We start from the raw sequence: 111,152 nt of genomic DNA, 5'->3' as shown, positions 1-111,152 counted from the left end.
CCGCGCCTGCTCGGACACGTCGGCCAGCTGGTTGAGGATCGGTCCCAGCGAGGCTGCATAGCGCTGCCCGGCGCTGGTGAGCACTACGCCGCGCGGCAGGCGCTGGAACAGCACGATGCCCAGCCACGCTTCCAGCTGTTTCACGTGGTGGCCGATGGCGCCGGCCGACACGTGCAATTCTTCGCCCGCGCGCTGGAAGCCTTCATGGCGGGCGGCCGCTTCGAAGGCGTGCAGGGCGGCAAGTGGGGGCAAGGGACGTGACATGGCACTCTTAAGAGAATTGAGCCTCAGTAATATTTGGCCTATCCGTGAAGAATATTGGTTTGTTTCATTTTGCGCAAGCGAATATGATGCCGTCACTGCGTGAAGTGACCCGCAATAGGATTCACGCATGAATCATCTCCCGGCCTTGCTGGGCATTTATATTTACAACGTTACAACGCCTGGGAAAACCGTCGCGATACGCAGCAGGTTTGCCCAGGTGTACTCAAAGAGGTTAGTCATGTCTGATCGCCGCGCTGTTGCGCTGGTGTTGCTGTCGGCCGCCGGTTTCGGCAGTTCCGCAGTGTTTGCCAAGGCGGCATATGCGTCCGGGGTCAACCCGTCGACCATGCTGGCCTTGCGTTTCGTTATCGCCGCCATGCTGTTGCTGCCGCTCGTGTGGCTCGGCGGCTGGCGCTTGCCGCGTGGCCGCCTGCTGGCCGGCTACATGCTGATGGGCCTGATGTACACGGCCCAGTCGCAAGGCTATTTCAACGCCCTCATGTATGCCAGCAGCGGCCTGTGCGGCATGTTGCTGTACGTGTATCCCGTGCTGGTCACCATTCTGGCGCTGGCACTGGGCTGGGAAAAGCTGGACCGCCGCATGCTGGTGCTGATGGCGCTGGCCATTGCCGGCATGGCCATCACCCTGGGCGGCAAGCTGCAGGGCCAGCCCATCGGCATCGCCCTGGCATTGATGGCGGCCGGCGTGTACGCCGTGTACATCCTGTTTGGCAACAGCCTGTCGAAAAGCCGCGAGAATATTCACCCATTGGCCGCTTGCGTCGTGATTTTGGGCACGGCCGGCCTGTCGAACAGCGCGATCGCCCTGTGGCAGGGCGTGTCCTTGCCGGGCACGGCGACGGGCTGGCTGGCCGTCAGCGCCATCGCCCTGTTTTCCACGGCCATCGCCATTGCCGCCTTCTTTGCCGGCGTGGCGCAGATCGGCGCGGCCAAGGCATCCATCATTTCCACGTTCGAGCCCGTGATCACGATGGCCTTCGGCGTGACCTTGCTGAAGGAGTCCGTCAGCGGCACGCAATTGCTGGGCGGCGCCATGGTGCTGGCCGCCGTGGTCTTGCTGGCGCAGCGGCCCACTGCCAAGCCGGTCTCCATGCCGGCCGTGCAAGCGAGCGCCTGACCTTTTTTCCCGAACTGATCGGTTGTATCGATCGGTCTCCTTTGCGCCGCGACGGGTTTCCTGTCGCGGCGCTTTTTTTTGCGCGTATTTTCTTCACATAAATAACACTTGATTGCGAATGATTCTCATTTATAATTGACTTCAAGATTCCCCCACCACCAGCCAGCCCATGCCAGCCAGTGTTCGCCTTGAAAGGAGACACCGTGTCGAGCATGCCCCCTATTTGCAATACCGAGCTGGTCACCAGCGAATTTACCCGCCTGCGCCGCGAGAAAAAAGCCCGCCACCGCGACATCGCCGAGGAACTGGGCATTTCCGAAGGCGAACTGATCGCCGCGCATGCCGGCCTGTCGCTGGCCAATGGCGCCTTGCTGGGCGCCGAGCGCCTGCGGGCCGACTGGCCCGCCATCATCGCCGCGCTGGAACCGCTGGGCGAAGTCATGGCACTGACGCGCAACGCTTCGTGCGTGCATGAAAAGACGGGCGTCTATCGAAAAGCCAGCCACAACAATCACGTGGGCCTGGTGCTCGGTGGCGACATCGACCTGCGTGTGTTCTACCGCCAGTGGGCGCACGGCTTTGCCGTACGCGAGATGGGCGAAAAGGAAGTGCAGCGCAGCCTGCAGTTTTTCGATGCGGCCGGCCAGGCCGTGCACAAGATTTTCCTGAAACCGCAAAGCGATATTGCCGCCTACGACGCGCTGGTGGCGTACTTCGCCGCCGCGCACCAGGAGGCCGGCATTGCCGTGAAGGCGCCGGCGCCGCCACCGGTCGAATTGCCCGACGCGCAGATCGACGTGGCCGGCTTTCGCGCCGCCTGGGCCGACTTGCGCGATACGCATGAATTTTTCATCATGCTGAAAAAATACTCGGTCTCGCGCCTGCAGGGCTTGCGTCTGGCCGAGCCGCGCTTCGTGCAGCAGCTCGACAAATCCTGCGTGCTCGACCTGCTCAAGGACGCCGCGCTTGAAAAAGTATCGATCATGGCTTTCGTCGGCAATGCCGGCATGATCCAGATCCATTCGGGCCCCGTGCACAAGATCGCCGTGATGGGGCCCTGGATCAACGTCCTCGATGCGCGCTTCAACCTGCATTTGCGCGAAGACCATATCGCCAGCGCCTGGGTGGTGAAAAAGCCCACGGTCGATGGCCTGGTGACGTCGGTGGAACTGTTCGACGCCAAAGGCGACACCATCGTCATGTTCTTCGGCGAACGCAAGCCGGGCGTGCATGAGCTGTGCGAATGGCGCCATATCGTCGACCGGGTGGCGCAGGAGGGCGAACTATGCGCCGCATGATCGCCGCCAGCGTGGCGCGCCGCATCGCGCTGAAAAAGATGGGGGCGGGCGCGCTGGCCCTGGCCGCGCCGATGCAGGTGCTGGCCGCGGTGTCCGACGCGGCCAAGCCTGTGGCGAAAGCGCGGCGCATCGTCAGCGTGGGCGGCGCCCTGACGGAAATCGTCTATGCGCTCGAGGCGCAGGGCGAACTGGTGGGCGTCGATACGACGTCGCTGTATCCGGCTGTGGCGCAACAGCTGCCGCAGGTCGGTTATGCGCGCACCTTGTCGGCCGAGGGCGTGCTGTCGCTGGCGCCCACGCAGCTGATCGCCACCGAGGAAGCGGGGCCGCAAGCCGTGCTGCGCCAGGTGCGCGACGCGGGCGTGCCGGTGGCGGTGCTGAACGCGAATAACAAATTCGAAGGCTTGCTCGAACGGGTGAAACAGGTGGGGCAGATCACGGGCCGTGCCGACCCCGCTGCGCGCCTGGCGCAAGCCTTGCAGCAGCAGTGGGACGGCGCCCTGGGCAAGGTGCGCCAGCGCGGCCACTCACCGGTACAATCAGCCGTGCGCGTGCTGTTCATCCTCGCGCATGCACCGAACCAGGTGATGGTGGGCGGGCGCGAGACGGGCGCCGACGCCATGCTCGCGTATGCGGGCGCCGTCAACGTGATGGGCGGCCAGGGTGGATTCGCCGGCTACAAACCGCTGACGCCGGAAGCCGTGATCGCCGCGCGGCCCGACATCGTGCTCGTCACGGACCAGGGCTTGAAAGCGTCGGGCGGCGTGGACGGCATCTTGAAACTGCCAGGCCTGGCGCAGACGCCGGCCGGGCGCAAGCACCGCATCGTGTCGCTGGAAGCCATGCTGCTGCTGGGCTTTGGCCCGCGCATGCCGCAGGCGCTGGCCGAACTCGACGCCGCATTTGTCAAAGCCATGGCCGCATGAACGTGCGCGCGATGACGCCGGCATTGTCCTGGCCACGCTGGGGTGCTGGCAGCATGCTGGCTGTGGCGTTGTTTGCCGGTCTGCTCATCGCCGTGCAGGCGGGCGCCGTGCCCGTGACGCTGGCCGACTGGCTGGCGCCATTTCAAGCGGCCGGCGAGGCGCTGTCCGGCGGCGCGTATGTGCTGTGGCATATCCGTTTGCCGCGCGCCCTGTTCGCCGCCCTGATCGGTGCCGCGCTGGCGCTGGCCGGCGGCTTGACGCAGGGGCTGTTCCGCAATCCGCTGGCCGACCCGGGGCTGCTGGGCGTGAGCAGCGGCGCCGCCTGCGCGGGCGCGGCCACCATCGTTTTCGCGGCCAGCCTGCACGTGGCGCCCGAGCTGCGCGTGTGGCTGCTGCCGGGTGCCGCGTTTGCCGGTGCCATGCTGATTTGCGTGCTGCTCGACAGGGTCGCCCGCTGGGCCACGCCAGGCTCCATCGTCGGCCTGCTGCTGACGGGCGTGGCGCTGAACGCCATCACGGTGGCCGTCATGGGCCTGTGCATCTACCTGGCCAGCGATGACCAGTTGCGCACCCTGACTTTCTGGACATTGGGTTCGCTGTCGGCCGGCAGCTGGCGCCAGGTGGCGGCCTTGCTGATTGTGCTGGCGGGCGCGCTGTGGGTCACGCGCTTCCTGATGCGCTCATTGAACGCGCTGGCGCTGGGCGAGGCGCAGGCGCTGCATGTGGGCGTCGACGTGGGCCGGCTGCGCACGCAGGTGATCGTGCTGGTGGCCGTGCTGACGGGGTTTGCCGTCGCCTGGTGCGGCGGCATCGGTTTTATCGGCCTGATCGCGCCGCACCTGGTGCGCACCTGGCTGGGCGCCGACCAGCGCCGCGTGCTGCCGCTGTCCATGCTGGCCGGCGGCTTGCTGCTGCTATTGGCCGACACCCTCGCGCGCACGGTCGCCATTCCCGCGGAAGTCCCCGTCGGCATTTTCACGGCCTTGCTGGGCGGGCCATTTTTCCTGATGCTGTTGCGGCGCTTCCGCCACGGCACCGCCTAGAGGTGAACATGACGCCACTGCTGGAACTCTCCTTCGCCACAACACAACTGGGCCAGCAGTATTTCGGCCCCTTCACTGTGCGGGTGGCGCCCGGCGAGCGCATCGCCATCCTTGGCCCCAGCGGCGCGGGCAAGTCGACGCTGTTGAAACTGATGGCGTGCGAACTGCAGCCGCAGGCGGGCCAGGTGGTGCTTGCCGGCCGTCCCCTGGCGCAGTGGCCGCTGGCCGACCTGGCGCGCTGCCGCGCCGTGCTGCCGCAAGGCTCGAACGTGGCCTTCGGCTTGCAGTGCGAACTGGTGATCGGCCTGGGACGGGTGGCGCGCCTGGTCGATCCGCAGCTGGAGCGCATCGTGCAGGACGCGGCCGCCCTGGCGCACGCCGGGCATCTGCTGGGCCGCCGCCTTGATATCCTGTCCGGCGGCGAGCAGGCCAGGGTGCAGCTGGCGCGCATCTTCGCGCAGATGTGGGACGTACGCGATGGCTTGATACTGGTCGATGAACCGCTGGCGGCGCTCGATCCCGGCCTGCAGTTTGATCTGCTCGACAGCTTGCAGCAGTTCTGCGCTGCGCGCGGCCACGCCGTCATCGCCATCCTGCACGACATCAACCACGCCTTGCTGGGCTTCGAGCGGCTGCTGCTCGTGCGTTCTGGCCAGCTGGTCGCCGACATCGCCAGCGATGCCGGCGCCGTACCCGCCCTGGCCGCACTGTACGGCATCGCCCTGACGACGGCGACCAGCAGCGACGGCCACGTGTGCGTCATTCCTGCCAGGAGCGCGGTGCGCAGGGCGGCCTGACCGACTCACTCACCACACGTCCGCCGCGCGCGGCCGCGCCATCTGGCCGCTGCCCAGCAGCCACACCATCAGGGCGTCGGCCTGTTCGCGTGTGGCCGCCACTTCCTGCACGATGCCGAACGTTTTCATGGCGCCAGCGGCCATCGCTTGCAGGCGCGCGCGCTGTTCCGCGTCCGCTTCGATGGACACCAGGCCCCGGCAAATGGCGGCCAGCGCCACCTTGTTATGTTTGAGCCACAGGCCGCGCCGCTTGCGGTCCACGTGCGCTTCATCGCTGCGCTCCTCTTCGAACAGCATGACGAACGGTTCGCCATGGCGCAGCAGCGCATCCATGTCGTTTTCCCACAGCGGGGCATAGCCGGTGACGGCCGTTTCAGGGCGAAAGCGCACGATGGGAAAGTCGCTGACGTCGTGGATGGAAAAATGTGCGGGATTCGGTTTCATTGGGTACTTTCTTGCGAGGTGCTTGAAAAGGCTTGCCAGCCGCCGCCCAGCGCCTTGTAGACCTGGACCAGCGACAGCGACGCGGTGGCGCGGCTGTCGACCAGCGCCGCTTCGTTGTTCAATAGGGTGTTTTGCACGTGCAGCACGTTGATCAGGTCCGTGCCGCCCTGGCGGTACTGCAGTTCCGCGCTGTCCAGCGCGCGCCGTCCCTGTTTGACGGCTTCATCGAGGCTGGCCTGGCGGCGGGCGTTGGCCTGGTAGCCGGACAAGGCGTCTTCCACCTCGTGCCAGGCGGCCAGTACCGTCTGCCGGTAGGCGATGGCCGCTTCCTGCTGCTGCGCTTCGCGCAATTGCAGCTTGCCGCGCAGGCGGCCGCCATCGAACAGGGGCACGCTGAAGCCGGGACCGAAGGCAAAGCGCTTGGCATCCCAGCCGATATCGGACAGCTGCATCGCTTGCAGGCCGACGCTGCCCGAGAGCGTGATGCGCGGATAAAAATCGCCTTGCGCCACGCCGATGGCGGCCGTGGCCGCGTGCAGCTGCGCTTCGGCGCGGCGGATGTCGGGACGCCGTTCGGCCAGGCTGCTGGGCAAGCCCAGCTGCACTTGCATGGCCACGGCGGGAATGTCCTTGACCGCCGCCAGCTCCGCCTGCAAGGCTTGCGGTGGCAACGCCAGCAAGAGGGCGAGGGCGTTGCCCAGGCGCGCTTCGCGCTGCTGCAGCGGCGGCAAACGCGCTTCGATGGTGGCCACGTGGGCCGCCGCCTCGGCCTCGTCGAGCTGCGTCGCCACGCCTTCGCGCAGGCGGATGCGGGTCAGCTCCAGGGTATGGCGGGCGATGTCGAGCAGCTGCTGCGTGATGGCCAGGGTTTGCTGCGCGCCGCGCAGCTCGATGTAGTCGCGCGCCGTCTCGGCCAGCACGGCCAGCAGCACGCCGCGCTGCGTTTCCATCGCCACGTCGACCCGCGCGTCAGCCGCTTCCACTTCGCGCCGCACGCGGCCCCACAGGTCCAGCTCCCAGGCCGCGTCAAGATTGCCTTGCCACAGGCTGTAGGCGGATTGGCCGTTGTTGCGCGACGGGTCGCTCAAGCCTTGTTCGCTGTTGCGCGCGCGGCTGTAGCCGCCATTCGCGCCCAGCGACGGGCCTTGCGCGGCACCGATGACGCCACGCGCGGCGCGGCTTTGCTCGAGCCGGCTGGCAGCCGCCAGCACGTCGAGGTTGGTGCCGGCGGCGCGCCGCAGCAGGGACGACAGGGGCGCGTCGCCAAAGCTGTCCCACCAGTGCTGCTCGATGGCGCCATCCTGTGCCGCCGCGAAGCGGGCATCTTCCGCCTGGCGCCATTGCTGTCCCAGGTCATGGGGCGGGCGCTGGAAGTCGGTGCCGACGCTGCCGCAGCCGGCCAGGCCCAGGGCCGTGATCAAGATCAGTGCTTTCATCGCGCGCTCACCTGTGTCAATGCTTGACGGCGCATGGCCGTATCGATGCGCACTTCGGCCGACATGCCCACGCGCAGGCGGGTGCCCCGGTCCCGGTCGCCGTCCTGCTCCGGGTCGAGCGCGATCCGCACGGGGATGCGCTGCACCACCTTGGTGAAGTTGCCGGTGGCGTTTTCCGGCGCGATGGCGGCAAACGTCACGCCCGTGGCCGGCGCGATGCTGTGCACGGTGCCGTGCAGGAGCACGCCCGGATAGGCGTCGACAGCGATGCTGGCGCGCTGGCCCTGGCGCACGTGCGTGAGCTGGGTTTCCTGCAGGTTGGCGACGATGAAGCTGCGGTTCAGTGGGACCACGGCCATCAGGCTGGCGCCGGGCGCCACAAGGGCGCCGACGCGCACGGCGCGGCGTCCGATGATGCCGTCGATGGGCGCACGCAGCTGCGTATGCGACAGATCGAGTTCGGCCCGTTGCAGGCTGGCGCGGGCGCGCAGCAGGGCCGCTTCGGCCGCGCCTTGCTGCGCTTGCAAAATGTCCGTCTGCTTGCGGGTGGCAACGAGGGCGGCGCGGTTTTGCGCCAGGCGCGCGCGGCTCACGTCGTAGCGCGATTGCGCCTGCTGGGCGTTTTGCACGCTGCCCGCGCCCTGGCCGGCCAGGTGCGTTGAACGGGCCAGTTCCTGCTGCGCCAGTTTGTCTTCCGCCTGGTTGGCCTCGACCAGGGTGCTGGCTTGTTCGATCACAGATTGCTGGCGCTGCAAGGTGGCGCGGGCATAGTCCAGCTGCGCCTCGGCGCCCGCTACTTCGGCGCGTGCCGAGGCGGCGGCGGCCTGGTAATCGCGGTCGTCGATGCGGGCCAGCAGCTGACCCGCCTTGACAGTCTGGTTGTCTTCCACCAGCACTTCCCGCACGATGCCGCCCACCTTGGGAGAAAGCACGGTGTAGTCGGCGCTGACGAAGGCGTCGTCGGTGCCTTGTTCTTCGCTGCGGGAAAACAGCAGTTGCCAGGCGCAAAAGGCGAGGGCGCAGGCCAGCAGGGCCAGGCCGAGGAGGAAAGCGCGCGAGCGCAGGATGGGGACATTCATGGTGAGGCTCTTTCGTAAAATGAAAATCAGGCGGCGCGCGGCGGATAGACGCGCGTCGGCAGGATGGGGATGATCACAATCATGGCCAGCGCGATGGCGGCCACGCAGAGGTACAGGTCGGACGAGGTCAGGGTGACGACTTGCGCATGCATGCGCTGTGCCAGCCCTGGCACATCGACGGCGCCCGGCAGGTTGCCCAGACGTTCGCTGAGCACCGTCGAATGGAAATGGTTGCGGCGTGTGATCAGCGCATCGAGCACGCCGGTGGCGACGACGGCCGACATGCCCTTGATGGTGTTGAACCAGGCCGAGGCAAATGGGCCATCCTGCGGCGCCAGGCCCGTGGTGGCCAGTAGCAGCAAGGGAATCACGGCCATCGGTTGCGCAAAGATCTGCACCGCTTGCAGCAGGTAGAAATGCGTGCGTATCCAGTCGGGAGACATGCGCGCGCCCAGCACGCAGGACAGGGCCAGCAGGGCCAGGCCGATGGCCAGCACCCAGCGGCAGTCGACGGCGCGCAAATTGCACAGGGCGGCCACCAGCGGCAGGGCGATCAGCTGCGGCAGCGCCACCATCAGCATCACGGGCGCTGTTTGCAGCGGGCGGTAGGCGTGCACCTGCGCCAGGTAGGATGAGGGGATCAGGATCACGGCCAGCAGCACGAACAGCACGCCTCCCAGGGTCAGCAGGGCGTGGCTGAGGTTGCGCCGCGACAGCAGCTGCAGCTTGAAGAAGGGCAGCGGATGCGACCACTCGTTGATGAAGAACAGCACCAGCAGCAACAGACCGCCGCCCAGCAGCACGCAGATCAGCGGCGAGGCGAACCACGCCAGGCGTTCGCCCTGCAGCATGCCCACCACCAGCATGCTGATGGCGGGCAGGCCAAGCAGCAGGCCGCGCCAGTCGAACTGGCGGAAACGTTCGAGGCGCAGCGGGTCTTGCGGCAAGCCCCAGGACACCATCAGCAGGGCGACGATGCTGCCCGGGACGACTTGCCAGAACGCCCATTGCCAGCCCAGGTACTCGGTCCAGAAGGCGGCCAGCGGCGTGCCCAGGCTGGGGCCGAAGGTGGCGCTCAGCGCATAGCCGCCCAGGCCATACAGCTTGATGTTCGGCGGCAGGAAGCGCAGCGCCACCGTCATCAGCATGGGCGGCAGGGCGCCGCCGGCCGCGCCCTGCACCACGCGCAGGAACATCAGCACGGACAGGTTCGGCGCAAACGGGCATAGCAGGCCCGCGGCCATGCAGACGATGATGGCGGCGGCCGTCAGGCGGCGCAGCGAGAACGTGACGGAACACCACGGCGCGAACGCCATGGCCGACACCGAGGCGGCCGCATACAGGGCCACGAGCCAGCTGGCGTCGTCGCGCGCGATGCCCATGGCGCCGCGGATGTCGGCCAGCGCGACCTTGGTGATGTTTTCATTCAGGCCGGCCACCAGCACGGCCAGCAGCACGCCGGTCAGGCCCGTGGCCAGGCGCAGGCCGAAGGCGGGAGGTGCGGGAGGAGCAGGCGGCGCGGCCGCGGGGACGGCGCCGGGAAGCGGTACAGCGGACACAGGGAACTCCGTGGATGAGGATCAGTCCACGCAGTATAGGTAGCCGTTAATCTTGTGAAAATTGATAATTAAGGAAGTGTGAATTGCGTCTGGCGCAATGATGGGTGGGGTCGGACCCTGTGGGTCTGACCCCGTGTCTTTGTCGTTGGGTTTGGCGTCTGGCGTGTGAGTTCAGATCAGCCCCAATCAAATGCTGGGGTCAGACCCGCAAGGGTCTGACCCCGTGCACAGCTCCTTGATCATCCGGCGCAGCCAGCGGTGCGCGTGGTCGTGGTCGAGGCGCGGGTGCCAAGCCTGGAAGACTTCCACGCTGTCGACGGGGATGGGCAGTTCGAACGTGCGCAGCTTCAGGCCCAGGCGCTCGACGATGGCCAGCAGCGGTGTGGGCATCAAGGGCAGCAGCAGGCGCGAATCGGCCACGGCGAAGATGGCGGACTGGAAGTTGGGGCTGATCAGCGAAACCCGGCGCGTGTAGCCCCGCTCGGCCAGTGCCGTGTCGAACGGGCCGCGCGCCAGGCCGCGCCGCGAGACGCTGATATGTTCGTATTCGGTAAAACTGTCGAGGTTGATGGGGCCGTCGAAGATCGGGTGGTCGCTGCGGGCGATACCGACAAAGCCGCTGCTAAACAGCTGCTGCAGCTTGATGTCGGGCGCAAAGGCGCGCCGCGCGCTGATGTACAGGTCGATGCGGCCCGCGTGCAGGGCGTCGTTTTCCGTGGCCCCGTCGCCCTCGGGCACGAAGCGCAGCACCGTGTGCGGCGCGTGCACTGCCAGCAGGTCGCGCAGCTTGCCGCCATACGCACCGACAAACACGTCGTTGGCGCACAAGCTGAAGGTGCGTTCCAGGGTGCGCAAGTCGACTTCGCGGCCCGACGTGAAGATGGCGTGCGCCTGCTCCACCACGCCGCGCACCTGCTCGCGCAATTCCAGCGCGCGCGGGGTGGGTGCCAGGCCGCGCCCGGAGCGCACGAAGACGGGGTCGCCGATGGCGTCGCGGATGCGCGCCAGGGTGCGGCTCATGGCCGGCGCACTCAGGTTCATGCGCCGCGCGGCGGCCACGGCGCTGCCTTCCTCGAGCAGGATGTCGAGGGCGACGAGCAGGTTCAGGTCGGGGAGTTTCATGCGGCAATTATAGCGCTGGGCAAGGAGCTTCCTGCGGTGGCAATTCCTGTATTAATTAAGGCTGGACCGAAGTCTGGCAAATTATTCTTTTGCCTGTCTATCCATGCATGCCGGTGTCGGTGCCAGCTCCGCCTTGGCGCATTGCAGGGCGATGCAATGGCTTTTGGTCTCGTCATCCGTACTGTCGCTGCAGGCCTGCAATGCCAGCAAACTTTCGGCTAATACTTTTCTGGATAGCTTAAGCTCATCCTCGGTGACAACGCGTTCATTTTCTGCCATGGGGAGTGGTTGAGCCGAGACCTGATTTTCTGAGCTGAATGGCTCATTGGGTACGATTACTCTCTGTATTGACGGCGTTGACGAGTGTGTGGCTGGTATTTCTGTAGGTATGACTGCACTCTCCGTGACGCTACCACTCGGAGGAGTAGTAGTTTCTTTCTTATAGGTGCTGATGGCGATAAATCCTAGAAAAACCACGAAAATTAAAAATATCCAATTGCCTGAAAAACCTGTGTTGCGACTGCCGCAGTTTGGGCATTTCATTGACAGGTCTTTACCTCTGGGATACCAAGTGTACTTGCAGTCTTTGCACTTGTTTTGCATTCTCTTGGTTTTGCTCATATCTGTACCGAATCTCCCATAGTAATCGTGATGTAATCTGGATCGCTCACTGGAGTTTATTCTAAGGCGGTTTTACTCATTTGGTCGAGTTAACTTCAGTCGTGTGGCTTTTTAATGGGTAGTGCTATTGTTTATTTTTGCTGATAACTGCATGCTAATTTTTTTGGTTATCAAGGAAAAATTCAAATTGAACGGCTGAATAATGGTGGTTTAATATTTGATGCTGTCTTGCCTGCAGACGCGGCATTAGCTATGCATTAGTTTTCTTGTGTTGCACGGTATTGCATTGAAATCTCTTGATACTTACTTGACTTTACATATTCATGTTTTAAGTAGTCGACGAAATTTATTGTGCATGCAGTGCCCCTATGAAAAGAAAATGGCAGAATGTGAACCTGTGGTTGTGCCCGAAATTACTTGAGCATTACCATCGAAGATGGTCCAGACTTGTTTTCTGAATGCTTGCCTGTGGCGGCAGAGAGGGGAGGGAGATTGCGCCGGAATCTTCCCGGCGCAGGGTAACGCGATGGTGTTACTCGGCTGCCGGCTCGGCGCCGCAGCATTTCTTGAACTTCTTGCCGCTGCCGCAAGGGCAGTCGTCGTTGCGGCCCACTTTCGGCTCTTCGCGTTTCATGGTTTGCACCGGTGCCTTGCGGCGCGGGACCCAGAAACGGTGGATGGCCGGCAGGTTCGCCTCCAGTTCCTGCGCCAGCTTGTGCGCTTTGACCGGGTCTTCCACCAGTTTCAGCTCTTCTTCCTTGATTTCGTCGGCGCCCAGCAGGTAGATCGGCTGCATCAGTTCAGCCACTTCGGAATCCCAGATTTCATTCCACGAGCCCGGACGCAGTTCCATGCCGTCCCAGAAGCCCCAGCACCAGGCTTCGGCGTCGATCAGGGTCTGGCCTTCGTAGTCGTGTTCGACGAACAGGGCTTCGAATTCTTTCGGCGCCACTTCGAACGTCACCAGCACTTCGTTCATGAAGCGCATGATCAGGTTGACGATGCGTTCTTCTTCCTTGCTGTTCTTGAATTTCGGCGCGTCGTTGACATCTTCGCCCCACACGCGCGGCAACCACTCGGCCGGCATGATCGGTTCCGGACCGATGGCCACGGCCGTCAGATAGCCGTGCAGCATATCCATGGTCATCGCGTCTTCGGAGCACCGGTCCGACAACAGGAATTGGTCTAATTCGTCAAATTCTTTTTCTGATAATGGCTGTTCGAGTTGCATGGCTTGCTCTTTGATTGAATGTAAGGCGCCAGTATACGCCTTGCTGCGGCTTGCCGCCGAAGTGTTTGCACCTGCGGCCCGCGCGCGCCTTACAATGTCGCTTATGCACAATGAAAACCAGCCGCACGAGGACGACCGGCCCGTCCATCCCTTTTCCGCCCTGAGCCCCGATTGCGTGCTCGATGCCCTCGACAGCGTGGGACTGCGCGGCGATGGCCGTCTGCTGGCCTTGAACAGCTATGAAAACCGCGTCTACCAGGTGGGCATCGAAGACAGCGCGCCGCTGGTGGCCAAGTTTTACCGTCCCGCGCGCTGGAGCGATACGGCCATCCTGGAAGAACACGCGTTCGTGTCCGAACTGGTCGAGCGCGAAATCCAGGTGGTGCCGGCGCTGGACATCAATGGCAGCACCCTGCACCAGTACCAGGGCTTCCGTTTTGCCGTCTTCCCCCGCCACGGCGGCCGCGCGCCCGAGCTGGACGACCCGGCCACTCTGGAATGGATAGGGCGCTTCATCGGCCGCATCCACGCCGTCGGCGCGTTGTCGACCTACAAGGAACGGCCGGCGCTCGACCACCAGACGTTTGGCGTTGAACCGCGCGAGTTTCTATTGGAAGGTAATTTCCTGCCGCCCGAACTGCTGGCCGCCTATTCCAGCGTGGCGCAGCAGGCGCTCGACGGCGTCAAGCGCTGCTATGACCGCGCGGGCGACGTGGCCATGCTGCGCACGCATGGCGATTGCCATGGCGGCAACGTGCTGTGGACGGACGCCGGCCCCCATTTCGTCGATTTCGACGATAGCCGCATGGGACCGGCCATCCAGGACCTGTGGATGATGCTGTCGGGCGAGCGCAGCGACCAGGTGCGCCAGATGAGCGACATCCTGGCCGGCTACGAAGACTTTTGCGATTTCGACCCGCGCCAGCTGTACCTGGTCGAAGCGTTGCGCACCCTGCGCCTGATCCATTATTCGGCCTGGCTGGCGCGCCGCTGGGACGACCCCGCCTTCCCCGTCGCCTTCCCGTGGTTTAACACGCAGCGGTATTGGCAGGACCGGATATTGGAACTCAGGGAGCAGGTGGCGTTGATGGACGAAGCGCCATTGTGGCCTGTTTGACCTAAACGCCCGAAAAGGGCGGTAAACGCCCCTCTTCTTGCCGCGCTGATTTGCGCATGCCTGTTCGATAATGGTGCTAATAAATTCCTGGAAGCAACGGAATTCACCCGAACAAGCGAGAAATCATGCAAGCACAGCAAAATCAGCGCCAGGCCGCCTCCCTCACCGTTGCGTATTCCGCCGACGACGAGTTCGACCAGGACAGCATCGTCTCGCTGCATGATTTCAAGGACCTGGAGCGCAAGGCGGAAGTGCCGGCTGCCGCCATCGCGTCCGAACCGCAAGCTGAACCGGCAGCCGAAGCCGATACCAAGGCGCCCGCCGTCGAACGCCAGAAAATGGAATTGAAAGCCATCCACGAGGCGATTGCCCGCGTGGAAGCGGAAGCGAAGGCCACGTGCGCCGCCGAAAGCCGGGCCTTGGCCGAGGCGCGCGTGCGCTCGCTGGCCGAGGACCGCGCCGCCATCGACGCGGCCGCCGCCGCCGCCGCTCAGCAAAATGCGCAGGCCGCCGAGGAAGCGATTGCCGCCAACCGCGAACGTCTCGATACCATGCGCGCCGCCGCGCAAGCGAGCGTGGCCCGTCTGGAAGCCGTCAAGCAGGAGACGGCCGAACTGCGCGCCCGCGTGGAGTCCGACAATGAAATCCGCCTGGCCGCCGAACAGCGTGCGCGCGCTGAACAGGAAAGCCGCTTGCGCGCCAGCGAGCAGGTGGCCGTGCAGTCGGAACTGGCCGAGCAGGCCGCCCGCGCCGCCGAAGAATTGCAAGTGCAGACGGAGCAGGCGCGCCTGCAGGCCGTCGAGCGCGTCGCCGCCGTGCAGGCGGCCAAGGAAGAAATGGTGGGCATCGCCTCGGCCGATGCACGAGTTGCCGTGCTGGCGCGCGAACGCGAGCGCCATGCGCACGGCGCGCGCCAGACGGCGCAGATGCTGGCCGAAGCGGAAAGCGAAGCGCTGGACTTGACGGTGCAGCGCGAGCGCGCCGACCAGATCGCGCTGGAATCGGCCTTCAACCGCGCCGCCGCCGAAGTGCGCGCCCTGGAAGAAGCGCGCGCGTTGGCGCACCTGGAACAGGAGCGCGAAGCCATCGCCTTGGCGCAGGCGGAATCGGAACGTCATGCGGCGCAGTCGCTGCGTTTGCGCCTGCAGACGGAAAAGGAATTGCGCGACGCGGCCATCCACCGCGAGCGCCTGGAAATGGTCGCCGTGGCCAGCGCGCAGGCGCGCCGCGATGCCGACGTGCGCATCCTTGCCGCCACCGAGGCGCGCATCGAGGTGGACCGCCAGCTGCGCGCCGTGGCGCTGGCCCGCGTGACGGCCGAACAGGATGCGGAAATCGCCGGCCACGCCAAGCTGGAAGCGGAAACGGCGGCCCTCGAAGAAACCAAGGCACGCGAAGCGGCCGAGCAGGCGGCCGCCGTGGCAGCCGAGCGCGAACTGGAAGAGCAGCAGCGCGCCGCCAGCCTGGCGCAGGAACGCGCCGAACTGGCGCGCCAGGCATCGGAACTGGCCGCCAGCCAGAATGAAGCCGAGCAGGCCGAAGTCGATGCCGGCAAGGCGACATTGGCCGCGCAGGAACAAGCGTCGCAACTGGCGCAGGAAAAAGCCCGTCAGGCAGAGCAGCTGCTGCAGGCGGAGCAGGAGCGCCTGGCCGCCGAACAAGCCGCCATCGCCGCCCTGAAAGAAAAACTGGAGGCCGAAGCGCTGGCGTTCAACGCGGCGCAGGAACGCATCGCCGCAGAAGGCGCGCAAGCGGAGCTGCTGCGCGGCCAGCACGCGGCCGAACAGGCTTTGCGGGAAGCGGCGCAAAAGGAAGCGGACGCCATCCGCATCCTGATGGACCAGGCCCTGGTCGAGGGTGAAAAAAAGGCCGCCGCAGCGCTAGCCGTGCAGGCGCAGGCGCGCCTGGCCGTGGAACTGGGACAGGTGCATAGCGAGCGCGCCCGCGTGGAAGAAGACAAGGCGCAAGCAGCCGATGCGCTGCTGGCGTCCGAGCGCGATTTCGTCGCGGCCGAACGCGAGTCGCTGGCCCTGATCGCGCAAAAACTGATGCAGCAGCGCCAGACCAGCAGCGCAGAAGAGCGCGCCTCGCAAGCCATCGCCGGCCGCCTGGAAGCGGAAAAGCAGGCCACGGCAGCCGCCGAAACGCGCGCTGCGATGGAACAGCAGGCGCTCGACGCCATGCGCCAGCGCGAGCAGCTGGAATTGGCGGCACAGCAGGCCGCCAGCGAGAAACTCGACGCGCAGCAAGCCTTGCTGGCCAGCGCCCAGGCCCATGCGGCCCTGCAGCGCAAGGCGGCCGAGACGACGCGCGCGATGGCGGCCGCCAAGCAGCAATTGCTGGAACGGGAAATGGAGCGCGCGCAGCAGCAAGAGCGCGAACTGGCCGCCCTGCGCGCCAGCCTGGAGCAGCCGCAAAGCGCGTTTTCCAGCTCATTGACCGCCGCCCGCGCGAAAGCCGAACAGGTGAGCTCGGCCAGTTTGACGCGTGAAGTGATCGAGAGATTGACGCAGCCGAACGAGTCAGCCGGCGCCGTGTGGCGTTCGCGCTAGAACGTTTAAAACTTCCTGCCCACGCCCACCAGCAGCACATCGGCATCGCGGTGGTAATCGGTTACCACCCGGTTCCACGCCACTTGCGCCAGCCAGTGGCGGTTGACATGGTAGCGGGCCACGGCTGACAGCAAGCCTGTCAGGCGCGTATCGTGGCCCTGGGTGTCGCGGCCGTCCCAGGCCACGTAGGGCCCCGCGCCCATGCCGAATTCCACCTTTTCATTGAGCGAGCGGATCAGCCACAGCTGGGCGGCCGCGCCGCGCCGGTGCGCCAGCACCGTGCTGCCTTCGTCGATGAGAGTGGCGCTCCAGTCCACGTATTTTCCCGCCGCGCGCCGGTATTCCAGGGTGAACGGGCGCGAGGATTCGGAGCGGAAGCTGTTGACGATGGTGTGGCCTGTCGATAGGGTCAAGGTATCGTCGTACGCCCAGTTCTGCAGGTGCAGCTTGGCGCCCGGTACGCCGTCATAGCGGTAGCCGGCGCCGATCAGCAGGTGCGTGGTGGTGTCCTTGCCGCTGGGGCGGATGCGGTTGACCTGGGCCAAGGCATACCAGCGGTTGTCGAATTGCCAGCGCGCCTGGAGGCTGGCGATGGAACCCCAGCCGTGGTCATTGTCGAAATTGTGCGGCGCTTCGTCCGTCTTGGCCGTGTCGAAGAAAAAATAGCGGCCGATGCCGGCGCCCAGCATCAGTCCCTGGTCCACGTTTTTCGTGCGCAGCCAGACCTGGCCCGCCATGCCGTCGCGGTGATGGTTTTCCGGATGCCCTTCGTTGATATACGACAGGCTGACCGCATTGTAATTGCCCACCGGCTGCGTGTAGCTGATGGCGCCGACAAAGGTGCGTTCATTGGTCGAGTTGACTTTCAGGGAACCTGCCATGCCGGAGATATCCTGTGCCTGGGTGGACAGGGGGAGGGCGGCGGCCAGCAGGGCCAGGACGGTGTATGGTAGGCGCATGACGTTTCCAGTGACAGAGGGGAATACACGCTAACGGTCGTCTGGCGGCGCATCATGCGATTGCGCAAGCATCTTGCACATTGACTACATTTGTAAACTGTTTCAGCCAGAACTCATCACAAGTGTATAAGAAAGTGAGAATGCGTGAGGCGCGCCATGCATCGATGGCGGGAAGAGGGACGGTAGCTGGAGGAAGGAATGGCGCCGGCGCGAGAAAGGCTGGCCGGCGCGATGCTGCGAAATTGCGGTGTTACTGGCTCAATACGACTTTATCGGCAAAATATTCCGTCTCGCCGAAGCATTGCGTGGGCACGCCCTTGTGCTGGCTGTAGGTGACGAGGATGCGCTTGCCGGCGGCGGCCGTCAATTGCTTCGCCACGTCCTCATCGCGCACGCTGAACTGGAATTTTTCCGGAATGGTGCCCGGCAGCGCCGTCAGCAGCAACTCGCCCTCCCATGTCTTGCAGATCCAGCCCCGCTTGGAGAACTTTTGCAGGTAGCCCGCCCGTTCGCCTTCCGAGTACGAGAAGCTGAGGGCCATCCACGTGTAGGCTGCCAGCAGCAGGAAGCCGGCCACGAGGAAGATGGCAAAGGCGAAGGTGACTTTTTTGGTCGTAGGGGTCATGTTGACTTTTATCGTTAAATTGAAGAAAACCCGGGGTCAGACCCGGCGGGTCTGACCCCAGCCTTCCGCTAGTGGTGTACGTACACTCAGTCTTTCCGTCCGGCTTTCCAGTTCAAGCCAAAGTTATATCTTTCGTCCATGGCCTGGTGCGCCGTGATTTTACCTTGGCCGCCGAAGTATTCCACCAATTTTGTCACCTGCAGGTTGCCGCCGTGGTTTTCCAGCATGGCGATGGCGCACATGGCGTGCTGGCTGTCGCTGTCGAGGCGCACTTCCACCGTGGGCTGGCCGGGAATCTCGATCGTCACGACGCCATCGGTGGCGGCCCAGTTCGGCACGCCTTCATAGATGAAGGCGTAGACGAGCACGCGCTTGATCTGGTCGAAATGGGTGCCGTTGATGAAGATGTTTTCGCCGCTGCTGATGCTGCCCGTGCGGTCGTCGCCTTCCAGGTGAATGTACGGCGGACGGTCGTAGGCGCCCCAGCTGTTGCCCAGCGCCTGCACGGCGCTTTTGCTGCCGTTGCTCATTTCAAACAGGCAGCCGATATCGAGGTCGATGCCGCCCGAGCGGCCGGCCGGCTTGTTGAACAGCTTGCCGAGGAAGCCCGTGTCCAGTTTCGATGCGGGCGCCTGGCCTTGCGACGCGTTCTGGTTCCAGTTCAGGTTCACCTTGATGCGGCCATAGCCGCCGCTGTCGCGCTTGTCGAGCGAGATCTTGTCGCCGCGCTTTTCCAGGCGGATTTTCGACAGCGAGATTTTATTCGCCGCAGGCGGAGCTGCTGGCGCAGGCACGGAAGCCGGTGCTGGCGCCGGGGAGGACGCCCCCGATTCGCTGCCGCCGAAGTGCTTCAGCAGCGCCGCCAGGCCGCCCGCGAAACCTTGGCCCACGGCGCCGAAGCGCCAGCTGCCGTCGCGGCGATACAGTTCGCCGATGATGACGGCTTTCTCGTCCTGGAAGTCATTGCCCGTGAAGGCAAACGTGGCCGCCTGGCCCAGCGCCATGCTGGAGTTGCCCAGCGCGCGCATGCTGCCCTGTTCCGTCGCCGCAGTAAAAACCAGCTTGTCGATCGAGGCGGGCAGGCGGGCAAGGTCGACCTGGAAGGTGGAGCGGGGACCATTCAGCTCCACCGTGACGGCATTGTCCGGCGCGCTTTTCTGGTTGTAGAACACCATGTAGCGGTCGTCCGACAGCTTGCCGGCCGCATCGACGCCGAAGCAGCTGACGTCCACTTCCATCGAACCCGAAACGATATCGAGCGTGACGGCAAACGGGCCGTTCAAGCCCAGGTCAGCCAGTTTGCCTTTTTGTCCGCGTGTGAAATTGGTCATGGTCGTGCAATCCCTTCGTCGCTTGAGAGTTGAGTCAATGAGGTAGTCGGATGGTGCGCGGCGGCGCCATCGGCCGCATGGCGGATGCCGAACAGGCGCGCCTGCTCGATGATGCGCAGCGCCCAGCTGGAATGGGTCGCCACTTCGCACATCGATTCCTGCATGCGGAACACGGCAGGGCTGTCCGGGTCGATGATGCGCAGCGCCAGTTCGATGTCCGACTGCGCCACCTGGTAGTGGCGTTCGATCTGCGGCACCTGGTCCGGATGGATGGCCGTCTTGGCGATCATGCCGTGCGCCATGTCCTGCGCCACTTCCGCGTCGAGCCAGCTGCCCTGCGACAGGTGCTCGAAGACGGGTGCCGTCAGCTGGAAGCCGTGCGGCTTGAAGATGGTGACCAGGCGGCCGATGACCTGGCCCAGCGGGGTCTGGTAGATGGTGCCGCTGGTGGGGCGGCGCAGTCCCAGCAGGGCCAGCAGATCGTTGCCGCCGATGCGCAGGGCCAAGATGCGGCGCCGCACTTCCGGCGCAGACAGGATGATGCGGAACTGCTTCATTTCCTCGTCGTCGAATACTTCCGCCGTTTCCAGGGTCGGCATCAGCAGATGGTGCGTGTGGCGCACCAGCTCGAAATACGCGTTGAAATTGCTGCGCGTGGATTTCGGCAGCACGAAGCCGCTCAATTTGTCGGCGCCCGGCATGGCCAGCACGCGCGCCAGCACGTCGAGATTGCGCACGCGCACGAAGCGCAAGGTGTCCGAGTCGTCGCACATGTTTTGCAGCGCCAGCGACAGGTTGAACAGCGCGTAACTGAGGTCGCGTTCCGCAATGGCGTCTTCGGTGCAAAGGATCACCGAGCGCAAATGGCTGAATTTGTCGCCATTGGCGATCGCCAGCAAATCCTTGTGCGTGGTCGGCACATACATGGAGGCGCCGAGCGCCGCCTTATGCTCGCTTTGTGGGTGTAGGGAGTTGTTATCCATCGACTGCGCTCCTGATAAGGGCGACCGCCTGGTAAGGCAGCGCCGGTTCTACTGTGACGGGTATGGCTTTTTCCTGCGCCAGAAGCAGCAAATGTGCCACGTCCGGCGCATTCGTGTCGCGCACGATCAGGCGCTCGGGCACGCGGCGCAGCAGCACGCGCGTCGCTTCGCCGATGCCCGGCTTGATCAGGTTGATGTCGCTGATGCCGTATTCCTGCTGCGTGGCAGCCATGTAGGCTTGCGAGCGGGCCGCCATGGCTGGCGCATCGCTCGCTTCGGCCAGCGGCACGCCGCTGCTGGCGGCAATGGCCACGGCGTCGGCCACCAGGCCGTCGGCGAAAGCGCGCGACTGGTCGTGCTGCTCGAACTGCGCGTAGTACACGCAGCCGTGGAAGTCGTCCGGGCCGATGGCTTCGTTGAGCACGGAGCGGCTCACCAGCCCCGAGACGGTGGCATTCAGAATGCTCGACGGGATCAGGTAGTCGCTGGCCGAGGCGGCGCAGGCGGCCGTGCCGGCCAGGTCGGACAGCACGAACAGGCCGCCGTCGATCGCCGTGCCATGCACGGCATTGAAGTCGTTGACCGTTTGGCGCAGTTCGCGCGAAATCACGCCCTTGCCCGTCCAGCCGTCGACGAAGACGAGGGAGTCGGCCGCATGGCCCTGTGCCAGGATGTGCTGCAGGGCGTTCGCGTCGATGCCGCGGTCGCGGATGATGGAGACGGAATAATGGCTGCATTCGCGCTGGAACACTTGGCGCAGCAAGTGCCCGAGGATGACGCCCACGGGCGTGCCGGCGCGCGCCAGCGACACCAGGGTGATGGAACCCGTGCGGCGCGCCGCGATCAGCGCGGCCAGGCGCAGGCAGTCGCGCGCCATCTGCAGGCGGTTGGCGGCAAACGCGCTCTGGAACAGGGCCAGGTAGGCGGGCGAAGGCAAGGACTCTGGCGACAGCATTTCGCTGTAGTGGCGCTGGCCCGACTGGATCAAACGCTCTTTTTCGGCCAGGTCGCGTATCGGTTCGAGCGCCATCGGCGTGAGCAGAAACTCCACGTCTTCCTGGCGGTAGCTGCCGCTGAAATGCTGCGTGCCGCCGGTCATAGCGCCGCCACCGTGAGTGCCGCCAGCTGGGTGCCGTTGGGGATGATGGCGTAGTCGCAGGCCGCCATGAAGCGGGCGTCCGAACGGCTGTCGCCCATGCCGAAGCTGACGATGGGGCCATGTTCGGCTTCCAGTTCCGCGCGCAGGTAGGCGACGGCGCGCGCCTTGTTCAAAGTCTTCGGCAGCACGGCCAGGTTGTTGCCGTTGCGGTGGATGAAGTAGTCGGAACCTTCGGTGGCGATCCACTGCTGCAGCACCTGCTCTTCGATGTCGGCCAGGCGTTCGCCGCGCGCTTCATGGTCCTTGACGACGATGTAGAACGGCGTGTTGTAGTCTTCGATCAGGCGCGCGCGCGAAGGCATGCCCGTCTTGACCTGGAAATCGTCGATGATGCGCATGGCGTCGCGCAGGCCGGGCAGGGCCGTCTGCATGTCGTCCTGCATCAGGGCCAGCCAGCCAGAGTCGAGCGCGCCGCCAGGCTGCAGCACGATGCCGCCGTAATCGAGCACGCTGTAGCTGGTAAACGGCAGGTCGACCCGGCGGAAGGCGTCGCCATTTCTGGCAGTGGCGGGAATCAGGGTCATGCCGCTTTGCGCGAATTCAAAGAAGGCGCGCTGGCGCGCCGTCGTAAACGAGCAGGCGTCGCCATTTTTCAAATAGGCGGCCGCTTGCAGGTCGGTCTCGCCAGGGCATTTTTTCGGGGTCTGGAACAGTGTGTCGTCCAGATCAACAAACAGGAATTTCTTCAATTTTGGTCTCTGACTGAAAGTGGAACAGGCGGCCGTTCAACTGGCCGGCGAGTTGCATGAGGGCCGGGCTGGCCGGGGTTTCATGGCAGATGAAAACGTGCTGGTACTGGCCAGGCGCCACGTTGTACAGGTAGTTGGCGATGCCTTCGCCGTAATTGTCGTCGCAGTTGACGATGTGGCCGACGGAGCCCCACGACAGGATCGGCGAGCGCGTGGTCGACTGCACCACGACGTTCTTGCCCAGCGCTTCGAGTTCGCGCGCCAGCAAAAACGACGGGTGCATGAATTCGCCCGTACCCAGTACGAGCACGGAATCGCCGGCGCCGATTTCCTGCGCCAGCTGCACGGCCAGGCCTTGCGGCGGCGCCAGGGCGCGGCCCACGCCGATGCGGCCGAACGCGGGGCTCGCGCCCCGTTCCGCATTCGCCTCGAAGCGCTGCGCGCTGGCCGCCACGGGAGCCGGCGCGTCGCCGGCCTGGAATGCATACTGGCCGGAGAGCGCGGCGCCGATGCTGGTGGGCAGGCCGAAACGCTCGCTCAAGCCCGTGTTGGCGGCCTGGCCCATGAAATTGGTGATCACGCCCAGGTGCAGTTTTTCCAGCTGCGTATAACGCGCGCGGCACACTTGCACCAGGTTGGCGAAGGTGTTGCCGGTCGACGCTTCATCATCGATCAGCACCAGGCTGCGCGCCGTGGAAAACAGGGCGCTGGCCGCGTCCGATAAATGCAAAAACTGGCGCGGCGCGTGGCTGTGCGATTCCTCGAATTCGAAGAAGGGCACCGTGCCCACGCGGTAGCGCGAGCTGTGCAAAAACAGGGCCTTGCCATTCGGGTTGGCGCGCAGCCACGCCTCGAACACGCCCTGGCCCAGGCCGACGGCCGTTTCCGCCATGGCGATGAAGACGACGGGACCGGGCAGGCTGGGGGGAATCTGCGCGGCCAGGTCGTCGTGGATGGTTTGCATGGCGCGCGGCGTGACGGGCCAGTGCTTGCCCAGCACTTTGGACAGGAACAGGAAGCCGCGCTTGGCGTTGGCGCGCGCGGCAAAGCCGATCAGCCAGTCCAGCGGAAAGCGCGCCTCGTCCACTGTCAAGGTCAGCTCGCCCGTGGGCATCTGCTGCTTGACGATGTTCATGGCAGCTCCACGGCGTAGGCGGCTTCGCCCACGCGCATGCCTTCCTGGACGGCGGGCACGGTGAGCTTGTCAAAGCCCTGGTCGAAACCGGCCAGCGCGAGGTAGGGCAGGTTGGGGCCGGCCGCGCAAGCCATGCCGATGCCGCCCGACATGCGCGGGTTGATCTCCAGCAGCGCCAGGCCATTCGCGCCTTCGCGGAACTGGATGTTGAAGACGCCATTCAGGCGGTAGTCGCGCGCCAGTTTTTCACAGGCCGCCAGCAGGTCGTCGCGCAGTTCGATCAGCTGGCCGCTGCCGCCACCATGCAGCTTCTTGCGCGGCACGGCGCAAATGAGCTTGCCCTGGTCGGCCACGCAGTCGGCGCTGTATTCGTGGCCATCGAGGTATTCCATCAGCAGCAGGGTCTTGAACGATGCCATCTGCGCCAGGCCGTTGCGCAGCTCCTGTGCATTGATCTGGTAGGCGGCGCCGGCCAGCAGCAGCTGGGCGCTGGTGCGCTCCTCATCGAGAATGGCAAAGCCCAGGGCATACACGGATTCGGACGGCTTGATGCACAGTTTGCGATGCAGCGGCCGCAGCTCGGCGTAGGCGGCGTCGTATTCGGCGATGGTGGTCACGGCGCGATAGTCGGCCGGGCGCGCCATCGGCAGATCGAGGCCGTCGCAGAAGCGCGCCTTGTCGTGCATCAGGGTCAGCGTCTCTTCGCTGGCCACGCTGAGTACCCGCGTGCCGATGGCGGCGAAGCGCGCGCTGGCGCTGCCGATCAGGCCCGCTTCCTTGCCGGGCCAGAAAATCGTGATGCCCCGCTCGCGGCAAAATTCCAGACACCACTCGACATAATTGAGGCCTGTGAGGCCCGATGGTTCGACCGCGTATTCGTGGGCGGATAGAAAGGCGGCAGCGTGCGCGTTCGTATTGCTGCACACGATGTGATAGCGGGGCGCGCCGTTTGTCGCGGCCATGTCGGCCTCGCGGATCAGACGCATGGCCGTGCCGACCGAGGAAAATGTTTTGTTGAACCAGACTCTTTGCATGTACGGGGACCGGGTGGAAATAGGGGAAGCCGCGCGCAGGTGCGCGCGCGGGGATTCTAAACGACCAGACTTAACCTGGCCTTAGAAGGAGGAAATCAGCCGGCTTTGCCCGACGCCGTCCACTTCAGGAACGCATCGCGGTTGCGCGAGCAGATGAACACCTTGCCCGAGCCGGAAAAGCGCAGCACGATGCCTTCGCCGCTGGTCACGCTGTTGACGATATTGCCGAGGAAGCCGCCGATGCCGCCGCCGCTCGCGCCGCCGCCCGTGGTCACGGAAATCTCGTATTTCAGGCTGCTGTCCCAGCAGACGACGTGGGAATTGTCGATCACGACATCCTTGCCCGGCTCGACGTCGAGCTGGAACATGGAGCCGAAGCCCGACACCACCACTTGTCCCGTGCCGGCCGTCTCCATGACGAAGAAGCCGCCCGACTGGGCGAACAAGGCGTTGCCGATGCTTTGCGTGCGCACCTTCATTTCCGTGCCCGAAGTGGCGGCGACAAAGGCGCCGTCGTTGAGCAGGTACTGGCGCGCGCCCACGTCGACCACTTCGATGGCGCCCGGCAGGGTGGGCGAGAGCAGGCAGTCGCCGCTGCCGCGCACCGCTTCGATATGCTGCTGGAAGAACGATTCGCCATTCGCGAAGCGGCGCATGATGGCGCTGCCCAAGCCGCCCGTCATCTTGCCTTTCAAGTCCAGCGCCGTCTCCATCATCACCATCGCATCGGATTCGCAATAGATGGTTTCGCCCTGCTTCATGCTGACGTGCAGGAATGGATCGACGTCGCCCGTGACACTAAATACTGGCATGATAAATCTCCAAAAAAAAGCCGCCTGAACTGTGCAGGCGGCAGCAATGATATGACATTAAGATAATTCACCTCGGAAAACCGTAGCGAGCAAGCTCGATTTCGGGTTAAGTCGCGCAGCTGTACGGAGGTACAGCGAGCAACGCAGGCCCGAAAGTGAGCGGCGCAGTAGGTTTAACGAGCGTGAATTAGGCGTTGACGCCGAACGAACGGGCGAGGGGGCCCAGGCCGCCGTTGAAGCCCTGGCCGATGGCCTTGAACTTCCATTCGCCGTTGTAGCGGTAGATTTCGCCAAAGATCATCGCCGTTTCCGTCGAGCTGTCTTCGGACAGATCGTAGCGGGCGATTTCTTTTTCGCCTTCCGCGTTCAGGCAGCGGATGAAGGCTTTCGAGACCATGCCGAAGTTCTGGCGGCGCGCGTCGGCGTCGTGAATGGTGACGGTGACGCTGATGCGGTCGATGTCGGCCGGCACGCGCGACAGGTCGATTTCGATGCGCTCATCGTCGCCGTCGCCTTCGCCCGTGGTGTTGTCGCCCGTGTGGACGACGGAACCGTCGGTCGACTTCAGGTTGTTGTAGAAGATGAAGTCAGAGTCGCCACGGACTTTGCCGTCGCTTTTCAGGAGGAACGCGCTACCGTCAAGGTCGAAGGTGGCGCCGTCCGTCGAACGAGGATCCCAGCCGAGGCCGACGATGATCTTCTTCAGGTTCGGTGCTTCCTTGCTCAGGTTGACGTTGCCGCCTTTTTGCAAACTGATTGCCATGTGGTGCTCCTTTTTAATAAATAACTCAAACAGACCTGCATGGGATGAGCGCCATGGCGCTCGTGCCATTACTCTTTCAACTGGGGGCGGAACCCCCGATTTCAAGCTTCTGCCGCGTGCCGTTTGCGATAACGCAGCGATGACCACAGCGAGACCAGGATGAAGGCCACGCCCGACAGGCCGGTGAACCACTCCGGAATATGGTACTTGACGGACGCCAGCATGATCAAGGCGAGAATCCCGATCGCATAATGGGCGCCGTGCTCGAGGTAGACGAATTCGTCCAGGGTGCCCTTGTGCACGAGGAAGACCGTCATCGAGCGCACGAACATGGCGCCGATGGCCAGGCCCAGCATGATGATGACGACGTCGTTGGTGATGGCAAACGCGCCGATCACGCCGTCAAAGCTGAACGAGGCGTCCAGCACTTCCAGGTACAGGAAGCCGCCGATACTGCCGCGCGCCACCGTTTTTACCAGTTCGCCATTGCCGTTTTTGGCCGGCGCTGCGCCTTCTTCTTCGTCATCCTGCAAGTCCGGTTCGCCTTCTTCCAGCAAGCCGCTGATCCAGTTCACGCCGATGTAGACGGCGATGCCGACGATGCCGGAAGCGAGCACGCTGTATTTTTCGTCCACGGGACCCATCGCCACGCAGGCCGCCACGGCGCCCATGGTGATCAGCACGGCCAGGCTTTCGGTGCCCAGTGCGTTGACTTTTTCCTCGGCCCAGCCCAGCCAGTGCAATTCTTTCTCGTCGTCAAACAGGAAGTTCAGGAAGACCAGCAGCAGGAAAGCGCCGCCGAAGGCCGCCACTTGCGCATGGTTGTCCGTCAGGTGCTTGGCGTATACGTCCGGCGTCGTGGTGGCCATGGTCCATACGTCGACCAGGCCCAGGCCCGTGGCCACCGATACGATGACGAGCGGGAACAGCAGCCGCATGCCGAAGACGGCCACGAGGATACCGACCGTCAAAAACAGTTTTTGCCAGAACTCATTCCAGTGGCGCAAGACCGAGGCGTTGACCACGGCATTGTCGAACGACAGCGACACTTCCATGATGCCCAGCACGCCCGTGATCCACAGTGCCTGGATCATGCCGGCCATGCCGCCATGGCTGTAGCCCCACCAGCCCGACACCGCCATCAGGATAAAAGTGACTAAAAAGGAAATTCTGAAATGCCGCATGAGGACCCCGTTGCAAGTATGAAGACGTTTGATTATCCGCGCCGCTGTGCGCGCCGCACTCAGTGTTGATATACGTCAATTGTTGTATATGCCATGATTTTATATGATCGCCGCCGCCGGCGGCGTTTTTATGGCCCGACGAAGGACAGTTCTGCTGGCGCGGATGATCTGCGATAATTGCGGCGCGCCTGTCTGGCTGCCGCAGCCCCAGACACACACTCTACATCTATATAAGAAGGAATACCCCGTGGATATCGCTTACCTCGTCACGCCCCTGATCACCTGGATCCTGGTCGGACCGATCAAATTCCTGATCAACAGTGTCCGCACGCGGCAATGGGCGTTCGGCCTGGTCGGCAATGGCGGCTTTCCCAGCAACCATAGCGCCGTCGTCTCCAGCATGGCGACCCTGATCGCCTTGCGCGAAGGCATCGGCCATCCTGCCTTCGGCGTGGCCGTGACCTTGGCCTTCATCGTCATCATCGACGCCAACAGCCTGCGCCAGCACGTGGGCAAGCAGGCGGCCGCCATCAACCGCCTGGCCGGCGAAGCTGCCAGTCCTGCGCACAAGACCTTGCGCGAGCGCATGGGCCATACCCTGGTGGAAATCGCCGGCGGCCTGTGCACGGGCGTGGCCATCGGTTTTCTGATCAACACCGTGTTTGCCCGCTAAGTTCGCTTCTCCTGAAACGCAAAACCCCGCTTCAAGGCGGGGTTTTGCGTTTCAGGGCGTAAAAACTACGTTTCATCCATTGAATAAAGCATTACAGGAAACCGCCGATTGACATGCCCGGATGCGCTCATGGATACTTTGGCGCTTGTGGTTTTAATAAAAATAAATGCCTTGCTATCGCCTGCAGCCCTATCCGGGCCGCCGGGACGGTCGTGGCGCTATCTATCCGGAGAAATACCCATGTTGCGCAAAACCCTGTTTGTTCTGGCAATCGCTTCTGCCCTGGCCGCCTGCGGCAAAGAGTCCAAAGATCCCGGCAAGGGCGGCAAGGATGGCAAGGAACAGGCGGGCGCCGCCGTCAATCTGCTGGTCTCCCCGGAAGACATGCTGACCATCCAGAGCAATGCGCTGGCGTCGGGTCCTGTCATCACCGGTTCCGTGCAGCCCGAGCGCAACGCGGACTTGCGCGCCGAAGTGTCGGCCGTGGTGATCCAGGTGCTGAAGGAAAATGGCGAAGCCGTGAAACGGGGCGACGTGCTCGTGCGCCTGGACGAAACGGCCATCCGTGACAGCCTCAATTCGGCCGAAGAAGCGAGCCGCGCCTCGAGCCAGGTGCTGGAACAGTCCGAACGCATGTTCCAGCGCATGAAAACCTTGCGCGCCTCGGGCATGACGTCGACGCAGGCGCTGGAAGACGCGGAAATCCGCCGCAACAATGCGCAAAGCGATCTGTCCGCCGCGAAAAGCCGCGCCGCCCAGGCCCGCCAGCAGTTGCAGCGCACCCTCGTGCGTGCGCCGTTTGACGGCATCGTGAGCGAGCGCAAGGTATCGAATGGCGATACGGCGCAAATCGGCAAGGAATTGATCCGGGTCATCGATCCGACCAGCATGCGCCTCGAAGGCTTGGTGTCGGCCGACAAGATCGGCGTCGTCAAGGTGGGCCAGCCCGTGCTGTTCCGCATCAATGGTTATCCGGGCCAGGATTTCGCGGGCAAGGTGCGCAGAGTCGATCCTGCCGCCAACGCCGTCACGCGCCAGGTGGCCGTGCTGGTCGATTTCAACGACAAGGAACAGCCGCGTGTGGCGGGCCTGTATGCGGAAGGGCGCATCGAGACGGAAACCGTCAGCGCGCTGATGATCCCCGATTCGGCCCTGGTGAAGGCGGGCGACGTCACGTACACGTGGAAAGTCAAGGACAAGGCCTTGCATAAGGTCAACTTGCGCATCGGCGCGCGCGACGTGCGCACGGGCCAGTGGGAAGTGCAAAGCGGCCTGGCCAGCGGCGACACCGTGCTGCGCACGCCCGGTTCCACCTTCAAGGATGGGCAGAAAGTGGAATTGACGGCAGCCAAGGCCGTGCCCGCCGCCGCCGTGGCCAGCAGCAGCGCCGCCGTTGCCGGTAAAGGAAACTAAGCCATGTTCCTTTCCGATTTCAGTATCAAGCGGCCCACGGCCACCATCGTGCTGATCCTGGCGATGATGTGCGTCGGCTTGCTGGCGCTCAAGAAACTGCGCGTCAACCAGAACCCGGACGTCGAAGTGCCCTTCATCGTCGTCAGCATTCCTTACCCTGGCGCCTCGCCCGACACGGTCGAGCGCGAAGTGGTGAACCGCCTGGAAAAGTCGCTGCAAAGCATTTCCGGCGTGACCGAAGTCAACAGCGATTCGAATGAAGGTTCGGCCAGCATCTTCCTGAAGTTTTCCTTCAACACCAACCTGATCGAAGCGTCCGACAATATCCGCAATGCGATTGCCGCCGTGCGCTACAAGTTGCCGACGGAAATGCGCGAGCCTATCTTGCAGCGCATTGACCCGGCCGCCGAACCGATCATGCAACTGGCGCTGTCGTCGAATTCGCAAAGCCACGCGGAAATTTCGCGCCTGGCCGAGGACGTGCTGTCGGATCGCTTCCGCACCGTCGATGGCGTGGCGCTGGTCAACGTGGGCGGTTCGCTCAAGCGCGAACTGTCCGTGCTGCTGCGCGCGGAAAAATTGCGTGAATACAATGTGTCCGTCAGCGACGTCGTGACCGCTTTGCGCAATCAGAACACGAATGCCCCCGTGGGCAAGGTGCGCGGTATTCTGGACGAGAAAAGCATCCGCCTCGTGGGCCGCATCGAGTCGCCAAGCGACTTCGAGAAAGTCGTGATCAAGCGCCGTGGCGAGGAAATCGTGCGCCTGGCACAAGTGGCCACCATCGAAGACGGCTTTGCCGAAGTCAACAGCCTGAGCATGCGCAGCGGCAAGCCCAACGTGGGCATTTCGATTACCCGCGTGCGCGACGCGTCCACCGTCAGCGTGGCCAACAAGATCCGCGACATGGTGGCGGAAATCAACAAGACCTTGCCGAAGGGCACCTTGCTGCAAGTGACGCGCGACGGCGGTGAAAACGCCCAGCATAGCTTGAACAATGTGATCGAATCGCTGGTGCTGGGCGCCGTGCTGACGATTTTCGTCGTCTACGCCTTTTTGAACTCCTGGCGTTCGACCCTGATCACGGCGCTGAGCTTGCCCACGTCCGTGATTGCCGCCTTCATTGCCGTGTGGCTGTGCGGCTTTACCCTGAACTTCATGACCCTGCTGGGCCTGTCGCTGGCCATCGGCGTGCTGATCGATGACGCCATCGTCGTGCGCGAAAACATCGTGCGCCACATGCAGATGGGCAAGGACCGCCGCACGGCCGCGCTGGAAGGCACGGCCGAGATCGGCATGGCCGTGGCCGCCACGACCTTCTCCATCATCGCCGTTTTCATTCCCGTGGCCTTCATGCCCGGCATCTCCGGCGAATGGTTCCGTCCGTTTGCCTTGACGGTGACGTGCTCGGTGCTCGTCAGCCTGGGCATCTCGTTTACGCTCGACCCGATGCTGTCGGCCTACTGGGGCGACCCGGTCGAGGAACACTCGGCGCCGAAAAAAGGCATTGGCCGCGTGCTCGATAAATTCAACCACTGGTTCGACCATCAGGCCGACCGCTACGGCCGCGTGATCGCCTGGGCTCTGCATCACCGCCGCTGGATGGCCGTCATCGCCTTCGGCAGCCTGGTGGGCGCCATTGTCCTGCACGCTACGCATGGCGGCACGAGTTTCCTGCCGGCATCCGATTCGGGCAACCTGATGATCAATGTGCGCACGCCATCGTCGAGCAGCATCGAGTATTCGCGTCTGAAACTGGAAGCGGCGGCCGTATTGGCGCGCACCTTGCCTGAAACCAAGGATACCAACAGCTCCATCAATGCGGGCGGAGGACGAGTCTATGTCGACATCGGCAAGCGCAACACCCGCAAGCGTTCGGCCAAGGAAATCGCGGTCGAGCTGCGCGAGAAGATGTCGCGTCTTGTGGGCGCCGAATACGTGGTCCAGGACGACTTGAGCAACGGTTCGCAAAAACCGATCCAGGTGGAATTCACGGGCCCGGATTCGCGCAAACTGATGGAAATTACGAATGCCTACATGGACAAGCTGCGCGCGATTCCTGGCGCCGTCGACGTGGGCCTGTCCGAGCAGGATCCGAAGAACGAGCTGCAGATCGAGCTCAACCGTGGCCTGGCCAACTCGATGGGTATCTCCGTCAACGACGCGGCGCAATCGTTGCGCGTGGCGTTTGCCGGTGTGGAAGTGGGCGACTGGGTCGATCCGACGGGCGAAACGCGCGATGTGGCCGTGCGCCTGCATCCCGACGACCGCGTGGCATCGGAAAATATCGAGCGCCTGCCGATCAGCGTGACGGGTACGTCGCAAATGGTGCCGCTCGACCAGATCGCGACCATTACCATGGGCAAGGGCCCGTCCGGCATCGAGCACAAGAATGGCAAGCGCACGATCACCGTGTCGGCCAATGCGCAGGGCCGCTCGAACGGCGAAGTGACGAGCGACGCCATGAAGCTGGCCAACTCCATCGACTTCCCGCCCGGCTACGGCCTGGCGCTCGGTGGCGCGGGGCAGGACCAGCAAGAGCTGTTCACGGAAATGCTGATCGCGCTGGTGATGGGTATCGGCCTGATGTATTTGATCCTGGTGATGCAGTTCGGTTCCTTCACGGCGCCGGTGGCCGTGATGATGTCCTTGCCGCTCAGTTTGATCGGCGTGGTGGTGGCGCTGGTGATCACGAACAACACCCTCAATCTGATGAGCTTTATCGGCATCATCATGCTGATGGGCCTGGTCGCCAAGAACGCCATCCTGCTGCTCGACGCGGCGCGCAAGCGCGAGGAAGAGGGCCATGGCCGCGAAGAGGCGCTGATGTATGCAGGCCGCATGCGCCTGCGCCCCATCCTGATGACGACGTTTGCGCTGATCGCCGGCATGTTCCCCGTGGCGCTGGGCCTGGGCGAGGGCGGCGAGTTCTACCGTCCATTGGCGATCGCCATCATCGGCGGCACCATCACCTCGACGATTCTGACCCTGCTGGTTGTGCCGACCTTCTATGACAGCATCGAGATCGCCCGCGATGGTGCCGTGGCCAAGTTCCACCGCCGCGCCGCGCGCATGCCCGTGGCCGTGGCCATGATCTTGACCCTGATCGAGTGCGTGCTGACCCTGCTGCTGGTGCGTTTCGTCTACCGCATGCTGAAGAAGGCCATGCTGTTCCTGATGGGACGCCGCACGCCGAAAGCGACATCGGTCAGCCTGCAAAAGTAATACCGGGCCAAGGCGCAGCTTTCGCTACGCCGTGGTATTGCAAGAGCCTTCCCCGGAAGGCTCTTTTTTTGTCTGCGCTTAACTGCTGCGCGGCGGCGTGGTCGTACCTGTGCCCGTACCTGTGCCCGTACCAGTGCCTGTACCCGTGCCTGTGCCCGTACCTCCGGTGCCGGTTCCTGTGCCCGGCGTAGTGCCGTTGGGTTGCGTGGTTGGCGGCGTGGTCGTGCCATCGGGGTTGGTCGTGCCTGGTGTCGTCCCCGGCGTTGTGCCGGGTGTCGTGGTATCCGGCGTGGTGGTGCCCGATGTGCCGCTGGTCCCGCTGGTGCCGGGTGCGGTTGCCGGGTTCGTCGTGTTCGGCGAGGTGGTGGCACCGGTGCCAGTGTCGGTGTCGTTACGTTTGTTGCATCCGCCCAGCAGCGCACAGACGATGGCGCTACCGAGAACGAGCTTGCTGGTGGTCAGGAGTGGAGCCGTCATGATTGTTCCTTTTCAGTGGAATGCTGTCGTGGAAAAGCATGCCTTGCCAGATCGCGCATCTGGAACAAGGCTGGCATCGTTTGCAAAATTTAGAGTAGGCAGGTGGGCGCAGGTTCACCACAATTACAAATGAGCGGCGTTGTGGAGGCGGGGAAAGCGTTTGGTTTGACGTAGCGCAAACCTGCAGTAGAAAAATTTGAAACGGCCAGGACTGTGTGTCCTGGCTGCGGACCATGCTTATTTCGACGAAGAAACTTTGCTCACTTCCACTTCCCAATCCACGCCCGACTCGACGTGATGTTTGGCGGCAAAGTCACCCTGGCTGATGGCGACGGCCACGTCGAGCAGGCTGTTCAGGTAGACCAGGGGCTTGCCCTTGGCCACGCCGCCAAACGTGTGCTCGAACGGCGCCGTGACCTCGGCCACTTGCTTGCCCTTGTGCAGGATGCGCACTTGCAGCGGATCGTGCGGTTTGACCTGCAATTCATCGAGCAGCGATTTCGGGATATTCGTCCACACGTTGCCATACTTGACGTCCAGCACGGGCACGATGCCGCGGATGGTATTGCCGTCGCGTACCGGTTTCTGATACGCGATCTTGACCACGGATTCGCTCGGCAATTGCGGGCCCACCTGTTCATAGCGGATGGCGCCCGATGCCAGGCGCGCGCCCACGTAGGCGTACACGTCGCGGCCATGGAAGGTGTAGGACTCGGCGGAGCCGGCCAGGCGATTGACCTTTTCATCGATTTCGCGCAGTTCCGCCACGCCGTCGCGCTCGGCGATCAGGGTGAACAGGCCGTTGTCCGGCCCCACGAAGTAGCGTCCACCCTTGGTTTTCAGCACCACCGACTTGCGCGCCGTGCCCACGCCCGGGTCGATGACGGACACGAACACCGTGCCTTGCGGCCAGTAATTGGCTGTCTGGTACAGGCGGTAGGCGCCCAGCCAGATGTCGTAGTCGGGAATCTGGTGCGTCAGGTCCGAAATGGTCAGCTGGGGATCGACGCCATAGGCCACGCCATGCATGGCGGACACGGCGCCATCGGCCGTGCCGAAGTCCGTCATCAGTACCAGCGGTGTGGCGGCCTGGGCGGCGGACAGCATGAGGGCGCTCAGGCAGGCGCCGGCGACGAGGTGGGATATTTTCTTGATGATCATGGGTTCTTTCCGTGGCGTTAGAAGGTGTAGTTCAGCTTGGCGTAAAAGTACGCGCCATTGACGCCGATGGGGTTGATGAAATTGTAGGGCAGGGCGCCGCCATACGTGGCGTTATTCGTTTCCCGCACGCGCTGCGGATAGCGGTCGAGGATGTTGTTGCCGCCCACGCTCAAGGTCAGCTGCCTGCTCAGTTTCAACTGGCCTTCCAGGTCCAGCGACCAGACGGCGCCGAAGCGCTGTGCGGGGATGCCGTCGATCAGGGGCGCATCGCTGTCGTACGAAAAATCTTTCAGCTCGCCAAAGCGCGTGGCGCGCGCCTGCACGCCCCAGCCGGCCGCCTGCCAGTCGGCGCCGAGTATCAATTTGCTGTTGGGGGACGCATGTTTGATGCGGAACAAACTCGTCTCCGTCAGCAGGGTCAGACTCGGATCGATATTGGCCAGCGCAGCGGAGCTCTGACGCACCTTGTCGAGGCTGGTCTTGTTCAGGTTCAGCGCCGCGTTCAGGTTCAGTTTGCCTGACGTGAACGCCAGGTCGTGGTTCAGCACCACGTCCAGGCCCTTAGTACGTGTGTCGAGCAGATTGGCCAGGTAGGCCACGGACTGAATGTCGCTGCGGCCATTCGCGGCCAGGTAAGCCGTGACGGCGTCGCTTTGCAAGTCGCTCGAGCGCGTGATGCGGTCGCGGATGCGGATCACGTAGGCATCCACCGTCACGCTGGTGGCGGCGGCCGGTTTCCAGGCCAGGCCCAGCGAGACGTTGGTCGATTTTTCAGGTTTCAGTTGTTGCGCGCCAAAGCTGCGCGCCAGCGGGTCGCTGGCCGGCAGCAGGGCCGCCGTTTGCAGGGCCGTGCCATCGGCGTTGAAGTTCAGCGTGGCAAAGCGGAAACCCGTCTGCACGAGGGCTGGCGCGCGGAAGCTGTTCGACAGCGAGCCGCGCACGAGAAAATTGTCCGTCACTTTATAGCGGGTGGACAGCTTGCCCGTGCTGGCGCTGCCGAAGTCGCTGTAGTGCGAGTAGCGGGCGGCGGCGCCCACCAGCAGGCGCGACGTAAGGTCGCTTTCCACGTCCGCATATACGGAGCGGATCTGGCGGCTGCCGTCGTAGGCGTCCGATGGGCGCAAGCCCGGTCCGGCCTGGGCGCCCGGTGGCGCATCCGTGAAGCTGCCGGCCGCATACGAGGCTGGGTCGCCGGCCGAGCTGGTGTAGGTTTCGCGCATCCATTCGGCGCCCACGGCCACGCTCAAGGAAGCGGGCAAGCCGATGTCGATGGTCCGCGTGGCATCGAAATTCAAGGCGTTCTGGCGGAAATCGAAGCCGGCCAGGCTGAAGCGCGTGGGGCTGGCCGCGCCCAGCGAGGCGTTGACGGAATGGCTCACGCCGTAGTCAAAGCGGTCGCTGCCGTGGCGCGCGCTGGCGTCCCAGTTCCACTCGCCCGCGCTGCCGCGCACGCCGGCCACGATGCTGAGGTCGCGCTTGTCGCCGTTGGTGACGGGGCGGTAGCCGTTCGGATACAGGGCCGGTACGTTCGACGGGTCGCCTGGATAGCGGAAGTAGGCGCTGCCGTCCGATTTACGCTCGTTGAGGGTGGCAAACGAGTACAGGTCCAGGCCGTTGGCCAGGGTGAGCTGGGTGTTGTAGAACACATAGTTGTTGCGCTGGCGCGAGTCGCCCGACTTGAACACGACCTTGCCGTCGAGCGCCTGGTCGGCTGGCGTGAAGTTATAGGACGTCCAGCCAGCGTCGCTGGGGCCGGCCCGTTCCGTGGGCGAGCGGCGCCGTGTTTCCGCGCCGAAGCGGAAGAATCCCGCCTCGCCCAGAGGCACGCCATAGTCGGCGTTGACGATGACGGTCTGGCCATCCGTCAGGGTTTGAGCTGTCGGATCGAAATGCGTGTGGTTGGCGCCGTAGCTGATGGACGCGGCGCCGCCTGTGCGTGCCTTTTTCAGCACGATGTTGATGACACCTGCCACGGCGTCACTGCCGTACTGGGCGCCGGCGCCATCGCGCAGGATTTCGATGTGGTCGATGGCGTTGGGCGGAATCGCATTGATGTCGACCGGCACGGTGCCGGCAAAGCTGCTTTCCGTGTCGAGCACGGCGCTCGTGTGGCGGCGCTTGCCGTTGATCAGCACCAGTACCTGGTCGGGCGCCAATCCCCGCAACTGGATGCCGCGCACGGAGTCAGACGCGCCGCTCGACTCGATGCGGGGGAAGTTGATCGACGGCGACAGGTTTTGCAGGGCCGCGCCCACGTCGCCCGTCGACAGCGCATTGCTCACTTCGCGCGCGCCGAAACGGTCGATGGGCACGCTGCTGTCGAACACCGTGCGGTTGCGGGCGCGCGAACCGACGACGGTGACCTGGTCGATGCTGGCGCTGGCCGTCTCTGCGGTCGTGCCTGTGTTTGTTTGCGCGTCCTGGGCCCAGGCGGGCGCGGTGGCCAGCATGGCGCAGGCCAGCACGATGGCGCGCAGCGGCGTGGCGGGAAGAGAAGGCGTGGCGGTTGAATGGCGCGGATACAAGGCGGTGTCCTTTGGGCTCGATTAATGTTCGTATGGAAACAATTGCAATGAGCTTAAGGGAGGCGCCCGCCAGCGCTAACGATTCTTTCTGGATATGCTTATGCTGTTGTTTTTATGCCGCCAGATTGCGCAGCAGCGCCGGAATCTCGGCCGGGATTTCGCGCGCCAGGTAGCCGAGGATGCCGAAGCGCAGGGCCAGCTGTTCGCCCGCCAGCGCATGCAGGGCGATGCCCCAGGCGCACGCCTGCTCCAACGGTGCACCGCGCGCCGCCAGGCCCGTGATGATGCCGGCCAGGGTGTCGCCGGAACCGGAAATGGCCAGGCCGATATTGCCGCCCGCATGCGTCCAGGTCGTGCCATCGGGCATGGCGATGACGGTCAGCGCGCCTTTCAGGGCGACGATGGCATTCCAGCGCCGCGCCGCGTCCGTGGCACAGGCATGCGGGTCGGCCAGCACGGCGTCTTTCGACAGGCCCATCAGCTGGGCCAGCTCGCCCGCGTGCGGCGTCAGCAGCACGGGCTGGTCAAACCGGAAGTGCGCGGGCTTGCGCACGACCTGCATGGCGCGCGCATCAAGGATCAAACGGCTGGCGGCAAACAGTGGCAGCAGGTGGCGCATCAGCTCGCAGCTGGCGGCCGTGTCGCACATGCCTGGCCCGACGAGCACGGCGTCCACCTTGCCGGCCAGCGGCGCCAGCTGGTGTTGCGCCTCGTGCCGGAAGCCGCCTTGCGCCGTTTCGTCCAGGCCGATGACCCGCGCCTCGGGCATGGCGATGGCCACTTGCGCCGCCACCGACGCGCCCGTCGCCAGGGTCAGCTTGCCCGCGCCCGCGCGCAGCGCTGCCGTGGCCGCCAGCAGGATGGCGCCTGGCATTTCCGCCGAGCCGGCGACGACCAGCAGATGGCCGCGCACTTCCTTGTCGCCGTCGGGCTGCGGCATGGGCAGGGGCCAGGAGCGCAGCAGGGCAGGCGTGATGTCGGTGGTGTCCATGCATGGTCTCCGGAAAACTAGGACTTGGGCGCGGCCGGCATGTCGGGCTGGGCCGTGACAGGTGTACCCGATTCTTCCAGTGGCGCGACGAAGTTGCACAGGTCTAGTTGCAGCTTGCCGTGCTTGCCCAGGGCGGGATTGAAAGCATACGAAGTGACGCCGCAGTTGGGCACGTCGGCCGCCTTGTCGATGGCCAGGATGGCTTGCTCGTCGCAGCGATCGAGCAGGTAGCGGAAGCAATTGACGATGACCTGGTGGCCGACGATCAGCACCCGCTCGCCCCGGTATTCGCGGGTGATGGTGTCGAGCACGCTGCGCAGGCGCAGGATGACGTCGCACCAGCTTTCGCCGCCCGGCGGACGGAAGTAAAACTTGCCCACGTGCTGGCGCTGCTCGTGCAATTCCGGGTACTTGCTGGCGATGCCGTGCACGGTCAGGCGGTCGAGGATGCCGAATTCCTTTTCGCGCAGGCGCTCGTCGGCCACCACGGAGCTCAAGCTGTCCGCATCGATGCGCGCCAGCACGGCTTGCGCCGTCTGCTGCGCCCGCACGTACGGCGAATACAGCACGATGGTCGGTTGTTGTTCAGGGGGAAGGGTGGCGAACCAGTCACCGAGGGCTTGGGCCTGGCGCGTGCCCAGCTCGGAGAGGGGGACGTCGACATCGCGCTCGGCGATGGCGATCAATAGGTGCTTTTCCGCTTCGGCGGCATCGCGCGCCACGTTGCCGGCACTTTGGCCGTGACGCACGATCCAGATTTGCTGCGGCCATTTCTGTTCCATCGCCTTGCGCCTTCCTCCGTATTTATTGTTGATAAATATAGAGGAAAGCGGCAAGGCGCGGCGCGCCGCTGGAGAGTTGCTTAGGCGGCGTGTTCCGCTTCGTCCAGGTCCGGCGCGTCGTCGCTGTTGTAGACGGCCAGGTCGGTCTGTCCCATGACCCGGCTGGTGACGGTGCCGGCCGTGATCGAGCCGCTCACGTTCAGGGCCGTGCGGCCCATGTCGATCAGCGGTTCGACGGAGATCAGCAAGCCGGCCAGTGCGACAGGCAAGTCCATCGCTGACAGCACGATCAGCGCGGCAAACGTGGCGCCGCCGCCCACGCCGGCCACGCCGACGGAACCGATGGTGATGATGGCCAGCAAGGGCAGCAGGAAGCTGACCGTGAAGGGATCGACGCCGACTGTCGGGGCGATCATGACGGCCAGCATGGCCGGATAGATGCCGGCGCAGCCGTTCTGGCCGATGGTCGAACCGAACGAGGCGGCGAAGTTGGCGATGCCTTCCGGCGTGCCCAGGCGCTGGGTTTGCGTCTGCACGCTCATCGGGATCGAACCGGCACTGGTGCGCGACGTGAACGCGAAGGCGAGCACGGGGAAGACTTTTTTCACGAAGCGCAGCGGGTTCAGGCCCACGCCGGCGATGATGGCCAGGTGCACGAGGAACATCAATATCAGCGCGCTGTACGAGGCAACGACGAAGTTGATCAGTTTCAAGATGTCCGTGTAGCTCGACGAGGCGACCACTTCAAACATCAGCGCGAACACGCCGTACGGCGTCAGGCGCAGCACCAGGGTGACCATGCGCATGACGATGGCGTGCGCCACTTTCATGAAGTTCTCGAACGAGGCGAAAATCTCCGGCTTTTTCGCCGCGATGCCGGTGGCCGAAATGCCGATGAAGATCGAGAACACGACCACGGCGATAGTCGACGTCTTGCGCGCGCCCGTCATGTCGAGGAAGGGGTTGGTCGGCACGAAGCTGACCAGCAGTTTCGGCAGGGACAGGGCTTTCGCCGTTTCCAGCGAGCCCTGCAGCTGCACGCCGCGCGCCACTTCGGCGGCGCTCGACGTCAGGCCGACAGCCGTCAGACCGAACAGCTTGGCCATCAAAATGCCCAGCGCGGCGGCAACGGTCGTGGTGATGAGCAGGGTGCCGATGGTCAGTGCGCTGATCTTGCCCAGCGAGCTCGCGTCCTTGAGTTTCAGGATGGCGGAAATGATGGACACCATGATCAGCGGCATGATGATCATCTGCAGCAATTTTACGTAGCCGCTGCCGACGATGTCCATGTATTCATTGGTGCCCGCAATGATGGGCGAGCCGGCGCCGTACAGCCACTGCACGGCCGCGCCGAGCAGCACGCCCAGGCCCAGGCCCGTGAAGACGCGCACGGTAAACGTCGCGTGTTTGCGTTGCTGGTGGAACATGAAAGCGAAGACGAGCAACGCAACGAGCAGGTTCAGGATGATGTTAATTGCCATGAAGGGGCCTTATCTTGGTTTTATTCGAGACTGCACGGAGCACATAAAACAGTACTACAACTGACAGCTGCCCCAGCCCGGGGCGGAAGGGCAAGCACTGTACAGTACTATGGTGGCGTTTTGCGCAATACCGCTGCGAATATTACGCTATATAAATATGCTTCACAGGTATAAGCCTTGTGGCTGATTGTGAATTTAGCTATTTCGTGCAAGCATGCTTTTCCCGTTTGCTAAGATGCGCCAGACTATTTGATAGGAAGAAGATGAATGCATTAACTGAAGTACAAGTGCTCGATGCGGAAGAGCGCTTGCGCCTGGCCATGATGGGCTCCGATGTGGCCGCGTTGAATGCCTTGCTGGCCGACGACTTGCTGTTTACCAATCACCTGGGCCACTTGTTGAGCAAGCATGCGGACCTGGCCGCGCACGAGCAGCGCCTGCTGGCCATCACCGACTTGCGCGCGTCCGAGCGCCATGTGCGCATCAACGGCAGCGTGGCCGTCGTCTCCGTGCGCATGCAGCTGACGGGCACCTATCACGACGTGGAAACGCATGGCGACTTCCGTTTTACGCGCGTCTGGGCGCAGGACGCGGCCGGCGCGCTGCAAGTGATCGCCGCCCAGTCCGGCGTCGTGGCTTGAGGAGTATCAGTGGATCATCGTTCCAAAGGGCAGCTGTTTGAAGCTGTCATCGCCGCCGGCCCGGCCACCCTGGCCATCACGGCCGGCTATCCCGTGCTGTTGTACAACCTGGTGCGCACCTGGGCCGACGCCCCCGGCGCCAATGCGCTGGCCGCGCTGCTGCTGACGGGCGGGGTGTGGGCCTTGCTGGAATTCTGGCGCATCGCGCTGGCCACGGTGGCGCGCAAGGCATATGCGTTCAACTGGCGCTTCTGGCTGGCCATCGCCGGTTTTCTCGGCTGCTTCGTGCGTTTCGTGCCGGACATGCCTGCCGGGCTGATGTTGCTGTTGATGGTGCTGCCGGCGCTGGCGTGGACGCATTTCATCATGCTGCAGATCAAGCGCCCTCCCAATTTGTAAGTTTTATTCTTCCTCTTCGGCTTCCAATTTCAGCCAGGCTATCCGTCCATTGCCCGCCTCATGCAAATGCGCGAGCAGGGCGGTGGCTGCCGCTTCCGCCAGGCTGAAGTCGAACAGCACGTGCTCGCCGTGTTCCACGTTCAGCAAGGCGGCGCCGGCGCCATCGAGTTCGCGGCGCAGCATGCCTTCCATCGCATACGGCACCGTGCAGCGCAGGGTTCGCTGGCGCACGATGGCCGTCTTTTCCGCTTGCAACAACGCTTGCGCCACGCTATCCGTGTAGGCGCGCACGAGGCCGCCCGCACCGAGCTTGATCCCGCCAAAATAGCGCACGACGGTTGCCAGCACGCCTTCCAGGTCCTGGTGGCGCAGCACGTCGAGCATGGGCCGTCCGGCTGTGCCGCTCGGTTCGCCATCATCGACGGCCGCCGATTGCCCGCCCGCCAGCAGTGCCCAGCACACATGGCAGGCGCCCGGATGCTGCGCCTTCAAGTCATTGACCACCTGCTGCGCGCTGGCGCGGTCCGTCATCGGCTGCACGCAACCGATGAAACGGCTTTTCTTGATGATCAATTCGCTGTGGACGGGGGTGGCAATGGTAAACGGCATGGCGGGTGCGAAGGCGGGCAAAGCAGCATGATAGAGGAAATGCGCGCCGTGGACGAGTCAGCCTGCTCGCGCGGCAGAAGCGGCCACCAGTTCGCGCAGCGCCGCATCGCGCACTTGCACAATATCGAACAGTCCCAGCGCGTGCAGGGCGGGCAGGGCGTCGACAATGTCGCGCTCGGCTATGGTCCGTTCGGCGATGCCGCTGGACTCGTCCAGCCATAGCCGGGCATTGGCCAGGAAGGCGCCCACCGTGCCCTTGCGTACAGTGACGCCATTGAACTGGCCCTGGTTTTGTTGGTCCGGCAATACGTCTTCTGCACGCATGATGCACTCCTGAATGTTGGAAAGACTTCACTGTATGATGGCCGGATTGTCTTGCCTGCGTTGTTTATGTCATTCAATACGTCAAATCCGCCAATCTTGTCGCCATCACTGCCGCTGCGCGCTATGCGCATTGCCCAGCCGCAGGAGCGCGTGACGGCGGCGCACCGCCACGCCAGCGGCCAGCTGTTCGGCGCCATGCGGGGCTTGCTTTCCATCGCTGCCGACAGCGGGCAATGGGTGGTGCCGGCCAGCCATTGCGTGTGGATGCCGCCCCATCACGTCCATGGTCTGCGTTCGCATGGCCCGTTTGCGGGCTGGAGCGTGTATGTGGACGAAGCCAGTTGCGCCAGCTTGCCCGCCGCGCCGTGCGTGATGCGTGTCTCGGGTTTGCTGCGCGAGGCAGTGGGCCGCGCCAGCACCTGGGACGATGGCGCGCTCGACGTGCGGCAGGAACGGATCGCGGGCGTGATCCTCGACGAAATCGCCGCCGCGCCGCACGAGCCCTTCGGCTTGCCCCTGCCCACGGACCCGCGCCTGCTGCGCGTGGCGCGTGCCATCCTCGATGACTTGGCCGACGAGCGGGGAGTGGAAGCGCTGGCCACCTGGGCCGGCGTCTCGCCGCGCACCCTGGCGCGCCGTTTTACTCAGGAAACCGGCTTTACTCCGTCCGCCTGGCGCCAGCGCGCCCGCATCCTGCGCGCCCTGGAATTATTGGCCGCCGGCCAGCCCGTCACGACGATTGCGCTGGACCTGGGCTACGACAACGTCAGCGCCTTCATCGCCATGTTCAAGCGGGTGATGGGCGTGACGCCGGGGAGGTATGGGGAAGGGGATGGCAGTTCATCGAGCCATATCGGTATTTGATAAAGCGCAACTTGCTGCAGATAGAGACGGTCAAGGCTGAAATCGTGTATGAATGGCGGACTTGACCCGGACGCCACTGGCCACGCAGCACAAGCACTCAGCTTTTTTTTGAATCAATTGTTGCCAGGATGCTACTTGGTGTATAGTTGAGTTGCTCCACATGTAGGTGTGGAGGGGTATCACATGATGTCAAGCCCTGAAGGACCGACCTCGCGGAAGGATTTCCAGATTGACAGCGCCAGAATGATTGGGACGTGCATTATTGCCTCCATGAAATGATGGTACAACATTTCTAACGTACGTGGCATGCTATGAGAAATCATGGTTGAATGGTACGAAGACTGCCAGCCTAATCCGGGGAGGTGATCAGCGGATCGCCACCATCTTCGCTTCCCCGGTTTGCTAACGATGGATGGTGTATAGGTTGAAGCCTCGTAAAAAGCACCCTTGGTATCGCCATCGTGGCTATCCCCATTTTGATCATCCGATCAACCTTAAAGACGCCGAAATTCTGGTGAAAGATCCTAGTCAAGTTTCTAGCCACAGTTTCTATCCCTTCATAGAATTCACAATAGAGAGTTTCAAGGTCAAACGCACTGGCCCTGAAGAAAAGCTCAAGCGGATACCAAAGCTTAGGCCCATTGCCTATGCTTCTCACGTTGATTGCCACATTTATTCCTATTACTCCTTCCAGCTTACGAAGGTATATGAGAAGGAAATTGCTAAACGAAATTTGCAGGATTGCGTATTGGCATTTCGTTCGTTAGGAAAGAGTAATGTCGAGTTTGCTTTTGAAGCATTTGAGGCCATTAGGCAGTTTGGCGCAAGTGAAGTTGTTGCTCTCGATGTCACTGGTTTTTTTGATAACTTGAGTCATGCCTTTTTGAAGAACGCTTGGGCCAACCTACTGGGGCAGGTGCAATTATCGGCAGATCACTACGCGGTGTTTAAGTCGCTGACTAAGTATTCCACAGTGAACCTGAAGCAGCTCTATGCCCTTCTAGGTGTCTCCATGAACAACCGTGACACGGCACCCGTTAGGCTGTGTAGTGCAGATGTATTTAGGTCGAAGATCCGGGGGAGTAAGCTGGTAGTAAAGCATGACCTAGACAAGGGAATTCCTCAAGGATCGCCTATTAGTGCGCTCCTGTCGAATCTTTACATGCTGAACTACGATTCGGTGATGAAGGCATTTGTTGACCATGTGGGCGGTCTTTATTTCCGCTATTGCGATGACATACTGCTGATCGTCCCCCCTGGGAAAAAGGCAGAGGCAGAGGCACTCGCAGTGTCTGAAATCGCGAAGCTCTTGTTGGAAATTAATCCAAAGAAGACTGATCGAGTAGATTTTTCTGTAACTGAGCGGGGATTAATTGCATCGAAACCATTACAATATCTTGGCTTTCTCTTTGACGGCCAACGCATATTACTACGGTCGGCGTCACTTGCCCGCTATTCCGAGCGTATGCGTGGCGGCGTTCGCCTTGCAAAAGCAACCATGAAGAAGCGAAATGCTGCACGTGAGGGTAGAGGAGAGGTAGCTAGGCCCCTATTTAGAAAGAAATTAAATAGCCAGTACTCCCATCTTGGGCGCCGGAATTTCATCACCTATGGCTATGACGCTGCTAGACGGATGGGCTCCCAAGCAATTCGTAAGCAACTGCGAGTTCTATGGAAGCGACTGCAAACTGAAATTGAAGCTGCTTAGACGGAGGGGGCAAGTGCGCTGCCCAGCCGGTTGGGAGTCGGACCATAAATGGGCCTGAAACAAAAAAGCCCACGAACCGAAATTCGTGGGCTTCTCTGAGTATTTGGTAGGCCGTGCGGGATTCGAACCTGCGACCAACGGATTAAAAGTCCGCTGCTCTACCAGCTGAGCTAACGACCCAAAAACTTTACAACTGAACTGCGGTAACTCTGTGCGGCATGTGCTTGCCATGAAGACTTGCAAACAAACCACAAATTCTTGGTAGGCCGTGCGGGATTCGAACCTGCGACCAACGGATTAAAAGTCCGCTGCTCTACCAGCTGAGCTAACGACCCAAGGGCGGCTATTATGACGGCCAAAGCGGGTTTTGGGAAGGGCAGGGGCGGAAAAAAGCCTTGCATGGTGCTCGGGTACGGCATAATATAGGTAGATAGTCTACCTACTTATATCCCCATGTCCACTATCGAAGACCTTCCCATCCCCGAACGCGCGCTGGCGCTGTCCGATGAATTGCGCACGGCGTTCAAGCGTTTGCTGCGCTCCATGCAGCGCGAAGGGGGCGAGCTGGAGGGCGGCGTATCGATGATGCAATACATGCTGCTGGCCCTGATTCACGAGCAGCCGGGCATCGGCGTGGCCGCGCTGGCGCGGCTGCAGAATGTGCGCGGGCCGACCGTCAGCGCGCAGGTCAAGTCGCTCGAAGAAGCGGGACTGGTCGAACGCGGCGCGCCCGATCCGCAAGACCGGCGCCGCTCGGGGCTGCAGGTGTCCGCGCAAGGCCTGGCCATCCTCGAAACCCTGCGTGCGCGCCGCCGCGATGTGCTGGCGCAGCGCATTGCCCGTCTGACGCCGCAGCAGATCGATGCACTGGAAGCGGCCATGCAGCCGCTGCTTGAGATCGGTCAAGCATGAGCCGCCACGATCAAGCCACCACAGGTGTAAAGCCTATCACCGAACGCGAAGTGCGCGCCATCTACCTGGGTCTGATGGCCGTGCTGGGACTCGGTGCGCTGGACCAGAGCATCGTCGCCACGGCCTTGCCGCGCATCGTCGATGACCTGGGCGGCATGGCCCATCTGTCGTGGGTGGTGACGGCGTATGTGCTGGCCTCGACGGCCACCATGCCCCTGTACGGCAAGCTGGCCGACCAGTACGGTCGCCGTCCCATGATCATTACGGCCCTGCTGACCTTCTTGCTCGGGTCCGTGCTGTGCGGGCTGGCGCAGAACATGACGGAACTCATTATCTTCCGTGCCATTCAGGGCCTCGGGGCGGGCGGCTTCATGCCGCTGGCGCAAATCATCATCGGCGACATCGTGCCGCCGGCCGAGCGGGGCAAGCGGCAAGGCATGGTGCCCATCGTGTATGCCGTCACCAGCGTGCTCGGTCCCGTGCTGGGCGGCGTGATCACGGATGCCTTGTCGTGGCACTGGATTTTCTATGTCAACCTGCCCATTGGCGCGGCTGCCTTTGTCATCATCGCGCGCGCCATGCGCAAACCGCTGCGCACGCATGCGCACAAGATCGATTATCTGGGCTCGGCATTGCTGACGGGCGCCATCACGGCGGCGCTGCTGGTGCTGGCGCTGGGCGGCACCGAGTGGCCGTGGGATGGGCTGGCCATCAAGGTGTGCGGCGGCATTGCCGTGCTGCTGGGGATCTGGCTGGCGGTGCACGTGGGGCAGGTGGATGAGCCCGTGCTGCCGCCCGACCTGTTCGAAAACCGCACCTTCAATATCGCCAGCCTGGTGATGGCCGTGACCTTCATGGGCCTGATGGGCGCCAGCGTCTTCTTTCCCCTGTTCTTCCAGCTGGTGATGGGCACCAGTCCGGCGGAGTCCGGCGTGATGACGGTGCCGATGATGGTGGGGCTGGTGGCGTCGTCGATCTTCAACGGCCGGGTGCTGTCGCGCTCGGGCAAGTACAAGATGGTGCAGGTGGCGGGATTGGCCGTGGCGCTGCTGGCGTTTGCCGTGCTGGCCTGGGGCATGGAAACGTCGCGCGGCTACTGGATCATCGAGCCGGCCATCTTTTTCCTCGGCACGGGGCTGGGACTGGTGATGCCGAACATGACGATCGCCGTGCAAAATGCCTTGCCCCTGGCGCGCCGCGGCGTGGGCACGGCCATGCTGGCCTTTTTCCGCTCGCTGGGCGGCTTGCTGGGCGTGACGGCGTCGGGCGCCATCCTCGCGCACCAGCTGCACAAGCACGGCGTGGAAGCCGTGTCGGCGCTGGGTGCGCAGGCGGCGGCGCAGACGGTGGACGTGTACCGCCATGCGATCGCCAGCGTGTTTGGCGCCGGCGCCGTGCTGCTGCTATTGGGACTGGTCTTCCTGCTGTTCCTGCCGGAACTGCCCCTGGAGGGGCATCCGGCGACGCTCAAGGACGATCAATAGCGCTCGAGCCAGTGCGCGTACGGCGCCGGCAGGGTCCACGAGGCGCGTTCCACGCCGAGTTCCTTGGCGGCAAAGTATGCCCAGTGCGGATTGGCCAGGTGCGCCTTGCCGACCATCACCACGTCGAGCTGTTCGTCCTTGACGACGCGCTCGGCAATCGCTGGCGTGCCGAAGCCCCAGGCGGACGAGACGGGAACGCCCGCTTCGCGGCGCACGCGCTCGGCAATCGGGCCCATGAAGGCCGGGCCCCATGGAATCGACACGTCGGGAATCGTGAAGCCCATGCTGACGCTGATCATGTCCATGCCGGCATCCTTGAACTGGCGCACGAGGCCGATCGATTCGAGCAGGGTTTGCTCGTCGCGGCCATCGAATTCCAGCACGCCAAAGCGGATCGTCAGCGGCAGGTGCTCTGGCCACACTTCGCGCACGGCTTTCAATGTTTCCAGCAAGAAGCGGCTGCGGTTTTCCAGGCTGCCGCCATAGATATCGTTGCGCTGGTTCGAGTGGGCGGAAAAGAAGCTTTGCGCCAGGTAGCCGTGGGCGAAGTGCAGCTCCAGCCATTCGAAACCGACTTCGCGGGCGCGTACGGCCGCGTCGACGAAGTTCTGTTTCACGCGGGCGATATCGTCGAGGTCCATGGCGCGCGGCACTTTCGGCAGGCCGCCGCCAAAGGCGATGGCGGACGGGGCGATGGTTTGCCAGCCGCGCGCGTCGCCTTCAGGAATATGGTCGTCACCTTCCCATGGACGGTTGGCGCTGGCCTTGCGGCCCGCGTGGGCGATCTGGATGCCGGGCACGGAGCCGGCCGCCTTGATGGCTTTGACGACAGGCACGAAGGCTTGCGCCAGGTCATCGTTCCAGATACCCGTGCAGCCGGGCGTGATGCGGCCTTCCGGTGCCACGGCCGTCGCTTCGACGATCACCAGTCCCGCGCCGCCACGGGCCATGCCCGCGTAATGCGACAGATGCCAGTCATTGGCCTGGCCATCGACGGCCATGTACTGGCACATGGGCGGCACGGCGATGCGGTTGCGCAGGGTGATGCCTTTGAGGGTGTAGGGCTGGAAGAGGGCGGACATGGTGGCCTTTGTGTTTGTTGGTGGAAATGTGGGGAAGTGCTGATTCGGAAGTTCGTAAATATTCGAAGAATGGAATTAGTATAGCGCATGCTGTATGATTCTGCACATGCGTCCACACAAACATCCTGCCGCCAGCGAATTCGTGCTCGAAAGAGTGCTGTACGCCTTGAGCGATTCCATTCGCCTCGACATCGTGCGCCACCTGGCCAGAGTCGACGCGGCCGCTTGCGGCGATCTGGACGGCGGGCGGCCGAAGTCGACCGTTTCCCACCATTTCAAGGTCTTGCGCGAAGCGGGCCTCGTCTACACGGAAAACGCGGGCACGACGCATATGAACACCTTGCGCCGCGCCGATATCGAGAGCCGCTTTCCCGGCTTGCTCGATGCCATCCTGGCGCAGCCGCAAGCGAATCAGCCCTGAATCTGTCGTAGAATGCCTGCAAGATTGCCGAATTTGCAGCACTGGAGTGCAGTCTCAAGCTGAAAGGTTGATCACGCATGAGAATTCCTGCACGCTATCGCTGGTGCTGCGCCACCGCTTTCGTACTGCTCACTGGCTGCTGGCCTTACACGGAGCCGGCCACGGGCGAATATGCCGATGTGTTGCGGCGCGGCGAAAAGGTGACCAAGGCCGACACGTACGGGCGGTTTGCCGCCTTGTCGGTCGAGTACCGCCAGGGTGGCGGCTCCCTGATGTCCACGGACAACAATTTCATGCGGCTGATACATGGCGACAAAGTTGTCGTCAAGACCACCGATGGCATCGAACGCTGGACCGACTTCGCCCAGCCCGTCTATTTCGTCAGATTGCCTGACGATGACAGCGTGCTGGCGCTGGTCCACGAGCAAGCGGGCAAGGTCGTGGTCGAGAAGATCGCGGCGTCGAAAGACGGCTACCGGGGCACCGAGACGTACACGCATGGCTTTCCATTGTCCCCCGGCGTGCGCTATTTTCCCGGCGACCAGCGCCCCGGTTTCCTGTTGCGTGGCTTGCCCCTGAAAACCACTGTGCTGCCCAGTCCGCCAGAAGGCGACGGCGACCTGCACGCGTATGTCCTGGCGGCCATCTCGCCCGATGGAACGTCGTTTGCATATGTCGACAGCGAATATGCGCCGTCCGTGGTGCTTGTCGTCGATGCGGACGGCAAGCGGCGCGACCCGATCCCGCTGCCGAGAATTTACCTGGCCGATACGCCCACCTACCAATTCCAGCCATACGAGCGGTTATGGGCCTGGTCGCGCACGGCGCTGGCATGGCACAAGAACGGCGCGGGCAGCTGGGAAGTGCGGCCGGACGGCACCGCGCCCGAGGCTGCCGGCGCGCGTAATGCGGTCGAGCAATTATTTATCAGCGATCAGACGGGCTACCGTAGCTGTTTTGCTGCCGCGAATGCCGCCTGCCAGCCCGGCTGGCGCGGGGCGAACGCCGCCGAGCAGCGCAAGACTTTTGTATGGGACGGCAACACGCCGCCGTTTGCCTATGTGCCATCAGCTTCCTCGGCCGCATTCGGCGCCAGGGTCGGCTTGCTATTGTTGTCCGGGAGATGCTGCCGTGTGCCGTCTTACCATTTGTATCTCGATGGCACGCCGGCGGCGGTGGCCGCGCAATTGTCCGCACGCTTGCGTGAGAGCAAGACGCCGTTCGTGCGTATCGACGAGTGCCCGCGCCGCGTCGGCTATGACGGCAAGTGCGAGGCGCAGCTGGCCCGGCAGATCGGGCGGCCGGAGTCGTTGGGACGCGAACTGGAGCAACTGCTCGATACCTGGGAAGAGCACGATGGCGTGCTGTTCGTCATGCCGTCCATGGCGGTCGCCGTGCGCGCGAACGAGCAGGGCGGCAGCGTGATCCAGACCCTGTTGCGTGCCGATTTTTCGCGCAAGGATTGATATGGGGCGTCTGCCGCGCGTCACCGAAGTGCCAGGCTCGGCTATGATGTCGGCCTTTCGGTAAATCCTCGGCCGCGCGCCCGTTGCGCGCATGGCTGGCGAGACTACCTGGCACGGCAAGGATAGGGAATGACGGCAGCAGCAGTGGTATCACAGGCGGACCTGGCACATCGTCCGCAGTTTGGCTGGATCAATGGTTTGAAGGCGGGCGCGGCGCAGTTGATCGTGTTGCACCATCTGGCGTTTTACGGGCCCATGTCCGACTACGTGCAACCGCTGTGGCCCGAGCTGCTGGACTGGCTCGGTGGCAGCGCGCGCATCGCCGTGCAAGTGTTTCTCGTCATCGGCGGCTTTCTCGTCGCCAAATCGCTCTCGCCCGCAGGCCGCCCCGGCATCGCCAACCCTCTGCAAGCGGTCTGGCGCCGCTATGCCAAGCTGGCGCCGCCTTTCCTGGCTGCCACCTTGCTCGCGGCCATCATCACGCCTGTGGCCGGCATCTGGATGCAGCACGACTCCATGTCGGCCGCCGTCACCCTGGGCCAGCTGAGCGCCCATGCCTTGCTGCTGCACGGCGTGCTGGGCTATGAATCGCTGTCGGCCGGCGCCTGGTACGTGGCCATCGATTTTCAGCTGTATCTGCTGACCGTATCGCTGTTGTGGCTGAGCGGCCGCGTGGCGGGCCAGCGGCGCCGGCACTGGCTGATGCCGCTGGCCGTCACCGTGGGCATTACCTTTTCCCTGCTGTATTTCAATCTGGACGCGGACTGGGACAACTGGGCGCCGTATTTCTTCGGCAGCTATGGTCTCGGCATGCTGGCCTGGTGGGCCAGCGATCCGGCCCGCAAACCCGGCGCCATGACCGCGCTCATGGCCATGGCCGCCGTGCCCGTCCTGCTGGCCCTGGCCGTCGACTACCGCAGCCGCATCGCCCTGGCCCTGATCGTCGCCTGCGCCCTGTTCCTGTTCGGCCGCGCCCGCACGCCTGCGCAGGGCGGCGCCTGGAACGTCATCAACGCGCTGGGCCGCATCTCGTACGCCGTGTTCCTCGTCCACTTTCCCGTCAGCCTGCTGGTGAATGCCTTGTTTGTCACCTACGTGCCACTCGAGCCGGAGTGGCAGGCGCTGGGCATGCTGACGGCCTGGGGCGCCAGCCTGGCGGCCGGTGCGGCGTTTTATCGCTGGGTGGAGGTGCCGCTGGGGCGGGTGATGGGGAGCGTGGTGGCGCATCTGGCCGGGAGGCAGGCGCTGGTGTCGCGTTAGAAACTCGGGCGTCATGCAAAAGGGTGGAGGTATTGTTGCTCAAGGATATAGTTGCCGCGTATGCATGACGGCAAGAATTTCTATCGCGCTTGCTTCAACGCGATACACGACGACATAGTTTGGATGGGCAACCAGTTCGCGCGTGCCTGAAACTCTTCCGGACCGGTATAGGTGAGGGTGGCAGGGAAGCCGGGAGATGGCGTTGTCGATGTCATGGTAAAGCTGCAGCGCTGCCGGCCGGTTGTGCTGCGCGATATACGTGAGTATCGCGGTCAAATCTTCTTGAGCTTCAACCTTCCATTGAATCGGCAGCATGGCCGTCAGTCTGCGGCGTGACGATTTTCCTCAGTTGCGCCATGACTGTCTCGTGCGAGGCGGTGGCGCGGTCATCATTGAGCGACGCCAGCACCTTTGCGCGAAACCATTGTTCATAGGTTTCGGCTGCTTCCGTTGTAGCAAATTCGGACATGGTCGAGGATGGTGTGGCGTTCATGATTGTCTGATTATACGACGGTCCGATAAAGCTGTATCGCAGGTGGCAAGGCGTTTGATTTGTGTCAGCGATGGCATCGCGTGCAAGTGATGCTGCTGAAAACAAAAAAGCCAACCGCGAACGGTTGGCTTCTCTGAAGTATTTGGTAGGCCGTGCGGGATTCGAACCTGCGACCAACGGATTAAAAGTCCGCTGCTCTACCAGCTGAGCTAACGACCCAAAAACTTTTTACAACAACTTCGGTAATACTGTGCAGTAAAAAAATGCTTGCTATAACAACTCGCAAGCAGATCAGTACTGCGTATTCGTGGTAGGCCGTGCGGGATTCGAACCTGCGACCAACGGATTAAAAGTCCGCTGCTCTACCAGCTGAGCTAACGACCCGAAGAAGAAAGATTATAGGGGGTGCCCGGGATTCTGTCAAACCTAACGGGCAACTTTTTCCCCGCTTTTACTTTTTGCCGCCCCGTTCCTTGGCGGCCTGGGCCGCGCTGGAGTCAGGGTAGCGCGAGATCAGGGCGTTCAGCGTCTTGGTCGCGTTGGCCTTGTCTTTCAGCTCCGTGTAGCAGCTGGCGATGTTGAGCATGGCGTCGGGCGCTTTCGGGCTGTCCGGGTAGTTCTTCAGCACTGCCTGCTGGGCCGTGATGGCGCTCTTGCAGTCGCGCTGGGCGTAATAGGCGTTGCCCAGCCAGTATTGCGCGTTGGCCGCGTAGGCCGATTCCGGATAGCGTTTGACGAAGCCGTCCAGGGCCGTGACGGCGCCCTTGTAGTCGCCTGACTTGAACAGGCCGAACGCGGATTCGTACGCGCTTTGCTCGGATACGCCCACGGCCGCTTCCTGGCCGTCAATGGTGACCTGGCGCGGTTCGAGCTTGCGCAGGCGCGCGTCGATGTCGGTGTAGAAATCTTTCTGGCGCTTTTGCACATTCGCCAGGTCGTTGCCCAGCACTTCGATCTGGCCGCGCAGGCGGGCGATCTCTTGCATGGTCTGGTCGTGCTGGTTGATCAGGCTCAGGGTGCTGGTCTTGTCCGCCTTGCTGTCGACGCGGCTGTTCAGGTCGCGCGCCATGGCGTCGACCTTGGCCCGCAGCTCGAGGATGGCCTTGCGCGCTTCGTCGTCATCGAACAGGGCGGCGTTGGCGTGCAGGGGCAGGTAGGCAAACGCGGCCATCAAGGCGGCGGCGACGCCGGCTTTCGAGAATGTCATCATGGGTCGGGCTTTCTAAGGTTACGCAAACATGCAAACGGGGCGCCGGGCGGTGAATCACCGCGCTGCGCCCCATTATTATGCCTATGACTGGCCAGTTAGGTAAGCGCCAATGCTGGCGCGCTCACCTGTCAACATCAATAAACGATGTCAGCGCGGCGGTTTTCTGCCCATGCTGCTTCGTTGCTGCCTTGTGCTTTAGGCTTTTCTTTGCCCAGCGACACGGCTTCCATTTGGCCTTCTGGCACGCCCAGGGCTGCCATCGACTTGCGCACGGCTTCAGCACGTTTCTGGCCCAGGGCCAGGTTGTACTCAGCGCCACCGCGTTCATCGGTGTTACCTTGGATCAGAATTTTGCGGCTAGGCGTTTTCACCAGGTAAGCAGCGTGGTTTTGTACGACTGGGGTGTCCGCTTCGCGCACGACGTATTTGTCGAAGTCGAAGTAGATGCTGCGGTTAGCCAGCACGCCTTTTGGATCGTCCAGTGGATCGACCGATGCGGTCGTCACTGGCTGAACTTGACGGGTGTCAACTGGAGCTGCGACTTTTTCAGGAGCGCGCTCAACCACTGGGGTTTCTGCTACTTTGACTGGGGTGCTGCAGGCGGACAGCAGAGCTGCGGTAGCGGCGATGAAAGCCAAACTTTTAAAGTTACTCATTTTTATTCTCCGGGTCATGGTTAAAGGTGAAACTGTACAGCATTTACTTCATAAAAGGACCCCAGGTGGGCTCCTTGATATTGCCAGCTTGCGTAGTCAAACGCTGTTTGACGCGGCCATCCACCGATACCACTGCCAGCGACTTGCGTCGTCCGGATTCGGTCGCGTACATGATATATTTCCCGTTGGGCGAAAAGCTCGGTGATTCGTCGTTGGCGGTGTCCGACAGGCGCAGTTCCTGGCCACTAGCCAGGTCGAGCGCGTAGAGCTGGAAATTGCCGTCGCGACGGGAAATATAAGCAAGAGTCTTCCCGTCGGACGAGATCCGCGGGCTGATGTTGTAGGAGCCGCCAAACGTCACGCGCTTGGCTTCGCCACCGCTGGCCGACATACGGTAGATTTGTGGTCCGCCGCTGCGATCGCTGGTGAAGTAAATGCTTTGGCCATCGGCCGAGAATTGAGGTTCCGTATCGATGCCGCTGCTGGTGCTGGTGCGGCGCAAGCCGCTGCCGTCGGCATTGACGGTGTAGATCTGGGTATGGCCGTCGCGCGACAGGGCCACGGCCAGGCGCGAGCCGTCCGGGCTCCAGCTCGGCGCGGAATTGCTGCCTTTTTCATTCGACACGATGGTGCGCTGGCGCGTCACCAGGTTTTGCACGTAGACGATGGGCTTTTTCTTTTCAAACGACACATACGCGACCTTGGTGCCGTCCGGCGACCAGGCAGGCGAAATGATCGGCTCGTTCGAGCGCAGGGCGACCTGGATGCCTTCGCCATCGGCGTCGGCCACTTCCAGCCGGTATTCGCGGCCCGATTGCGTGACGTAGGCGATGCGCGTGGCGAACGCGCCTTTGACGCCCGTCAGCTTTTCATAGATATCGTCGGCGATCTTGTGCGCCAGCAAGCGGTTGAACTGCGGCGCGGCCGCATTGTTCATGCTGGAAATCTGCGCGCCCTTGATGGTGTCGAACAGCTTGTAGCGCACGTCCAGGCGGCCATCGGCCATGCTTTGCACGGTGCCGGCCGCCAGCGCGTCGGCGCCGCGCGACTTCCATTGCTCGTAGCTGACGGGCGCCGTTTCCGATACGGGCGCATCGGCGTCGATCAGCTTGAACACGCCGCTGCGCGCCAGGTCGGCCTTGATAATGCCCGACAGCGATTGCGGCGCCGCCGATTCATTGACGAAGCTGGCGACAGCCACCGGAATCTGGTTGCTGCCGATCCCCGTAATCTCCACGCGCAGCTGCGCCTGGGCGCTTGACGCTCCCAGCACCAGGCTGGCGCAGAGCACGACATAGCTCATTTTTTTCATGGTCATCATTTAGGCAAATCCTTCATCTCGAATATGAGTTCAATCTCGCGTTCCACGGTGCCGTCTTTTTTCTTCGGCAGTGGCGACGATTTATTAATGGCGTTTTCCACCGAGCTGTCATACGCCGGCAGGCCGCTACTTTTAATCTTTCGGACCGAAATAATTTCCCCAGTTGGCAGTTGCTCGATCTTGAACACGGCGCGCGGGTTGCCCGGCACGTCCGTGCTACCGCTGTACGCGATATTGCTCTTGATCTTGCTCGTCAGGGCAGCGACATAGCCGCTGTCCTTGCGTGGCGCGGTCGATTTCTCGGCCGTGCCCGTCGTGCCGGCGCCCGCCGCACCCGTGATGCGGCTCATTTCCGCAGCGCGTGCCTTGTCGGCGGCCTTTTTCTCTTCCGCCGCTTTTTTCGCCTTGGCAGCTTTTTCCGCCGCCGCTTTTTTATCGGACAGTTCCTTCTCGGCTTTTTCTTCCGCCGCTTTTTCTTTCTCTTTGGCCTGCTTGGCTTTCTCCAGCTTGTCGGCCTTTTCTTTTTCCAGCTTGTCAGCCTTGTCTTTTTCTTTCTGCTTCTGTTTTTCCAGTTCGCGCTTTTCTTCCTCGCGTTCCTTCTGTTCCTGCTTGCGGCGTTCTTCGGCTGCCGCTTTCTCTTTTTCTTCCTTCAGCTTGGCCTTCTTGCGCTCGAGGGCGATCTCGGCCTCGCGCAGGTCGACCTTCGGCTCGGGCGCGGCCACCGGCGGCGGTGGCGGCGGGGCCGGCTGTTCCACTTCCGGTTCCGGCGGCGGGGCCGGTGTCGGCTCCGGCTCCGTCGCCACTTCGGGCGGCGGCGCGGCCGTTTGTACTTTCATGTCCCACACTTCCGCTTCGACGGCGACAGGTTCCGTATTTTGCCAGTGTACGCCCACCCACAGGAAAAACAGCAGCCCAAGGTGCATCGCCAGCGCCAGGCCCAGCGAGGGCCAGCGGCTGCGTTCGCGCGGCACGCTGTAGGGCTTGCCGAGTACATGGTCGATTTGTTTGTTCTGCAAAGTCTAGTCTATCTAAAAACGGTCAAGTCTGGAAACAGGATGCTGCGCTTACTTGGTGGCCAGGCCAACGCGGGTAATGCCCATCTTTTTCGCTTCCGAAATGAGCTGGATCACATCGTCGTACTTGCTTTCCTTGTCGCCCGCGATCATCACGGGATAGTCGGGATTGCTCTCGTGCAAACCGCGCAGCTTGCGCAGCAGGGCGTCGCGGTTCGGTTCCGTTTCCGGCGACAGCTGCTCCTTGCCGATGACGCCGATCGACAGCGAACCATTCGGTTTCAGCACGATCTGAATATAGTCATCGGGCGGTTTCGCCGACTTTTCCGCGTTGGGCAAGTTCACCACGCTGGGATTGTTCGACGACGGCATCACCATGAAAATGATCAGCAGCACCAGCATCACGTCGATGTACGGCACGACGTTGATCTCGGACTTGAACTTGCGGCCACGGCCGCCGCGCATGCCGCCGCTATTGAATGAGGAACCCATGGACGCTGCCCCCTCTTAGCGCGACTGGCGCTGCAAGATGTTGGAGAATTCCTCGACGAAGCTTTCGAAGCGGATCGCCAGGCGGTCGATGTCATGCGAAAAACGGTTGTAGGCGACGACGGCGGGAATCGCGGCGAACAGGCCGATGGCGGTGGCGATCAGCGCTTCGGCAATGCCGGGCGCGACGGCGGCCAGGGTGGCTTGCTGCACGTTGGCCAGGCCGCGGAAGGCGTTCATGATGCCCCAGACGGTGCCGAGCAAGCCGATGTACGGCGAGACGGAGCCGACGGAAGCGAGGAAGGCCAGGTGCGATTCGAGCACGTCCATTTCACGCTGGAAGGCGGCGCGCATGGCGCGGCGTGCGCCGTCGAGCACGGCACCGACGTCCAGCGCGTCGCGCGAACCGTAGGAAGCCTTGCCCTTGATGAATTCGCCCATGCCGGCATCAAAAATGCGGGCCAGCGCGCCGCTCTGGTCGCGGTTGCCGCTGGCGTTCTGGTGCAGCGCATGCAGGTTGCCGCCGGCCCAGAAGCTGCGTTCGAATTCGATGGTTTGCTTGCGCGCCTGGCGCACGGCGAACATCTTGCGGAAAATGTAGGTCCAGCTGGTCAGGGAAATCAGCAGCAGCAGTGCCATGATCAGTTGCACGATCAGGTGGGCATTGGAGATGAGCGCGAGGAAAGAAAGATCTTGTGTAACGTTCATTGGCTGGCAGTCTGTTGGGTGAATTATCCGGGGTGGCGGGTGGGGTTCAGGCAGCGCGCATGCGGGCCGCTACCGCATCGGGCACGGCGCGCGGGCGCAGTGCCGAATCGACGCAGCCGATCTTGACGCGTGCCGTGTTGAGCAGGCAGTCGCCGCACCAGGCTTGTTGCAGGAAAACGATGGAGGCGCGCCCCATTTTCTCTATACTTAATGTCAATCTTACCGTGTCATCGAGCCTGGCTGGCGCATGATAGTCGGCGTTAACGCTTTTGACAACGAACATCGCGTCATGCTGCTCCAGCAATTCCTGCTGGCCCACGTCGATGGCGCGCAGCCATTCGGTGCGCGCGCGCTCGAAGAATTTCAGGTAGTTAGCGTAATAGACGATGCCGCCGGCGTCGGTGTCTTCATAGTAGACACGTACGTTCCAGGTAAAGACTGAAGGCATGTTTATTGCGCCAGTAGTGAGATTGAGCAACATTTTACGCGATTTTTCTTCTTGTGACTGTGGGCGCTTGCTGGAAAGCCATGCAAAAGCTGCATATAAGTTGCACCGCAGCATTGTAAATCTGGCGTGTGCAATGGCAAGCTTCGTAACATACGCTTACAAGCCATGACCAGGTTTAAGTCCAGCTTAAGAGCTACAGGCATGCTCCGGGCGGCCTGTGGCCATGTCCGGGCTGCGGTGGCGCGCGGCGATTATAGCCGCACGGTTGCATTCCTTGCTCAATTTCGGCACTTAACTTACAATTTGCATTCCATTACGTCTCACGTGACTGGCGAAAAGTCGGGCGATCTCCATGGATGGTGATCGGCAAACCGGCGAAAGGTGGGCACCCACCGGGAAACGTGAGATTTTTCATCAGCCGTTCGCCTGGGTAGCCACTATGGAAAAGCACGAAGAGGCTGCCTGTCCAATGTTGTTATTCACTTAACGTCGGCTCCCCTCATTCGATCCAATCTGCCAGTACAAGCACCCTCATACTTGGAGTTTTTACATGTTTGCAAAAGATCACACCCTCGCCAACGTCGATCCTGAATTGTTCGCCGTCATTCAAAAAGAGAACACGCGCCAGCACGATCACATCGAACTGATCGCGTCGGAAAACTACACGTCGCCAGCCGTAATGGAAGCGCAAGGCTCGCAGCTGACGAACAAGTACGCCGAAGGTTATCCAGGCAAGCGCTACTACGGTGGCTGCGAATACGTCGATGTGGCCGAGCAACTGGCCATCGACCGTGTGAAACAGCTGTTTGGCGCCGAATGCGCGAACGTGCAGCCGAACTCCGGCTCGCAAGCGAACCAGGGCGTGTTCTTTGCCATGTTGAAACCAGGCGACCTGATCATGGGTATGTCGCTGGCCGAAGGCGGCCACCTGACCCACGGCATGCCGCTGAACATGTCCGGCAAATGGTTTGACGTCGTGTCCTACGGTTTGACGCCGGAAGAAGACATCGACTACGAGGCAATGGAGCGCCTGGCCCGCGAACGCAAGCCGAAGCTGATCATCGCCGGCGCGTCCGCATTCTCGAAAAAGATCGACTTCGAACGCTTCAGCAAGATCGCCAAGGAAGTTGGCGCCTACTTCATGGTCGACATGGCCCACTACGCCGGCCTGATCGCCGCCGGCCTGTACCCGAACCCGGTGCCGTTCGCCGACTTCGTCACCTCGACCACGCACAAATCGCTGCGTGGCCCGCGCGGCGGCATCATCCTGATGAAGGCCGAACACGAAAAAGCCATCAACTCGGCCATCTTCCCTGGCATCCAGGGCGGCCCGCTGATGCACGTGATCGCCGGCAAGGCCGTCGCCTTCAAGGAAGCACTGAGCCCTGAATTCGTCGAATACCAGAAGCAAGTGATCAAGAACGCCGACGTGCTGGCGAAAACCCTGATCAAGCGCGGCCTGCGCATTGTTTCCGGTGGTACCGAATCGCACGTCATGCTGGTCGACCTGCGCGCCAAGAACCTGACGGGCAAGGAAGCCGAAGCCATCCTCGGTTCCGCGCACATCACCTGCAACAAGAACGGTATCCCGAACGACCCGCAAAAACCATTCGTCACCTCGGGCATCCGCCTGGGCAGCCCGGCGATGACGACGCGCGGTTTCAAGGAAGCGCAAGCGGAAGAAGTGGGCAACCTGATCGCCGACGTGCTGGACAATCCGCATGACGCCGCCACCATCGAGCGCGTGAAAGCGGCCGTGAAAGTACTGGCCGACGCGCACCCTGTGTACGCCGCATAATAATTTGTCCAGAATGTGTCATACGGAGTAAGATTCTGTATGACACATTCCTTCGTGCCCAAGGGCGCCCGGAGTGATTCGGGCGCCCTTTGTACAAGGGCGGCGATTTCCCGTAATTATTACTATAAAGTTGTAGCCAGCCCATGAAATGTCCATTTTGCCAGCACGGCGACACCCAGGTTCTCGATACGCGCGTATCGGAGGAAGGGGATGCCATTCGGCGCCGCCGCCGCTGCGGCAAATGCGACAAGCGTTTTACCACGTACGAACGGATTGAACTTATCATGCCGGCCGTCGTCAAAAAGAATGGCAGCCGGACGGAGTTCGCTGCGGATAAGTTGCGCGGCAGTCTGATGCTGGCCTTGCGCAAGCGTCCCGTTGCGGCCGCCTCCGTGGATACGGCCATCGCGTCCATCCAGGAAAAACTGCTGACCAGCGGCTTGCGCGAAGTCGATTCCGGCTATATCGGCGAACTCGTCATGCAAGAATTGAAGCGCCTCGACAAGATCGCCTACATCCGCTTCGCTTCCGTCTACAAGAATTTCGAAGACCTGGCCGAATTCCAGGATGCGATCGCCGAAGTGGGGCAGGCGCGCAAGCCCTGACGCTTGCTCTGACGTTCACCACGTCAAGGTTCGCCTGGCAAGCGGCCTGATCAATCCCACCGCTGTTCTTCCCATCTTATTGCCGTGTTGTTTGCGCCAGCGCAGACCCGGCTTTTTGCGCGCGCCTATCTTGTAGCTGGGCCGCCTGTTCCTGCGACTCTTTCTGCGGAAGGGAGTAGCGCATGCGCAATGGCGGTCGCACTATGTTTCCTGCCGGTGGCAGCAGCCTCGTCGAGGTGCTCGTGTCGCTGCTGCTGCTGGCGCTGGGTCTGCTGGGCGCCAGCATCCTGCAACTGCACTCCCTGCGCGCGCGCCATGAGTCGGCGCTGTTGTCGGCGGGCGTGCAACTGGCTGCAGGTATGGCAGAACGCATGCGCGCGAACAGCGTGCTCATGAATGGCCCCGATACGGGCAATCCCTACCTGAACGTGGCCTACGCGGCGGCGGACGACGCCGAAGCAGGCGGCGGTGCGCCCGACTGCTTCGGCGCAACTGTCTGCAGCGCGGCCGAACTGGCGCAATTCGATATCGCCGAATGGAAGCAGCGGCTGCATGCGGCCTTGCCCGACGCGCGCCTGCATATCTGCCGCGACACTTCCGCATGGGATGCCGCCGCCCAAGGCTTGCAGTGGGCGTGCAGCGGCGGCAAGGGCGCACCCATCGTCATCAAGCTGGGCTGGCGCGGCCGCCTGCCCGATGGCTCGCCCGCCGTGAATGCGGCAGGCGAGTCGCTGCCCAGGCTGGCATTCCAGCTGGGCGGAGGCGGTGCATGAGCGAGGTCCTGTATCGGCATCGCGGCATGAGCCTGGTCGAATTGCTGGTGGCCCTGTCGCTGGGCGCGCTGCTGATGCTGGCCGCCAGTAGCGTGCTGCTGGCGGCCAGCGGCAGTTATGGCGACCAGTCCGCCAGTGCGCGGCTCGATGACAACGGCCGCTATGCGCTCGACACCATCGCCCGCGCCGTGCGCCAGACGGCGTACGTGAATTGGGACAGCAGCGCCGCGCCCGTCGCCCATGCCGATGACGACAGCGCGAATGTGGCGGGACTCGATGCGCGCAGCCTGGGCAAGAACAGCGAGGGCATCAGCGGTGCGCTGCCCGGCGCCCTCCACGGCAGCGATGTGCTGGCCCTGCGCTATTACGGCGCCGGCAAGGAAGAGGGCGGTGACGGCTCCGTGCTCAATTGCGCGGGCTTCGGCGTGGGTGCCGCGCAAACGGAGGCGCAGCGGGGCTGGAGCATTTTCTATGTGGCACAAGGTGCCGATGGCGAGGGCGAGTTGCGCTGCAAATACCGTGGCGAGAACGGCTGGGGCGCGGACGCCATCATTCGCGGCGTCGACGGTTTTCAGGTGCTGTATGGCCTCGACACGGACACGCCGCCCGACGGCGTGGCGAACCGCTATGTCAACGCCAGCGCGCTCGAGGCCTACGATGCGGCGCTGGTGCTGGAGGGGGCGGATGCGGCGGCGCGCCAGCGCGATCTGCACCGGCGCACGCACTGGAAGCGCGTGGCCAGCGTGCGCGTGGCCCTGCTGCTGCATGGCGAGGCGGGCCAGGCGGACAAGATGGCGGAACTGGGGCCGGCGCAGTTCGACCTGTTCGGCAAGGCGTATGCCGAGGCGCACGGCGCCGGCGACACGGGCGTGCGCATCGCGCGCGCCTCCTTGCCCGCCGCGACGCGCTCGCGGCTGCGGCAACTGGTGCAGACGAGCATCATGCTGCGCAACGGGCCGGCCTAGGCGGGCAGCGCGATGGCAGGCAGTGGCATCCGCCGTTGCAAACCGTGGTGCCCAACTTGCGTACGCCACGGTGGCGCCACCCTCGTGTATGTGCTGTGCCTGCTGGTGATCATCTTGCTGCTGGGCATATCGGCGGCGCAGATGGCCTTGCAGGGCGAAAAGGCGGCACGCGGCGAGCGCGACCGGCAGATCGCGTTTCAGGCGGCGGAGGAGGCATTGGTGGATGCGCAGAACGATATCGAAGGTTTACCTGGTGCGCCCGGACGCAGCAGCCTCTTCGCGCCAGGCAGTGCGGCAGGGTTTGCGGACGGGTGCGGCGAGGGAGGCGCACTGGGCCTGTGCCTGCCTGCGGCGCCGGACGCGCCGCCGCTCTGGCTAAGTACGGATCTCGATGGTGCCGACGCTGGCAGCCGCGCGGTGCCGTATGGCCAGTTTACGGGCGCCGTCATGCAGACGGGGCAGGGTTTTTTGCCGTCGCGCCGGCCCCGCTACCTGATCGAACTGCTGCCGTTTCACCCGCCCGGCGCGCAGGCCACGGCAGCGGCCGGCGGCATGGCCACGGAAAGCTATGTGTACCGCATCACGGCCATCGGTTTTGGCGCGCAGGAAAGCACGCAAGTCGTGCTGCAAAGTTATTATCGCAAGCAGGCGGTGGGAGCGGGGCCATGAGGGCGCCTTGGTACATCTGGCCGCTGCTGGTCGGCCTCGTTTGCTTGGCTTGCGGCGCCGCCATCGCGGCCGCTCCTCCCGTGGTGCTGGCGCGGGCCGACGCGGGTTTGTACGGCGCCAGGGTGCCGCCGAATCTGCTGCTCAACCTGTCCCTCACGCACGCTGCCGCCGCTGCCGCGCATGGGGGCGACTATGCGCCGCAGCGCGAATACGCAGGGTACTTCCATGCGCGCATGTGCTACAGCTATCCGTACCGGAGCAAGGACGGCGTCATGCTGCCGGACTTGCGCGTAGCGACCGCTTACTTCTCCGTGCTGAAACCGGCCGATGCCTTGCATGGCTGCGGCGGCGACAGTTTCAGCGGCAATTTTCTCAACTGGGCCAGCGCCAGCATGCTCGACATCGTGCGCTATGCGCTGACGGGCGGCGACCGCGTCATCGACGAAGTGCGCAAGACGGTGCTGCAGCGCGCCTATTTGCCCGATGCCGACAGCTCCATCGATTTCTTTGCCCACCCCGTCTTTTTCCCGCGCAAGATACTGCAGACAGGCGTGGCGGCCGCGACGCCGTTTGCGCTGGCGCAATTGGCCATCGTTTCCTGCCGTAATCGCCTGCTGTTCGGCGACGCCAGTCTGCCCCCGGGCGGCAATTGCGATGCGCCCGGCACTGCAGCCACGCACGGCGTGTTCCTCGCGCGCGTGCGCGTTTGCGACACGGAAGAAGGGCCGCTGCGCGACGACTTGTGCCTTGCGTATGGCAAGAACTACAAGCCGGTGGGCGCCGTGCAGCGCCATGGCGGCAGGGTACGCGTGGGCGTGTTTGGCCATTTGAACGGCGCGTCCGGCAACGCCGGCCCCGTGTATGGCGGCGTGCTACGCGCGCCGCTGGCCCACGTGGGCAGGCAGCGTTGGACGGCGCCCGAGTTTATGCCGCAAGACAATGCCGACGCCGAGTGGAATCCCGCCAACGGCGTGTACCTAGTCCAAAGCGCAGGCTCTGGCGGCGGGGTGACCGCTTACATCAATGGCCTCGGCCGCGGCAATGCCGGGTATCCGGGCGCGTACGCGAAGGCAGCACCGCTGGCTGAATTGCTGTACGAATCGCTGCGTTACCTGCAGGGAAGGCAAGCGAGCGCCGTCGTGCCACCCGCCACGGCCCCGCCTGCCATCGACGACGGCTTGCCGGTCGTGACCTCATGGAGCGATCCGCAAACGGCCAATTGCCAGCGCCACATCGTTGTCAGCCTCGGCGACGCGGGCATGGCGGGCGACCGCTATGTGCCCGGCAATGTTCCTGTGGCTCCTGCATCCAACGGCGACCGTGCACGCGCCGCCGATGGCTTTGCGCCGCCGCCGTTCGACGCGATGGTGTGGACGCATGCGGTGGGCAGCCTGGAAAGTGGCGGCACACCCGGCAATCCCGCGCCACGGCCGGACCTGGCGGCACTGGAATTGCTGGCCGACGGGGTGGGCGGCGCCAGCTACCATGCGGCGGGGCTGGCTTACTGGTCGCATGTGCAGGCCTTGCGTCCCGGCGGCAAGACCGACGGCGTTGCCAAGGTCGAGCACTACGCAGGCGACTTGCGCCGGGGCGATCCGGCTGGCGTGCCCGCCACCACACCACTGCTACTGGCGGCCAAATATGGCGGCTTTCTCGATGCGAATGGCGACGCCAACCCGTTCAAGAGCGCGACGGGCAATGCGCTGGACGAGTGGAGCCTGGATGGCCGCTGGCCCGCCCATTATTTGTCCGGCAGCGATCCGGCCGCCCTGATCGCGGGACTGCGCGCAGCCTTTGTGGCCGCCGACAAGGCTACCTTGCCGGCGACGCTCGCGGGGCCGGCCCTGATGGCGCTGGCCAGCGGCACGGAAGAGGCATACTGGTTCCAGACGCAGCTGGGCCTGGCCGATGGCGGCATGACCGTGTCGCGCACCGCGTTTGCCATGGGCGCAGATGGCGCAGTGCTTCCCGGCAAGCCATGGTGGCGCGCCGGCGGACTGGATAAGCCCGTGCCGGATGGACCGCCGCCGGCCTTGCGTCCCGTCTACACGCTCGACGCCAAGGGTACCTTGATGCCGTTGTCCTGGAAGGGGCTCGATACGGAGCAGCGCGGCGCATTCGACGGCGGCGATGGCCGGGGCGAGGAGCGCCTGGCGTATCTGCTGGGCCAGCGCACGCACGAGGTGGGCCAGCCGGGCGGCTTCCTGCGGCGCCGCTCAGGCAGCCTGGGTGCCGCGCCGCATGGCAATCTGCTGTACGTGGGCGCGCCGGGGCCGGGCATGCCGGGGGCCGGCTATGGCGTGCACCGCAAGGCGCTGCTGCAGCGGCGAAAAATGCTGTACCTGGGCGCCAACGATGGCTTGCTGCATGCGTTCGATGCGCGTACGGGCAGCGAATTGTTTGCCTATCTGCCGCAAGCGCTGCTGCGCGCTGCGCCAGCCGCTGCGAGCACTCACTACAGCCCTGGCCCGCTGCTTGACGGCGCGGCGGCCACGGCGGAAGTGCTGGCGCTCGGACATTGGAAGACGGTGCTGGTGTCGGGCATGGGCGGCGGGGCGCAAGGCGTGTTTGCGCTCGATATCACCGACCCGGCCCGCTTCGCGCAAGACGGGGCAGTGTGGGAGTTTACGGACCGAGACGACAGGCTGATGGGCAACGTGCGTGCGCCGCCCGCTTTCGCCCGCATCAACATGGGTGGCAAGGAGGGTGCGCCGACCTACCGCGATTTTGCCATCGTCGCCAGCGGCTACAACAACTATGTCAATGACGGCAAGGACACGACGGCGCCCGCATCGGCCGCCGCCATCTTCCTGCTGGCGCTGGACAAGGCGCCCGGCACAACATGGACGTTGGGAAGTAATTACTTCCGCCTCAAGGTGCCTGTGGCCAGCGGTGGCGGTGATGGTGGTCATGGCAGCGAGGCGGATACGGGCGCCAATGCCGTCCTCCACGCGCTGGGTCCGCCTTCCGTGGTGCCGGGAAGCGACGGTGCGCTGGCCTTCCTGTATGCGGGCGATTTGCAGGGCAATATCTGGCGCTTCGACTTGGCTGGCGGGCCGCCATGGAAAGAGGGGCAGGGACGCAAGCTCGTCTTTGTCGCGCGCGATGCGCAGGGCCGGCGCCAGCCCGTGACGCAGCAGCTGAACGTGGCCTACGCGCCCGGTGGCGGCTATCTGTTGCTGTTCGGCACGGGCAAGCTGGTCGAGGCGGCCGATACCTGGCCCGCCGCCTTCCTGCCGCAGTCGTTTTACGCCGTGCACGACGATGTGCGGAAGTCGTCCCCCACGCGCAGCCGGGCCGACCTGGAGCAGCGCAGCCTGAGCGAAGCGGCAGGCGGCGTGCGCGTCGATGGCGCCGAACTGCGCTATACGGGCAGCGATGCCATGCGCGGCTGGTACTTCGATTTTCTCGATACCGCGCAGACGGGCGAACGCAGCATCAACAGTGCCGTGCTGGCCGCCGGCAAGGTGCTGTTCAATACCGTCCTGCCGGGGCGCGATCCTTGCGCCAGGCCGGCCACCCGCCTGTACGTGCTCGACGTGCTGAGCGGCTTTGCGGCCGATGGCGCCGGTGTCGTGCAGGCGGGCGCGCAGACGGGGCGCTTGTTCGATGGCCTGGCGCGCGCGCCGCCGCTGGCGCTGGAACTGAACAGCACGGTGGGCGCCGCGACGGCGGCAGGGCGGGCCGAGGGACGCAAGGAACTGGCCGTGCTGCAGCCTGGCTTGCCCGGAGCGGCCAGCGCGGCGGGTCTCAAGGTCGTCAGCGCGCCGTTGCCGGCGAGGCGCCTCAGTTGGCGCGAAGTGGCGAACTGGCGCGAATTGCACGAGGCGGCCAAGAAAAAATAGGCCCAGGCAAGGCACACGCATCGTACCGGCGGGCGCTTTTTGGGAAAGAGGGAGATCGCATGGGGACGCTGGCAAGGCGGAATGGGTTCGCTGCGAACGGTGGAACTCCTGCTGCCAACCCGCAGGGCTTCAGCCTGATCGAGCTGCTATCCGCGCTGGCGATCATGAGCTTGCTGCTGGCGCTGGCCGTGCCCGCTTATCACAGCCATGTCGTGCGTGCCAAGCGGGTGCAGGGACAGGCGGCCCTGCTGCGCCTGATGCAGCAGCAGGAGCGCTATTACTCGCAAAATAACCGCTATCTGGCCTTTTCCTCGGCATCGCCGGCGCAGCAGTCGCAGCAATTCCCATGGTGGTCGGGCGAAGGGGGCGCGGCCGGCAGCGCATATGAAATCGAGGCGCTGGCCTGTCCCGGCCTGGCGATCGGGCAATGCGTGCTGTTGCGCGCCATGCCGGGCACGTCCAAGGTTGATGCGCAATTCCAGGATGCCGATTGCGGCGTGCTGTCGTTCAGCAGCACGGGCCAGCGCGGCAGCAGCGGCCCAGCCAGCCATTGCTGGCCCTAGGCCATGACGCGCAAGCGGCCACCGTGGACTGTACGCACCCTCGGGCATACCATGCTCGAATTGCTGGCCGTGCTGGCGATTGCCGCGCTGCTGGCGGCCGCTGCCTTGCCCAGCTTGCAGCAGGTACTGGCGCGCCAGCAAGTGCGCGCGGCGGCCACGGACTTGTTCTCGGCCATCGAACTGACGCGGGCGCAGGCGATGGCGCGGGGACAGCGCGTGTTGCTGATGCCGGCCGGGCCCGGTGGCACGGACTGGCGCACGGGCTGGCTGATCTTCATCGACCGCAATTCCAGCCTGGCGTTCGATGGCGATGATGAATTGCTGTTCCGCCAGGGGCCGCTGCCGGAGGGCATCACGGCCCAGTTCGTGTTCTCGTCGGCCACGGCGCCGTTTTATATCGCCTACAATGGCGCAGGACGCAGTTGCAGCGCGACCAATAGTCTGGCGGCGCGCTGGGGTACTTTGTCCCTGGCTTTGGGAAAGCAGGTGCGCCATATTAAAATCAATATGCTGGGCAGGGTGCGCGTGTGCGATCCGCAGCAGCAAGCGGCCAATTGCAGCGGCGTGGCCGACAGTTCGTAGCAAGACTGATCAATTACTCACCTTCAAGCAAAGTAGCCCGTGGAAATACTCAACGATATCGATGGCATGCGCCTGGCGCTGGAATGGGCGGCGCGCGGTCTGTACACGACCTCGCCCAATCCCCGCATCGGCTGCGTGATCGTCAGGGATGGCCAGGTGATCGGCGCCGGCGTGACGCAGGCGGCCGGGCAAGATCATGCCGAGGTGCAAGCGCTGGCCAATGCGGCGGCGCGCGGCAACGACGTGCGCGGCGCCACCGCTTATGTCACCTTGGAGCCGTGCAACCATCACGGCCGTACCCCGCCATGCTCCGATGCGCTCGTGCGCGCGGGACTGGGCCGCGTCGTGGCCGCCATGACGGACCCGAACCCGCTGGTGGCGGGGCAGGGACTGGCCAAGCTGCAAGCGGCCGGTATCGCCGTCACCACGGATGTGCTGGCCGACGAGGCTTATGAAATGAATATCGGCTTCTTTTCGCGCATGCAGCGCGGCAAGCCGTGGGTGCGCATGAAAACGGCGGCCAGCCTGGACGGCATGACGGCCTTGCATAATGGGCAAAGCCAGTGGATCACGGGGCCGCTGGCGCGCGCCGACGGCCACGCCTGGCGCGCGCGCGCCTGTGCGATTCTGACGGGCATCGGCACGGTCAAGGCGGATGACCCGCAACTGAACGTGCGCGCCGTCGAGACGCCGCGCCAGCCGCGCCGCATCGTCGTCGACAGCCGGCTCGACATCAGCCTCGACGCGCGCATCTTGCAAGGTGGCGGCACGTGGATCGTGGCGGCCGTCGCCAACCCGGAAAAGGAAGCGCAGTTGCGTGCCCTGGGTGCGGAAGTCATCGTGTTGCCGAACGGGGACGGCAAGGTCGACCTGCCCGCGCTGATGCTGGAACTGGGGCGCCGGCAAATCAATGAAGTCCACGTCGAGGCCGGCGCCAAGCTGAACGGTTCGCTGATACGCGAAGGCTGCGTTGACGAGCTGCTGGTCTACCTGGCACCCACCTTGCTGGGCGATGCACAAGGCATGTTTGACTTGCCCGCATTGACGGATATCAAGCAGCAGCGCACTTTGCAATTTCACCAGGTTCAGCAAGTGGGCGAAGATGTGCGTATCCTTGCAAGATTCGCCCAGCGCAATTAATACTTTTATACTTTATAGGGTTAGTTCATGTTTACAGGAATTGTTGCCGCCATCGGCAAGATTGAAACCGTGCAAGCACTTGACGGCGGCCTTGATGCCGGCGTGCGTCTGAACATCCATGCGGGCGGCTTGCCGCTGGCCGATGTGGCCCTGGGCGATTCCATCGCCATCAATGGCGCCTGCATGACGGTGGTGGAAAAATCGGACACCGGCTTTGCCGTCGATGTCTCGCGCGAAAGCCTCAATTGCACGGTGGGACTTGATACCACCACGGAAGTGAACCTGGAAAAAGCCCTGACCCTGGCCGAGCGCCTGGGTGGCCACCTGGTCTCGGGCCACGTTGACGGCCTGGGCATCGTGCGCAAGTTCGAAGCCGTGGGCGAATCGTGGGAACTGGTGATCGAAGCGCCGCACGAGCTGGCGAAATACCTGGCCTTCAAGGGTTCCGTCGTCGTCAATGGCGTGTCGCTGACCGTCAACCGCGTGGAAGACCTGGGCGCGGGCGCCGTCAACGGCTGCCGTTTCTCGATCAACCTGATCCCGCACACGATCGCCATGACGACCCTGAAACACTTGACGGTCGATGGCAAGGTCAACCTGGAAATCGATCTGATCGCCCGCTATGTCGAGCGCATGTTGTCGCTGGACAAGGCTGCCGCTTAACACCGCAGCTTGAAGCAGCACACCAGCGGCCTTGCAAAGCGTGTGTTGCTTTTCTTTCAGACGCGCATACTATGAAGCTTTCCGCAGTGGAGGCTAGCCATGGACCCGATTTCGCGCGCAACCGTGCCCAACACCATCCCGGCCACGCCCCGCGTGGGCGAGACGGTACCGCTGGCGCCGCTGGCGCCAGCGCTGCCCGTGCCGCCGTCCAGCGCGGCGGCGGCCCTTGCCATCCAATCCTCGACCCAGGTCGACATCTCCCCGCTGGGCCAGTTCCTGTCCGGCGTGGCCTTGTCGCGCCGGCAACTGCTGGCCTTGCAGGGCGCCACGGAAGAGGCCAGGGCGGCAAATACCCCCGTGAATGTCAATGACGACTTGCTGGCGCTGGCGCGGCAGTTGACGGAATCGTTCGCCCAGCTGCAAACGAGCGGCATCGACGCCAGCCAGCTGGCGACGGCCGGCGACACGCCGGGCAGCCTGGCGCAGCGCTACGATTTATTGTCGGGCGACGGCACGACGGATGCGGCCGCCGCGCTGGCGCAGGACGGCAGCTTGCTCACGCAAGCGCAGCTGGCCCGTATCGGCATCGACTTGCGCAATGAAGATGTCGATGCGCCAACGTTGCAAGCCGCCTATGCGGCCGACAGCAATGCCACCCTCGACGCCTTGCAACAGGGAACGGACGTGCTGGCACAGGTGGGCGCCGTGCTGGCCCGGCAGCAGGGCGCGCCGCTGGCGACCAATGTCGAAGCGGATTTAACAGGCGAAACATTGCCGTCCGGCGCCGTGCAGGCGTCGCAAGCCACGCAGCTGCAGCCCATCGACGGGGCGCCGCCGCAAACGGCTGCCATCGCGCAGCGGCAGCTGGAACTGCAGCAGCAACTGGAAGCGGAAGAGCTGAATCTGGACTTGCAGGAGCTGCGGCCGCCACCGGCGACAGCCGGGCAGGACCTGCAGCAGGCGCAGCGGGCCGGCCAGCGGCGTTTTGACGCCCAAGATATCGACACGCAGCGCCTGGACGCCGAACGCCAGGCCCTGCGGCAGGAAGATGCGCGCCTTGACGCGTTACGCCAGGATCAATTGCAGCAGACGCAGCGCGAAGAGCAGGCGCAGGCGGCAGCCGATGCGATGGAGCGTACACGGCTGACCTCGGCACAGCTGGCCGACAGCGATGCCCAGCTGCTGGCGCAGGCAGAGGCCGCGCGTGCGCAGACCCAGGCGCGCGATACCCAGTTACAGGCGCAAGCAGGACTGGCGGCGACGGCCCAGGCCCAGCTGGCCCAGCAAAATGCCCAGGCGCAGCAGCAAGCCGCGCAAGCAGCGGGCCAGGCCGTGCCCTTGCCGTCATCGCAAGACCCATCCGTAGCGGCGGCGATTGCCGCGTATAACCTGAACAATGCCGCCCTGAATCCCGGCCTGATGAACCGGCCATTGCCGGCCAGCGACTCGCGCCTGCCGCTGGTGGCGCCCGTCGCTGCCGTGGAACCCGTCAAGCCCGTGCCTAAAATCTAGGGCAGCAGGGTGGCGTCCAGGGTAATGTTGGCTTTCAGCAGCTTCGATACGGGGCAGCCAGCCTTGGCCTTGCCCGTCAATTCCTCGAACTTCGCCTGGTCGGCGCCCGGTATCTTCGCTTTCAGGATCAAATGGACGGCCGTGATGGCAAAGCCGTCGTCCACCTTGTCGAGGGTCACTTCGGCCGTCGTCTCCATCTTTTCCGCCGTCAGGCCCGCTTCGCCGAGGATCAGCGACAGGGCCATGGTGAAACAGCCCGCGTGGGCGGCGCCGATCAATTCCTCGGGATTCGTGCCGGGCTTGCCTTCGAAGCGGCTGGCAAAGCCGTAGGGATATTCCTGCAAGGCGCCGCTGCGCGTGCTGATGGCGCCCTTGCCATCCTTGATGCCGCCTGACCAGATGGCCGATCCGTTGGTTTTCATATTGCCGCTCCTGTGTGGGGTGTCGCTGCGAGTGGGTATCAGCGCCGTGGCGGTGACAGACTGATCTTATGCTCTTTGCAAGGCCGGCGGCGCGCGTCTTGCCACCGCCGTCTGCGCTGGAACGGGGAATCGGCGCTTTGTGATGCAGGCTGCGGCATCCGTGCCGTAAAGCTGTCTTATTTCAGGTCTGCAAGCGCTAAATCCTTTAAAATAGCAGGTTATAAGAAAATTCCCGGAAATCTGAGGAATATTCGTGCTTGATGTTTCAGTTTTTAGTTTCACTAACAACGCCTGGCAAAACCGACGCGCAGCAGGTTTTGACCGGCGTCATAAGAGGATGAACAATGTCTATATCCAGCACCGAAGAGATCGTCGCTGAATTGCGCGCCGGCCGCATGGTGATACTGGTCGATGAAGAAGACCGGGAAAATGAAGGCGATCTGGTGCTTGCCGCCGATTTCGTGACGCCTGAAGCCATCAATTTCATGATCACGCATGCGCGTGGCCTCGTCTGCCTGACCCTGACGGAAGAGCGTTGCGACGAGCTGAACCTGTCGATGATGACGTCGCGCAACGGCACCGCCTACGGTACCAACTTTACTGTTTCCATCGAAGCGGCCGAAGGCGTGACGACGGGTATTTCCGCCGCCGACCGCGCCAAGACCATCCAGGTGGCCGTAGCCAAGGGCACGCAGCCCAGTGATATCGTCCAGCCTGGCCATATCTTCCCGCTGAAAGCGCAAAAGGGCGGCGTGCTGATGCGCGCAGGCCATACGGAAGCCGGTTGCGACCTGACGGCCATGGCCGGCTTGACGCCCGCGTCCGTGATTTGCGAAATCATGAAGGACGACGGCACCATGGCGCGTCTGCCGGATTTGCTGGTGTTTGCCGAGCAGCATGGCCTGAAAATCGGCACGATTGCCGACCTGATCCATTACCGCAGCCAGACAGAATCGTTGGTCGAACGCGTTGCCGAGCGCACCTTGCACACGGCGCATGGCGAGTTCCGCCTGATCGCCTTCCGCGACAAGCCCAGCGCGTCGGCCCATCTGGCCCTCGTGCATGGCGATCTGGCTCCCGGCCTGGAAGCGCTGGTGCGCGTGCACCAGCCCGTTTCCCTGCTGGACGTGCTGGAAAGCGAAGCGACCACCCACTCGTGGACGGTGGCCGCCTCGATGGCCGCCATCAAGCAGGCCGAGCGTGGCGTGATGGTCTTGTTGAACTGCGGCGAGACGTCGAGCGAACTGTTTGCCCAGTTCGCCGCCCTGGACACGCCGCAAGCCAAGCCGAAAGGCCGCGCGGCCAGCATGGACTTGCGCAGCTATGGCATCGGCGCGCAAATCCTGCGCGACCTGGGCGTGAGCAAGATGCAATTGCTGGCCAGCCCCCGCAAGATGCCGTCGATGGTTGGTTTCGACCTGGAAGTGACCGGTTTTCAGTGCCATCCTGGCCAGACGCCTGACTAAATCTACTGCGCGTCGCGATTTGCGGTCTGTGATGCTCACTGTACCTTCGTACAGTTGCGCTTCTCGACCACAACTCGCTGCCGCTCGCTACGATTTTGTCAGGCGTCGATGTGAGAGTAAACGATGGCGGCATGTGCGTGCCGCCCTGAACCACCAGATTAAAGAGGCTTATGATGACCGTAGGAACATATGAAACCAATTTTGCCGGCGAAGGTTTGCGCGTCGGTATCGTCCAGGCACGATTCAATGAAATCGTCGGTGGTGGCTTGCTGTCGGCATGCCTGGAAGAGTTGAGCAAGCTGGGCGTGGCCGATGAAGATATCCTGCACGTGACCGTGCCGGGCGCCCTGGAAATCCCACTGATTCTGCAAAAAATGGCGGAAACCGAGCAATTCGACGCCCTGATCGCACTGGGCGCCGTGATTCGCGGTGAAACCTACCACTTCGAGCTGGTATCGAACGAATCGGGCGCGGGCATCACGCGCGTCGGTCTCGATTACGGCATTCCGATCGCCAACGCAGTGTTGACGACCGAAAACGACGAGCAGGCGGAAGTGCGCATGCTGGTCAAGGGAGCTGAAGCGGCACGCGTGGCAGTGGAAATGGCTAATCTGGCGCAAGCGCTGGAAGAGTTGCAAGACACAGACGAGGATTAATCGTGCTTGCGCCGCGGAGTGTTGCCTGGCATCGCACCGCGGTATTCGTCACTATCTGCAGTAAATACGTATTTAAGAACAGGTAACAATCATGACTGAGAAAAATTTGCTCGCCAATCCCAGCAAAAACCGCACGCCGCGTCACCGCGCGCGCGAGTTTGCGCTGCAGGGCTTGTACCAGTGGCTGCTGAACAATGAAGACGCGACCACCGTCGTGAACAATATTCGCGCGGCGCATGGTTTCGACAAGGCCGATGGCGATCATTTCACGGTGCTGCTGTACGGCGCCATCAAGGATTCGCTGGCGCTGCGCGAAAGCATGGCACCATTGATCGACCGCAATATCGCGGAACTGTCGCCGATCGAACATGGCATCCTGCTGATCGGCGCTTTCGAGCTGAAGAACAACATGGAAATCCCGTACCGCGTCGTCATCAACGAAGCGGTCGAGCTGGCCAAGTCGTTTGGCGGTATCGACGGTCACAAGTATGTGAACGGCGTGCTCGACAAGCTGGCAGTGAAATTCCGCGAGGAAGAAGTCAACGCCAACAAGCGCAAGTAATATACAGCGTAGTTCCTGCGGCTGCTGCCGCAGGGCAACAAAAAAGCCACCGGCACTTGCGTGAACGGTGGCTTTTTCATTGGGTGCTGCTTTTGGATGCCCCTGTGAGGGCTTTTAAAGGGTCACAGGCCGGCGATCTCGTTATGTGGGGCAATCTTGATGGTGATGCTGCCGCTTTCCGCTGCCGGTGCCTTGGCTGGTGCTGGCGTGTTCGATGCCATCACCGGCGTCGTGGTCGGCACGCGCTGGCCAGCCGACACTTGTTTCAGGCGGCGGTATTCGGCCAGCACGCGCGAGCCGTAACCCGAGTCGGTGGCGAAGTTGGCGGCACCCACGTAGGTTTTCAGGCCTGCTTCGACGGAACCGCCACGCGTGACGTAGTCTTTCAGGATCAGGGAGCCGACGCGGATGTTGGCGACGGGATTCAGGGCTGCTTGCACGCCGCCCATTTCCTGGAAGCGCTCATGATGCACTTTCGACATGACTTGCATCAAGCCTTGTGCGCCGACGGGGCTTTCCGCGAACGGGTTCAAGCCCGATTCGATGGCCATCACGGCCAGGATCAGCAGCGGATCCAGCTTGATTTCGCGGGCCGTCAGGTACGCCGTCGACACGAGCATATTGGTCGCATCGTTTGCCACGCGGTAGCGCTTGGAGAGCCAGTTGGTGACCCATTGCTGCTGCTTTTGCGTGCCCAGCAAGGCTTTTTCTTCCTTGCTCAGCGGCGCGTCGCTGGCGGCGGCCGTTTGCACGGAAGCGGGCGCTTCCATCAGTGCCGACAGGGCCGGCGCTTCAACGGCTTGCGCTTCTGCCATCGGCAGCGGGAACAGGCTGTGCGTCAGTTGCTTGCCCAGGTCAGGGCGGAACATCAGCAGGGCGATCAGTGCCAGGGCGGAAATGCCGAAGACTGTCAGTGTGTGTTGCGCAGTGGTTAAAACGCCACGTGCCGAAATGGCTTGTGCGCGGGCGCGCAAACGCGCCAACGCTGGCTGACCAGCCACGGTTGAAGCAGGTAATGCTGCTTCAGTGCTACGATGAGTCATAGAGTTCCCCGAAATGTCGCGTCAACAGGCAGTCCCTCCGCGGTGTCGCGGTGTTGTGGGTACTGCCAATGCCGTGCATCAGAAATATCATCGTTTCCGCCGCGTATGGATGCGTGCGAGAAACGCCGTCATTGCTTGCTTGAGCTGATCGGTCCCATTCTGGTATTGGATCAGTCGCAATACAACTTTTACCGGGGGTAAGGCAGACGCCTTTTGAAAACACTCCTTAAAATGTCATGTGGAGCCCCGACTCCGTGAATGAAAGAGAAACGCTAAAATCAAGCTCTGGGCCGGCGTGCTCTTTCAAGTTGGGCGAATTGTAGAAGCCGTTTTATATCAAGTCAATACTAACGAATCGTTTCTTTATTACTTTTATGTCTCACTTTTTGACTTGCATTGTGCCAAAAGCCAATAAAATCAATTACTTGGCATAGATCCTTCAGCAACGGCGTCCGACGTCAAAAAAAATTAAAAACACATGAAATATTCAGATTTACGAGATTTTATTTCTCAACTGCAACAAATGGGTGAACTTAAGCCCATTTCGACCCCCATTTCACCGATTTTGGAGATGACGGAAGTGTGCGACCGCACCTTGCGCGCGGGCGGACCGGCCTTGCTGTTCAATAATCCGACGGGACACACCATGCCGGTGCTGGGCAATCTGTTCGGCACCACGCGCCGCGTGGCCTTGGGCATGGGCGCGGAAGATGTCAGCGAATTGCGCAAGATCGGCCATGTGCTGGCGCGGCTGAAGGAGCCGGAGCCGCCGAAGGATTTCAAGGATCTGCTGGGCCTGGGCTCGCTGGTGAAATCCGTATGGGACATGTCGCCCAAAGAATTGCGCGGCGCGAAGTGTCAGGAAATCGTCTGGGAAGGCAACGACGTCGACCTCGCGCGCCTGCCGATCCAGCATTGCTGGCCTGGCGACGTCGCACCCCTGATCACCTGGGGCCTGGTAATTACCAAGGGCCCGAACAAGAAGCGGCAAAACCTCGGCATCTACCGCCAGCAGGTGCTGGGGCGCAACAAGGTCATCATGCGCTGGCTGGCGCACCGGGGCGGGGCGCTGGACTTCCGCGAGCACGCGATCCAGAGCAAGGGCAAACCGTATCCGATCGCCGTCGCGCTCGGTGCCGATCCCGCTACTATATTAGGGGCCGTCACGCCGGTGCCGGACAGCCTGTCCGAATACCAGTTCGCCGGCTTGCTGCGCGGCAGCCGCACGGAGCTGGTGAAAGCCATCGGCAGCGAGCTGCGCGTGCCTGCCTCGGCCGAAATCGTGCTCGAAGGCCATATCTATCCGGACGAAAACCATCCGAGCGGCTACGAGCATGCGCTGGAAGGGCCGTATGGCGACCACACGGGCTACTATAATGAGCAGGACAGTTTCCCCGTGTTTACCATCGACCGCATCACCATGCGCCGCGATCCGATCTACCACTCCACGTACACGGGCAAACCGCCGGACGAGCCGGCCGTGCTGGGGCTGGCCCTGAACGAAGTGTTCGTGCCGCTGCTGCAAAAGCAGTTCAGTGAAATCACCGACTTCTATCTGCCACCCGAAGGTTGCAGCTACCGCATGGCCGTGGTGCAGATCAAGAAACAGTACGCGGGCCACGCCAAGCGCGTGATGTTCGGCGTGTGGAGTTTCTTGCGCCAGTTCATGTATACCAAGTTCATCGTCGTCGTCGACGAAGACGTCAACATCCGCGACTGGAAAGAAGTCATCTGGGCCATCACTACCCGTGTCGACCCGATCCGCGACACGACCCTGGTTGACAATACGCCGATCGACTACCTGGACTTCGCCTCGCCGGTCAGCGGCCTGGGCAGCAAGATGGGTATCGATGCGACGAATAAATGGCCGGGCGAAACGACGCGCGAGTGGGGCACGACGATTGCCATGACGCCGGAAGTGAAGGCCAAGGTGGATGGGATTTGGCAGGAGCTGGGGTTGTAAGGCCAACCCGATTGCGGATGCCGGGGTCGTACCCTCAGGGTACGACCCCAGATTTTGCTTCTGGGTTTGGCTTGACTGCACGGCAATTTCCCAATCTTGCGCAGGTCGGTTATAATTGTCCCTGGCGGGCCCCTGCGCATCGTGGCATGGCTAACCTGGTCAGGTCGGGAACGAAGCAGCCACGGCTATTAACCATGAGTGCCGCAGATCAGGCTCGCCTCCTTCGGGAATGTTTTATCAGGATCAACAATCAAGCTGCCATGGGCAGCTTTTTTGCTTTTACGGCCCCGTTTTCTTGCCGATCCGCAGCATTGCCGGGCTTGCCGTGTTTTCACTGTTTCTAGCTGGCCATGTTATACAATTGCTGCTTTGCCGCGTTTGCCAGATTTGTCCTGGCCCGGCCATGAGGCTTGCGCCCGCCGCGCAGGATCACCCGCAAAATCGCATGGTAAAATCTCAGCATGTCCTATCAAGTCCTCGCCCGTAAATACCGCCCCAAGAATTTCGAGACGCTCGTCGGCCAGGAGCACGTCGTGCGCGCGCTCACGCATGCCTTGCACAGCGGCCGATTGCATCACGCCTACCTGTTCACGGGCACGCGCGGCGTCGGCAAGACGACCCTGTCGCGCATCCTGGCCAAGTCGCTCAATTGCATCGGCCCCGATGGCACGGGCGGCATCACGGCCCAGCCTTGCGGCCAGTGCGAAGCGTGCACGGCGATCGATGCGGGACGCTTTGTCGACTATATTGAGATGGATGCGGCGTCGAACCGCGGCGTCGATGAAATGGCGCAACTGCTCGAGCAAGCCGTGTATGCGCCAAGCAATGCGCGCTTCAAGGTCTATATGATCGATGAGGTGCACATGCTGACGAACCACGCGTTCAATTCCATGCTGAAGACCCTGGAAGAGCCGCCCGAGCACGTCAAGTTCATCCTGGCCACGACGGACCCGCAAAAGATTCCCGTGACCGTGCTGTCGCGCTGCCTGCAGTTCAACCTCAAGCAGATGCCGCCCGGCCACATCATCAGCCACCTGGACAATATCCTGGGGCAAGAGGGCATCACCTTCGAACAGCCGGCCTTGCGCCTGTTGGCCCAGGGCGCCCACGGTTCCATGCGCGATGCGCTGTCCCTGACGGACCAGGCCATTGCCTACGCGGCCGGCGCGGTCACCCTGGACGCCGTGCAAGGCATGCTCGGTGCGCTCGACCAATCGTACCTGGTACGCCTGCTCGACGCGCTGGCGCAGCAGGATGGCGCCGATCTGCTGGCCGTGGCCGACGAGATGGCGTCGCGCAGCCTGTCGTACAACGGCGCCTTGCAAGACCTGGGTACCTTGCTGCACCGCATTGCGCTGGCGCAAACCGTGCCAGCCGCCTTGCCGCAGGATCTGCCTGAGTACGCAGACATCGTCCGTTTGGCTGCCGCGTTTGACGCGGAAGAAGTCCAGCTGTTTTACCAGATCGCCGTGCATGGCCGCAATGAACTGGGCCTGGCGCCCGACGAATACGCGGGCTTTACCATGACCTTGCTGCGCATGCTGGCCTTTCGGCCCGGCATAGGCGGCGCCGAAGGTGTGCCTGCTGCCGCGCCAGCGTCTGTATCGGGCAACCGTCCCGCTGCCGTGGCCGCCGCGCGCGCCGCGGCTGGCGCATCCGCACCGGCCGCCCGCGCCGCCACGAACACCGTGGCCAGCCATGCAGCCGTGACCCCGCCCGCCGTGGTCGCAGCCGCTGCCGCCAGCATGGCCCGCAGCGAAGCGCCGCCACCACGCGCGGCTGCCCCGGCACCGGCACCGGCAGCTGTAGCACCCCCGGCGCCAGCACCAGCGGCACCGCCGCCTGCCGCTCCTGCTCCTGCTCCCGCTGCGGCCGCCCCGGCAGCATCGGGCGCCCCGATCAGTTCCGCCCGCGCCGCCATCAATGCGGCGCTGGAAGCGGCCCGTGCCGCCTCGAAAGGCCGTCCGGGCAGCGCGCCATCGGCGCCATCGTCGGCGCCCAAGCCGGCTGCCCCCGCACCGGTAGCGGAAGCTGTCGCCGCGGCGCCAGCCCCGGCCGCACCGGTCCAGGCAGCACCGCCACCACCCGCCGCCGCAAAAGCGCCTGCGCCGTGGGACGATGCACCACCGGTCGCCGTGATGGAAGCGCCAGTGGCCGCTACGGCGCCCGTGCAGCAGGCGCGTCCTGCCGCGCCGCCGCCACAGCAGGCACCCGCCGACGACGACTTGCCGCCGTGGGTCACCGAATTCTCCGACGACAGCGCCTCGGCTGCCGTGTCGGCGCCCGCCGCGCAGAGCAGCGAGCAGCCGGCCGTCATCATGCCGCAGCGCGCCGCCAAGCAAGCCGCGCCGAGCGGACCGTATGTGATCACGCCCGTACCGGGCCTGGACTGGGACGGCAACTGGCCCGCCGTCGCCGCCGTGCTGCCCCTGCGCGGCATAGCCCAGCAGCTGGCCGTGCAGGCCGAGCTGATCGAATGCCTGCACGACGGCCACAGCACGACTTTCCGCCTGCGCGTGCCCATCGACACCTGGCGCAGTCCGGCCAACGTGGAAAAACTGGCGGCCGTGCTCAGCGAACGCTTCGGCCGCAAGGTCAATGTCGACACGGAACTGGGCGCCGTCTGGTACACGGCCAGCGCGGAGGCGCAGGCCCACCGCGAGGCGTGCCAGCTGCAAGCGGAAGAAACCATCGCCAGCGATCCCTTCGTGCTCGACATGAAGCGTGCATTCGACGCTTTTGTTGTGCCGGGAACAATTACCCCTGCACCGGCCGGCTCCGCCGCGCCGACCCTGCATTAATGATTAACAAAACTCATAAACTGAATTGAACGGAGCATTCTCATGATGAAAAATCAACTGGCTGGCCTGATGAAGCAGGCGCAAGCAATGCAAGACAACATGAAAAAAGCCCAGGAACAACTGGCGCTGGTGGAAGTGGAAGGCCAGTCCGGCGCCGGCCTGGTGAAAATCGTCATGACGTGCAAGAACGACGTCAAGCGCGTCTCCATCGACCCGTCCTTGCTGGCCGACGACAAGGACATGCTGGAAGACCTGGTGGCTGCCGCCTTCAACGACGCCGTACGCAAGGCGGAAGCGACGTCCGCTGAAAAAATGGCAGGCTTGACTGGCGGCATGAACTTGCCAGCTGGCTTCAAAATGCCATTCTGATGCACTACCGCATGCGCTCGATCTATGGCACGGGGCAAGGTTGATCCATGTCCAAGTCGCTTGAATTCTTGACCGAGGCGCTGCGGCGCCTGCCCGGCGTCGGCCCCAAGTCGGCGCAGCGGATGGCATTTCATTTGTTGCAGCACGATAGGGAAGGCGCGGCCATGCTGTCGCGCGCCCTGTTCCAGGCCGTCGATGCCGTGCATCACTGCGGCCTGTGCAATACCTTTACCGAACATGAGGTGTGCGAGACCTGTCTCGACGAAGAGCGCGACAAGCGCTTGCTGTGCGTGGTGGAAACGCCCGCCGACCAGTTGATGATCGAGCAGACGCTGACCTACAAGGGCCTGTATTTCGTCCTCATGGGGAGATTGTCTCCGCTGGACGGCATCGGCCCGAAAGATATCCACCTCGAAAAACTATTAAACCGCGCCAACGATGGCGTGGTCGGCGAAGTGGTGCTGGCCACCAACTTTACCAATGAAGGCGAAGCGACGGCCCACTACATCAGCGAAATGCTGAAGGCGCGGGGCTTGCGCGTGAGCCGCCTGGCCCGCGGCGTGCCCGTGGGCGGCGAACTGGAATACGTCGATGCGGGCACGATTGCCCGCGCGATGCTTGACCGCAGGGCAACCTGAATACAACATGACAGAATCCTCCGCGACCACTGGTCCATTGCAAGGCATTAAAGTGCTGGAACTGGGCACCCTGATCGCGGGGCCGTTCTGTGCCCGCATGCTGGCCGAATTCGGCGCCGACGTGATCAAGATCGAGTCGCCCGATGGCGGCGACCCCATCCGTACCTGGCGAGTACTGAAGGATGGCACCTCGCTGTGGTGGTCGGTGCAGGCGCGCAACAAGAAAAGCGTCACCTTGAACCTGAAGTCGCCCGAAGGCCGGGCCATTGCGCGCCAGCTGGCCCTGGAAGCGGACATCATCATCGAGAACTACCGCCCCGGCGTGCTGGAAAAGTGGGATCTCGGCTACGAGCAGCTCAAGCAGATCAAGCCTTCCCTCATCATGGTGCGCCTGTCCGGCTTTGGCCAGACGGGGCCGATGAAGGATTTGCCCGGTTTCGGCGCCATCGGCGAATCGATGGGCGGCTTGCGCTATGTGTCCGGCTTTGCCGACCGTCCGCCCGTGCGCGTCGGCGTATCGATCGGCGACTCCGTGGCGGCCCTGCACGGCGTGATCGGCGCCATGATGGCCTTGCGCCACCGCGACGTGACGGGCGGCGCGGCGTCCGGCGAAGGCCAGATGGTCGATGTGGCCCTGTATGAATCCGTGTTCAACCTGATGGAATCCCTGGTGCCCGAATACGATCAGGCGGGCGTGGTACGCGAGCGCACAGGCGGCTCCTTGCCTGGCATCGTGCCCTCGAATACCTACACGACGGGCGACGGCGAAAACATCGTGATTGCCGGTAATGGCGACGCCATCTTCAAGCGCTTGATGCTGGCCATGGGCCGCATCGACATGGCGGGCGACCCGCAACTGGCGCGCAATGACGGGCGCGTTGCGCGTACACAGGAAATCGACGCCGCCATCGGCGCCTGGTGCGCCACGCACACGATAGACAGCGCGCTGGCCGTGCTCAAGGCTGCTGACGTACCGGCCGGCAAAATCTACTCCGTGCGCGACATGATGAGCGATCCGCAATTTCTCGCCCGCGACATGTTCGAACAGCACCAGTTTGCCGACGGCACGCCCGTCAAATTGCCCGCCATCAGCCCGAAACTGTCCGCCACGCCGGGCAAGACGCAGTGGCTGGGGCCGACTTTGGGCCAGCACAATGACGAGGTGCTGGCGTCCCTCGGCTACGATGCGGCCGCCATTGCGCGGCTCAAGGTCGATGGGGTGGTGTGATCCGGCGTGTGCCGCCAATAATGTTGTCGGATTACGCGCTTCGCGCTAATCCGACCTACGCAACTTACTGATACCTGCCATGCACCGATTTCTCCGTACCGCGCTTGCCCTGGCATCCGCCGCCATTGTCCTTTCCGCCTGCGCCAACTTCTCCCACAACGCGCCGATTACGGGCCTGCGCCTGATTGGCGAACAGCGCATCGCGCTCAAACACGCGTTCGAGGGCACCACGGTGGGCGGCTTGTCCGGCATCGATTACGATGCGGCCAACAAGAGCTGGGTGATGGAAAGCGATGACCGCTCGGAAATCAATCCGGCCCGCTTCTACCGCGCTGCCTTGAACTTTGACAGCAAGGCGTTTACCAGTGTGACCTTGAGCAGCGTGCATTTCTTCACGCAGCCCGACGGCAGCCGCTATCCGAACCTGGCGCATGCCAAGCTGGACCGGGGCGACCAGGTAGCCGATATCGAAACCATCCGTGTCGATCCGCAGGATGGCAGCCTGTGGTACGGCAGCGAAGGCAACCGCAAGGTGGGCTTGCACCCGTTCGTGCGCCACGCCGACAGCGGCGGCCGTTACCTGGCCACCTTGCCGACACCGGCCATGTTCAATGTCTCGAAGGAAGAGGTTGGCTCGCGCAACAACATGACGTTTGAAGCGCTGTCGTTTGCCAGCGATGGCAAGAGCTTGTGGCTGGGCATGGAAGCGGCCCTGTACCAGGACGGCCCGCTGGCCACGCCCGATAACGGCTCCATCGTGCGCATCACGCGCCTGGACCGCGCGGGCAAAGTGCTGGGCCAGTATGCGTATCCGATTGAGCCGGTGGCGTCGCGGCCCGGGCCCGGACGCGAGGCGGACAATGGCGTGTCGGAAATCCTCGCCGTCAACGACCATCAGTTGCTGGTGGTGGAGCGGGCCGGCGTGGCCAATGCGGACGGCGTCTACACGAACCACGTGCGCATCTACGAAATGGAAACGGAGGGCGCCACCGATGTGCAGGCGCTGCCGGCCCTGGCGGGCGCGACCTATGTGCCGGCGCGCAAGCGTTTGCTGCTGGACCTGGAAAAGATCGGCCTGGCACGGGTCGACAATATCGAAGGCATCAGCTGGGGCCCGCGTCTGGAAAACGGCCGCCGCAGCCTGGTTTTGATTTCCGACGACAATTTTAATCCGCTGCAAGTCACGCAAATCCTTGCCTTCGAAGTGCTCTAGTTTCCACGCTGGCCAGCTGGTTCGCCTGCCTGGCCAGCATGGCCGTGATCGTGTCGTGCGGTGAAGGGTGGCCCAGGAAATAGCCTTGCACCATGTCGCAGCCGTATTCTTCCAGCATCACCAGCTGCTCGTCCGTTTCCACGCCCTCGGCCACCACCACCATTTTCAAGCCATGCGCCATGGCGATGATGGCGCGCGTGATGGCCGCGTTTTCCGCATCCTGCGGCAAGCCGGCGATAAAACTCTTGTCGATCTTCAAGGCCCGCACGTCGAAGCGTTTCAGATAATTCATTGACGAATAGCCCGTGCCGAAGTCGTCGATCGACAGGTACACGCCGATGCCGCGCAATTGCTCCAGGGTTACCATGGTGGCGCGCGCATCGTCCATCAAGGTTCCTTCCGTCAATTCCAGTTCCAGCAGGCGCGCATCGAGGCCCGTGTCGGCCAGGGCCGAGAGCACGATCTGCATCAGGTTTTCATCCTTGAATTGCTTGGCCGACAGGTTCACGGCCATGCGGATGGCGCGCCCGCTACCGTTTTGCCACGCCTTGGCCTGATTGCAGGCCGTGCGCAGCACCCATTCGCCGATGGGCACGATCAGCCCTGTTTCCTCGGCCAGCGGGATGAATTCCGTGGGCGAAATGATGCCCCGTTCCGGATGGCGCCAGCGCACGAGCGCTTCCACGCCGACGATCTGCGTACTGGGCACGTCGATCTGCGGCTGGTACAGCAAATACAGTTCGTTGTTCTGCAAGGCTTTCCTCAAGCCCACTTCCATCTTGACGTGGCTCATGATTTCCATCGTCAGCGACGAGCTGTACAGCTTGGCATTGTTCTTGCCGCAGTTCTTCGCGTGGTACATGGCCGTGTCCGCATATTTGAGCAGCGAGTTGCAATCCTCGCCATCTTCCGGATACAGCGAGATGCCGATGCTGGCGGTGACGAAAATCTCGTGCGCCTCGATCATGAACGGCCGGCGCATGGCTTCCTTGACCCGGTGCGCCACGTTCAGCGCATCTTCCACACGCTCCAGGTCGGGTATCAAAATCGTGAATTCATCGCCGCCCAGGCGCGCCAGGTTGCTGCCGCCAAAGACGCCATCGAGCTCGTATTCGGCGCGCAGCACCAGGTCGCTGGGGCGGATGGTTTCGCGCAGGCGCTCGGACACCACCTTGAGCAAATGGTCGCCCACGTCGTGGCCCAGGGTGTCGTTGATGCGCTTGAAGGCGTCGAGGTCCATGAACAGCACGGCGAATTTCTTGTCGTGCTCCTTCGAGCGCACCAGTTCGCGTTCCAGGGTTTCCAGGAACGCCTGCCGGTTGGGGATGCCCGTCAGGCTGTCGCAATAGGCGAGGCGACGTATCTGTTCTTCCGTGCGCTTGCGCTCGCTGATGTCGCGCACCAGGCCCAGCACTTCATCGGCCCCCGTCGCCACCAGGCGTGCTTCGAAGTGGCGCGTGCTGTCTTCGTGCGTGAGCGTGTAGTCGACCGAGCCGATGTGCTGCGTGGCCAGCACGGCGTGCGCCTGGTCGAGCAGGCGCGCGGCGATTTCGGGCGGCAGCACGTCGCGGATATGGCTGCCCACGCAGTCGGTGATGGAAAAGCCGGCGCTGGCGTCGTGGCCCTGTTCGTAGTCGAGATAAAAACCTTCGCTGTTGAGGCGAAAGAAGGTGTCCGGGATGGCGGCCAGCACGGCGCGGTTGTGCGCGTCGGCGATGCGCAGGCGGGCGATGGCGTCGCTGGCGCGCAGCACGTACAGCACGCGGTGCCCGAGGATGGGCCAGTTGATGGGCTTGGAAATGAAATCCGTCGCGCCCACCTCGTAGGCGCGCGTGACGGCTTCCAGCTCGTCGCCGCCCGTGACCATGATGATGGGCACCGTGCCGCCCACTTCCTGGTGGCGGATTTCGCGGCACACGGCAAAGCCGTCCATGGCCGGCATGTCGACGTCGAGCATGACGAGGTCCGGGCCGCTGTGCTTGTAGCTGGCCAGGGCCTGCACGCCGTCTTCGGCCTCGATCACGTCCAGGCCCACCTGCGTGAGCATCTGCCGCATCAGCAAGCGCATCACGGGATCGTCGTCGGCCACCAGCACCAGGCCGCGGGGAGGGGAGAGGGGCGCTGTCATGTCAGTGTTCCTTCACGAGGATGGCGTTCAGCGATTCGCGTACGGTCAGGAAGGCTTGCTGCATCTGCTGCAGCAGGGCAGCCGCGCCGTCGGTGCCGCCGGCGCGGCCCAGTTTTTCCATCTCCTTGCACAGCTGCGCCAGGCCGTCGGCGCCCACGTTGGCGCTGCCCGATTTGAGGCTGTGCGCCACCTTGCGCAGCGCTTCCGCATCGGCGCCGGCAATCGCTGCGCGCATGGCGCTCAACTGGCGCGGCGTCTCGCTGGTAAAGGCGAGGATGACCCGCTCGAGCAGCGCATCGCCATCCGTGCCGGACAGGGCGCGGATGTTTTCCAGCGCTTGCCGGTTCAGCGGCTGGCCGGCGGGCGCGGTCTCGGGAGCGGGGGGCTGCACCGCTGGGGGCGTTTGCAGCTCCGGCACTTCGCTGTGGTGCACGGTGGCCGCGCGCGGCAGGGTGATCCAGCGGGCGATCGTGTGGCCCAGGTCCTGCTGCGTGAACGGCTTGCTCAGGTAATCGTCCATGCCGGCCGCCAGGCACGCTTCGCGGTCGCCCTGCAGTGCATTGGCCGTGATGGCGACGATGGGCAGCACGCGGGCGTGGCCGCACTGCTGTTCGTGGCGGCGGATTTCCGCCGTGGCGGCAAAGCCATCCATCACGGGCATCTGGCAATCCATCAGGATCAGATCGAATTCCTCGGCCTGCGCCGCTTGCATGGCCTGTTCGCCGTTGCGCGCGCAGACCACGTCCAGGCCCAGGCTGTCGAGCATGGCCAGCGCCACTTCCACGTTGACGGGATTGTCCTCGGCCAACAGCACGCGGCGGCGCTGGCGCCGGCCCACTTGCCTCGCCGCGTGCGGCGGATGGATGCGCATGCCCTCGCTGGCGCGCGGCGGCGTGACGATGCAGTCGAACAGGTCGCATTCGCGGGCCGGCTTGATCAGCTGGAAGGCCACGCCCGCCTCGCGCCGCTGCACGGGGTCGGCCGCCGCCTGTTCCGTGCTCAGCAGCAGCAGTTTGAGGTCGGCCAGCAGCGGGTCGCTCTTGATGGTGGCGGCCAGGGCCAGGCCGCTGGTGCGCGGCAATTCCATGTCGAGCAGCGCCACGCCATACGGCGTGCCCGCCTGCGCGGCCGCGTGCAGCTTGGCCAGGCAGTCGCTGGCCGTGCCGGCGCTGTCGCTGATGATGTGCCAGCTGGCCAGTTGCCGCTCCAGCACGGCGCGCGTGGCCGGTGTGTGGTCGACGATCAAGGCGCGTAATCCTCGCGTGGTTTTCAGGTTGAAGGACGGGTCGTCGCTGTCGACTCGCCGCTTATCGAAATTTACTTCGAACCAGAAGATCGATCCTTGCGTTAAAGCATTATCAACGCCGATAGTGCCGCCCATCAGTTCCACCAGCTGTTTCGAGATCGTCAGTCCCAGGCCCGTGCCGCCGTGCTTGCGCGTGGTCGATCCGTCCGCCTGCGAGAACGATTCGAAGATGCGCGTCTGCGCCTCGCTCGATACGCCGATGCCCGTGTCGTGCACCTCGAAACGCAAGCCCACGCTGGGCGCGTCTTCGCTGCAGACGGTCACTTTCACGGTGACCTTGCCCGTTTCCGTGAACTTGATGGCGTTGCCCAGCAGATTGACGATGATCTGGCGCAAACGGTTCGGGTCGCCGCAGATGGCGATGGGGATGTCAAACGCGATGTCGAATTCCAGGCTGATGTTTTTCGCTTGCGCCTGCGGCGCGAACACGTGTTCTATGTCGTCGAGCAATTCGCGGAAATTGAAGCGGATGTATTCCACGCTCAGCTTGCCTGCCTCGATCTTGGAAAAGTCGAGGATGTCGTTGATGATCACCAGCAAATTTTGCCCCGAGCGCTGCACCATGCTCGTGTAGTGGCGCTGCTGCGGGCTCAAAGGGCTGGCCAGCAGCAGCTCCGTCATGCCCAGCACGCCATTCATGGGCGTGCGGATTTCATGGCTCATGGTGGCAAGAAATGCGCTTTTCGCCTGGCTGGCCGCCTCGGCCGCATCCTTGGCCTTTTCCAGCTGCGCCGTGCGCACGCCCACCTGGCGCTCGAGCTGGTCGCGGTAATTGGCCAGGGTGCTGTCGCGGCTGTCGATCTGCGCCAGCATGTCGTTGAAACTGTCGATCAGCACGCCCAGCTCGTCGCTGCGCTGGTGCGCGATGCGGTGGCTGTAGGTCTGGCTGCTCGACACTTTCTGCGCCGTGTCGATCAGCTTGGTGATCGGTTCGGCGATCACGCTTTTGAAGCGCCGCGCGAGGAATACGGCGATCAGGAAGGACAGCACGGTGGCGCCGCCGATGGCGCCCACGTGGCGGCCGATGTCGCGCCACATGTGGTTCAGGTCGGCCTCGATCAGCACGGCGCCGATCAGCTGTTGCGGCTGGCCTGGCCGGTAGACGGGACGGTACAGGCGCATGGCGGGCGCCAGGGGCGTGCCCGTGCCTTGCGTGACGGGTTGCACGGCCATGTCGGCCAGCAGGGCCGGTTCCAGGTCTTCCGGCGAGGCCAGGCCATCGGCATGCTGCGGCGCGCGGTACAGGGCGAACAGGCGCCCGCCCCGGTCGAACAGCGCCGCCTGGGCGACCTCGTCGCGCGCGGCCAGCGCGGCCAGCACCTGTTCCGCCTGCGGCTGCGCCGATTTTCCTGCCAGCAAGGGCGCCGCGCTGGCCGCACCGATCACGCCCGCCAGGGACAGCAGCTGCTTGCCTTCATCGTCCTTGTGGCTGAGCACGGATGTCAGCGCAAACGCCACGAACACCAGCAGCAGCGCGCAGCCCGACGACAGTACCGAAATCATGGTCAGCTTCTGACTGATGCTGGAGCGTTGGAAATTGAACATGGTTGCGGCGCTTCTCCGGTCGGTCTGTTGACTGTTTTTTAATTTCCTATTGGAAAAATATAGACGCGAAGACACACCACGATATTGATGTGGGTCTAAGGAAGGAGAGGGGAGGGAAACTTATACGAGATGAAACAAATAGGGCGGTCCTGCAAGACCGCCCTCAAATTATTGCTGAGCTACAACACCTGATCCAGCCGTAGCGAGCGGAAGGGAGAGGTGGCCGAGAAGCGCAACCGTACTTTAGTACGGTGAGCATCGCAGGCCGCCTATACCGACGCGTAGCAGGTTTGGTCCGGTGTCCGCTAACAACAACCACCACGCTTACCGGCCCCACCGTAGCGGGCTTCCTGCCGTTCGCGGAAGAACTCTTCATACGTCATCATCGGCTCGCCGGGATGGGTGACTTCCCGGTGCGCCACATAGGTGTCGTACTCGGGCAAGCCGCACATGAGCCGCATGCTTTGCCCCAGATACCGTCCAGCCTTGATGATTTCGTCGATCATCATTGCACCGTCGGCAAGGCCTGGAACGGCGTTTCCTTGGTGCTAGGCTTGCTGTCGGCGCGCGCCTTCAGGATGGTGCGGATGCCGAAGAACAGCACGCTGACGACGACCACCACGAAGAAGGCGGCCAGGCCCGCGTCCAGGTAATCGTTGAAGATGATCTGCTGCATCTGCGCCACGGACTTGGCCGGCGCCAGCAGGGTGCCTTCATCGAGTGCCGCCGAGTATTTCTTGGCATGCGCGAGGAAGCCGACGCGCGGGTTGGCGTCGAAAATCTTTTGCCAGCCTGCCGTCAGGGTGCACAGCAGCAGCCAGATGGTCGGCGTGATGGTGACCCACGCATACTGTCCGCGTTTCATCTTGAACAGCACGCAGGTGCCGAGGATCAGCGCAATCGCAGCCAGCATCTGGTTGGCGATGCCGAACAGCGGCCACAGGGTGTTGATGCCGCCCAATGGATCGACGACGCCCTGGTACAGGAAGTAGCCCCAGGCCGCCACGCACAGGCCCGTGGCCAGCAGGTTGGCGATGACGTTTTCCGTCTGTTTCAAGGCTGGCACGAAGCTGCCCAGCAAGTCTTGCAGCATGAAGCGGCCGGCACGCGTGCCCGCATCGACTGCCGTCAGGATGAACAGTGCTTCGAACAGGATGGCGAAGTGGTACCAGAAGGCCATCATGGCCTTGCCGCCGATGGCGCCGGAGAGAATCTGCGCCATGCCGACGGCCAGGGTTGGTGCGCCGCCGGCGCGCGAGATGATGCTGTGCTCGCCCACGTCCTTGGCCGTCTGCGTCAACATTTCCGGCGTCACATAGAAGCCCCACTGCGAGATCGCCTGTGCGGCGGACTCTGCCGTGGTGCCGATCAGGGCGGCCGGGCTGTTCATGGCGAAATAGATGCCTGGTTCGATGGTCGAGGCGGCCACCAGGGCCATGATGGCGACGAACGATTCCATCAGCATAGCGCCATAGCCGATGAAGCGGGCATGGCTTTCGTTTTCAATCATCTTCGGCGTGGTGCCCGAGGAAATCAGCGCGTGGAAGCCGGAGACGGCGCCGCAAGCGATGGTGATGAACAGGAAGGGGAACAGATTGCCCGACCAGACGGGGCCGGAGCCGTCGATGAACTTGGTCATGGCCGGCATTTTCAGGTAAGGCGCGACGACGATGATGCCGATGGCCAAGCCCAGGATGGTGCCGATTTTGAGGAAGGTCGACAGGTAGTCGCGCGGCGCCAGCAGCAGCCACACGGGCAGGACCGAGGCGATGAAGCCGTAGCCGATCAGCATCCACGTCAGTTCCGTGCCTGTGAACGTGAACATCGGGCCCAATACCGCGTGTTCCTGCACGTACTGGCCGCCGATGATGGCCAGCATCAGCAAGACGAAGCCGATGATGGAAATTTCGCCGATGCGGCCGACGCGGATAAAGCGCGAATACACGCCCATGAACAGGGCGATGGGGATCGTCGCCATCACGGTGAAGCTGCCCCATGGGGAGCCAGTCAGCGCCTTGACGACGATCAATGCCAGCACGGCCAGGATGATGACCATGATCATGAAGCAGCCGAGCAAGGCGATCATGCCGGGAATCTCGCCCAGTTCAGCCTTGATCAGGTCGCCCAGCGAGCGGCCGTCGCGGCGCATGGAAATGAACAGCACGATGAAATCCTGCACGGCACCGGCGAACACGACGCCAGCCAAAATCCACAGCATGCCGGGCAGATAGCCCATCTGCGCGGCCAGCACGGGGCCGACGAGGGGACCGGCGCCGGCGATCGCCGCGAAATGGTGGCCGAACAGCACATATTTGTTGGTCGGCACGTGGTCGAGGCCATCGTTGTGCTTGAAGGCCGGCGTCATGCGACGCGAGTCCAGGCCCAGCACCTTGTCGGCGATGAACAGGCTGTAGAAACGGTAGGCGATCAGATAGACGCAGACGGCGGCGATGACGATCCAGATCGCGCTGATCGATTCGCCGCGTTGCAGGGCGACGACGCCCAGGGACCCGGCGCCTGCCAGCGCAAGCGCTGCCCAGCCGAGCTGTTTGAAAATGCGGTTCATGCTTCCTCCAGAGATATGACGGGCGCTGTGCCGTGCGATGATGTGTGCTGCCGAGCCTGGTCGTCGCCAGTTTGGGTGTGAATTCGTGGTATCTGCAGCTTATGGCGAGTATTCAGGAATCGTATAATTGCCGCAAGCGCAGCACTACGCAGTAACGCTCAGTATTACTACGCAGACCGATCGCCGCGCCGCGACGTAAAATCACGCATTCCCACCAGCATCGACGCCGCCCGAGCGCGCAAGGCCATGAAACTCAGACAGAAAGTCATCTTCCTGGCCATCACGCCGCTCATCCTCGCCCTGTGCGCCATCGCGTTTGCCGTGCGGCATCAGGCGATTACCCTGGCCGAGCAGCAGCGCGCCACCATCCAGCAAGCGTATCTGGCCAGCAAGGAAGCCGAGCTCAAGCATTACGTGACCCTGGCCAGCCATTCCATCGCCTCGCTGTACCAGTCGGGGCGCAAGGATGACGCCACGCAAGAGGAAGCCAAGCGCATCCTGTCCGCCCTCAGCTATGGCGACGACGGCTATTTCTTCATCTATGATTTGCAGGGCAAGTCGCTGATGCATCCGCGCCAGCCCGAACTGGTGGGGCAGAACCTGTGGCAATTGCGCGACGCCGAAGGCAATCTGACCATCCAGCGCCTGATGCAGCGGGCCAAGAGCGGCGGCGGTTTCGAACGCTACAACTGGATCAAGCCGTCGACGAACAAGTCCGCGCCCAAGCTCGGCTATGTGATCCTGATGCCGGAATGGGGCTGGATGATGGGTACCGGCATTTATATGGATGACGTGGACCAGGCGCTGGCCAAGGTCGATGCCCAGCAGTCGCGCAATATCCGCTCGACCATGGAGCTGATCGCCGCCATCGCCATCCTCGGTTCCCTGCTGGTGGCCGCCTGCGGCCTCGTGCTGAACCTGCGCGAATTGCGCGTGGCCGACGCCAAGCTGAAAGTGCTGGCGCAGCGCGTGGTCGAATCGCAGGAGGAAGAGCGGGCGCGGCTATCGCGCGACCTGCATGACGGCATCAGCCAGTGGCTCGTGTCGATCAAGCTGCAGATCGAGGCGGGCATCGCGCGCCTGGGCGGTAATGCGGAACAGAAAGACAAGGCGCCCGCCACGTTCGAGCGGGCCGCCGAGCAGCTGAACAAGGTGCTGGGCGAGGTGCGGCGCATTTCGCACAATCTGCGCCCGGCCATTCTGGATGACCTGGGCCTGGCCGCCGCGCTCGACCACCTCGTGCATGAATTCAACGACAGCAGCAGCGCGCAAGCCAGTTTCACGGCCAGCCCCGCGGCGGCGGGCGAGGGCTTGCCCGATATGGTCAATACCGTGCTGTTCCGCATCGCACAGGAAGCGCTGACCAATTGCGAGCGCCATGCCCACGCCCGCGGCGTGGAAGTGAGTCTGCGCGAGGCGGGCAAGGCCGTGGAATTGCGCATCCAGGATAATGGCGGCGGCTTCGATTTCGACGGCATCGCCCTGCATCCGCAGCGCGGCATCGGCCTGCGCAACATGACGGAACGCATGGAAGCCATCGGCGGCAGCCTGCACATCACCTCGTCCCCTGCCGGCACCGTGGTGCTGGCGCGGCTCGAGCTTTCCTCCACATTAAAATAGAGAACCATGACCGAGAAGATCAACATCCTGCTGGTGGACGACCACCCCCTCGTGCGCGACGGCTTGCGTGCGCGCCTGGAAGCGGTGGCGCATTTTGACGTCGTGGCCGAGGCGGGCGGCGCCGACGAAGCGTTGAATCAGGCGCGCGCGCACCAGGTGGACCTCGTGCTGATGGATATCAATATGCGCGGCACGAACGGGATTGAAGCAACGGCGCTGTTCAAGCAGGCGTTTCCGCAGATCGCCGTGCTGATCCTGTCCATGCACGACAAGCTCGAATATGTGTCGCAAGCCATCGCCGCCGGCGCGCGCGGCTATGTGCTTAAAGATGCCCCTGGGAAAGATATTGTGTTTGCCATCGAGACCGTGATGTCCGGCGGCATTTATTACAGCGCCGCACTGGCGCGGCAACTGTCTCGGCCGCAAGTCCACGATTCTTTCCTCACCACGCGCGAGCAGCAAGTGTTGCAGCACATCGCGGGAGGCCAGTCGAACAAGCAGATCGCCCGCGCGCTCGACCTGAGCGTGCGCACGGTGGAGACGCACCGGCTGAACATCAAGCGCAAGCTCGGCATCGAAGGGCAGGCTGAATTGATCAAATACGCGGTCGAGCACGCACATGGCGGCAGCGCCTGAGCAAGCGTGCGCAGTGCCGGGTTTTTGTCGCACCCGCATGGCAGGCGGGTCTCGCGGGGGAATGTTCTTTTTGAACATCTATTGCCAAAATTAAACTGTTTCGTGGGTGAGATTCGGATAGAATGATTCTCGCTGTCGAGGGCATCCCCTGTCGGGCCAGGGTTGCCAATGCTGGTCAGTTTATTTACTATGGCGCCCTACCCACACTGAGATACCGATGTCAGCGTCTGAATCAAACCTGTTTCCGTTGGTGGGATTACAAGCAGTGGCCAATGCTCATAACGAGTGGGTCGCTGTCACCTTGCATAGTCCGCAGGCCTTGACGGCGCCGCTGCTGGCGGCGCTGGCCGCTGCCGATGCGTATGCCTTCCTGGCGCCGCTCGATTGCATCATTCCCCTGGCCGACCCGCATGGCGTGGACGAGGCCGTGCTGGCGCAACTGTCGCCGCAACGCACCATCTTCCGTTTGCCGGCCCAGCTTGCCGGCGACAAGCAACTCCAGAAAAAATGCCGGCAATGGCGCGACGCCGGCTACCGCATCCTTCTCGATGGCGCCGATGCCGGTCCCGTGGCGGCGGCGCAAGTCGACGCGCGCGCGCTGAGCTTTGACGCGGCAGGCGCACACCCGGCCCTGCATCAGCTGCTGCCCTTGCCGGGGCCGCACCTGGCCTACAACATCGCCGATGGGGGGCAGATTGCCTCATTGCAAGAACTCGGTGTCAGCTGGTTTGCCGGCGATTACGCCTTGCAGCACGCGCGCCAGCAAGGCGAGCCGGAAGACGCCACGTCGCGGCGCCGGCTGATGTCGCTGCTGGGCCTGCTGGCCCGCGATGCCGACGCGCACGAGCTGGAAGTGCCGCTCAAGCAAGACCCGGCCCTCAGCTATCATTTATTGAAACTGGTCAATTCAGCCGCCTTCGGTTTCACGGCGCCGATTACCAGCTTCAGCCAGGCCATCACCCTGCTGGGCCGGCGCCAGCTGCAGCGCTGGCTGCAACTGCTGCTGTATGCGCGGCAACAGGACGATGGCAAGATTCACGCGCTGCTGCCGCTGGCGGCCGTGCGCGCGGCGCAGATGGAAGCGCTGTGCCAGCTGCGCGGCGGCGACCGCGACGCGCAAGACCTGGCCTTCATGGCGGGCGTGTTTTCGCTGCTCGACGTCCTGCTGGGCATGCCGATGCAAGAGATCATCGCCACCCTGAACCTGGCGCCCGAAGTCAGCACCGCCTTGCTGGAACGCAATGGCGAGCTGGGCACCTTGCTGGCGCTGGTCGAAAGCGCCACGCCGCCGCCGGACGGTTTGCGCCGCGCCGGCATCGATGGAGAAACCTATTGGCGCAGCCTGCTGCAGGCTTACCAATGGGCCATCCAGGTCAGCCGGAACCTCTAGCATGACCCTGTTTCCGGTGTCGGATTTCCTCGGTGACAGCGCCGCCCTGTGCGACGCCGTCGTGCGTTTGCGCGGCCCCGCGCTGGTCGCCGAGCTGGGCCGTATCGCCAGCACCGTGATGGCCAGCCCGCATGGCCAGTTCCTGCCCGCGGCCAGCACGGACGCCACCGCGCCGGCCGCACCGTTTCCCCGCGATACGCCCGCCTTGCTGCAGGAAGTCAGTTTCGACGGCCACTGTTTCGGCCATTACAGCGTGGCCGGCCGTCCGCTGTATAACGACGCCGACCGCCGCCACCTGGCCAGCCTGGCATCGTTGACGGCCGGCGTCCTGCAAGTGCATTCGCTGGCGCAACGCTCGACTCATGCCTACGCGCAAGTCGAAGCCTTGCTGGCGCAGCAGACGCAAATCCTCGACCAGTTGCACGAATCCGTGCTGACGATGGACTTGACGGGCTACATCACGAGCTGGAACAAGGGTGCCGAGCGCCTGTTCGGCTACACCTCCGTGGAAGCCGTGGGGCGCAACATCTTGTTCCTGTACGACGATGAAGACACGGGTTTCCACGATGCCTTCCTGGAGCAGGGAGGGCGCCTGATGGAGGTGCGCCGCCGAAAGAAGTCGGGCGAGATCTTCTGGGCCAGCTTGTCCCTGTCGCCGCTGCAAGACCTGGACGACAAGCCGATCGGACTCATCGCCTACCTGACGGACATCACGGAACGCAAGCTGGCCGAAGAGCGGCTGCACCACCTGGCCTATTACGACCCGCTGACAAGCCTGCCCAACCGCACCTTGCTGGCCAAGCTGGTCGACCAGGCCCTGAGCGTGGCGCAGCGCAGCAAGATGCTCGGCTGCGTGCTGTTCATCGACCTGAACCGCTTTAAACTGATCAACGACACCCTGGGCCGGCGCATCGGCGACGAACTGCTGCGGCAAGTCTCCCTGCGTTTCCGCCAGGTATTGCGCGACCAGGACCTGGTGGCGCGCCTGGGCGGCGACGAGTTCGCCGTCGGCCTGTTCGACATTGGCCAGCATTTCGAAGCGAGCATGGTGGCGCAAAAGCTGCTGGCCTCGCTGGTGGAGCCGTTCCTGATCGAAGGCCACGACTTGCGCGTGGGCGCCAGCATCGGCATCAGCGTCTATCCGCAAGACGCGCAGGACGCGGAAACCCTGCTGCGCCTGGCCGACATCGCCATGTACCGCGCCAAGCAGGACAGCGGCGGTGAAGCGGAAAGCGTGGCTTTCTACAGCCAGGACATGAACCTGGGCATGCAGGCGCGCATGCGCCTCGAAACAGGCTTGCGCCAGGCACTGTCGGAACAGCAACTGCTGCTGCACTACCAGCCGAAATACGCCCTGGGCAGCGGCCGCATCATCGGCGCCGAAGCGCTGGTGCGCTGGCACCACCCGCAGCACGGCATGATTCCGCCCGCCGAGTTCATCCCATTGGCCGAATCGACTGGCCTGGTGGTGCAAGTGGGCGAATGGGTGCTGGAAGCGGCCTGCGCCCAGGCGCAAGCGTGGAAACTGGCCGGCCTGCCGCCGATCCGCCTGGCCGTCAACGTCTCCGCCCGCGAATTCACGGCAGCCTTGCCCGCCAGAGTGGCGGCGACCCTGGCCCGCTACGGCCTGGAAGCGGCCTGGCTGGAACTGGAAATCACGGAAAGCACCCTGATGCACAACATCGAGAGGGTCATTGGCATCATGGACCGCATCACGGCCTTGGGCGTGGCCCTGTCGCTGGACGACTTCGGCACCGGTTACTCAAGCCTGTCCTATCTGAAACGCTTCCCCATCGATACGTTAAAGATCGACCGGTCGTTCACCACCGGCATCCCCACCGACGCCAGCGACTGCGCCATCGCCAGCACCATCATCAGCATCGCCCAGCAGCTGCACCATAAAGTGATCGCGGAAGGCGTGGAAACGGCCGAGCAACTGGCCTTCCTGAAGAGCTCAGGCTGCGACGAAGTGCAGGGCTACCTGTTCTCGCGCCCCTTGCCGGCGGTGGAGTTCGAGCGGGCGCTGCGGGAAAACTGGGGCGTATAAGGCAGGCGTGCCCGCTCTTTCCTGTCAGGCAAACGGTGCTAGCCATTGGTAAGCCACCGACCTTTATGTATAATGCTGCCATCTGGAAGCGTGGCCGAGTGGTTGAAGGCACTAGTCTTGAAAACTAGCGACGGGTTACACTGTTCGTGAGTTCGAATCTCACCGCTTCCGCCAGAAATATGAAAATAAGCCCTTGATTATCAAGGGCTTATTTTTTTTGTGCTGTCGCCTGCAAAATCCCTGATGTAAAACTTCAGTTTCAACTTAGCGCTAATTTGCGGAAACGGTTTCCGCAACTCGCCGCTAGCGGGTAGGGCGGACAGCCTGGCCAATGCGCCGATAGACCTTTTCCGTGATGACTTTTTCACTATGCCCCAGCAGGGAGCTGGCGGCGCCCAGGTCGGCAATGTCGCTGGCGGAGCGCGCCCGGATATCGCGGAACTGGAAGGCCTTGATGCGGTTGGCCAGCTCCTCGTCGCCAGCTTTTAGCGCCAGTTCCGCTGCAGCTTTCCGGGCGCCATCGAAGCGCAGGCGCAAATGCCACTTCTTGACCTGGCAACCATTTGGCAGCGCGACGATGAAGGTGGTGCGCGGCCGGTGCGGGCGCGCATGGATGCGCTCGATGACCTTGGCCAGCTCGGACTTGACGCCGTCGTGCTCGAGCACGATGCGCAGCAGCTTGTTGCTCTTGCCCTGGCGCACCTGCAGCGCCCCATCCTTCAAATCGCCGTCGCGCATCTTGAGCACGTCCGCAGGCCGCTGGCCGGTCAGGTAGTTCAGGTCCATGGCGTCCTGCAGTTCTTCACAGCCTGCGTTCCGTACTGCATCCCATACGGCCTTGTCGGCATAGAAGTCGCGCGGCACCTCCTTATTTTTTCGCACTCCCCGGCATGGGTTCTCGCGCTTGGTGTAACCCCATTCCCTTGCCATATTGAACACATGTGACAGTAACGCGATTTCGCGGTTGGCGCGCACCTTGGCGCTGCGCGCGTCGCGGTAGCGGGCAATGTCCTGCGGCGTGATGGCGTCGATGGGCGCGCTGTCGAAGACCGGGCGCAGCTGGCTCAACGAGCTGGAGTTCTCGCGTTGCGTGCTTGGCGCCTTGCCCGGCAGGATGTCACGGACGTACTGCGCAAACACGTATTCCATGAGCGTGGCGTCGGTCGGGACTGGTTTGCACTCATATTCCGCCCACAGGCGCTTGGCTTCGACCAGATCCGTACCCAGTGGGTATTCCTTCCGGTTCCCGGCGTCGTCCCGGCCATTGTAGTAATAGCCGGTCCATGTTTCGCCCGATTTCAGCTTGCGCACGCGCCGCAGCATGCGCGGCGGCAGTTTGTACCCAGTGCTCTTAGGTCGCATTGTTTTCTTTCTGTTAACGTACTTTGGACAGGTCCGGCGCCCAAGCCGGCGTACTCACCAGGCTGGCGGGATTGATGCCGCTCAAGCGCAGCCGGGCGTACAGGCGCCCGATGATGGGCGCGCCGGCGCGGTTCTTGATGAAGGTCCAGCCGTTTTGCTGCAGCCATTTGATCTGATCCACTTTCCGGCAGCAGCCTGAAATGGTTTCCAGCTCTTCCGCAGTCAGGGTTTCGGACTGGATAGAATTGTCAAAAAGATTATTCATTGGATGCCGCTTTCTTTGTGGCCGGGCTGCATGCTTGGCATTTGTTCGTGGCCAAGGCGAACGCTTCGGCCTCCGTGTACTGCGGTACTTCTGCGCCTGGCTTGCGGTAGTCGCGCAGCCGGCAGAATTCTTGGTATTGGTCCATTTTCTCTTTCGCTTTGAACGTCCTATGCAGCACACAGCAAGTCGGCCTGCACGTACTTGCGATCCCAAAACGGCGAACATTGAATGCCATCCCATATCTCGGCCATCTCGCGCGGATTGTTTTTCCGGTTGTGGTTGCGGGCAATGTCGGTGCTGTCTACGCTGGCGAATGGATAGCCCCAACGTGCAGCATTCATTCCGCGCAGCATGTGGAGCCAGGTCGGCACACGACCGGTTTGGCATATCGCGTTCATCGCTTCTGTCATGCGGTGATGCCAGTTTTGGGCACCAACTACACGGAACTGTGCTGACGAACCTATGCAGACACGCTCCCACTCGTCACACAAGCGCTTGAGGCGATCCACTGGCTCATGCATGTGCCAAACAGGTGCACCGCGCTGGCCATGCGGCCACTGCGCAATGAGGGCGTCGTTAGCGCTGACGTCGCCCATGATCGCGTCCGGGATAACTGCCCAGGTGGTTTTGTAGGTCAGCCATCGTTCGGCCCAGGCGTAGAACCCCTGCCAGAAAGCACCGCCCATCTCGACAATCGCTTCTCCACGGGCCTTGCGCTTCATGTTTTCCGTCCAGATGGAAAATGCCGAATTGTCGAGCATGTTGCTTTGCCCGTTTTCGTGGCACCACTCCACGTCATCCGGTCGAGCGAATGATATGCAGAACGAACGCCCCCTGAGCTGAGCCAAAACCTTGCGCGGCGTGATGGGCGTGCCATGGTAGTGCTGCGTCATGCACCACCCCGAATGGTCTTGATATCGACGCCGTGGTGATGCGCCATCAAGACTTGGTGACCGCCGAACTGTTTGTGTAGAGCGTCGGCGATAGTTTCGTGATAACCGGTCCGGATCATTCTGGTCGCGGTGACGATATGCTCGACCATGATGACAGCCGTGGAGTCGATTACCAGGTCATATAAGATGTGTTCGCCATTGTTCGGACAGGTCGCGAGAAATCTTGTGCTGTAGGTATTCATCGTATTGGCCTCACGCAGTCGCACAGGTGCTGCATTCGTGGAGCTGGTGCGCCATGCTGGTTTTGCCGCATGCGCTGCCTTTGATGATCTGCATGGATTCGGCGCCGGCGAGGGAGGCCTGATGCTGGCGTTCAGTTTGAGCTGGCTTGATAGATACCAGCGCGGCCAGCGGCACCGCACGGAACATGCCGGGCCACTGGTGGTCCAGCTCCACCCACGCATGTAGCTCGCCATTGCCCACGTCACGGCGCAGGTCATTGACGGTGCCGGCCTGGTAGCCTTCATCGGTATCGAATGTCACGCGGTCGCCCAGGGCGATTTGCCGCGGCGAATTGGTCGGGGTGGTCAGCATTGCGGTTTTCCTTTCAGTTTGGCGGTAACGCCGCACACGCCGAAGCGGTCGATGGCGGCCTGGATCACGTCGCCGCTGGAAGCGGCAATCGCGGCATATTCAAAGCGTTCGGTTTGCGTGCGAACGATCACGGCAAATGTGCTCATGTGCCATTTCCTTCATGGGGTGGGGTGACGGGGACGATCAGCCGGGGCCACGGGCAGGCGTTGACGGCCGCCCAGGCGGCAATGACGGCTGTTCTTGCCTCGTCGGGCAGGTCAGGCACGGGCGCCGCCGGCGACGCGGCCGGGGCAGGGCGGTCGGGGTGCGTACAGTTATTTACACGAGTCCGAGGAACGGCAACCCCAACTGCCACCCCGCGCCCGCCTGTGGCCTGTACCGGCGTCCACGTATGGCGCACGGACTTGAAGACCACGCCTATGAGGTCGCTGCAGCGCACGCCGTAGGGCGTGGTGCGCAGCGTTTCGCCGTAGCGGCCGATGACGGTTTTTTCGTCCTTGGCCAGGGTGACGACCAGTTCCTTGCGCGGCACCAGGGCGCCGCCTTGGGCGCGCAGGTATTCGGCCCAGCAGGCGCGCTTTTCGCCGTCGATCTTTTGCACGGCGTCCCAGGCACGGCGCATGGCGGCCGGCGCTTCGTTGAGCATGCTTTCCTCGATGCGGCGCAGTTCGCGCCACACGGTGACGGGGGCGCCGCCCCATTGCTGGAATTGGCGGATGCCCCAGCACGCGGCCCAGGACTCGACGCGCGCCGATGGCGTCAGCTCGACATCGCCTTCGGTGTCGGCTGTGACGACGTAGCCTTCCTTGGTCTTGTGGTCGGCCACGCCATCGATGTTTTTGGCCACGTACTTGGCGATGTAGCCGGCGGCGCTGCCCTTGGCCCAATCAATGCGTTTCACGTCCAGGCGGCGCGCGAAGGCGCCCGGTTCGCCACGGTCCACGCGCCAGGCGTAGCGCTTCATGATGCGGATGGCGCGGCCGGCCACGTCCTGCAGGTGGGCCGTCTTGTATTTCGCGGTGGGGCGCACGAACAGCAGCAGATGCCAATGCGGGCAGCCGTCGTGGTGCGGCTCGGCGATGCGAAAGCCGTACAGGCCAATGCCACGGCGCGCCAGTGCGGAGCGGCACAGGGCTGTCATCTTGCCAAGGTAGGCGTTGGCCTCGCGTGGCGTCGAGTTGTCGTATTTTGGATTTGGCTTGCCGCTGTGCTGCACGGCGTGAAAGCGTGATGGGCACGTCCAGGTGACGAAAATGCCCTGGTCGCCGCACTCGCGGGCGATCTGTTCAAAGCCGTTGATGCGCAACATCAGCTCACCGCGCCGGATGGCTTTATTCGCAGTCGTTTTCTCGGCCAGCTCGGCGATACTGAATTGCTGGCCATTCTCGTTTTGTACCAGCGTGGCGGCCAGCGCTGCCGCGTTGCGGCGGTTCTGCGCTAGGCGCGACAGCACGGCGTCGTTGCTGGCGTAGGGTTCGCCGCGATAGTTCACGTAGCCTAGGCGGATATTGCCGGCTTCGAAGGCGCGCTTGACGCGTTTGCGCAACTGGCGGCGCCACCAGCGGGCATCCACCAGACGGGCGATGGTGTCGGTCATCGTGTCGAACTCGGGCAGCTCGATGCCATACGAGGCGCATTCGTCTTCCATGATCTGCAGGGCGTGCGTGTCGGACACGGCCATCCACAGCATTTTGGTCACGCCGGCGGCCGCGCGTTCGGCGGTGGCTACGATGTCGGCATCGCTCTGCGACAGGTCGACGCCGGCCGGCACATATTGCTCGGCGAACTCGCGCACAAAGCTGGTGGCGACGGACTCATAGACTTTGTACCAGGACGACCAGGCCATTTTTGCCATGGCGGCCGTGATGACGCGGTTGCGCCACTTGTAAGGAATGCGTGCCAGCTCGGGCGCAAACTGCGCCGAGCGCAAGAAGGCTTCGTGGCGTTGCGGGGCAGGCAGCAGGATTTGTTTAGATTGCATTCAACAGTCTTTCGTACACACGGATAGCGGCAGAGGTGGCGGCGCGTAGTTCGATGCGCTCTTCCTCGGTAAATGAGTGGATGGGCGATTCCCAGCGGTCGGCGTCCAGGCCGGCGGCGATCAGCACGGAGCGGCGCGCGCCACGCGGCGACAATCCCCAGGCCTGGGCCATGAAGGGCGCCAAGTTGCGCGGCTTGATGCTGCGTAGCTGGGCCTTGGCTTCGGCGATGGCGGCCAGCGCATGCCCGGCGCCTGGTGGCGTCGGCATGTCCTTGTCGCGTGCGGCCAGAATCTCGGCGGCAGGCTGGAAGGACAGGTGATTGTCGATAAGGGACGCCGGCATGGTTCAGTCCTTGATGAAGCCAATGGCCCGCAGCACGCCGGGGGCAATGACGATCAGGAGCGACAGCAGCCAGATGCCGCAGGTTTTGGCCAGGCGCAGCATCAGCGTGCCCCTGGCTTGAGAAATTGCTCTGCCCAGTACGGGAGCGTGTGCGATGCGCCGCAGCAGTGCCGGGAACCCGCTTCATTGGCGAAAATGTAGTTCAACTCGATGGGCAGCTTGCCGACCAGGGCGCGTTGCTTGGCTGGCGCGAAAAATCCGTCACGCTCCAGTGCCGCCGCATCGCGGACGATGAAGGTGATATTGGCCGCGCCATAGGCGTGGTAGGTCTTGGCAATCTCGCGGATATAAGCGGACAGTGCCTCCATGTCGGCGCCAGTGCAGGCTTGCAGCAGGAAGCAGGTCGGCGCCACCGGCACGAGGCACTTTTGCATGGCTGGGCGGGGCGCGCCCGGCGCCGTGGAATAGTCGGCCTGACTGGCGGCGTATATCGTGTTTTCCATCGGTTTTCCTTATTTTTGGTTGAACGAATCCCGCACGCTCAAAAGAGAGCGCTGCAGGGCACAGCAAAAGAGGGGGGGGTACCGCGGCCGGGCTACGGCGGCGCGAGGATCGAGATAGTCATCAGCAGCCCGCAGTCAAGTCCAGGGCTAGCTGGCTGGTGGCCGCCGTGCGCGCATGCTGGGACATTGGGATGCGGATATCCGGCTTGGGCATGGCGGACAGCGAGAGGGTGCGCAGTACTTCCAGGCCTGCCACGAAGGAGTGCCCGCAGTCGGGGTTCTGGCACATGTAGGTGATTTCCTTGAACATGGCGGACATCGTGCGGCTTTTGACGGCGCGGACGGTGTATTCGCAATGCGGGCAGGGCAGGCCGATGACTCTCATTTCAGCTTTCTTTCCACTTGGTATAGGGCGCGACCGCGACCCGTCATGTTTTTTGACTGCTTGCGTAAGCGCGATTTGACGAGCCATTCGGCCGCCTGATCGATACTTGCCAGCCCCTGGCGCTGGCGCACGAGTTCCAGCACCGCGCGCTCTTCGTCATTGAGGTTAATTTGATGGTCTGGCATTTTCTGTAACTTTAGAGTTGCTCAAAAGTGACTCGGTTTAAACGCTGCGACGCTGTACGCTGTCGATGGTGGCGTCATCCAAGGCAATCACGGCCAAGGCTTCACGCATCACGATCTGGCGCACCAGCACCGCAAGCTCTTCGCCCTGGTAATTGGCGATCGAGGAAACAAGCTGGTGCTCGTAATCGTCCAGGCGCAGCATGACGCGGTGGCTGCGGATACGTTTTGCATCGGGGTACATGACGTTGTCCTTAGTGGGTGGGTTTGGATGCGATTTCACGCTTGTAGTCGGCTAGGCCGCGCAGGATCAAGAGGCGCAAGAGCCATGCGCGTGACCGCTGTTGAGCTGCGGCAAGAGTTTCGATTTCCTTTACCTCGTTGGGGGCCAGACGAACGCCAAGCGGCTGGGAGGTGACGCCTTTGGCAATGCGTCTGACTTTTGACAAATTATTCATAATGTTATGATCTGTAATCGCTACGGAATGGCGTAAATATATCACTCATTTGAGTGATTTGGAAAGGTATTTGTATTCAAATGAAGTATTTTTTTGATCGTCTCAAGGAAGAACGAAAGCGCCTCGGCCTCAATCAGGACGAGTTTGCTGCCCTTGGTGGGGTAAAAAAGGGGGCCCAGTTCAACTATGAAAACGGCTCCCGTACGCCAGATTCTGACTATTTGGCGGCGGTTGCTGCGGCTGGAGTAGATGTGTTGTATTTGCTGACAGGAGAACATGCGCTGTCAGCGTTGCCGGCGGACGAGCATGAACTGTTGACTGGCTATCGAAGTATGGACGTTCGCGGGAAAGCAGGCGTACTCGGGATGATTAGCGGAATGCGCTCGCCAACGCCCCCAGCATCCGAAGTAGGGAATGCCCCACACGTTGAAACCCATGGCAAGATTGGGCAAAATTTCGTGGGTAATATCATTGGGCCGCAGACTTTTAATGTGGCCGGCAGCGGACGAAAAAAGGAAAAATAGTCTGCAAATGATTGATCTTCTTATGCTTATTGTAATTGCTGCTTGTTTGCTCTGCATAATTTCTGTTGAGATGACCCAGCGGAGGCGAGTAGTCGATGGAAGTGATTTTTCCGGCTCGGTTTGGCACCGCATATGTTCAAACATGGTGGGCGAATCGAGAGACGAATGCGTATACCATGGTCTGAATGGAATTTCGCGCAGCCCCCTAGAAAAGAAGACATGAGATTTTCGCTCGTCCGAAAACTGGCCATTACCGTACTTCTGCTGGTCAGTGCGCCATTGTTAGCGGCAAATACCCCATGCTCTGGTCGCAAGGGTGGCATTTCTCACTGCGATGGCGCCACTTTCGTATGCAATGATGGTTCGATCAGCGCGTCGAAGAAAATATGCTCCGCTAATGCCCCACCTCCCAAGCTGCCGATTGCTGGTTCTGATGGCTGTACCTGCCGCAGTGGGAATTACTGCACGGGGCCACGCGGCGGGCAGTATTGTCTAAGCGACAGCGGGGCCAAGAGTTACCGGCGGCGCTGAGATAACCAGAACTTTTAACACCCACACTTCCATATGAAAAAAACAGTCGCAATCATCACCTTAGCGTTGCTTCCATGCTTTGCTTTCGCTGCTGCAAAGACAATAACGTCACCAGTCGAAATTCAAAAAATCCTTGCGCAGATTCCAGTTACTGACAAAGACTTCGCCTACAAAAATGTAGGGGAGAGAATCGAGCGAATTGGCCTGAAAATTTCGTCTATCAGAATCGATAAGGTCGGAAAAGAAGATGCAGAACCACCTTTGTATCAGGCTGGTGATGAGCTGATTTACATTTCGACCAGTGAACCATCGGAAGTGGTAAAGGCCATCTGTCCGATTATGGGTTCCCCAATGTTTACTAAACGTCGTGGCAAGTATGTTGCTTCTGGAAGGACCGCATACTGGCTTATGCACAACAAATGCGAAACTGGCGAGAAGAAATAGTTACACCTCGCTGTATTCGGCATTATCCGAATTTCCGGGCTTCCACGGTTCTTCGCTGTTTTCCCTGATAATGTCGCGCACTTCCTTGATGTGGTTCCATGCGGTTTTTGCCGCCCGCTTGGCGCCGCTCTTGCTTTTATAAAGGTGCTCCAGCGTCTTGAGCTTGGCCTTGCTCCCCGCCATTTCCTGGCCTGTTTTTTTCTTCTTCGCCGCCACGTCCTTCCACTTGGCCACCACACCCGTGATGCCTTCGTCCGGGTCTTTCTCTTCCTCGCGCTCAGCCTCGACCGCTTCCGTCTTCGTTTCAAATTCCACCCGCGTGGTAAAGCCGTTGCCGCCCAGGCTGTGCGTGACCTTGACCGATAGCCATTCGGTGGCGTCGATCTCGGGCTTGAAGCCTTGCACGGTGACGGGCGATTGCGGGAACACGGCCGGGTTGCCCAGGGCCAGGCTCATTTCAAAGGTGGCCAGGCCGCGCAGGATGCGCTGCCATTCGGCCACGGCCGCCGTGCGCGCGTCCGTTTCATTGGCGAAGGTGGTGCGTAGGCGCTTGCTGTTGCCGGGCACGCCAGCCACGACGCTACGGCGGCGCGCGTAGCGCTCGTCATGCCAGAAGGCGCGCACGCCCGTGTAGGCATCGCTCTCGGCGCTGTGGTAGCGGTGGCCGTCGCCCAGGGCGCGCGTGATGGGAATCACGGGCAGCGCCTTGCCGCTGGCGGTGCGGCTCTGGTTGATGGGGATGAAGAGCAGGGTGTCGTTCTTGACGGTGGCCACCGCGTCGTATTTCCTGCCCAGCCGGCGCAGGAAGGCCGCATCGCTCTCATGCGTCTGGTCGATGTGCTCGATGGCGGTGTCGCGCAGGCGCGCCGACACTCCGGACGCCAGCTCATTGCGAAAGGCGATGGCCTCGATGATGGCACCCAGGGTGGTCTTGTGGAAGCTGTGTTCCTGCTGCTGTTTGAAGGTGTCGATCAGGTTGGCCGACCTGGCGCGCAGGGTGATAGTGTCGGGCGCGCCGCTGTGCTCCACCTCGTCGACGGTGAACTTGCCCATGTCCACCAGGCCGGTGGCTTGCCAGCCCAGCGCCAGGGCGATCTGCGCGCCGCGCGGGGGCAGGGCCAGCTTGCCGTCGCTGTCGTCCAGGGAAATATCGAGCTGGTCGCTCTCGTCGCCACGGCACAGCGTCAGGGTCAGATTAATCAGCCGCGGCGAGACGATGGCCGTCAAATCCTTGTCCTCGATGCTGACCTTGAAGGCGGGGATATGCTCGCTCATTTGAACTTGTCCGCCGCGCTGCCGATGGCGCCGCTGATGCTGCCGCCGATCTTGTCTTTCATCTCGTTGACCACGCCGCCGTATTTGGACGTGATGCCGCCGACGACATTGCCTACCACGCTGCCCACGGCATTCTTGGCCGCGCCGGCGATGCTGCTGGTCATGCCGTCGATGCTGAGCATGTTTTTCAGGTCGCCGATATCGCCCAGGCCGACCATGGCCAGCACACCGTCGTCGTCGCGCTTGAGCGCAATGGTGAACTCGACGCGGCGCGCGCCGCCGCTGCCGTCGAGGATGGTGCGCCCCTCGGTCATGCTGGTGATGCGGTAGGAGCCGAGAATTCGGCCCGTGCCCTGGATCAGAATCCACGATTTACCCGTATCGGCCATCATGCGCAGCGCATCGAGGGAATAGAGGGAGCCGGTCAGTTCCGGCGCGACCCAGCCCGACAGGGTGATGGTGTCGTCGCCTGGCCCCACGTATTGATGCGCATCGCGCAGGCCCACGCGGGCCGTGCTGGCATGTTTCCATTCTGTTTGCCGCTGCAGCTCGTGATAGGCCAGCGTTGGCAGGCTGAATACGAACATTCCTAAAATCATCATCATGGTGCTGTTCTTTCTTAATCGTGGTCGCGCAGGGACGAGCGGATGCGTGCTGCCTTTTCGCGGTCGCGCTGATCGAGCGCCACGCTCACAGCGCGGGCGATGGCCTGGGGATCGGTGCCAGCCTGCACATGGAAGGTGATTTCGATCTTGTCGCCCTGAATGGTCATGCCGGCGCCGAACCCGCCTTGTGCCAGCGGCGCGCGCGTGTCGAATGCGCTGGCGGGCAGAGCGGTGGCCGTGCCGATGGCAATACCGGCGCCCAGTTGCGTGAGGCGCTTGGCCATGCTGGACACTTGCGTCAACGGTCCGTCCTGTCCCTGGTTGATGCCGATGGCCAGGCCTTGCGTGATGTTGTCGCCAAACTCGACGAAGACGCGGCTAGGGCTGTGGCTGTCGATTTTCTTGGCGAACAGTCCGACAATGCCGCCACCTAAATTCCTGATCGCATCCCAGGCCGCGCTGCCCATGCTCTTGATGCCGTTGATCAGTCCCTGCACGATATTGATGCCGAACTCAGTAAATTTAGCCGGCAACTCGATGCCGAACCAGCTCATGACGCCCGCGAACGCCTGATAAAACACGCCGACCGGTGACCAATTGATAATCAGGGCCGTGATGCTGCCCATGCCGCCGGCGCAGACGGTGCGCAGGCGCGACCAGATATCGGCGAAGAACGAGGCGATAGGCGCCCAGGATGCGGTGATGCGCTGCAGGATGCTGGCGCCGAAGTCGGTGAACTTGGCCGGCAGCGCGATGCCGAACCAGCCCAGCACGCCCGCGAAGGCGCGATAGAACATGCCCAGCGGCGACCAGTTGACGATCAGGGCGCTGACGCCGCCAATGCCGCCGGCAAACGCTGTTTTGACGTGTGACCATACGCCGGTAAAGAAACCCTTGATCGGCTCCCAATATTTGTAGATCAGGAAGGCGGCGCCGGCGATGGCCGTCACGGCCAGACCAATCGGGTTGAGCATGAAGACACGGCCCAGCCACAGCACGGCGCGGCCCGCCCACATGAAGGCGCCGCCCAGGCCGCGCAAGATGGGCGTGAGCACGCCGCCCGTCACGCCCATCTTGGCGAACATGACGTGCAGCATGGCATACGGGCCGATCAGGGCGGCAATGCCCAGCATCAGCGGGCCGAGCACCAGCAGCAGGCCCGCCAGCACGGCAAAGCCGGCGATCATGACCTTGGCCACGGTCGGGTTGCGTTCCATAAAGGCATTCAGGCGTGTAATGGCATTGATGGCCATTTCCAGTCCCTGCGCGTACAGCGGCAGGATTTTTTCGCCCATGGTCAGTTTCAGGTTGGCCAGCCTGGCCGTCGCTTCCAGTTCGGCGCCGCCGGCCTGCTGCTTGCCCAGGTCGTAAATCTGCTCGATGTCATACGCGCCTTCGTTCAGCTTGGCGTTCTTGTGCATCTGGATGCGCTGGCGGAACATGTCCAGAAACTGATTGCCGGCCGTGCGGTTTGAAAACAAACTGCCGATGGTGTCCTCAATTTGCTTGGGATCCGTGATGCCTTTCTTTTCCAGTTGTGGCAACAGCACTTGCTCCAGCCATTCAAATTGGCTGCGTCGGAAAATGTCACTACCCACCAGGGCACCGGGGCCAAGGGTGGCAGATTGCGCCACCGTGTCGTGCTTGACCTGACTACGATCTTTAATCAGCCCCAATCTTTCCATGTTGCTGACGGCGCGCTTGGTGGTGCGCCCCTGGTACAGGTTCGAATAGCCGGACATCAGGGCCGTGCCGGCGCGATGGCCGCCGACTTCCTGCACCAGCGGTTCCATCTGGTAATAGAACTGCTTGTCGTCCATGATCTTGGCGGCGATGCCACCTGTCTTGATGAAGTTCAGCCATTCTGTCGGTCCCACACGCCCGCCCGTGGCCGTGATGACTTTTTGCATCATGTTGGCCTGGTCGTGGAATTTCTCCGAACTGGCCGTGCCGCCGCGCTGCTCGATCACTTTGAGCAAGTCCATGAAGATGCGTTCGTTCTCTTCGCCAGATTCCTTGCCGAAGAATGCCTTGTTGGCAAACTTCATCTTGGCCAGGGTGGGCGCGACCATTTCCGCGTGGTGCAGGTCGCCAAAGATCGACATCGCGTCGCGCACCAGTTCCAGGTTTTCGTTCTGGCTGGTGCCGTAGGTCTTCATGTTCTGGGCGAACTGGATCGCCTGCTGGCTGGTTTTCGGCCCCAGGCCCAGCGCATTCACGCGGGCTTTCTCTAACTGGTAGTGCTTCGCCTCGTGCAGCCCCTTGGCGATGGGCATGGCCATGACCGCGCCGGCCGCTGTTGCGCCAGCGCCGGCCGTGGCAATGTTGCCCGCCTTGCTGCGCAGCTTGTCGGCGTGCTGGGTGGCGTTGGTGACGCGCTGCTGCTTGGCGGCTGACGCGGCCAGGCGCTTTTGTTGCGACGCCAGCTCAACGTTGGTCAACTGAATACTGTTCTTAAGCCACTCCTGGGCCTTGCCCAGTTGGCGCGTGTCGATGCCGGCCTCCTTGAGGCTGGCGCGCAGGGCGCGGAATTGCTGGCTCTGTTCTCGGCCTTTCAGCGTCAATGCCTGCGTGACCTTCGTCGCCGCCTTCAAATCACGCGTCATGGCGCGTGTAGGAGACTCGGTCTGTTTTATGCTTGCGGCCAGCTCTTTTACTTTCTTTTGAGCTTCTTTCAGCTCAACCCCCGTTGTTCGAATACCGCTATGCAGTTCGCGGAACTTCCCCAGGTTTCTCTGCTGGGTGTTCAGTTCGCGCAAGCGGTCGCTGGTCGCCTTCAAGGCCTTGGCTGTGTCGCTGGAACCGCCCATGATTTTTTTCAGCGGGCCGGTGATCTTGTCCAGCGCTGCAAACACTACCTGTAACCTCAAATCCCGACCAGCCATCTATTCCGCTCCGCTTCGCTGCCGGGCGCGTTCGCGCCAGGCCATCAGTTCATCAATCGTAAAGCCGTCCATCGCTGCCGGCGTCCAGTGGAAGACGCCGGCAATGTCGGCCATGGCGTCTTCTACTTCGCCGGGGATACCGAAAGGCGATCGGCTTTGCTCGCCAAAAAACCGGCAACCTCGGCGCCCACGGCCAGCAGGTCTGCCGGGTCCATGTTGGCGACGTCGTGCGTGGTCAAGGTCGGTTCGGTGATGCGCGGCAGTACGATCTGCAGGGCCGACACGTTCAGGTTGGCCAGCTCGATCAGGGAAATACCGCGCAGGGCCCCCGCCTTGGGCTTGCGCACGGTCAGCGAGGTGATGAAGGTATCTCCGCGCTTGATCGGCTCGTCCAGTTCGATGACGGCTTGGTTTTGGGTATCGTTGTTCATGCTGTGTTCCTTGTGGTGTGGTGGTGAGTAAAAAGCGGATTACAGGCCGATGGCCTGGCGGATGGCGGCATTGGTGTCGCCGCCGCCAAAGTTCTCGGTGCCGCTCATGAAGTCCAGTTCGATGACGGTGGCTCCGTCGATCATCAGCTTGTAATAGCTGCAGGGCATTGTGTATTTGTGGGTGGTGTCGTCGCCCATCTTGGCGCCGCCCATGTCGATTTCCTTGTAGCGGCCGCGCACGACGACCTCGACTGCGGCGACGGTGCCCTCGTCGTCTTCCTGGTAGGCGCCGGCAAAGCGCAGTTGTACGGCGCCGTGCGTGGGCGCGCCGTACTGTTTCAGGGCTTCGGCGATCAATCCGCCGGCGCTCCATTCCAGCGACAGCGCCTCATTGCCGAAGTCCACGGACACGGGGCCGCTCATGCCGCCGGCGCGGTACTCTTCCATCTTGCGGCTGAGCTTGGGCAAGGTGACTTCGGGCACCATGCCCAGGAAGGACACGCCGTTCTGGAACAGGTTGAAATTTTTCAGTTTGCGGGGCAGGCCCATAGTGTTCTCCGTTATTCAGTTGCGCCCGCGCGGGCGCGGGCAGGGGGGGCTGATGATGGTTATGCCGCGATGCGCGAGGCGAAGTCGGCCAGGTAGCGGTCGGTAATGCGCTGCTGGAAACGTAGGTTTTCCAGCGGCGGCACGGGCGTGTAGTCGTAGTCGATGGCCAGCTTGCCCGCCTTGAGCGTGTCCTTGTCGTTGAATTGCTCGTCATACCAGGCGTGGCCGTCGATGATGTAGCCCTGCAATTTCAGGTCGCGGAACTTGGCATTGATGCTTTCCAGTAGGTCGCGCACCAGGGACGGATGCAAGGGCAAATCGACAAAGGCGAAATGCGCCTCGGCGATGGTGTCGGCCAGCACCTGGGCCGTGCGCGTGTAGCTTTCGAAATAGAAGAAGCCGCCCGGCGCCTCGCAGGTGCGCGAACCCCAGAAGCGGTAACCGCCCATGTTAATCAGGGTGGTGACTTCCTTGGCGTTGAGCATGCCGGCATCGGTGGCCGGGTCTTGCAGATCGAAAAACACGTCCTTGGTGATGCCGGTCGGGCCGTTGACGACCACGTTGGACAGCGTCTTGTGCCAGCCCGTTTCCTCGTCGATCTTGGCGCGCAGGCCCATGGCATAGGCCACGGCGGAAATGCTGGCCTCTTCGTCGATGGCCTTGTCCCAGTTCACAAAATCGGGCCAGATAA

Annotated in this window: 109 protein-coding genes, 5 tRNA genes, 1 other RNA gene and 1 riboswitch (1 of these 116 running past the window's edge); of the genes, 49 read left to right on the top strand and 66 right to left on the bottom strand. The window is 62.9% G+C overall.

Annotated features, from left to right (window positions below):
• On the bottom strand, positions 1-264 hold the 5' portion of the coding sequence (gene gcvA / locus MRBLMS1_RS09450) for a transcriptional regulator GcvA (RefSeq protein ID WP_070220093.1). Its footprint begins 681 nt before the window's first position; the window shows 264 of its 945 coding nt (coding positions 1-264); it begins with the start codon at positions 262-264; its stop codon lies off the left edge, out of view.
• Between the two features lie 238 nt (positions 265-502).
• Between gcvA and MRBLMS1_RS09445 the strand changes: the two genes are divergently transcribed.
• The 5 genes from MRBLMS1_RS09445 (at position 503) to MRBLMS1_RS09425 (ending at position 5,466) form a co-directional block, all read left to right on the top strand.
• Positions 503-1,402, top strand: a complete 900-nt coding sequence (locus tag MRBLMS1_RS09445; protein WP_058051029.1) for a DMT family transporter — start codon at positions 503-505, stop codon at positions 1,400-1,402.
• Between the two features lie 212 nt (positions 1,403-1,614).
• A complete protein-coding gene (locus MRBLMS1_RS09440; RefSeq protein ID WP_485879164.1) occupies positions 1,615-2,700 on the top strand; it encodes a hemin-degrading factor in 1,086 nt (361 codons plus the stop codon).
• Positions 2,688-3,626 (top strand): heme/hemin ABC transporter substrate-binding protein, encoded by a 939-nt coding sequence (locus MRBLMS1_RS09435; protein WP_139090838.1) that lies wholly within the window; start codon positions 2,688-2,690, stop codon positions 3,624-3,626. The genes MRBLMS1_RS09440 and MRBLMS1_RS09435 overlap by 13 nt, the downstream gene beginning before the upstream one ends.
• Positions 3,623-4,669: a FecCD family ABC transporter permease gene (locus tag MRBLMS1_RS09430; RefSeq protein ID WP_485879146.1), complete on the top strand. Its 1,047-nt coding sequence runs from the start codon at positions 3,623-3,625 to the stop codon at positions 4,667-4,669. The genes MRBLMS1_RS09435 and MRBLMS1_RS09430 overlap by 4 nt, the downstream gene beginning before the upstream one ends.
• An 8-nt stretch (positions 4,670-4,677) precedes the next feature.
• Entirely contained in the window at positions 4,678-5,466 is a 789-nt protein-coding gene (locus MRBLMS1_RS09425; protein WP_485879144.1) for an ATP-binding cassette domain-containing protein, read from the top strand.
• 9 nt (positions 5,467-5,475) lie between these two features.
• Here the strand turns inward: MRBLMS1_RS09425 and MRBLMS1_RS09420 are convergent, their stop codons facing one another.
• The 7 genes from MRBLMS1_RS09420 to MRBLMS1_RS09390 form a co-directional block, all read right to left on the bottom strand.
• Complete coding sequence (locus MRBLMS1_RS09420) at positions 5,476-5,910, bottom strand: hypothetical protein (protein ID WP_485879143.1); 435 nt, start codon at positions 5,908-5,910, stop codon at positions 5,476-5,478.
• Complete coding sequence (locus MRBLMS1_RS09415; protein ID WP_485879141.1) at positions 5,907-7,346, bottom strand: efflux transporter outer membrane subunit; 1,440 nt, start codon at positions 7,344-7,346, stop codon at positions 5,907-5,909. Before MRBLMS1_RS09415 ends, MRBLMS1_RS09420 begins: the two co-directional genes overlap by 4 nt.
• Complete coding sequence (locus MRBLMS1_RS09410) at positions 7,343-8,425, bottom strand: HlyD family secretion protein (RefSeq protein ID WP_485879139.1); 1,083 nt, start codon at positions 8,423-8,425, stop codon at positions 7,343-7,345. The genes MRBLMS1_RS09415 and MRBLMS1_RS09410 overlap by 4 nt, the downstream gene beginning before the upstream one ends.
• A gap of 26 nt (positions 8,426-8,451) precedes the next feature.
• A complete protein-coding gene (locus MRBLMS1_RS09405; RefSeq protein WP_485879137.1) occupies positions 8,452-9,984 on the bottom strand; it encodes an MFS transporter in 1,533 nt (510 codons plus the stop codon).
• A 186-nt stretch (positions 9,985-10,170) separates the two neighbouring features.
• Entirely contained in the window at positions 10,171-11,106 is a 936-nt protein-coding gene (locus tag MRBLMS1_RS09400; protein WP_072456293.1) for a LysR family transcriptional regulator, read from the bottom strand.
• A gap of 81 nt (positions 11,107-11,187) precedes the next feature.
• Entirely contained in the window at positions 11,188-11,727 is a 540-nt protein-coding gene (locus tag MRBLMS1_RS09395) for a hypothetical protein (RefSeq protein WP_485879135.1), read from the bottom strand.
• A gap of 532 nt (positions 11,728-12,259) precedes the next feature.
• Positions 12,260-12,958 (bottom strand): UPF0149 family protein, encoded by a 699-nt coding sequence (locus MRBLMS1_RS09390; RefSeq protein WP_034759318.1) that lies wholly within the window; start codon positions 12,956-12,958, stop codon positions 12,260-12,262.
• Positions 12,959-13,061: 103 nt separating this feature from the next.
• Here MRBLMS1_RS09390 and MRBLMS1_RS09385 point away from each other — a divergent pair, with 103 nt between their 5' ends.
• Both MRBLMS1_RS09385 and MRBLMS1_RS09380 read left to right on the top strand, forming a co-directional pair.
• Entirely contained in the window at positions 13,062-14,075 is a 1,014-nt protein-coding gene (locus MRBLMS1_RS09385; RefSeq protein ID WP_139090844.1) for a serine/threonine protein kinase, read from the top strand.
• A 125-nt stretch (positions 14,076-14,200) separates the two neighbouring features.
• Positions 14,201-16,627: a coiled-coil domain-containing protein gene (locus tag MRBLMS1_RS09380; RefSeq protein WP_485879132.1), complete on the top strand. Its 2,427-nt coding sequence runs from the start codon at positions 14,201-14,203 to the stop codon at positions 16,625-16,627.
• A 5-nt stretch (positions 16,628-16,632) separates the two neighbouring features.
• Here MRBLMS1_RS09380 and MRBLMS1_RS09375 read toward each other — a convergent pair whose 3' ends face one another.
• The 11 genes from MRBLMS1_RS09375 to MRBLMS1_RS09325 form a co-directional block, all read right to left on the bottom strand.
• Positions 16,633-17,586: a hypothetical protein gene (locus MRBLMS1_RS09375; RefSeq protein WP_128140109.1), complete on the bottom strand. Its 954-nt coding sequence runs from the start codon at positions 17,584-17,586 to the stop codon at positions 16,633-16,635.
• Between the two features lie 250 nt (positions 17,587-17,836).
• On the bottom strand, positions 17,837-18,211 hold the full coding sequence (locus MRBLMS1_RS09370) for a hypothetical protein (protein ID WP_034759290.1): 375 nt from the start codon (positions 18,209-18,211) through the stop codon (positions 17,837-17,839).
• A gap of 86 nt (positions 18,212-18,297) precedes the next feature.
• Positions 18,298-19,542 carry a TerD family protein gene (locus tag MRBLMS1_RS09365; RefSeq protein WP_128140108.1) on the bottom strand — a complete coding sequence of 415 codons (1,245 nt, stop codon included), beginning with the start codon at positions 19,540-19,542 and terminating at the stop codon, positions 18,298-18,300.
• Positions 19,539-20,525, bottom strand: a complete 987-nt coding sequence (locus MRBLMS1_RS09360) for an HpcH/HpaI aldolase/citrate lyase family protein (RefSeq protein WP_128140107.1) — start codon at positions 20,523-20,525, stop codon at positions 19,539-19,541. The genes MRBLMS1_RS09365 and MRBLMS1_RS09360 overlap by 4 nt, the downstream gene beginning before the upstream one ends.
• Positions 20,518-21,624 (bottom strand): cysteine protease StiP family protein, encoded by a 1,107-nt coding sequence (locus tag MRBLMS1_RS09355; protein ID WP_128140106.1) that lies wholly within the window; start codon positions 21,622-21,624, stop codon positions 20,518-20,520. The genes MRBLMS1_RS09360 and MRBLMS1_RS09355 overlap by 8 nt, the downstream gene beginning before the upstream one ends.
• Positions 21,621-22,373 (bottom strand): HAD family hydrolase, encoded by a 753-nt coding sequence (locus tag MRBLMS1_RS09350; RefSeq protein ID WP_128140105.1) that lies wholly within the window; start codon positions 22,371-22,373, stop codon positions 21,621-21,623. The genes MRBLMS1_RS09355 and MRBLMS1_RS09350 overlap by 4 nt, the downstream gene beginning before the upstream one ends.
• Positions 22,351-23,508, bottom strand: coding sequence for a phosphoribosyltransferase domain-containing protein (locus tag MRBLMS1_RS09345; RefSeq protein WP_485879128.1), 1,158 nt, complete (start codon positions 23,506-23,508; stop codon positions 22,351-22,353). Before MRBLMS1_RS09345 ends, MRBLMS1_RS09350 begins: the two co-directional genes overlap by 23 nt.
• Positions 23,505-24,542: an ATP-grasp domain-containing protein gene (locus tag MRBLMS1_RS09340; RefSeq protein ID WP_436483875.1), complete on the bottom strand. Its 1,038-nt coding sequence runs from the start codon at positions 24,540-24,542 to the stop codon at positions 23,505-23,507. The genes MRBLMS1_RS09345 and MRBLMS1_RS09340 overlap by 4 nt, the downstream gene beginning before the upstream one ends.
• 95 nt (positions 24,543-24,637) lie before the next feature.
• Positions 24,638-25,354 carry a TIGR00266 family protein gene (locus tag MRBLMS1_RS09335; protein ID WP_034759265.1) on the bottom strand — a complete coding sequence of 239 codons (717 nt, stop codon included), beginning with the start codon at positions 25,352-25,354 and terminating at the stop codon, positions 24,638-24,640.
• A 187-nt stretch (positions 25,355-25,541) separates the two neighbouring features.
• A complete protein-coding gene (locus MRBLMS1_RS09330; RefSeq protein ID WP_128140103.1) occupies positions 25,542-26,117 on the bottom strand; it encodes a TerD family protein in 576 nt (191 codons plus the stop codon).
• A 101-nt stretch (positions 26,118-26,218) separates the two neighbouring features.
• A complete protein-coding gene (locus MRBLMS1_RS09325) occupies positions 26,219-27,301 on the bottom strand; it encodes a DUF475 domain-containing protein (protein ID WP_139090851.1) in 1,083 nt (360 codons plus the stop codon).
• Positions 27,302-27,548: 247 nt separating this feature from the next.
• On the opposite strand from MRBLMS1_RS09325, the gene MRBLMS1_RS09320 reads away from it, so the two are divergent.
• The 4 genes from MRBLMS1_RS09320 (at position 27,549) to MRBLMS1_RS09305 (ending at position 33,222) form a co-directional block, all read left to right on the top strand.
• Entirely contained in the window at positions 27,549-27,974 is a 426-nt protein-coding gene (locus MRBLMS1_RS09320; protein WP_219330213.1) for a divergent PAP2 family protein, read from the top strand.
• Positions 27,975-28,214: 240 nt separating this feature from the next.
• On the top strand, positions 28,215-29,387 hold the full coding sequence (locus tag MRBLMS1_RS09315) for an efflux RND transporter periplasmic adaptor subunit (RefSeq protein ID WP_128140100.1): 1,173 nt from the start codon (positions 28,215-28,217) through the stop codon (positions 29,385-29,387).
• 3 nt (positions 29,388-29,390) lie between these two features.
• A complete protein-coding gene (locus tag MRBLMS1_RS09310) occupies positions 29,391-32,612 on the top strand; it encodes an efflux RND transporter permease subunit (RefSeq protein WP_485879125.1) in 3,222 nt (1,073 codons plus the stop codon).
• Positions 32,613-32,853: 241 nt separating this feature from the next.
• Positions 32,854-33,222 (top strand): hypothetical protein, encoded by a 369-nt coding sequence (locus tag MRBLMS1_RS09305; RefSeq protein ID WP_485879123.1) that lies wholly within the window; start codon positions 32,854-32,856, stop codon positions 33,220-33,222.
• 104 nt (positions 33,223-33,326) lie between these two features.
• Here the strand turns inward: MRBLMS1_RS09305 and MRBLMS1_RS09300 are convergent, their stop codons facing one another.
• From MRBLMS1_RS09300 to MRBLMS1_RS09280, 5 genes are all read right to left on the bottom strand, one after another.
• Positions 33,327-34,250: an SAM hydrolase/SAM-dependent halogenase family protein gene (locus MRBLMS1_RS09300; RefSeq protein WP_485879122.1), complete on the bottom strand. Its 924-nt coding sequence runs from the start codon at positions 34,248-34,250 to the stop codon at positions 33,327-33,329.
• Positions 34,251-34,267: 17 nt separating this feature from the next.
• Positions 34,268-36,775 carry a TonB-dependent receptor plug domain-containing protein gene (locus tag MRBLMS1_RS09295; protein ID WP_485879121.1) on the bottom strand — a complete coding sequence of 836 codons (2,508 nt, stop codon included), beginning with the start codon at positions 36,773-36,775 and terminating at the stop codon, positions 34,268-34,270.
• Between the two features lie 112 nt (positions 36,776-36,887).
• Positions 36,888-37,766, bottom strand: coding sequence for an NAD(P)H-hydrate dehydratase (locus tag MRBLMS1_RS09290; protein WP_485879119.1), 879 nt, complete (start codon positions 37,764-37,766; stop codon positions 36,888-36,890).
• A 17-nt stretch (positions 37,767-37,783) separates the two neighbouring features.
• Positions 37,784-38,548 carry a histidine phosphatase family protein gene (locus MRBLMS1_RS09285; RefSeq protein WP_485879117.1) on the bottom strand — a complete coding sequence of 255 codons (765 nt, stop codon included), beginning with the start codon at positions 38,546-38,548 and terminating at the stop codon, positions 37,784-37,786.
• 80 nt (positions 38,549-38,628) lie between these two features.
• The gene (locus MRBLMS1_RS09280; protein WP_070300878.1) at positions 38,629-40,029 is read right to left on the bottom strand and encodes an L-cystine transporter; all 1,401 of its coding nucleotides are present in this window, start codon (positions 40,027-40,029) and stop codon (positions 38,629-38,631) included.
• 263 nt (positions 40,030-40,292) lie between these two features.
• Here MRBLMS1_RS09280 and MRBLMS1_RS09275 point away from each other — a divergent pair, with 263 nt between their 5' ends.
• The gene (locus tag MRBLMS1_RS09275) at positions 40,293-40,670 is read left to right on the top strand and encodes a nuclear transport factor 2 family protein (RefSeq protein WP_485879115.1); all 378 of its coding nucleotides are present in this window, start codon (positions 40,293-40,295) and stop codon (positions 40,668-40,670) included.
• A gap of 9 nt (positions 40,671-40,679) precedes the next feature.
• Positions 40,680-41,069 carry a hypothetical protein gene (locus MRBLMS1_RS09270; protein ID WP_331778913.1) on the top strand — a complete coding sequence of 130 codons (390 nt, stop codon included), beginning with the start codon at positions 40,680-40,682 and terminating at the stop codon, positions 41,067-41,069.
• 3 nt (positions 41,070-41,072) lie between these two features.
• Here the strand turns inward: MRBLMS1_RS09270 and MRBLMS1_RS09265 are convergent, their stop codons facing one another.
• Positions 41,073-41,678, bottom strand: coding sequence for an IMPACT family protein (locus MRBLMS1_RS09265; RefSeq protein ID WP_485879113.1), 606 nt, complete (start codon positions 41,676-41,678; stop codon positions 41,073-41,075).
• A gap of 57 nt (positions 41,679-41,735) precedes the next feature.
• The gene (locus MRBLMS1_RS09260) at positions 41,736-42,002 is read right to left on the bottom strand and encodes a hypothetical protein (protein ID WP_139090859.1); all 267 of its coding nucleotides are present in this window, start codon (positions 42,000-42,002) and stop codon (positions 41,736-41,738) included.
• 93 nt (positions 42,003-42,095) lie between these two features.
• Here MRBLMS1_RS09260 and MRBLMS1_RS09255 point away from each other — a divergent pair, with 93 nt between their 5' ends.
• Together MRBLMS1_RS09255 and drt2 are read left to right on the top strand one after the other, a co-directional pair.
• A complete protein-coding gene (locus MRBLMS1_RS09255) occupies positions 42,096-42,866 on the top strand; it encodes an AraC family transcriptional regulator (RefSeq protein ID WP_485879163.1) in 771 nt (256 codons plus the stop codon).
• A gap of 424 nt (positions 42,867-43,290) precedes the next feature.
• Positions 43,291-44,574 carry an antiviral reverse transcriptase Drt2 gene (drt2, locus tag MRBLMS1_RS09250; RefSeq protein ID WP_485879110.1) on the top strand — a complete coding sequence of 428 codons (1,284 nt, stop codon included), beginning with the start codon at positions 43,291-43,293 and terminating at the stop codon, positions 44,572-44,574.
• Between the two features lie 104 nt (positions 44,575-44,678).
• On the opposite strand, the gene MRBLMS1_RS09245 is transcribed toward drt2, so the two are convergent.
• Together MRBLMS1_RS09245 and MRBLMS1_RS09240 are read right to left on the bottom strand one after the other, a co-directional pair.
• A tRNA-Lys gene (locus MRBLMS1_RS09245) sits at positions 44,679-44,754 on the bottom strand.
• A 79-nt stretch (positions 44,755-44,833) separates the two neighbouring features.
• Positions 44,834-44,909 (bottom strand) — tRNA-Lys (locus tag MRBLMS1_RS09240).
• Between the two features lie 118 nt (positions 44,910-45,027).
• Between MRBLMS1_RS09240 and MRBLMS1_RS09235 the strand changes: the two genes are divergently transcribed.
• Both MRBLMS1_RS09235 and MRBLMS1_RS09230 read left to right on the top strand, forming a co-directional pair.
• Positions 45,028-45,486 (top strand): MarR family winged helix-turn-helix transcriptional regulator, encoded by a 459-nt coding sequence (locus tag MRBLMS1_RS09235; RefSeq protein WP_485879109.1) that lies wholly within the window; start codon positions 45,028-45,030, stop codon positions 45,484-45,486.
• Positions 45,483-46,970, top strand: a complete 1,488-nt coding sequence (locus tag MRBLMS1_RS09230; protein WP_485879107.1) for an MDR family MFS transporter — start codon at positions 45,483-45,485, stop codon at positions 46,968-46,970. The genes MRBLMS1_RS09235 and MRBLMS1_RS09230 overlap by 4 nt, the downstream gene beginning before the upstream one ends.
• Here MRBLMS1_RS09230 and MRBLMS1_RS09225 read toward each other — a convergent pair.
• Positions 46,964-48,052 carry an NADH:flavin oxidoreductase/NADH oxidase gene (locus MRBLMS1_RS09225; RefSeq protein ID WP_485879105.1) on the bottom strand — a complete coding sequence of 363 codons (1,089 nt, stop codon included), beginning with the start codon at positions 48,050-48,052 and terminating at the stop codon, positions 46,964-46,966. The two genes, MRBLMS1_RS09230 and MRBLMS1_RS09225, sit on opposite strands and share 7 nt — an antisense overlap.
• A gap of 106 nt (positions 48,053-48,158) precedes the next feature.
• Here MRBLMS1_RS09225 and MRBLMS1_RS09220 point away from each other — a divergent pair, with 106 nt between their 5' ends.
• The 3 genes from MRBLMS1_RS09220 to MRBLMS1_RS09210 all read left to right on the top strand — a co-directional run bounded on the left by MRBLMS1_RS09220 (position 48,159) and on the right by MRBLMS1_RS09210 (position 51,199).
• A complete protein-coding gene (locus MRBLMS1_RS09220; RefSeq protein ID WP_072456584.1) occupies positions 48,159-48,473 on the top strand; it encodes an ArsR/SmtB family transcription factor in 315 nt (104 codons plus the stop codon).
• A 77-nt stretch (positions 48,474-48,550) separates the two neighbouring features.
• Positions 48,551-49,939: a hypothetical protein gene (locus MRBLMS1_RS09215; RefSeq protein WP_485879103.1), complete on the top strand. Its 1,389-nt coding sequence runs from the start codon at positions 48,551-48,553 to the stop codon at positions 49,937-49,939.
• A gap of 129 nt (positions 49,940-50,068) precedes the next feature.
• Positions 50,069-51,199 carry an acyltransferase family protein gene (locus MRBLMS1_RS09210; RefSeq protein ID WP_485879101.1) on the top strand — a complete coding sequence of 377 codons (1,131 nt, stop codon included), beginning with the start codon at positions 50,069-50,071 and terminating at the stop codon, positions 51,197-51,199.
• A 39-nt stretch (positions 51,200-51,238) separates the two neighbouring features.
• On the opposite strand, the gene MRBLMS1_RS09205 is transcribed toward MRBLMS1_RS09210, so the two are convergent.
• The 11 genes from MRBLMS1_RS09205 to ybgC form a co-directional block, all read right to left on the bottom strand.
• Positions 51,239-51,514, bottom strand: coding sequence for a type II toxin-antitoxin system RelE/ParE family toxin (locus MRBLMS1_RS09205; protein WP_034759194.1), 276 nt, complete (start codon positions 51,512-51,514; stop codon positions 51,239-51,241).
• Positions 51,489-51,692 (bottom strand): type II toxin-antitoxin system RelB family antitoxin, encoded by a 204-nt coding sequence (gene relB, locus MRBLMS1_RS09200; protein WP_070300899.1) that lies wholly within the window; start codon positions 51,690-51,692, stop codon positions 51,489-51,491. The genes MRBLMS1_RS09205 and relB overlap by 26 nt, the downstream gene beginning before the upstream one ends.
• Positions 51,693-51,835: 143 nt before the next feature.
• Positions 51,836-51,911, bottom strand: a tRNA-Lys gene (locus MRBLMS1_RS09195).
• Between the two features lie 89 nt (positions 51,912-52,000).
• A tRNA-Lys gene (locus MRBLMS1_RS09190) sits at positions 52,001-52,076 on the bottom strand.
• A gap of 67 nt (positions 52,077-52,143) precedes the next feature.
• The gene (gene ybgF, locus MRBLMS1_RS09185; protein WP_128140083.1) at positions 52,144-52,902 is read right to left on the bottom strand and encodes a tol-pal system protein YbgF; all 759 of its coding nucleotides are present in this window, start codon (positions 52,900-52,902) and stop codon (positions 52,144-52,146) included.
• Positions 52,903-53,036: 134 nt separating this feature from the next.
• Complete coding sequence (pal, locus tag MRBLMS1_RS09180; RefSeq protein WP_034759187.1) at positions 53,037-53,558, bottom strand: peptidoglycan-associated lipoprotein Pal; 522 nt, start codon at positions 53,556-53,558, stop codon at positions 53,037-53,039.
• Between the two features lie 43 nt (positions 53,559-53,601).
• Positions 53,602-54,870, bottom strand: a complete 1,269-nt coding sequence (tolB, locus tag MRBLMS1_RS09175) for a Tol-Pal system beta propeller repeat protein TolB (RefSeq protein WP_034759574.1) — start codon at positions 54,868-54,870, stop codon at positions 53,602-53,604.
• Positions 54,871-54,875: 5 nt separating this feature from the next.
• On the bottom strand, positions 54,876-55,895 hold the full coding sequence (gene tolA / locus MRBLMS1_RS09170; RefSeq protein ID WP_485879098.1) for a cell envelope integrity protein TolA: 1,020 nt from the start codon (positions 55,893-55,895) through the stop codon (positions 54,876-54,878).
• A gap of 48 nt (positions 55,896-55,943) precedes the next feature.
• Positions 55,944-56,384 (bottom strand): ExbD/TolR family protein, encoded by a 441-nt coding sequence (locus MRBLMS1_RS09165; protein ID WP_223278896.1) that lies wholly within the window; start codon positions 56,382-56,384, stop codon positions 55,944-55,946.
• A 15-nt stretch (positions 56,385-56,399) separates the two neighbouring features.
• Positions 56,400-57,089 carry a protein TolQ gene (tolQ, locus tag MRBLMS1_RS09160; protein WP_128140080.1) on the bottom strand — a complete coding sequence of 230 codons (690 nt, stop codon included), beginning with the start codon at positions 57,087-57,089 and terminating at the stop codon, positions 56,400-56,402.
• Positions 57,090-57,135: 46 nt separating this feature from the next.
• Entirely contained in the window at positions 57,136-57,537 is a 402-nt protein-coding gene (ybgC, locus tag MRBLMS1_RS09155) for a tol-pal system-associated acyl-CoA thioesterase (RefSeq protein ID WP_485879096.1), read from the bottom strand.
• A gap of 314 nt (positions 57,538-57,851) precedes the next feature.
• Positions 57,852-57,976: riboswitch (ZMP/ZTP riboswitch) on the top strand.
• A gap of 111 nt (positions 57,977-58,087) precedes the next feature.
• Between ybgC and glyA the strand changes: the two genes are divergently transcribed.
• From glyA to MRBLMS1_RS09100, 11 genes are all read left to right on the top strand, one after another.
• Positions 58,088-59,335, top strand: coding sequence for a serine hydroxymethyltransferase (glyA, locus tag MRBLMS1_RS09150; protein WP_485879094.1), 1,248 nt, complete (start codon positions 58,088-58,090; stop codon positions 59,333-59,335).
• Positions 59,336-59,478: 143 nt separating this feature from the next.
• Positions 59,479-59,940 carry a transcriptional regulator NrdR gene (gene nrdR, locus MRBLMS1_RS09145; protein WP_034759169.1) on the top strand — a complete coding sequence of 154 codons (462 nt, stop codon included), beginning with the start codon at positions 59,479-59,481 and terminating at the stop codon, positions 59,938-59,940.
• 203 nt (positions 59,941-60,143) lie between these two features.
• A complete protein-coding gene (gene pilV, locus MRBLMS1_RS09140) occupies positions 60,144-60,713 on the top strand; it encodes a type IV pilus modification protein PilV (RefSeq protein WP_485879092.1) in 570 nt (189 codons plus the stop codon).
• Complete coding sequence (locus tag MRBLMS1_RS09135; protein WP_485879090.1) at positions 60,710-61,678, top strand: PilW family protein; 969 nt, start codon at positions 60,710-60,712, stop codon at positions 61,676-61,678. Before pilV ends, MRBLMS1_RS09135 begins: the two co-directional genes overlap by 4 nt.
• Positions 61,679-61,690: 12 nt before the next feature.
• The gene (locus tag MRBLMS1_RS09130; protein ID WP_485879088.1) at positions 61,691-62,347 is read left to right on the top strand and encodes a pilus assembly PilX family protein; all 657 of its coding nucleotides are present in this window, start codon (positions 61,691-61,693) and stop codon (positions 62,345-62,347) included.
• A complete protein-coding gene (locus tag MRBLMS1_RS09125) occupies positions 62,344-66,192 on the top strand; it encodes a pilus assembly protein (RefSeq protein ID WP_485879086.1) in 3,849 nt (1,282 codons plus the stop codon). Before MRBLMS1_RS09130 ends, MRBLMS1_RS09125 begins: the two co-directional genes overlap by 4 nt.
• 59 nt (positions 66,193-66,251) lie before the next feature.
• Positions 66,252-66,755 (top strand): type IV pilin protein, encoded by a 504-nt coding sequence (locus MRBLMS1_RS09120; RefSeq protein WP_485879085.1) that lies wholly within the window; start codon positions 66,252-66,254, stop codon positions 66,753-66,755.
• 3 nt (positions 66,756-66,758) lie between these two features.
• Positions 66,759-67,337: a GspH/FimT family protein gene (locus MRBLMS1_RS09115; protein ID WP_485879083.1), complete on the top strand. Its 579-nt coding sequence runs from the start codon at positions 66,759-66,761 to the stop codon at positions 67,335-67,337.
• A 39-nt stretch (positions 67,338-67,376) separates the two neighbouring features.
• On the top strand, positions 67,377-68,477 hold the full coding sequence (gene ribD / locus MRBLMS1_RS09110) for a bifunctional diaminohydroxyphosphoribosylaminopyrimidine deaminase/5-amino-6-(5-phosphoribosylamino)uracil reductase RibD (protein ID WP_485879081.1): 1,101 nt from the start codon (positions 67,377-67,379) through the stop codon (positions 68,475-68,477).
• Between the two features lie 27 nt (positions 68,478-68,504).
• Positions 68,505-69,140 carry a riboflavin synthase gene (locus tag MRBLMS1_RS09105; RefSeq protein ID WP_035826106.1) on the top strand — a complete coding sequence of 212 codons (636 nt, stop codon included), beginning with the start codon at positions 68,505-68,507 and terminating at the stop codon, positions 69,138-69,140.
• Between the two features lie 99 nt (positions 69,141-69,239).
• A complete protein-coding gene (locus MRBLMS1_RS09100; protein WP_485879079.1) occupies positions 69,240-70,652 on the top strand; it encodes a hypothetical protein in 1,413 nt (470 codons plus the stop codon).
• Here the strand turns inward: MRBLMS1_RS09100 and MRBLMS1_RS09095 are convergent.
• The gene (locus MRBLMS1_RS09095) at positions 70,649-71,074 is read right to left on the bottom strand and encodes an OsmC family protein (RefSeq protein WP_034759136.1); all 426 of its coding nucleotides are present in this window, start codon (positions 71,072-71,074) and stop codon (positions 70,649-70,651) included. The genes MRBLMS1_RS09100 and MRBLMS1_RS09095 overlap by 4 nt on opposite strands.
• A 344-nt stretch (positions 71,075-71,418) precedes the next feature.
• Here MRBLMS1_RS09095 and ribBA point away from each other — a divergent pair, with 344 nt between their 5' ends.
• From ribBA to nusB, 3 genes are all read left to right on the top strand, one after another.
• Positions 71,419-72,540, top strand: coding sequence for a bifunctional 3,4-dihydroxy-2-butanone-4-phosphate synthase/GTP cyclohydrolase II (ribBA, locus tag MRBLMS1_RS09090; RefSeq protein WP_128140071.1), 1,122 nt, complete (start codon positions 71,419-71,421; stop codon positions 72,538-72,540).
• A 173-nt stretch (positions 72,541-72,713) separates the two neighbouring features.
• Positions 72,714-73,196: a 6,7-dimethyl-8-ribityllumazine synthase gene (ribH, locus tag MRBLMS1_RS09085; protein ID WP_076570670.1), complete on the top strand. Its 483-nt coding sequence runs from the start codon at positions 72,714-72,716 to the stop codon at positions 73,194-73,196.
• 91 nt (positions 73,197-73,287) lie between these two features.
• A complete protein-coding gene (nusB, locus tag MRBLMS1_RS09080; protein ID WP_034759129.1) occupies positions 73,288-73,758 on the top strand; it encodes a transcription antitermination factor NusB in 471 nt (156 codons plus the stop codon).
• Positions 73,759-73,880: 122 nt separating this feature from the next.
• Here the strand turns inward: nusB and MRBLMS1_RS09075 are convergent, their stop codons facing one another.
• The gene (locus MRBLMS1_RS09075) at positions 73,881-74,801 is read right to left on the bottom strand and encodes a lytic transglycosylase domain-containing protein (protein ID WP_181877876.1); all 921 of its coding nucleotides are present in this window, start codon (positions 74,799-74,801) and stop codon (positions 73,881-73,883) included.
• 478 nt (positions 74,802-75,279) lie between these two features.
• Here MRBLMS1_RS09075 and ubiD point away from each other — a divergent pair, with 478 nt between their 5' ends.
• The 7 genes from ubiD (at position 75,280) to MRBLMS1_RS09040 (ending at position 83,013) form a co-directional block, all read left to right on the top strand.
• Positions 75,280-76,764 (top strand): 4-hydroxy-3-polyprenylbenzoate decarboxylase, encoded by a 1,485-nt coding sequence (gene ubiD / locus MRBLMS1_RS09070; RefSeq protein WP_083292446.1) that lies wholly within the window; start codon positions 75,280-75,282, stop codon positions 76,762-76,764.
• Between the two features lie 123 nt (positions 76,765-76,887).
• Positions 76,888-76,986, top strand: an RNA gene (ffs, locus tag MRBLMS1_RS09065) — signal recognition particle sRNA small type.
• A 239-nt stretch (positions 76,987-77,225) separates the two neighbouring features.
• Positions 77,226-79,565, top strand: coding sequence for a DNA polymerase III subunit gamma/tau (gene dnaX / locus MRBLMS1_RS09060; RefSeq protein WP_485879075.1), 2,340 nt, complete (start codon positions 77,226-77,228; stop codon positions 79,563-79,565).
• A gap of 42 nt (positions 79,566-79,607) precedes the next feature.
• The gene (locus tag MRBLMS1_RS09055) at positions 79,608-79,934 is read left to right on the top strand and encodes a YbaB/EbfC family nucleoid-associated protein (RefSeq protein WP_034759121.1); all 327 of its coding nucleotides are present in this window, start codon (positions 79,608-79,610) and stop codon (positions 79,932-79,934) included.
• A gap of 47 nt (positions 79,935-79,981) precedes the next feature.
• Complete coding sequence (gene recR, locus MRBLMS1_RS09050) at positions 79,982-80,572, top strand: recombination mediator RecR (protein ID WP_034786598.1); 591 nt, start codon at positions 79,982-79,984, stop codon at positions 80,570-80,572.
• Positions 80,573-80,579: 7 nt separating this feature from the next.
• On the top strand, positions 80,580-81,800 hold the full coding sequence (locus tag MRBLMS1_RS09045) for a CaiB/BaiF CoA transferase family protein (protein ID WP_485879072.1): 1,221 nt from the start codon (positions 80,580-80,582) through the stop codon (positions 81,798-81,800).
• 79 nt (positions 81,801-81,879) lie between these two features.
• Complete coding sequence (locus tag MRBLMS1_RS09040; protein WP_485879071.1) at positions 81,880-83,013, top strand: esterase-like activity of phytase family protein; 1,134 nt, start codon at positions 81,880-81,882, stop codon at positions 83,011-83,013.
• On the opposite strand, the gene MRBLMS1_RS09035 is transcribed toward MRBLMS1_RS09040, so the two are convergent.
• From MRBLMS1_RS09035 to MRBLMS1_RS09020, 4 genes are all read right to left on the bottom strand, one after another.
• A complete protein-coding gene (locus tag MRBLMS1_RS09035) occupies positions 82,982-85,141 on the bottom strand; it encodes a putative bifunctional diguanylate cyclase/phosphodiesterase (protein ID WP_485879069.1) in 2,160 nt (719 codons plus the stop codon). The two genes, MRBLMS1_RS09040 and MRBLMS1_RS09035, sit on opposite strands and share 32 nt — an antisense overlap.
• 1 nt (position 85,142) lies before the next feature.
• Positions 85,143-87,992: a hybrid sensor histidine kinase/response regulator gene (locus MRBLMS1_RS09030; protein ID WP_485879067.1), complete on the bottom strand. Its 2,850-nt coding sequence runs from the start codon at positions 87,990-87,992 to the stop codon at positions 85,143-85,145.
• Between the two features lie 305 nt (positions 87,993-88,297).
• Positions 88,298-88,498 (bottom strand): YbdD/YjiX family protein, encoded by a 201-nt coding sequence (locus MRBLMS1_RS09025; RefSeq protein ID WP_010396213.1) that lies wholly within the window; start codon positions 88,496-88,498, stop codon positions 88,298-88,300.
• Entirely contained in the window at positions 88,498-90,558 is a 2,061-nt protein-coding gene (locus MRBLMS1_RS09020; RefSeq protein ID WP_034759102.1) for a carbon starvation CstA family protein, read from the bottom strand. The genes MRBLMS1_RS09025 and MRBLMS1_RS09020 overlap by 1 nt, the downstream gene beginning before the upstream one ends.
• A 246-nt stretch (positions 90,559-90,804) precedes the next feature.
• Between MRBLMS1_RS09020 and MRBLMS1_RS09015 the strand changes: the two genes are divergently transcribed.
• From MRBLMS1_RS09015 to MRBLMS1_RS08995, 5 genes are all read left to right on the top strand, one after another.
• On the top strand, positions 90,805-92,178 hold the full coding sequence (locus MRBLMS1_RS09015) for a cache domain-containing protein (protein ID WP_128140063.1): 1,374 nt from the start codon (positions 90,805-90,807) through the stop codon (positions 92,176-92,178).
• A gap of 6 nt (positions 92,179-92,184) precedes the next feature.
• A complete protein-coding gene (locus MRBLMS1_RS09010; RefSeq protein WP_128140062.1) occupies positions 92,185-92,814 on the top strand; it encodes a response regulator transcription factor in 630 nt (209 codons plus the stop codon).
• Between the two features lie 265 nt (positions 92,815-93,079).
• Positions 93,080-94,204 (top strand): EAL and HDOD domain-containing protein, encoded by a 1,125-nt coding sequence (locus MRBLMS1_RS09005; protein WP_485879064.1) that lies wholly within the window; start codon positions 93,080-93,082, stop codon positions 94,202-94,204.
• 1 nt (position 94,205) lies between these two features.
• Positions 94,206-96,251 carry a putative bifunctional diguanylate cyclase/phosphodiesterase gene (locus MRBLMS1_RS09000; RefSeq protein WP_485879062.1) on the top strand — a complete coding sequence of 682 codons (2,046 nt, stop codon included), beginning with the start codon at positions 94,206-94,208 and terminating at the stop codon, positions 96,249-96,251.
• Between the two features lie 84 nt (positions 96,252-96,335).
• A tRNA-Ser gene (locus MRBLMS1_RS08995) sits at positions 96,336-96,425 on the top strand.
• Between the two features lie 129 nt (positions 96,426-96,554).
• Here the strand turns inward: MRBLMS1_RS08995 and MRBLMS1_RS08990 are convergent.
• The 13 genes from MRBLMS1_RS08990 to MRBLMS1_RS08930 all read right to left on the bottom strand — a co-directional run bounded on the left by MRBLMS1_RS08990 (position 96,555) and on the right by MRBLMS1_RS08930 (position 103,217).
• Positions 96,555-97,613, bottom strand: coding sequence for a tyrosine-type recombinase/integrase (locus MRBLMS1_RS08990; protein WP_485879061.1), 1,059 nt, complete (start codon positions 97,611-97,613; stop codon positions 96,555-96,557).
• Between the two features lie 13 nt (positions 97,614-97,626).
• The gene (locus MRBLMS1_RS08985; protein WP_046682344.1) at positions 97,627-97,878 is read right to left on the bottom strand and encodes a DUF4224 domain-containing protein; all 252 of its coding nucleotides are present in this window, start codon (positions 97,876-97,878) and stop codon (positions 97,627-97,629) included.
• A gap of 167 nt (positions 97,879-98,045) precedes the next feature.
• Positions 98,046-98,771: a hypothetical protein gene (locus tag MRBLMS1_RS08980; RefSeq protein ID WP_485879058.1), complete on the bottom strand. Its 726-nt coding sequence runs from the start codon at positions 98,769-98,771 to the stop codon at positions 98,046-98,048.
• Positions 98,768-99,013 carry a hypothetical protein gene (locus tag MRBLMS1_RS08975; protein WP_485879056.1) on the bottom strand — a complete coding sequence of 82 codons (246 nt, stop codon included), beginning with the start codon at positions 99,011-99,013 and terminating at the stop codon, positions 98,768-98,770. The genes MRBLMS1_RS08980 and MRBLMS1_RS08975 overlap by 4 nt, the downstream gene beginning before the upstream one ends.
• A 10-nt stretch (positions 99,014-99,023) precedes the next feature.
• On the bottom strand, positions 99,024-99,365 hold the full coding sequence (locus MRBLMS1_RS08970) for a hypothetical protein (RefSeq protein WP_485879055.1): 342 nt from the start codon (positions 99,363-99,365) through the stop codon (positions 99,024-99,026).
• Positions 99,359-99,511: a hypothetical protein gene (locus MRBLMS1_RS08965; protein WP_485879053.1), complete on the bottom strand. Its 153-nt coding sequence runs from the start codon at positions 99,509-99,511 to the stop codon at positions 99,359-99,361. The genes MRBLMS1_RS08970 and MRBLMS1_RS08965 overlap by 7 nt, the downstream gene beginning before the upstream one ends.
• Entirely contained in the window at positions 99,508-101,346 is a 1,839-nt protein-coding gene (locus MRBLMS1_RS08960; protein WP_485879051.1) for a replication endonuclease, read from the bottom strand. Before MRBLMS1_RS08960 ends, MRBLMS1_RS08965 begins: the two co-directional genes overlap by 4 nt.
• Positions 101,336-101,689 (bottom strand): hypothetical protein, encoded by a 354-nt coding sequence (locus MRBLMS1_RS08955; RefSeq protein ID WP_035820917.1) that lies wholly within the window; start codon positions 101,687-101,689, stop codon positions 101,336-101,338. The genes MRBLMS1_RS08960 and MRBLMS1_RS08955 overlap by 11 nt, the downstream gene beginning before the upstream one ends.
• Positions 101,690-101,790: 101 nt before the next feature.
• Positions 101,791-102,192 carry a hypothetical protein gene (locus MRBLMS1_RS08950; protein WP_485879049.1) on the bottom strand — a complete coding sequence of 134 codons (402 nt, stop codon included), beginning with the start codon at positions 102,190-102,192 and terminating at the stop codon, positions 101,791-101,793.
• Between the two features lie 121 nt (positions 102,193-102,313).
• Entirely contained in the window at positions 102,314-102,577 is a 264-nt protein-coding gene (locus MRBLMS1_RS08945) for an Ogr/Delta-like zinc finger protein (RefSeq protein ID WP_071079002.1), read from the bottom strand.
• Positions 102,574-102,762, bottom strand: a complete 189-nt coding sequence (locus MRBLMS1_RS08940) for a hypothetical protein (RefSeq protein ID WP_035820911.1) — start codon at positions 102,760-102,762, stop codon at positions 102,574-102,576. Before MRBLMS1_RS08940 ends, MRBLMS1_RS08945 begins: the two co-directional genes overlap by 4 nt.
• 37 nt (positions 102,763-102,799) lie before the next feature.
• The gene (locus MRBLMS1_RS08935) at positions 102,800-103,003 is read right to left on the bottom strand and encodes a hypothetical protein (RefSeq protein WP_035820909.1); all 204 of its coding nucleotides are present in this window, start codon (positions 103,001-103,003) and stop codon (positions 102,800-102,802) included.
• A 10-nt stretch (positions 103,004-103,013) separates the two neighbouring features.
• Entirely contained in the window at positions 103,014-103,217 is a 204-nt protein-coding gene (locus MRBLMS1_RS08930; RefSeq protein WP_485879046.1) for a ribbon-helix-helix protein, CopG family, read from the bottom strand.
• A gap of 80 nt (positions 103,218-103,297) precedes the next feature.
• Here MRBLMS1_RS08930 and MRBLMS1_RS08925 point away from each other — a divergent pair, with 80 nt between their 5' ends.
• The 3 genes from MRBLMS1_RS08925 (at position 103,298) to MRBLMS1_RS08915 (ending at position 104,716) form a co-directional block, all read left to right on the top strand.
• On the top strand, positions 103,298-103,741 hold the full coding sequence (locus MRBLMS1_RS08925) for a helix-turn-helix domain-containing protein (protein ID WP_485879045.1): 444 nt from the start codon (positions 103,298-103,300) through the stop codon (positions 103,739-103,741).
• 219 nt (positions 103,742-103,960) lie between these two features.
• Entirely contained in the window at positions 103,961-104,272 is a 312-nt protein-coding gene (locus MRBLMS1_RS08920; protein ID WP_485879043.1) for a YdcA family protein, read from the top strand.
• A 33-nt stretch (positions 104,273-104,305) separates the two neighbouring features.
• Positions 104,306-104,716, top strand: coding sequence for a hypothetical protein (locus tag MRBLMS1_RS08915; RefSeq protein WP_485879041.1), 411 nt, complete (start codon positions 104,306-104,308; stop codon positions 104,714-104,716).
• Here the strand turns inward: MRBLMS1_RS08915 and MRBLMS1_RS08910 are convergent, their stop codons facing one another.
• From MRBLMS1_RS08910 to MRBLMS1_RS08880, 7 genes are all read right to left on the bottom strand, one after another.
• Positions 104,717-105,991, bottom strand: a complete 1,275-nt coding sequence (locus MRBLMS1_RS08910) for a phage late control D family protein (protein WP_485879039.1) — start codon at positions 105,989-105,991, stop codon at positions 104,717-104,719.
• Entirely contained in the window at positions 105,988-106,596 is a 609-nt protein-coding gene (locus tag MRBLMS1_RS08905; RefSeq protein WP_485879037.1) for a phage tail protein, read from the bottom strand. The genes MRBLMS1_RS08910 and MRBLMS1_RS08905 overlap by 4 nt, the downstream gene beginning before the upstream one ends.
• A gap of 14 nt (positions 106,597-106,610) precedes the next feature.
• A complete protein-coding gene (locus MRBLMS1_RS08900; protein WP_485879036.1) occupies positions 106,611-109,451 on the bottom strand; it encodes a phage tail tape measure protein in 2,841 nt (946 codons plus the stop codon).
• Between the two features lie 30 nt (positions 109,452-109,481).
• Positions 109,482-109,595: a GpE family phage tail protein gene (locus MRBLMS1_RS08895; protein ID WP_071650284.1), complete on the bottom strand. Its 114-nt coding sequence runs from the start codon at positions 109,593-109,595 to the stop codon at positions 109,482-109,484.
• Between the two features lie 8 nt (positions 109,596-109,603).
• Positions 109,604-109,912 carry a phage tail assembly protein gene (locus MRBLMS1_RS08890; protein WP_485879034.1) on the bottom strand — a complete coding sequence of 103 codons (309 nt, stop codon included), beginning with the start codon at positions 109,910-109,912 and terminating at the stop codon, positions 109,604-109,606.
• A 39-nt stretch (positions 109,913-109,951) separates the two neighbouring features.
• Positions 109,952-110,461, bottom strand: coding sequence for a phage major tail tube protein (locus tag MRBLMS1_RS08885; RefSeq protein WP_485879032.1), 510 nt, complete (start codon positions 110,459-110,461; stop codon positions 109,952-109,954).
• Between the two features lie 59 nt (positions 110,462-110,520).
• The coding region (locus tag MRBLMS1_RS08880) for a phage tail sheath C-terminal domain-containing protein (RefSeq protein ID WP_485879031.1) at positions 110,521-111,152 on the bottom strand (632 nt) is incomplete at its 5' end.

The organism is Massilia sp. LMS1-1-1.1 (assembly GCF_040815535.1).
In the GTDB taxonomy this organism is placed as follows: Bacteria; Pseudomonadota; Gammaproteobacteria; order Burkholderiales; family Burkholderiaceae_D; genus Janthinobacterium; species Janthinobacterium aestuarii.
This window is presented reverse-complemented; position numbering and strand designations above follow the sequence as displayed.

Bases quoted from the DNA above. Each gene is read 5' to 3' on its own strand.
- MRBLMS1_RS08945 (WP_071079002.1), bottom strand. From the start codon at position 102,577: ATGAGAGTCATCGGCCTGCCCTGCCCGCATTGCGAATACACCGTCCGC.
- MRBLMS1_RS08905 (WP_485879037.1), bottom strand. From the start codon at position 106,596: ATGATGATGATTTTAGGAATGTTCGTATTCAGCCTGCCAACGCTGGCC.
- ybgF (WP_128140083.1), bottom strand. From the start codon at position 52,902: ATGATGACATTCTCGAAAGCCGGCGTCGCCGCCGCCTTGATGGCCGCG.
- MRBLMS1_RS08930 (WP_485879046.1), bottom strand. From the start codon at position 103,217: ATGAATAATTTGTCAAAAGTCAGACGCATTGCCAAAGGCGTCACCTCC.
- MRBLMS1_RS09035 (WP_485879069.1), bottom strand. From the start codon at position 85,141: ATGACAGCGCCCCTCTCCCCTCCCCGCGGCCTGGTGCTGGTGGCCGAC.
- MRBLMS1_RS09285 (WP_485879117.1), bottom strand. From the start codon at position 38,548: ATGGAACAGAAATGGCCGCAGCAAATCTGGATCGTGCGTCACGGCCAA.
- MRBLMS1_RS08940 (WP_035820911.1), bottom strand. From the start codon at position 102,762: ATGCCAGACCATCAAATTAACCTCAATGACGAAGAGCGCGCGGTGCTG.
- MRBLMS1_RS09210 (WP_485879101.1), top strand. From the start codon at position 50,069: ATGACGGCAGCAGCAGTGGTATCACAGGCGGACCTGGCACATCGTCCG.
- MRBLMS1_RS09275 (WP_485879115.1), top strand. From the start codon at position 40,293: ATGAATGCATTAACTGAAGTACAAGTGCTCGATGCGGAAGAGCGCTTG.
- MRBLMS1_RS08925 (WP_485879045.1), top strand. From the start codon at position 103,298: ATGAAGTATTTTTTTGATCGTCTCAAGGAAGAACGAAAGCGCCTCGGC.
- MRBLMS1_RS09415 (WP_485879141.1), bottom strand. From the start codon at position 7,346: ATGAAAGCACTGATCTTGATCACGGCCCTGGGCCTGGCCGGCTGCGGC.
- MRBLMS1_RS08975 (WP_485879056.1), bottom strand. From the start codon at position 99,013: ATGAATACCTACAGCACAAGATTTCTCGCGACCTGTCCGAACAATGGC.
- MRBLMS1_RS09215 (WP_485879103.1), top strand. From the start codon at position 48,551: ATGAGAATTCCTGCACGCTATCGCTGGTGCTGCGCCACCGCTTTCGTA.
- MRBLMS1_RS09265 (WP_485879113.1), bottom strand. From the start codon at position 41,678: ATGCCGTTTACCATTGCCACCCCCGTCCACAGCGAATTGATCATCAAG.
- MRBLMS1_RS09375 (WP_128140109.1), bottom strand. From the start codon at position 17,586: ATGCGCCTACCATACACCGTCCTGGCCCTGCTGGCCGCCGCCCTCCCC.
- MRBLMS1_RS08885 (WP_485879032.1), bottom strand. From the start codon at position 110,461: ATGGGCCTGCCCCGCAAACTGAAAAATTTCAACCTGTTCCAGAACGGC.
- MRBLMS1_RS09330 (WP_128140103.1), bottom strand. From the start codon at position 26,117: ATGGCAATCAGTTTGCAAAAAGGCGGCAACGTCAACCTGAGCAAGGAA.
- MRBLMS1_RS09315 (WP_128140100.1), top strand. From the start codon at position 28,215: ATGTTGCGCAAAACCCTGTTTGTTCTGGCAATCGCTTCTGCCCTGGCC.
- pal (WP_034759187.1), bottom strand. From the start codon at position 53,558: ATGAGTAACTTTAAAAGTTTGGCTTTCATCGCCGCTACCGCAGCTCTG.
- MRBLMS1_RS09370 (WP_034759290.1), bottom strand. From the start codon at position 18,211: ATGACCCCTACGACCAAAAAAGTCACCTTCGCCTTTGCCATCTTCCTC.
- MRBLMS1_RS09015 (WP_128140063.1), top strand. From the start codon at position 90,805: ATGAAACTCAGACAGAAAGTCATCTTCCTGGCCATCACGCCGCTCATC.
- MRBLMS1_RS09410 (WP_485879139.1), bottom strand. From the start codon at position 8,425: ATGAATGTCCCCATCCTGCGCTCGCGCGCTTTCCTCCTCGGCCTGGCC.
- MRBLMS1_RS09100 (WP_485879079.1), top strand. From the start codon at position 69,240: ATGGACCCGATTTCGCGCGCAACCGTGCCCAACACCATCCCGGCCACG.
- MRBLMS1_RS09325 (WP_139090851.1), bottom strand. From the start codon at position 27,301: ATGCGGCATTTCAGAATTTCCTTTTTAGTCACTTTTATCCTGATGGCG.
- MRBLMS1_RS09365 (WP_128140108.1), bottom strand. From the start codon at position 19,542: ATGACCAATTTCACACGCGGACAAAAAGGCAAACTGGCTGACCTGGGC.
- tolQ (WP_128140080.1), bottom strand. From the start codon at position 57,089: ATGAACGTTACACAAGATCTTTCTTTCCTCGCGCTCATCTCCAATGCC.
- ribBA (WP_128140071.1), top strand. From the start codon at position 71,419: ATGTCTATATCCAGCACCGAAGAGATCGTCGCTGAATTGCGCGCCGGC.
- MRBLMS1_RS09390 (WP_034759318.1), bottom strand. From the start codon at position 12,958: ATGCAACTCGAACAGCCATTATCAGAAAAAGAATTTGACGAATTAGAC.
- MRBLMS1_RS08980 (WP_485879058.1), bottom strand. From the start codon at position 98,771: ATGACGCAGCACTACCATGGCACGCCCATCACGCCGCGCAAGGTTTTG.
- MRBLMS1_RS09095 (WP_034759136.1), bottom strand. From the start codon at position 71,074: ATGAAAACCAACGGATCGGCCATCTGGTCAGGCGGCATCAAGGATGGC.
- MRBLMS1_RS08890 (WP_485879034.1), bottom strand. From the start codon at position 109,912: ATGAACAACGATACCCAAAACCAAGCCGTCATCGAACTGGACGAGCCG.
- MRBLMS1_RS09040 (WP_485879071.1), top strand. From the start codon at position 81,880: ATGCACCGATTTCTCCGTACCGCGCTTGCCCTGGCATCCGCCGCCATT.
- MRBLMS1_RS09135 (WP_485879090.1), top strand. From the start codon at position 60,710: ATGAGCGAGGTCCTGTATCGGCATCGCGGCATGAGCCTGGTCGAATTG.
- MRBLMS1_RS09165 (WP_223278896.1), bottom strand. From the start codon at position 56,384: ATGGGTTCCTCATTCAATAGCGGCGGCATGCGCGGCGGCCGTGGCCGC.
- relB (WP_070300899.1), bottom strand. From the start codon at position 51,692: ATGAACGCCACACCATCCTCGACCATGTCCGAATTTGCTACAACGGAA.
- MRBLMS1_RS09130 (WP_485879088.1), top strand. From the start codon at position 61,691: ATGGCAGGCAGTGGCATCCGCCGTTGCAAACCGTGGTGCCCAACTTGC.
- MRBLMS1_RS09395 (WP_485879135.1), bottom strand. From the start codon at position 11,727: ATGAGCAAAACCAAGAGAATGCAAAACAAGTGCAAAGACTGCAAGTAC.
- MRBLMS1_RS08955 (WP_035820917.1), bottom strand. From the start codon at position 101,689: ATGCCGGCGTCCCTTATCGACAATCACCTGTCCTTCCAGCCTGCCGCC.
- tolB (WP_034759574.1), bottom strand. From the start codon at position 54,870: ATGAAAAAAATGAGCTATGTCGTGCTCTGCGCCAGCCTGGTGCTGGGA.
- dnaX (WP_485879075.1), top strand. From the start codon at position 77,226: ATGTCCTATCAAGTCCTCGCCCGTAAATACCGCCCCAAGAATTTCGAG.
- ybgC (WP_485879096.1), bottom strand. From the start codon at position 57,537: ATGCCTTCAGTCTTTACCTGGAACGTACGTGTCTACTATGAAGACACC.
- MRBLMS1_RS09000 (WP_485879062.1), top strand. From the start codon at position 94,206: ATGACCCTGTTTCCGGTGTCGGATTTCCTCGGTGACAGCGCCGCCCTG.
- MRBLMS1_RS09120 (WP_485879085.1), top strand. From the start codon at position 66,252: ATGGGGACGCTGGCAAGGCGGAATGGGTTCGCTGCGAACGGTGGAACT.
- MRBLMS1_RS09290 (WP_485879119.1), bottom strand. From the start codon at position 37,766: ATGGACACCACCGACATCACGCCTGCCCTGCTGCGCTCCTGGCCCCTG.
- MRBLMS1_RS08985 (WP_046682344.1), bottom strand. From the start codon at position 97,878: ATGAATAATCTTTTTGACAATTCTATCCAGTCCGAAACCCTGACTGCG.
- pilV (WP_485879092.1), top strand. From the start codon at position 60,144: ATGTTTCCTGCCGGTGGCAGCAGCCTCGTCGAGGTGCTCGTGTCGCTG.
- MRBLMS1_RS08895 (WP_071650284.1), bottom strand. From the start codon at position 109,595: ATGGCCGACATTGCCGGCGTCTTCCACTGGACGCCGGCAGCGATGGAC.
- MRBLMS1_RS08950 (WP_485879049.1), bottom strand. From the start codon at position 102,192: ATGGAAAACACGATATACGCCGCCAGTCAGGCCGACTATTCCACGGCG.
- MRBLMS1_RS09125 (WP_485879086.1), top strand. From the start codon at position 62,344: ATGAGGGCGCCTTGGTACATCTGGCCGCTGCTGGTCGGCCTCGTTTGC.
- MRBLMS1_RS09220 (WP_072456584.1), top strand. From the start codon at position 48,159: ATGCGTCCACACAAACATCCTGCCGCCAGCGAATTCGTGCTCGAAAGA.
- glyA (WP_485879094.1), top strand. From the start codon at position 58,088: ATGTTTGCAAAAGATCACACCCTCGCCAACGTCGATCCTGAATTGTTC.
- MRBLMS1_RS08920 (WP_485879043.1), top strand. From the start codon at position 103,961: ATGAGATTTTCGCTCGTCCGAAAACTGGCCATTACCGTACTTCTGCTG.
- MRBLMS1_RS09030 (WP_485879067.1), bottom strand. From the start codon at position 87,992: ATGTTCAATTTCCAACGCTCCAGCATCAGTCAGAAGCTGACCATGATT.
- MRBLMS1_RS08910 (WP_485879039.1), bottom strand. From the start codon at position 105,991: ATGAGCGAGCATATCCCCGCCTTCAAGGTCAGCATCGAGGACAAGGAT.
- MRBLMS1_RS09420 (WP_485879143.1), bottom strand. From the start codon at position 5,910: ATGAAACCGAATCCCGCACATTTTTCCATCCACGACGTCAGCGACTTT.
- MRBLMS1_RS09075 (WP_181877876.1), bottom strand. From the start codon at position 74,801: ATGACTCATCGTAGCACTGAAGCAGCATTACCTGCTTCAACCGTGGCT.
- MRBLMS1_RS09445 (WP_058051029.1), top strand. From the start codon at position 503: ATGTCTGATCGCCGCGCTGTTGCGCTGGTGTTGCTGTCGGCCGCCGGT.
- MRBLMS1_RS09280 (WP_070300878.1), bottom strand. From the start codon at position 40,029: ATGGCAATTAACATCATCCTGAACCTGCTCGTTGCGTTGCTCGTCTTC.
- nusB (WP_034759129.1), top strand. From the start codon at position 73,288: ATGACTGAGAAAAATTTGCTCGCCAATCCCAGCAAAAACCGCACGCCG.
- MRBLMS1_RS09385 (WP_139090844.1), top strand. From the start codon at position 13,062: ATGCACAATGAAAACCAGCCGCACGAGGACGACCGGCCCGTCCATCCC.
- MRBLMS1_RS09345 (WP_485879128.1), bottom strand. From the start codon at position 23,508: ATGAACATCGTCAAGCAGCAGATGCCCACGGGCGAGCTGACCTTGACA.
- MRBLMS1_RS09105 (WP_035826106.1), top strand. From the start codon at position 68,505: ATGTTTACAGGAATTGTTGCCGCCATCGGCAAGATTGAAACCGTGCAA.
- MRBLMS1_RS09355 (WP_128140106.1), bottom strand. From the start codon at position 21,624: ATGACCGGCGGCACGCAGCATTTCAGCGGCAGCTACCGCCAGGAAGAC.
- MRBLMS1_RS09230 (WP_485879107.1), top strand. From the start codon at position 45,483: ATGAGCCGCCACGATCAAGCCACCACAGGTGTAAAGCCTATCACCGAA.
- MRBLMS1_RS09205 (WP_034759194.1), bottom strand. From the start codon at position 51,514: ATGCTGCCGATTCAATGGAAGGTTGAAGCTCAAGAAGATTTGACCGCG.
- MRBLMS1_RS09380 (WP_485879132.1), top strand. From the start codon at position 14,201: ATGCAAGCACAGCAAAATCAGCGCCAGGCCGCCTCCCTCACCGTTGCG.
- MRBLMS1_RS09055 (WP_034759121.1), top strand. From the start codon at position 79,608: ATGATGAAAAATCAACTGGCTGGCCTGATGAAGCAGGCGCAAGCAATG.
- MRBLMS1_RS08915 (WP_485879041.1), top strand. From the start codon at position 104,306: ATGAAAAAAACAGTCGCAATCATCACCTTAGCGTTGCTTCCATGCTTT.
- ubiD (WP_083292446.1), top strand. From the start codon at position 75,280: ATGAAATATTCAGATTTACGAGATTTTATTTCTCAACTGCAACAAATG.
- MRBLMS1_RS09340 (WP_436483875.1), bottom strand. From the start codon at position 24,542: ATGCAAAGAGTCTGGTTCAACAAAACATTTTCCTCGGTCGGCACGGCC.
- MRBLMS1_RS09360 (WP_128140107.1), bottom strand. From the start codon at position 20,525: ATGGATAACAACTCCCTACACCCACAAAGCGAGCATAAGGCGGCGCTC.
- MRBLMS1_RS09025 (WP_010396213.1), bottom strand. From the start codon at position 88,498: ATGATCGACGAAATCATCAAGGCTGGACGGTATCTGGGGCAAAGCATG.
- MRBLMS1_RS09300 (WP_485879122.1), bottom strand. From the start codon at position 34,250: ATGATCATCAAGAAAATATCCCACCTCGTCGCCGGCGCCTGCCTGAGC.
- MRBLMS1_RS09225 (WP_485879105.1), bottom strand. From the start codon at position 48,052: ATGTCCGCCCTCTTCCAGCCCTACACCCTCAAAGGCATCACCCTGCGC.
- recR (WP_034786598.1), top strand. From the start codon at position 79,982: ATGTCCAAGTCGCTTGAATTCTTGACCGAGGCGCTGCGGCGCCTGCCC.
- MRBLMS1_RS09400 (WP_072456293.1), bottom strand. From the start codon at position 11,106: ATGAAACTCCCCGACCTGAACCTGCTCGTCGCCCTCGACATCCTGCTC.
- MRBLMS1_RS09335 (WP_034759265.1), bottom strand. From the start codon at position 25,354: ATGCCAGTATTTAGTGTCACGGGCGACGTCGATCCATTCCTGCACGTC.
- MRBLMS1_RS08965 (WP_485879053.1), bottom strand. From the start codon at position 99,511: ATGAGCACATTTGCCGTGATCGTTCGCACGCAAACCGAACGCTTTGAA.
- MRBLMS1_RS08935 (WP_035820909.1), bottom strand. From the start codon at position 103,003: ATGTACCCCGATGCAAAACGTATCCGCAGCCACCGCGTCATGCTGCGC.
- MRBLMS1_RS09260 (WP_139090859.1), bottom strand. From the start codon at position 42,002: ATGCGTGCAGAAGACGTATTGCCGGACCAACAAAACCAGGGCCAGTTC.
- MRBLMS1_RS09310 (WP_485879125.1), top strand. From the start codon at position 29,391: ATGTTCCTTTCCGATTTCAGTATCAAGCGGCCCACGGCCACCATCGTG.
- MRBLMS1_RS08970 (WP_485879055.1), bottom strand. From the start codon at position 99,365: ATGCTGACCACCCCGACCAATTCGCCGCGGCAAATCGCCCTGGGCGAC.
- MRBLMS1_RS09430 (WP_485879146.1), top strand. From the start codon at position 3,623: ATGAACGTGCGCGCGATGACGCCGGCATTGTCCTGGCCACGCTGGGGT.
- ribH (WP_076570670.1), top strand. From the start codon at position 72,714: ATGACCGTAGGAACATATGAAACCAATTTTGCCGGCGAAGGTTTGCGC.
- MRBLMS1_RS09020 (WP_034759102.1), bottom strand. From the start codon at position 90,558: ATGAACCGCATTTTCAAACAGCTCGGCTGGGCAGCGCTTGCGCTGGCA.
- MRBLMS1_RS09440 (WP_485879164.1), top strand. From the start codon at position 1,615: ATGCCCCCTATTTGCAATACCGAGCTGGTCACCAGCGAATTTACCCGC.
- MRBLMS1_RS09045 (WP_485879072.1), top strand. From the start codon at position 80,580: ATGACAGAATCCTCCGCGACCACTGGTCCATTGCAAGGCATTAAAGTG.
- MRBLMS1_RS09435 (WP_139090838.1), top strand. From the start codon at position 2,688: ATGCGCCGCATGATCGCCGCCAGCGTGGCGCGCCGCATCGCGCTGAAA.
- MRBLMS1_RS09235 (WP_485879109.1), top strand. From the start codon at position 45,028: ATGTCCACTATCGAAGACCTTCCCATCCCCGAACGCGCGCTGGCGCTG.
- MRBLMS1_RS09010 (WP_128140062.1), top strand. From the start codon at position 92,185: ATGACCGAGAAGATCAACATCCTGCTGGTGGACGACCACCCCCTCGTG.
- MRBLMS1_RS08990 (WP_485879061.1), bottom strand. From the start codon at position 97,613: ATGCGACCTAAGAGCACTGGGTACAAACTGCCGCCGCGCATGCTGCGG.
- MRBLMS1_RS09115 (WP_485879083.1), top strand. From the start codon at position 66,759: ATGACGCGCAAGCGGCCACCGTGGACTGTACGCACCCTCGGGCATACC.
- MRBLMS1_RS08960 (WP_485879051.1), bottom strand. From the start codon at position 101,346: ATGCAATCTAAACAAATCCTGCTGCCTGCCCCGCAACGCCACGAAGCC.
- MRBLMS1_RS09425 (WP_485879144.1), top strand. From the start codon at position 4,678: ATGACGCCACTGCTGGAACTCTCCTTCGCCACAACACAACTGGGCCAG.
- nrdR (WP_034759169.1), top strand. From the start codon at position 59,479: ATGAAATGTCCATTTTGCCAGCACGGCGACACCCAGGTTCTCGATACG.